111 protein-coding genes, 2 tRNA genes, 1 rRNA gene and 1 pseudogene (1 of these 115 running past the window's edge) are annotated in these 109,889 nt (G+C 61.8%); 48 read left to right on the top strand and 67 right to left on the bottom strand.

Translation table 11 applies throughout. The features are described from left to right. Nucleotides 1–297 carry the end of a Ppx/GppA phosphatase family protein gene (locus tag PQU94_RS11585; protein WP_272741627.1) on the top strand. 891 nt of this gene lie to the left of the window's left edge, so 297 of the gene's 1,188 nt are visible here — the last part of the coding sequence; the start codon falls outside the window, past its left edge; the stop codon is at nt 295–297. Here the strand turns inward: PQU94_RS11585 and queE are convergent. Then, nucleotides 290–940: a 7-carboxy-7-deazaguanine synthase gene (queE, locus tag PQU94_RS11580; protein WP_272741626.1), complete on the bottom strand. Its 651-nt coding sequence runs from the start codon at nt 938–940 to the stop codon at nt 290–292. The two genes, PQU94_RS11585 and queE, sit on opposite strands and share 8 nt — an antisense overlap. Continuing rightward, entirely contained in the window at nt 940–1,665 is a 726-nt protein-coding gene (queC, locus tag PQU94_RS11575; protein WP_272741625.1) for a 7-cyano-7-deazaguanine synthase QueC, read from the bottom strand. The genes queE and queC overlap by 1 nt, the downstream gene beginning before the upstream one ends. 196 nt (nt 1,666–1,861) lie before the next feature. Between queC and PQU94_RS11570 the strand changes: the two genes are divergently transcribed. The 4 genes from PQU94_RS11570 to PQU94_RS11555 all read left to right on the top strand — a co-directional run bounded on the left by PQU94_RS11570 (nt 1,862) and on the right by PQU94_RS11555 (nt 3,939). Then, entirely contained in the window at nt 1,862–2,314 is a 453-nt protein-coding gene (locus PQU94_RS11570) for a PaaI family thioesterase (RefSeq protein ID WP_272741624.1), read from the top strand. Continuing rightward, entirely contained in the window at nt 2,311–2,724 is a 414-nt protein-coding gene (locus PQU94_RS11565; RefSeq protein ID WP_272741623.1) for a PaaI family thioesterase, read from the top strand. Before PQU94_RS11570 ends, PQU94_RS11565 begins: the two co-directional genes overlap by 4 nt. A 110-nt stretch (nt 2,725–2,834) precedes the next feature. Beyond that, nucleotides 2,835–3,236 carry a hypothetical protein gene (locus PQU94_RS11560; RefSeq protein WP_272741622.1) on the top strand — a complete coding sequence of 134 codons (402 nt, stop codon included), beginning with the start codon at nt 2,835–2,837 and terminating at the stop codon, nt 3,234–3,236. Between the two features lie 73 nt (nt 3,237–3,309). Then, the gene (locus tag PQU94_RS11555; protein WP_272741621.1) at nt 3,310–3,939 is read left to right on the top strand and encodes a S24 family peptidase; all 630 of its coding nucleotides are present in this window, start codon (nt 3,310–3,312) and stop codon (nt 3,937–3,939) included. Between the two features lie 139 nt (nt 3,940–4,078). Here PQU94_RS11555 and PQU94_RS11550 read toward each other — a convergent pair whose 3' ends face one another. Continuing rightward, nucleotides 4,079–5,239: a serine hydrolase domain-containing protein gene (locus tag PQU94_RS11550; protein WP_272741620.1), complete on the bottom strand. Its 1,161-nt coding sequence runs from the start codon at nt 5,237–5,239 to the stop codon at nt 4,079–4,081. A 235-nt stretch (nt 5,240–5,474) separates the two neighbouring features. Between PQU94_RS11550 and PQU94_RS11545 the strand changes: the two genes are divergently transcribed. Next, on the top strand, nt 5,475–7,154 hold the full coding sequence (locus PQU94_RS11545) for a M61 family metallopeptidase (protein WP_272741619.1): 1,680 nt from the start codon (nt 5,475–5,477) through the stop codon (nt 7,152–7,154). On the opposite strand, the gene PQU94_RS11540 is transcribed toward PQU94_RS11545, so the two are convergent. Then, a complete protein-coding gene (locus tag PQU94_RS11540; protein WP_272741618.1) occupies nt 7,147–8,814 on the bottom strand; it encodes a lysine--tRNA ligase in 1,668 nt (555 codons plus the stop codon). The two genes, PQU94_RS11545 and PQU94_RS11540, sit on opposite strands and share 8 nt — an antisense overlap. 171 nt (nt 8,815–8,985) lie before the next feature. Between PQU94_RS11540 and PQU94_RS11535 the strand changes: the two genes are divergently transcribed. From PQU94_RS11535 to PQU94_RS11525, 3 genes are all read left to right on the top strand, one after another. Next, nucleotides 8,986–10,437 (top strand): hypothetical protein, encoded by a 1,452-nt coding sequence (locus tag PQU94_RS11535; protein WP_272741617.1) that lies wholly within the window; start codon nt 8,986–8,988, stop codon nt 10,435–10,437. Nucleotides 10,438–10,597: 160 nt separating this feature from the next. After that, nucleotides 10,598–11,020, top strand: a complete 423-nt coding sequence (locus tag PQU94_RS11530) for a MerR family transcriptional regulator (protein ID WP_272741616.1) — start codon at nt 10,598–10,600, stop codon at nt 11,018–11,020. Nucleotides 11,021–11,090: 70 nt separating this feature from the next. Then, complete coding sequence (locus tag PQU94_RS11525; RefSeq protein ID WP_272741615.1) at nt 11,091–12,875, top strand: acyl-CoA dehydrogenase C-terminal domain-containing protein; 1,785 nt, start codon at nt 11,091–11,093, stop codon at nt 12,873–12,875. 137 nt (nt 12,876–13,012) lie between these two features. On the opposite strand, the gene PQU94_RS11520 is transcribed toward PQU94_RS11525, so the two are convergent. After that, the gene (locus PQU94_RS11520) at nt 13,013–13,495 is read right to left on the bottom strand and encodes a peroxiredoxin (protein WP_272741614.1); all 483 of its coding nucleotides are present in this window, start codon (nt 13,493–13,495) and stop codon (nt 13,013–13,015) included. A 124-nt stretch (nt 13,496–13,619) separates the two neighbouring features. On the opposite strand from PQU94_RS11520, the gene PQU94_RS11515 reads away from it, so the two are divergent. Both PQU94_RS11515 and PQU94_RS11510 read left to right on the top strand, forming a co-directional pair. Continuing rightward, entirely contained in the window at nt 13,620–14,270 is a 651-nt protein-coding gene (locus tag PQU94_RS11515; RefSeq protein ID WP_272741613.1) for a YqgE/AlgH family protein, read from the top strand. A gap of 90 nt (nt 14,271–14,360) precedes the next feature. Continuing rightward, entirely contained in the window at nt 14,361–15,518 is a 1,158-nt protein-coding gene (locus tag PQU94_RS11510) for a glycerophosphodiester phosphodiesterase (protein WP_272741612.1), read from the top strand. A gap of 216 nt (nt 15,519–15,734) precedes the next feature. Here the strand turns inward: PQU94_RS11510 and PQU94_RS11505 are convergent, their stop codons facing one another. From PQU94_RS11505 to coxB, 9 genes are all read right to left on the bottom strand, one after another. After that, nucleotides 15,735–17,015 carry a M16 family metallopeptidase gene (locus PQU94_RS11505; protein ID WP_272741611.1) on the bottom strand — a complete coding sequence of 427 codons (1,281 nt, stop codon included), beginning with the start codon at nt 17,013–17,015 and terminating at the stop codon, nt 15,735–15,737. Beyond that, entirely contained in the window at nt 17,012–17,698 is a 687-nt protein-coding gene (locus tag PQU94_RS11500) for an SURF1 family protein (RefSeq protein WP_272741610.1), read from the bottom strand. Before PQU94_RS11500 ends, PQU94_RS11505 begins: the two co-directional genes overlap by 4 nt. Then, on the bottom strand, nt 17,695–18,066 hold the full coding sequence (locus tag PQU94_RS11495) for a DUF983 domain-containing protein (protein ID WP_272741609.1): 372 nt from the start codon (nt 18,064–18,066) through the stop codon (nt 17,695–17,697). The genes PQU94_RS11500 and PQU94_RS11495 overlap by 4 nt, the downstream gene beginning before the upstream one ends. 2 nt (nt 18,067–18,068) lie before the next feature. Continuing rightward, a complete protein-coding gene (locus PQU94_RS11490) occupies nt 18,069–18,959 on the bottom strand; it encodes a cytochrome c oxidase subunit 3 (protein ID WP_272741608.1) in 891 nt (296 codons plus the stop codon). A gap of 182 nt (nt 18,960–19,141) precedes the next feature. Beyond that, nucleotides 19,142–19,678, bottom strand: coding sequence for a cytochrome c oxidase assembly protein (locus PQU94_RS11485; protein ID WP_272741607.1), 537 nt, complete (start codon nt 19,676–19,678; stop codon nt 19,142–19,144). Then, nucleotides 19,675–19,848, bottom strand: a complete 174-nt coding sequence (locus PQU94_RS11480; protein WP_272741606.1) for a cytochrome c oxidase system small membrane protein — start codon at nt 19,846–19,848, stop codon at nt 19,675–19,677. Before PQU94_RS11480 ends, PQU94_RS11485 begins: the two co-directional genes overlap by 4 nt. Nucleotides 19,849–19,852: 4 nt before the next feature. Further along, on the bottom strand, nt 19,853–20,821 hold the full coding sequence (cyoE, locus tag PQU94_RS11475; RefSeq protein WP_272741605.1) for a heme o synthase: 969 nt from the start codon (nt 20,819–20,821) through the stop codon (nt 19,853–19,855). A gap of 122 nt (nt 20,822–20,943) precedes the next feature. Then, entirely contained in the window at nt 20,944–22,626 is a 1,683-nt protein-coding gene (gene ctaD, locus PQU94_RS11470; protein WP_272741604.1) for a cytochrome c oxidase subunit I, read from the bottom strand. 23 nt (nt 22,627–22,649) lie between these two features. After that, nucleotides 22,650–23,591 (bottom strand): cytochrome c oxidase subunit II, encoded by a 942-nt coding sequence (gene coxB / locus PQU94_RS11465; protein ID WP_272741750.1) that lies wholly within the window; start codon nt 23,589–23,591, stop codon nt 22,650–22,652. A 434-nt stretch (nt 23,592–24,025) separates the two neighbouring features. On the opposite strand from coxB, the gene tldD reads away from it, so the two are divergent. Together tldD and PQU94_RS11455 are read left to right on the top strand one after the other, a co-directional pair. Further along, entirely contained in the window at nt 24,026–25,465 is a 1,440-nt protein-coding gene (tldD, locus tag PQU94_RS11460; RefSeq protein ID WP_272741603.1) for a metalloprotease TldD, read from the top strand. A 148-nt stretch (nt 25,466–25,613) separates the two neighbouring features. Next, the gene (locus tag PQU94_RS11455) at nt 25,614–27,590 is read left to right on the top strand and encodes a TonB-dependent receptor plug domain-containing protein (protein ID WP_272741602.1); all 1,977 of its coding nucleotides are present in this window, start codon (nt 25,614–25,616) and stop codon (nt 27,588–27,590) included. A 114-nt stretch (nt 27,591–27,704) separates the two neighbouring features. Here PQU94_RS11455 and PQU94_RS11450 read toward each other — a convergent pair whose 3' ends face one another. The 3 genes from PQU94_RS11450 to PQU94_RS11440 form a co-directional block, all read right to left on the bottom strand. Then, nucleotides 27,705–29,588, bottom strand: a complete 1,884-nt coding sequence (locus PQU94_RS11450; RefSeq protein WP_272741601.1) for a peptide MFS transporter — start codon at nt 29,586–29,588, stop codon at nt 27,705–27,707. A gap of 140 nt (nt 29,589–29,728) precedes the next feature. Next, nucleotides 29,729–31,102 carry a glutamate--cysteine ligase gene (locus PQU94_RS11445; protein ID WP_272741600.1) on the bottom strand — a complete coding sequence of 458 codons (1,374 nt, stop codon included), beginning with the start codon at nt 31,100–31,102 and terminating at the stop codon, nt 29,729–29,731. 78 nt (nt 31,103–31,180) lie between these two features. Then, the gene (locus PQU94_RS11440) at nt 31,181–31,927 is read right to left on the bottom strand and encodes a 16S rRNA (uracil(1498)-N(3))-methyltransferase (protein ID WP_272741599.1); all 747 of its coding nucleotides are present in this window, start codon (nt 31,925–31,927) and stop codon (nt 31,181–31,183) included. Nucleotides 31,928–32,009: 82 nt separating this feature from the next. Between PQU94_RS11440 and PQU94_RS11435 the strand changes: the two genes are divergently transcribed. Continuing rightward, nucleotides 32,010–33,032, top strand: coding sequence for a calcium/sodium antiporter (locus tag PQU94_RS11435; RefSeq protein WP_272741598.1), 1,023 nt, complete (start codon nt 32,010–32,012; stop codon nt 33,030–33,032). Here PQU94_RS11435 and PQU94_RS11430 read toward each other — a convergent pair. The 5 genes from PQU94_RS11430 to PQU94_RS11410 form a co-directional block, all read right to left on the bottom strand. Continuing rightward, the gene (locus tag PQU94_RS11430; RefSeq protein WP_272741597.1) at nt 33,003–33,947 is read right to left on the bottom strand and encodes an alpha/beta hydrolase; all 945 of its coding nucleotides are present in this window, start codon (nt 33,945–33,947) and stop codon (nt 33,003–33,005) included. The two genes, PQU94_RS11435 and PQU94_RS11430, sit on opposite strands and share 30 nt — an antisense overlap. Before the next feature lie 73 nt (nt 33,948–34,020). Continuing rightward, complete coding sequence (locus tag PQU94_RS11425) at nt 34,021–35,949, bottom strand: M61 family metallopeptidase (RefSeq protein WP_272741596.1); 1,929 nt, start codon at nt 35,947–35,949, stop codon at nt 34,021–34,023. A 96-nt stretch (nt 35,950–36,045) separates the two neighbouring features. Beyond that, on the bottom strand, nt 36,046–36,453 hold the full coding sequence (locus PQU94_RS11420; RefSeq protein ID WP_272741595.1) for an OsmC family protein: 408 nt from the start codon (nt 36,451–36,453) through the stop codon (nt 36,046–36,048). Nucleotides 36,454–36,461: 8 nt separating this feature from the next. After that, a complete protein-coding gene (locus PQU94_RS11415) occupies nt 36,462–37,334 on the bottom strand; it encodes a pirin family protein (protein WP_272741594.1) in 873 nt (290 codons plus the stop codon). Nucleotides 37,335–37,438: 104 nt separating this feature from the next. Next, nucleotides 37,439–37,514 (bottom strand) — tRNA-Ile (locus PQU94_RS11410). 280 nt (nt 37,515–37,794) lie between these two features. On the opposite strand from PQU94_RS11410, the gene PQU94_RS11405 reads away from it, so the two are divergent. The 4 genes from PQU94_RS11405 (at nt 37,795) to PQU94_RS11390 (ending at nt 40,838) form a co-directional block, all read left to right on the top strand. Further along, complete coding sequence (locus PQU94_RS11405) at nt 37,795–38,538, top strand: SIMPL domain-containing protein (RefSeq protein WP_272741593.1); 744 nt, start codon at nt 37,795–37,797, stop codon at nt 38,536–38,538. Nucleotides 38,539–38,614: 76 nt separating this feature from the next. Then, complete coding sequence (locus tag PQU94_RS11400; RefSeq protein WP_272741592.1) at nt 38,615–39,127, top strand: DUF805 domain-containing protein; 513 nt, start codon at nt 38,615–38,617, stop codon at nt 39,125–39,127. 36 nt (nt 39,128–39,163) lie between these two features. Continuing rightward, a complete protein-coding gene (locus PQU94_RS11395) occupies nt 39,164–39,799 on the top strand; it encodes a TIGR02466 family protein (RefSeq protein WP_272741591.1) in 636 nt (211 codons plus the stop codon). 1 nt (nt 39,800) lies between these two features. Further along, nucleotides 39,801–40,838, top strand: coding sequence for an oxidoreductase (locus PQU94_RS11390; RefSeq protein WP_368407077.1), 1,038 nt, complete (start codon nt 39,801–39,803; stop codon nt 40,836–40,838). A 215-nt stretch (nt 40,839–41,053) separates the two neighbouring features. On the opposite strand, the gene PQU94_RS11385 is transcribed toward PQU94_RS11390, so the two are convergent. From PQU94_RS11385 to PQU94_RS11370, 4 genes are all read right to left on the bottom strand, one after another. Next, nucleotides 41,054–43,396, bottom strand: coding sequence for a TonB-dependent receptor (locus PQU94_RS11385; RefSeq protein WP_272741590.1), 2,343 nt, complete (start codon nt 43,394–43,396; stop codon nt 41,054–41,056). A 152-nt stretch (nt 43,397–43,548) separates the two neighbouring features. Beyond that, the gene (locus PQU94_RS11380) at nt 43,549–44,166 is read right to left on the bottom strand and encodes a DUF1134 domain-containing protein (RefSeq protein ID WP_272741589.1); all 618 of its coding nucleotides are present in this window, start codon (nt 44,164–44,166) and stop codon (nt 43,549–43,551) included. A 145-nt stretch (nt 44,167–44,311) separates the two neighbouring features. Beyond that, nucleotides 44,312–44,968 carry a hypothetical protein gene (locus PQU94_RS11375; RefSeq protein ID WP_272741588.1) on the bottom strand — a complete coding sequence of 219 codons (657 nt, stop codon included), beginning with the start codon at nt 44,966–44,968 and terminating at the stop codon, nt 44,312–44,314. A gap of 261 nt (nt 44,969–45,229) precedes the next feature. Then, nucleotides 45,230–45,580: an MmcQ/YjbR family DNA-binding protein gene (locus tag PQU94_RS11370; RefSeq protein WP_272741587.1), complete on the bottom strand. Its 351-nt coding sequence runs from the start codon at nt 45,578–45,580 to the stop codon at nt 45,230–45,232. A 409-nt stretch (nt 45,581–45,989) separates the two neighbouring features. On the opposite strand from PQU94_RS11370, the gene PQU94_RS11365 reads away from it, so the two are divergent. Both PQU94_RS11365 and lepA read left to right on the top strand, forming a co-directional pair. Next, complete coding sequence (locus PQU94_RS11365) at nt 45,990–47,237, top strand: SGNH/GDSL hydrolase family protein (protein ID WP_272741586.1); 1,248 nt, start codon at nt 45,990–45,992, stop codon at nt 47,235–47,237. A 120-nt stretch (nt 47,238–47,357) separates the two neighbouring features. Continuing rightward, on the top strand, nt 47,358–49,160 hold the full coding sequence (lepA, locus tag PQU94_RS11360; RefSeq protein ID WP_272741585.1) for a translation elongation factor 4: 1,803 nt from the start codon (nt 47,358–47,360) through the stop codon (nt 49,158–49,160). A 33-nt stretch (nt 49,161–49,193) separates the two neighbouring features. Here lepA and PQU94_RS11355 read toward each other — a convergent pair whose 3' ends face one another. Then, nucleotides 49,194–49,580 carry a hypothetical protein gene (locus tag PQU94_RS11355; RefSeq protein ID WP_272741584.1) on the bottom strand — a complete coding sequence of 129 codons (387 nt, stop codon included), beginning with the start codon at nt 49,578–49,580 and terminating at the stop codon, nt 49,194–49,196. A gap of 15 nt (nt 49,581–49,595) precedes the next feature. Continuing rightward, on the bottom strand, nt 49,596–50,018 hold the full coding sequence (locus PQU94_RS11350) for a hypothetical protein (RefSeq protein ID WP_272741583.1): 423 nt from the start codon (nt 50,016–50,018) through the stop codon (nt 49,596–49,598). 117 nt (nt 50,019–50,135) lie between these two features. Between PQU94_RS11350 and PQU94_RS11345 the strand changes: the two genes are divergently transcribed. Beyond that, a complete protein-coding gene (locus PQU94_RS11345) occupies nt 50,136–50,510 on the top strand; it encodes a response regulator (protein ID WP_272741582.1) in 375 nt (124 codons plus the stop codon). 52 nt (nt 50,511–50,562) lie between these two features. On the opposite strand, the gene PQU94_RS11340 is transcribed toward PQU94_RS11345, so the two are convergent. The 10 genes from PQU94_RS11340 to PQU94_RS11295 all read right to left on the bottom strand — a co-directional run bounded on the left by PQU94_RS11340 (nt 50,563) and on the right by PQU94_RS11295 (nt 58,876). Then, the gene (locus tag PQU94_RS11340) at nt 50,563–50,970 is read right to left on the bottom strand and encodes a DUF6491 family protein (RefSeq protein WP_272741581.1); all 408 of its coding nucleotides are present in this window, start codon (nt 50,968–50,970) and stop codon (nt 50,563–50,565) included. A gap of 12 nt (nt 50,971–50,982) precedes the next feature. Then, a complete protein-coding gene (locus PQU94_RS11335; RefSeq protein WP_272741580.1) occupies nt 50,983–51,459 on the bottom strand; it encodes a DUF6491 family protein in 477 nt (158 codons plus the stop codon). Between the two features lie 74 nt (nt 51,460–51,533). Beyond that, nucleotides 51,534–53,258 carry a tRNA (5-methylaminomethyl-2-thiouridine)(34)-methyltransferase MnmC2 gene (gene mnmC2, locus PQU94_RS11330; protein ID WP_272741579.1) on the bottom strand — a complete coding sequence of 575 codons (1,725 nt, stop codon included), beginning with the start codon at nt 53,256–53,258 and terminating at the stop codon, nt 51,534–51,536. An 88-nt stretch (nt 53,259–53,346) separates the two neighbouring features. Next, nucleotides 53,347–53,568, bottom strand: a complete 222-nt coding sequence (locus tag PQU94_RS11325) for a hypothetical protein (protein WP_272741578.1) — start codon at nt 53,566–53,568, stop codon at nt 53,347–53,349. 209 nt (nt 53,569–53,777) lie between these two features. Beyond that, a complete protein-coding gene (motA, locus tag PQU94_RS11320) occupies nt 53,778–54,644 on the bottom strand; it encodes a flagellar motor stator protein MotA (protein ID WP_272741577.1) in 867 nt (288 codons plus the stop codon). Between the two features lie 101 nt (nt 54,645–54,745). Continuing rightward, nucleotides 54,746–55,246 carry a hypothetical protein gene (locus PQU94_RS11315; RefSeq protein WP_272741576.1) on the bottom strand — a complete coding sequence of 167 codons (501 nt, stop codon included), beginning with the start codon at nt 55,244–55,246 and terminating at the stop codon, nt 54,746–54,748. 99 nt (nt 55,247–55,345) lie between these two features. Continuing rightward, the gene (locus PQU94_RS11310) at nt 55,346–55,915 is read right to left on the bottom strand and encodes a hypothetical protein (protein ID WP_272741575.1); all 570 of its coding nucleotides are present in this window, start codon (nt 55,913–55,915) and stop codon (nt 55,346–55,348) included. Beyond that, nucleotides 55,912–56,163 carry a hypothetical protein gene (locus PQU94_RS11305; RefSeq protein ID WP_272741574.1) on the bottom strand — a complete coding sequence of 84 codons (252 nt, stop codon included), beginning with the start codon at nt 56,161–56,163 and terminating at the stop codon, nt 55,912–55,914. The genes PQU94_RS11310 and PQU94_RS11305 overlap by 4 nt, the downstream gene beginning before the upstream one ends. A gap of 119 nt (nt 56,164–56,282) precedes the next feature. After that, nucleotides 56,283–57,827: an amidase gene (locus PQU94_RS11300; RefSeq protein ID WP_272741573.1), complete on the bottom strand. Its 1,545-nt coding sequence runs from the start codon at nt 57,825–57,827 to the stop codon at nt 56,283–56,285. 80 nt (nt 57,828–57,907) lie between these two features. Next, nucleotides 57,908–58,876: a 2-hydroxyacid dehydrogenase gene (locus PQU94_RS11295; RefSeq protein ID WP_272741572.1), complete on the bottom strand. Its 969-nt coding sequence runs from the start codon at nt 58,874–58,876 to the stop codon at nt 57,908–57,910. Nucleotides 58,877–58,969: 93 nt separating this feature from the next. Here PQU94_RS11295 and PQU94_RS11290 point away from each other — a divergent pair, with 93 nt between their 5' ends. The 4 genes from PQU94_RS11290 to PQU94_RS11275 all read left to right on the top strand — a co-directional run bounded on the left by PQU94_RS11290 (nt 58,970) and on the right by PQU94_RS11275 (nt 61,509). Continuing rightward, nucleotides 58,970–59,431: a hypothetical protein gene (locus PQU94_RS11290; RefSeq protein WP_272741571.1), complete on the top strand. Its 462-nt coding sequence runs from the start codon at nt 58,970–58,972 to the stop codon at nt 59,429–59,431. Nucleotides 59,432–59,463: 32 nt separating this feature from the next. Then, nucleotides 59,464–59,883, top strand: coding sequence for a DUF1801 domain-containing protein (locus tag PQU94_RS11285; protein ID WP_272741570.1), 420 nt, complete (start codon nt 59,464–59,466; stop codon nt 59,881–59,883). A gap of 182 nt (nt 59,884–60,065) precedes the next feature. Next, entirely contained in the window at nt 60,066–60,767 is a 702-nt protein-coding gene (locus tag PQU94_RS11280) for a hypothetical protein (RefSeq protein ID WP_272741569.1), read from the top strand. Between the two features lie 76 nt (nt 60,768–60,843). Next, nucleotides 60,844–61,509, top strand: a complete 666-nt coding sequence (locus PQU94_RS11275; protein WP_272741568.1) for a hypothetical protein — start codon at nt 60,844–60,846, stop codon at nt 61,507–61,509. 45 nt (nt 61,510–61,554) lie between these two features. On the opposite strand, the gene PQU94_RS11270 is transcribed toward PQU94_RS11275, so the two are convergent. Continuing rightward, a complete protein-coding gene (locus PQU94_RS11270; RefSeq protein ID WP_272741567.1) occupies nt 61,555–62,043 on the bottom strand; it encodes a hypothetical protein in 489 nt (162 codons plus the stop codon). A 105-nt stretch (nt 62,044–62,148) separates the two neighbouring features. Between PQU94_RS11270 and PQU94_RS11265 the strand changes: the two genes are divergently transcribed. Then, nucleotides 62,149–62,421 carry a BrnT family toxin gene (locus PQU94_RS11265; RefSeq protein WP_272741566.1) on the top strand — a complete coding sequence of 91 codons (273 nt, stop codon included), beginning with the start codon at nt 62,149–62,151 and terminating at the stop codon, nt 62,419–62,421. Further along, complete coding sequence (locus tag PQU94_RS11260) at nt 62,408–62,704, top strand: BrnA antitoxin family protein (protein WP_272741565.1); 297 nt, start codon at nt 62,408–62,410, stop codon at nt 62,702–62,704. Before PQU94_RS11265 ends, PQU94_RS11260 begins: the two co-directional genes overlap by 14 nt. Nucleotide 62,705: 1 nt before the next feature. On the opposite strand, the gene PQU94_RS11255 is transcribed toward PQU94_RS11260, so the two are convergent. Beyond that, a complete protein-coding gene (locus PQU94_RS11255; RefSeq protein ID WP_041659479.1) occupies nt 62,706–63,101 on the bottom strand; it encodes an acyl-CoA thioesterase in 396 nt (131 codons plus the stop codon). A gap of 131 nt (nt 63,102–63,232) precedes the next feature. After that, nucleotides 63,233–63,541, bottom strand: coding sequence for a 30S ribosomal protein S21 (gene rpsU / locus PQU94_RS11250; RefSeq protein ID WP_272741564.1), 309 nt, complete (start codon nt 63,539–63,541; stop codon nt 63,233–63,235). A gap of 202 nt (nt 63,542–63,743) precedes the next feature. On the opposite strand from rpsU, the gene PQU94_RS11245 reads away from it, so the two are divergent. Beyond that, entirely contained in the window at nt 63,744–64,391 is a 648-nt protein-coding gene (locus tag PQU94_RS11245; RefSeq protein WP_272741563.1) for a COQ9 family protein, read from the top strand. Between the two features lie 71 nt (nt 64,392–64,462). Here the strand turns inward: PQU94_RS11245 and PQU94_RS11240 are convergent, their stop codons facing one another. Together PQU94_RS11240 and purE are read right to left on the bottom strand one after the other, a co-directional pair. Continuing rightward, entirely contained in the window at nt 64,463–65,539 is a 1,077-nt protein-coding gene (locus PQU94_RS11240) for a 5-(carboxyamino)imidazole ribonucleotide synthase (protein ID WP_272741562.1), read from the bottom strand. Between the two features lie 4 nt (nt 65,540–65,543). Continuing rightward, nucleotides 65,544–66,038, bottom strand: a complete 495-nt coding sequence (gene purE / locus PQU94_RS11235) for a 5-(carboxyamino)imidazole ribonucleotide mutase (protein ID WP_272741561.1) — start codon at nt 66,036–66,038, stop codon at nt 65,544–65,546. A gap of 114 nt (nt 66,039–66,152) precedes the next feature. On the opposite strand from purE, the gene PQU94_RS11230 reads away from it, so the two are divergent. Next, nucleotides 66,153–66,902, top strand: a complete 750-nt coding sequence (locus PQU94_RS11230) for a GGDEF domain-containing protein (protein WP_272741560.1) — start codon at nt 66,153–66,155, stop codon at nt 66,900–66,902. Next, nucleotides 66,899–67,288, top strand: coding sequence for a VOC family protein (locus tag PQU94_RS11225; protein WP_272741559.1), 390 nt, complete (start codon nt 66,899–66,901; stop codon nt 67,286–67,288). Before PQU94_RS11230 ends, PQU94_RS11225 begins: the two co-directional genes overlap by 4 nt. A 28-nt stretch (nt 67,289–67,316) precedes the next feature. On the opposite strand, the gene PQU94_RS11220 is transcribed toward PQU94_RS11225, so the two are convergent. After that, nucleotides 67,317–68,492 carry a deoxyguanosinetriphosphate triphosphohydrolase gene (locus PQU94_RS11220; RefSeq protein ID WP_272741558.1) on the bottom strand — a complete coding sequence of 392 codons (1,176 nt, stop codon included), beginning with the start codon at nt 68,490–68,492 and terminating at the stop codon, nt 67,317–67,319. Between the two features lie 130 nt (nt 68,493–68,622). Between PQU94_RS11220 and PQU94_RS11215 the strand changes: the two genes are divergently transcribed. Next, on the top strand, nt 68,623–68,949 hold the full coding sequence (locus PQU94_RS11215) for a HesB/IscA family protein (protein ID WP_126423551.1): 327 nt from the start codon (nt 68,623–68,625) through the stop codon (nt 68,947–68,949). A gap of 138 nt (nt 68,950–69,087) precedes the next feature. Continuing rightward, the gene (locus PQU94_RS11210; protein WP_272741557.1) at nt 69,088–69,762 is read left to right on the top strand and encodes a hypothetical protein; all 675 of its coding nucleotides are present in this window, start codon (nt 69,088–69,090) and stop codon (nt 69,760–69,762) included. Between the two features lie 397 nt (nt 69,763–70,159). Here PQU94_RS11210 and guaD read toward each other — a convergent pair whose 3' ends face one another. The 16 genes from guaD to PQU94_RS11130 all read right to left on the bottom strand — a co-directional run bounded on the left by guaD (nt 70,160) and on the right by PQU94_RS11130 (nt 87,553). Further along, nucleotides 70,160–71,512 (bottom strand): guanine deaminase, encoded by a 1,353-nt coding sequence (gene guaD / locus PQU94_RS11205; RefSeq protein WP_272741556.1) that lies wholly within the window; start codon nt 71,510–71,512, stop codon nt 70,160–70,162. Between the two features lie 220 nt (nt 71,513–71,732). After that, nucleotides 71,733–72,752 carry an adenosine deaminase gene (locus tag PQU94_RS11200; RefSeq protein ID WP_272741555.1) on the bottom strand — a complete coding sequence of 340 codons (1,020 nt, stop codon included), beginning with the start codon at nt 72,750–72,752 and terminating at the stop codon, nt 71,733–71,735. Then, nucleotides 72,727–73,680 (bottom strand): xanthine dehydrogenase accessory protein XdhC, encoded by a 954-nt coding sequence (gene xdhC, locus PQU94_RS11195; RefSeq protein ID WP_272741554.1) that lies wholly within the window; start codon nt 73,678–73,680, stop codon nt 72,727–72,729. Before xdhC ends, PQU94_RS11200 begins: the two co-directional genes overlap by 26 nt. Then, nucleotides 73,677–76,001, bottom strand: coding sequence for a xanthine dehydrogenase molybdopterin binding subunit (gene xdhB / locus PQU94_RS11190; protein ID WP_272741553.1), 2,325 nt, complete (start codon nt 75,999–76,001; stop codon nt 73,677–73,679). Before xdhB ends, xdhC begins: the two co-directional genes overlap by 4 nt. Beyond that, on the bottom strand, nt 75,994–77,427 hold the full coding sequence (xdhA, locus tag PQU94_RS11185; protein WP_272741552.1) for a xanthine dehydrogenase small subunit: 1,434 nt from the start codon (nt 77,425–77,427) through the stop codon (nt 75,994–75,996). The genes xdhB and xdhA overlap by 8 nt, the downstream gene beginning before the upstream one ends. Before the next feature lie 15 nt (nt 77,428–77,442). Then, nucleotides 77,443–77,772, bottom strand: a complete 330-nt coding sequence (gene uraH, locus PQU94_RS11180) for a hydroxyisourate hydrolase (protein ID WP_272741551.1) — start codon at nt 77,770–77,772, stop codon at nt 77,443–77,445. Then, nucleotides 77,769–79,163, bottom strand: coding sequence for an NAD(P)-binding domain-containing protein (locus PQU94_RS11175; RefSeq protein ID WP_272741550.1), 1,395 nt, complete (start codon nt 79,161–79,163; stop codon nt 77,769–77,771). Before PQU94_RS11175 ends, uraH begins: the two co-directional genes overlap by 4 nt. Further along, entirely contained in the window at nt 79,160–79,663 is a 504-nt protein-coding gene (gene uraD / locus PQU94_RS11170; RefSeq protein WP_272741549.1) for a 2-oxo-4-hydroxy-4-carboxy-5-ureidoimidazoline decarboxylase, read from the bottom strand. The genes PQU94_RS11175 and uraD overlap by 4 nt, the downstream gene beginning before the upstream one ends. Further along, a complete protein-coding gene (gene hpxZ / locus PQU94_RS11165; RefSeq protein WP_272741548.1) occupies nt 79,660–80,040 on the bottom strand; it encodes an oxalurate catabolism protein HpxZ in 381 nt (126 codons plus the stop codon). The genes uraD and hpxZ overlap by 4 nt, the downstream gene beginning before the upstream one ends. Continuing rightward, a complete protein-coding gene (puuE, locus tag PQU94_RS11160; protein ID WP_272741547.1) occupies nt 80,030–80,923 on the bottom strand; it encodes an allantoinase PuuE in 894 nt (297 codons plus the stop codon). Before puuE ends, hpxZ begins: the two co-directional genes overlap by 11 nt. Further along, the gene (locus PQU94_RS11155) at nt 80,920–82,143 is read right to left on the bottom strand and encodes a pyridoxal-phosphate-dependent aminotransferase family protein (protein WP_272741546.1); all 1,224 of its coding nucleotides are present in this window, start codon (nt 82,141–82,143) and stop codon (nt 80,920–80,922) included. Before PQU94_RS11155 ends, puuE begins: the two co-directional genes overlap by 4 nt. Beyond that, nucleotides 82,140–83,516: an allantoate amidohydrolase gene (locus tag PQU94_RS11150; RefSeq protein ID WP_272741545.1), complete on the bottom strand. Its 1,377-nt coding sequence runs from the start codon at nt 83,514–83,516 to the stop codon at nt 82,140–82,142. Before PQU94_RS11150 ends, PQU94_RS11155 begins: the two co-directional genes overlap by 4 nt. Beyond that, nucleotides 83,510–85,084: a gamma-glutamyltransferase family protein gene (locus PQU94_RS11145; RefSeq protein ID WP_272741544.1), complete on the bottom strand. Its 1,575-nt coding sequence runs from the start codon at nt 85,082–85,084 to the stop codon at nt 83,510–83,512. Before PQU94_RS11145 ends, PQU94_RS11150 begins: the two co-directional genes overlap by 7 nt. After that, the gene (locus PQU94_RS11140; RefSeq protein WP_272741543.1) at nt 85,081–86,403 is read right to left on the bottom strand and encodes an AtzE family amidohydrolase; all 1,323 of its coding nucleotides are present in this window, start codon (nt 86,401–86,403) and stop codon (nt 85,081–85,083) included. Before PQU94_RS11140 ends, PQU94_RS11145 begins: the two co-directional genes overlap by 4 nt. Then, nucleotides 86,400–86,558: a hypothetical protein gene (locus PQU94_RS11135; RefSeq protein ID WP_272741542.1), complete on the bottom strand. Its 159-nt coding sequence runs from the start codon at nt 86,556–86,558 to the stop codon at nt 86,400–86,402. The genes PQU94_RS11140 and PQU94_RS11135 overlap by 4 nt, the downstream gene beginning before the upstream one ends. Before the next feature lie 95 nt (nt 86,559–86,653). Continuing rightward, the gene (locus PQU94_RS11130; protein ID WP_272741541.1) at nt 86,654–87,553 is read right to left on the bottom strand and encodes a LysR family transcriptional regulator; all 900 of its coding nucleotides are present in this window, start codon (nt 87,551–87,553) and stop codon (nt 86,654–86,656) included. A 136-nt stretch (nt 87,554–87,689) separates the two neighbouring features. Between PQU94_RS11130 and PQU94_RS11125 the strand changes: the two genes are divergently transcribed. Together PQU94_RS11125 and PQU94_RS11120 are read left to right on the top strand one after the other, a co-directional pair. After that, nucleotides 87,690–88,520 carry a pirin family protein gene (locus tag PQU94_RS11125; protein ID WP_272741540.1) on the top strand — a complete coding sequence of 277 codons (831 nt, stop codon included), beginning with the start codon at nt 87,690–87,692 and terminating at the stop codon, nt 88,518–88,520. 96 nt (nt 88,521–88,616) lie between these two features. Then, nucleotides 88,617–89,228 carry an FMN-dependent NADH-azoreductase gene (locus PQU94_RS11120; RefSeq protein WP_272741539.1) on the top strand — a complete coding sequence of 204 codons (612 nt, stop codon included), beginning with the start codon at nt 88,617–88,619 and terminating at the stop codon, nt 89,226–89,228. 43 nt (nt 89,229–89,271) lie between these two features. Here the strand turns inward: PQU94_RS11120 and otsA are convergent, their stop codons facing one another. Genes otsA through otsB form a run of 3 tightly spaced genes read right to left on the bottom strand, consistent with a single transcriptional unit; the run spans nt 89,272 to nt 93,334 of the window. Then, nucleotides 89,272–90,723: an alpha,alpha-trehalose-phosphate synthase (UDP-forming) gene (gene otsA / locus PQU94_RS11115; RefSeq protein ID WP_272741538.1), complete on the bottom strand. Its 1,452-nt coding sequence runs from the start codon at nt 90,721–90,723 to the stop codon at nt 89,272–89,274. A 12-nt stretch (nt 90,724–90,735) separates the two neighbouring features. After that, the gene (locus PQU94_RS11110; RefSeq protein ID WP_272741537.1) at nt 90,736–92,595 is read right to left on the bottom strand and encodes a glycoside hydrolase family 15 protein; all 1,860 of its coding nucleotides are present in this window, start codon (nt 92,593–92,595) and stop codon (nt 90,736–90,738) included. Then, nucleotides 92,588–93,334 (bottom strand): trehalose-phosphatase, encoded by a 747-nt coding sequence (gene otsB / locus PQU94_RS11105; protein WP_272741536.1) that lies wholly within the window; start codon nt 93,332–93,334, stop codon nt 92,588–92,590. Before otsB ends, PQU94_RS11110 begins: the two co-directional genes overlap by 8 nt. Before the next feature lie 467 nt (nt 93,335–93,801). Here otsB and PQU94_RS11100 point away from each other — a divergent pair, with 467 nt between their 5' ends. From PQU94_RS11100 to PQU94_RS11090, 4 genes and pseudogenes are all read left to right on the top strand, one after another. After that, a complete protein-coding gene (locus tag PQU94_RS11100; protein WP_272741535.1) occupies nt 93,802–95,373 on the top strand; it encodes an alpha-N-arabinofuranosidase in 1,572 nt (523 codons plus the stop codon). A 326-nt stretch (nt 95,374–95,699) separates the two neighbouring features. After that, nucleotides 95,700–97,244, top strand: coding sequence for an FAD-dependent monooxygenase (locus PQU94_RS11095; RefSeq protein ID WP_272741534.1), 1,545 nt, complete (start codon nt 95,700–95,702; stop codon nt 97,242–97,244). Nucleotides 97,245–97,561: 317 nt separating this feature from the next. After that, nucleotides 97,562–97,981 (top strand): annotated as a pseudogene (locus PQU94_RS18240) (Arm DNA-binding domain-containing protein); the annotation flags it as partial. Between the two features lie 189 nt (nt 97,982–98,170). Continuing rightward, a complete protein-coding gene (locus tag PQU94_RS11090; RefSeq protein ID WP_272741533.1) occupies nt 98,171–98,980 on the top strand; it encodes a tyrosine-type recombinase/integrase in 810 nt (269 codons plus the stop codon). 783 nt (nt 98,981–99,763) lie between these two features. Here the strand turns inward: PQU94_RS11090 and PQU94_RS11085 are convergent. Next, a complete protein-coding gene (locus PQU94_RS11085; protein ID WP_272741532.1) occupies nt 99,764–100,276 on the bottom strand; it encodes a hypothetical protein in 513 nt (170 codons plus the stop codon). 146 nt (nt 100,277–100,422) lie between these two features. On the opposite strand from PQU94_RS11085, the gene PQU94_RS18235 reads away from it, so the two are divergent. The 10 genes from PQU94_RS18235 to PQU94_RS11040 all read left to right on the top strand — a co-directional run bounded on the left by PQU94_RS18235 (nt 100,423) and on the right by PQU94_RS11040 (nt 108,414). Then, on the top strand, nt 100,423–100,671 hold the full coding sequence (locus PQU94_RS18235; protein ID WP_368407076.1) for a helix-turn-helix domain-containing protein: 249 nt from the start codon (nt 100,423–100,425) through the stop codon (nt 100,669–100,671). Beyond that, nucleotides 100,661–101,479 (top strand): hypothetical protein, encoded by an 819-nt coding sequence (locus tag PQU94_RS11080; RefSeq protein WP_272741531.1) that lies wholly within the window; start codon nt 100,661–100,663, stop codon nt 101,477–101,479. The genes PQU94_RS18235 and PQU94_RS11080 overlap by 11 nt, the downstream gene beginning before the upstream one ends. Nucleotides 101,480–101,597: 118 nt before the next feature. Next, on the top strand, nt 101,598–101,798 hold the full coding sequence (locus PQU94_RS11075; RefSeq protein ID WP_272741530.1) for a helix-turn-helix transcriptional regulator: 201 nt from the start codon (nt 101,598–101,600) through the stop codon (nt 101,796–101,798). Nucleotide 101,799: 1 nt separating this feature from the next. Beyond that, nucleotides 101,800–102,120 carry a hypothetical protein gene (locus PQU94_RS11070; protein WP_272741529.1) on the top strand — a complete coding sequence of 107 codons (321 nt, stop codon included), beginning with the start codon at nt 101,800–101,802 and terminating at the stop codon, nt 102,118–102,120. Between the two features lie 10 nt (nt 102,121–102,130). Next, the gene (locus tag PQU94_RS11065) at nt 102,131–102,457 is read left to right on the top strand and encodes a RodZ family helix-turn-helix domain-containing protein (RefSeq protein ID WP_272741528.1); all 327 of its coding nucleotides are present in this window, start codon (nt 102,131–102,133) and stop codon (nt 102,455–102,457) included. Further along, nucleotides 102,450–102,770, top strand: coding sequence for a hypothetical protein (locus PQU94_RS11060; protein WP_272741527.1), 321 nt, complete (start codon nt 102,450–102,452; stop codon nt 102,768–102,770). Before PQU94_RS11065 ends, PQU94_RS11060 begins: the two co-directional genes overlap by 8 nt. Beyond that, nucleotides 102,767–105,223 carry a DUF927 domain-containing protein gene (locus PQU94_RS11055; RefSeq protein ID WP_272741526.1) on the top strand — a complete coding sequence of 819 codons (2,457 nt, stop codon included), beginning with the start codon at nt 102,767–102,769 and terminating at the stop codon, nt 105,221–105,223. Before PQU94_RS11060 ends, PQU94_RS11055 begins: the two co-directional genes overlap by 4 nt. Before the next feature lie 146 nt (nt 105,224–105,369). Next, nucleotides 105,370–105,570 (top strand): hypothetical protein, encoded by a 201-nt coding sequence (locus PQU94_RS11050; RefSeq protein WP_272741525.1) that lies wholly within the window; start codon nt 105,370–105,372, stop codon nt 105,568–105,570. Then, complete coding sequence (locus PQU94_RS11045; RefSeq protein WP_272741524.1) at nt 105,570–107,255, top strand: DUF262 domain-containing protein; 1,686 nt, start codon at nt 105,570–105,572, stop codon at nt 107,253–107,255. The genes PQU94_RS11050 and PQU94_RS11045 overlap by 1 nt, the downstream gene beginning before the upstream one ends. Nucleotides 107,256–107,832: 577 nt before the next feature. Further along, nucleotides 107,833–108,414: a recombinase family protein gene (locus PQU94_RS11040; protein ID WP_272741523.1), complete on the top strand. Its 582-nt coding sequence runs from the start codon at nt 107,833–107,835 to the stop codon at nt 108,412–108,414. Nucleotides 108,415–108,519: 105 nt separating this feature from the next. Here PQU94_RS11040 and PQU94_RS11035 read toward each other — a convergent pair whose 3' ends face one another. The 3 genes from PQU94_RS11035 to rrf all read right to left on the bottom strand — a co-directional run bounded on the left by PQU94_RS11035 (nt 108,520) and on the right by rrf (nt 109,889). After that, nucleotides 108,520–109,338 (bottom strand): hypothetical protein, encoded by an 819-nt coding sequence (locus tag PQU94_RS11035; RefSeq protein WP_272741522.1) that lies wholly within the window; start codon nt 109,336–109,338, stop codon nt 108,520–108,522. Between the two features lie 144 nt (nt 109,339–109,482). After that, nucleotides 109,483–109,559 (bottom strand) — tRNA-Arg (locus tag PQU94_RS11030). A gap of 215 nt (nt 109,560–109,774) precedes the next feature. Then, nucleotides 109,775–109,889, bottom strand: a 5S ribosomal RNA gene (rrf, locus tag PQU94_RS11025).

The following is a 109,889-nucleotide window of genomic DNA, read 5'->3' as shown; positions in this document are numbered from 1 at the left end:
CTGGAGCGCTATGACCGTTCGAAGGTCGATGGCTTGTGGATGACCCATGATCAGTGCCGCGCCGTTATCGACCGCCTTCTGAGCCTTGGGCAAAAGGGACGCGAACAGGAACCCTGTATCGGCAAGGATCGCGCCGATCTGGTGCTGGCCGGCGCGGCAATACTGGAGGCCGTGCAAAGCCTGTGGCCGTGCGACCGCCTGCGCGTCGCCGATCGCGGCCTGCGCGAAGGCCTGCTGCTGTCGATGGTCAAAAAGCGTCCACGCCGCCGCCGGGCGCGCCGGGGTAAATCTACCTGATCCCCACGACCTTGTGCGTCTGCACACTCATCCGCCATTGCGGGTGGGCCAGACAGTAGTCGATCACGGCCTGCGTATGGGCCGCCTGCATCGCCGGGTCCTGATCCAGCGGGTCTTTCGGTTGCAAATAGAAGCGCTCAAAGTCCATGCCGGCAAATTCCGCCGGATCGACGCGGTCCTGCGGCCAGACCAGCTTTAACTCCTGCCCGGAGGTCTGATGCAGGCGGTTCTCGCCCTTGGGCGAGATGCACAACCAGTCGATGCCGTCAGGTGCCCGCAGCGTACCGTTCGATTCCACCGCGATAAAATAGCCCGCCGCCTTGACCGCAGCGATCAGCGGCGCATCCAGTTGCAGCAGCGGTTCGCCACCGGTGAAGACGACCGATTTGTGCACCGGGTCGATAGCCCCCCAGTGCGCATCCAGCGCTGCCGCCACGGCTTCGGGGGTGTCGAACTTGCCTCCACCCTCGCCGTCGGTGCCGACAAAATCCGTGTCGCAAAAGGTACAGGCGGCCGCCGCCCGGTCCTGTTCGCGCCCGCTCCACAGATTGCATCCGGCAAAGCGCGCAAATACCGCTACGCGCCCGGCCTGTCCGCCTTCGCCCTGAAGAGTCAGGAATATCTCTTTGAAACTATAGACCATCAGCCGTTGCGCCACTGCTCGAAGCCACGGGCCCGCAGTTCACACGCAGGGCAGGTGCCGCAGCCATAGCCCCAGGCGTGACGCTCGCCGCGCTGCCCCATATAGCAGGTGTGGGTGTCTTCGAGTACCAGATCGACCAAGGCCTCACCGCCCAGTTGGTGCGTCAGCGCCCAGGTTTCGGCCTTGGTCAGGAACATCAGGGGCGTGTCGATGATATAGGGCCGCTCGATGCCGAGATTGAGCACGTTTTGCATCGCCTCCAGCGTGTCCTTGCGGCAGTCGGGATAGCCGGAGAAGTCGGTTTCGCACATGCCCCCGACCAGATGATCTATGCCCCGGCGGTCCGCCACGGCGGCGGCATAGACGAAGAAGGCGAGATTGCGCCCCGGAACGAAGGAGTTGGGCAGGCCGCGTTCGCCCATGCGGATTTCCTGTTCGCGCGTCAGCGACGACTCCGCCACGCGCCCGAAGCCTTTGAGATCGACCACATGGTCTTCACCCAGTCGCGTGCGGGCGGGTTCGAACACGTCAGGAAAGCGCTCCAGCACACGGGTGCGCGTCGTCATTTCGATGGCATGGCGCTGCCCATAGTCGAAGCCGATGGTTTCCACGCGCTCGTAATGGGTCAGGGCCCAGGCGAGGCAGGCGGTCGAATCCTGCCCGCCGGAAAACAGCACCAGTGCCGAACGGTCGGCGGGCACGGTTTCAAGATCGGACGGGGTCATGGGTACTCTCTGGGTTACGGAAAACAGGTCTTGTGTCTGTAAAGAAACCGTTTCAGCGATTTTGCAAGTGCAAACTCGCCTGTCGGTAACGGCAATCGTTTTGACGGCGCAGGGGATTTGCGCCACTATAGGCCTCAGACGCGACTCCGCGCCCGATAAAGCGAATAAGAATAAGAACTTACATGGAGGCGAACCGATGTCACACGCGCCTTTTCGCGAAGGCTTCGATCTTCTGGTCGAGAATATCCCCTATATGAAGTCTATCGGGGCCCGCTATGCCGGACGCTCCGATGACGGCATAAAACTGTGCCTGCCCTATCGGGAAGACCTGATCGGCGACCCGGCGACAGGGGTGATCGCTGGCGGGGCGGTGACCGCCCTGCTCGATCACGCCTGTGGTATGGCCGTCTGGGACGAACTGAACGAATATAAGCCCATAGCCACAATGGATCTGCGCATCGACTATATGCGCCCGGCCCAGCCGCAGCGCGATCTGTTCATTCTGGCCAAATGCTACAAGCTGACGCGCAGTGTCGGCTTCGTGCGCGGCTTTGCCTATGACGACAGCCTGAGCGACCCGGTCGCGGCGGCGCAGGCGGCCTTCATCATCTCCCACCCCTGCCTGAAAAACCGCGAGGCCCACGCATGATTGCCGATCTGATGATCAGCGGCCCGGAAGACCTTTTCCGCCGCGTCCCGTTCGCTCAGTTCCTCAACCTCCGCATGGAAATGGCGGGTAATGAACTGACCACCGTCATGCCGTTCGCTCCGCACCTGATCGGCAATCCGCTGCTGCCGGCCCTGCACGGCGGCACCATAGGCGCGTTTCTGGAACTGACGGCCACGGCGCAGTTGTCGGTGTTCGAGACGTTCGAGCAGATCCCCAAACCGGTCAATGTCAGCGTGCAGTATCTGCGCTCCGGCAAGCCTATCGACACCTATGCGCGCGCCCGCATCAACCGCGTCGGTCGCACCATTGCCAATGTCGAGGCCTGGGCGTGGCAGGAACTGCGTGAGCAACCCATCGCCACGCTTCAGGCGCATTTTCTGATCGGTTAGCTTAGGGTCCGGACCCTGGAGGACACGCGGGAAACGGCCAGTACGAAAATCGGCTTGCCACAATCTATAGATGTTCTACTCTTTCCCGATATGATTTCCGGGAGGGGGCTTTGCCGGGGGAAGTGTCAGGTCTGCAAGGCCTGAAGCGCCTGATTTATCAGCGAATTGACGGCGTGTTCAGGGATGACGGGCGGCAACGCCTGTGGATGGCCGGGTTGCTGAGCGGGCTGCCTCTGCTGGCCCTTTGGGGCAGTTTTAGCGGCAACGCCATCATCGCTCTGGTACTGAACGCTCTTTTTCTGAGCCTGTTGACGGCACTGAGATGGAAATCCCCGCATCCGTGGCCCGTCGTGGCCGCTGGGTGTCAATGGGTATCGGTCATGCTGCCTGTCTTGGCCCTGTCCGATGGACGCATCAGACCGATCACCCTGGCGATGGCGCTTACCCTGTCAACGGCGTGCGTGCTGGGCGCGATGGCGTGGGGCGCCTTGGCCAGACTTCATAAAAAATAGGATTAAATTCATAATTTAAGTTGATTTTCCTGCATCTGGATTTATTTTCCTGATATCTCACAGGAAACGCGCCATGTCCTTGTCGCACGCCCAAATCTGGAATGCCATCGACCGTCTGGCGCTGAACCTCGGCACGTCACCGTCGGGGCTGGCGCGACTGGCGGGGCTTGACCCTACGGCCTTCAACAAGTCGAAACGCCAATCGACCGAAGACCCGCCCCGTCCGCGCTGGCCCTCCACCGAGAGTCTGGCCAAGCTGCTGGAGGCCACGGGCCAGAGCTTTTCCGATTTTGCCGCCCTGACCGAACCGCGCCCGGTGCCGAAGGGTGTGCCTTTGATCGGGTTTGCGCAGGCGGGCAATGACGGCCTGTTTGACGATGCGGGATTTCCGGTCGGACAGGGCTGGGACGAGATCGGCCTGCCCGCAGGTGAAGGGCTCTATGCGCTTGAGATTTCAGGCGATTCCATGCTGCCGCTTTACCGCGACGGCGACCGTATCATCGTCGATCCGCTGCGTCAGAACCTGCGGCGGGGCGACCGGGTGGTGGTGAAGACCAGCGAAGGCGAGGTCATGGCCAAGGAACTGGTGCGGTTGACGGAGAAGCAGGTTGAACTGCGGTCGCTTAATCCGGACTTTTCCAACCGGGTGCTGGAGCGGGCGCAGGTGACGTGGATGGCGCGGATTGTGTGGGCCAGTCAGTGACGGGATGTTTTGGGGTTTGGGGCCTGCGGCCCCAAGTCTTCTACGCCCAAAGACAAGGCCTATCGGTAACCCGATAGGCCTTGTCTTTGGGGATAAAGGTTTGTGGGGTCACGGACTCCACGCCCCGGAACCCGCCCCGTCACGACTTCCCCGCATGATCCCCATACTCCCATTCATAGGGCACGCCCGTCTCTCCCAGCACGAACCTTACCAGCGCCGCAAAGCCGGCTTCCGCGCGTACATCGTTCGACAGGATCACCACGCAGCGCTTTGATCTTTCAACGCAAACCCAGGTATTGGCCGTCATGTCGTTATGCCCGCCCTTGTAAAAGCCGTGCCCCTGCGGTCCGTCAAACACCACTACGCCCAGCCCCGCATAGAGGTCGGCCCGCTGCTGATCCGCCGGCAATTCGGGCTGAAAGGGCGGGAACTGCGTCCGCGTCGTGATCTTCAACTGCCGTTTGGTGATGTCCGCCCGCGCCCCCGCGCTCAGTCCCTCCCCCCGCACAAAGGCCGCCGCAAAACGGGCAAAATCACCGATCGTCGTGTCCATCGACCCGGCCACGCGGACCTTTGACCGCTCATCGTGCGCCTCGACCTCGCCCCTGTCGTTCCAGCCATCGGCCAGATTGTCCGCAAAGTCCGGCCGCCAGATCAGACTGCTCCGCGTCATGCCCAACCCTTTGAAGATACGGTCGGTTTCGTCGCGCAGACTGAGGCCCAGCCCCGTTTCCATGGCAAATTGCAGCGTCAGCAGACCATCCCCCGAATAGGCGTAACGCGCCCCCGGATCGAAGTGGAATGTCAGCTTTTCATCCGGTTCCAGAAAACGGAAGTTGGCAAAGCCGCTCGAATGGGTCAGCACAATACGCGGCGTCAGCTTGCGCCAGCGCTCATCCAGCGCCGACCAGTCGCTGTAGCGATTAATAATGTCCGGCGACGCATAGCTCGGCAAAGGCTGCGGCAGCATGTCCGCCAGAGGCGTATCCAGCGTCAGACGCCCCTGATCGACCTGCTGCATGACCGCATAGGCGAACACGGCCTTGGTCAACGAGGCGCCGTACATCACGGTTTGCGTCGTCAGGGGCTCACCCTTGGCGTTGCGCACGCCATAGGACTTTACATAACCCACCTTGCCGTCGTCAATGACCGCGATGGCCAGCCCTTTGGCCCCGGTGTCCTTCAGGACCCGCTGCACCTCCGCATCAATGGCCGCGGGCTTGGGTATAGAGGGAGATTCAGCGGCTTGGGCGGACGCACACACGCCCGCAAGGGCACAAAGCATAAGCAAAAAGCGCATGGCGGCCTCCTTGATACGTCACAACAGCACGCCCCGGTTGAAGCGTCAACGCACCCTCATACCGCGATTATCCGACGCCACATTTCAGCCGTCTTCCTCTTCAAATTTAAGTGTCAGAGCGCAATGACTGTGAGGGCATAGCTATTTCGCTTTAAAGTTCTGTTCAGTCGAAACATTTTCCGTGAAGTGCGTCCACTTTTGGGTATGGGCTCTGGCATTCCGGGGGGAGATCAGTATGCGAAAAAATGGGATTGTCGTCTGGTTGCTATGCGTCAGCCTGACGGGGCTCTCGGCTGAGGGCAATGCGAAATCTCCTGATCCTTCCGGGGTTACCTACCATCTGGACACGATCACGCAGGGCGACCACCTCACAGCGGTGCGGCTGCGCCTCCGCTTTCGCGCCGATAAGGACGGCAAGGCCACCCTGAGACTGCCCGACCGTTGGGGCGGCGGCGATCGCTTCTATGAGCGGCTCAAAGACCTCGACATCAAAGGGGCCAAGACGGTGACGACGCCGGAGCCCGCCGTGCGTGAGATCAACGCCAAACCCTATGCCCTTATTACCGTCTCCTACCGTTTGGAGGCCAACCGCACCCCCGGTCAGGAGGTGCCTCTGGACACCAACTATACCTATCCTGTGATAGCCCCGGACTGGTTTTATATTACGGGCCCGGGCCTGTTCGCCGTCGTCGAAGGCCGCGACCCTCAGGCACAGCACTTTTCGTGGTCGCTGCCGCGTGGCTGGACGGGGGCAACCAATCTGCAATATCCCACCCCGCCTGAACTGAACGAAGCGGCGGACCAATCCGTGCTTCTGGCCGGCAAGGACGTGCATATTGCGCAGCTTAAGGTCAAAAGTGGCGATCTGCGCATCGCGTGGCGCGGTCATTTCGATCAGTTCACTTCCGACGCATTCAATGCGTCAGTGCACGATATCATCAATGCCGAACAAAGTTTCTGGGGCGAAGGTCAGGATCATTTCCTCGTCACCCTTGCCCCATCGGAATCGGCTAAAGGTGGGCGCTCGATCCGCGGCTCCGGGCTTGGTGAGTCCTTTGCCATGGTCGCCACACCGGAAACCGAGCTCGGCGCGCTGAAAATCATTCTGGCGCATGAATATTTCCATAGCTGGAATCCTTTGCGCCTGGGCGGCTTTGATCCTGATGAGGAAGAAAAAAGCGGTTACTGGTTCTCGGAAGGCTTTACCGACTACTATGCCCGCAAACTGGCCTATGAAGGCGGGGCCGTGGATGCCCAGCAGTTCATGGCGACCTGGAACGACGCGCTTCGGGCCTACGCCGCCTCCCCCTACCGAACCGCCCCCAACAGCGTCATCGTTGAGAAGTTCTGGAACGACCCGCTGGTGCAGAAACTCCCGTATCAGCGCGGGTCCATGCTAGCGGTACTGCTCGATGCCCGCTGGCGCGCTCAGGGCAAGTCGATGGATGGTTTTATCCATGTGTTGCGCGATCAGGCCCGGGCCGACACGGCGAGTAAAGCTCCGCATGTGAAACTGATCGACCGGCTCAATCGGGCCGCCACCGCCTACGGGGTAGATTTCGGCGACCTGATTGACCGCTACATGCTGAAGGGTGAGGCCATGACCCTGCCCGAAGATGCCTTTGGCGCAAAATTCCGGGTGGTGTCCGAGGACGTGCCGGTTCGCACCCTGGGCTACGACCCGGACAAGTCGCGCGCGGCCGGGGCCTTTGTTGCCGTCGATCCCGAAGGCCCGGCCTACAGGGCCGGTATCCGCGAAGGCATGAAGCGCCTTCGGGTCGAAAGCCGGGGCGTCGGTGACGGCCACGATGTCATCACCGCCGTTGTCGAAGGCGCGGAGGGTAAACCCCAGACCATTACCTTTACGGCGACCGGCAAGGATTATATCCGCACCCAGAAGCTCATCCTCAGATAAGACGCCCCTCTATACCCTGATCAAGCAGGTCCAGCGTCCGTTCGATGCCGAAAATGGCCACGAAGGAGCCGAAGCGCGGACCCTGGGATTGCCCCAGAAGCACCTCATAGAGTGCCTGAAACCACGCACGTAAGGGCTCGAATTCATGCGCCTTTCCGACTTCGAAGACGATGTTCTGGATGGCCTCGGCGTCGCGCGTTTCGGGGTCCAGCGCCGCCAAACGGTCACGCAGGTCGATCAGCGCCGCCTTTTCTTTATCGTCGGGCAAACGGAAGGTCTTGGACGGTTTGACGAAGTCCTCAAAATAGTTGAGCGCGTAGCCGGCCAGACGATCGAGCACGGGCTCACTTTCCGGCGTCGCTCCCGGAATATAGGCGCGCAGGAAGCCCCACAGCGTCTCCTTGTCCGAGGCATTGGCCGCTGAAACGAGGTTGAGCATCAGACCGAAGGTCACCGGCGGCGACTTCGTGCCCGTTTCGCCGCGCAGGACGAACCAGACCGGATTTTCGATCTGCTTGGCCTCTTCCTGCTTGGGGAAGGCATCGAGTTGCTGGAAGAACTCGTCCGTGGCGCGCGGAATGACGTCGAAATAGAGCTTCTTGGCCGATTTCGGCGACTGGAACATGTAATAGGCCAGCGATTCCGGCGCACCGTAGCGCAGCCAGTCTTCCATGGTCAGGCCGTTGCCCTTCGACTTCGATATCTTCTGGCCCTGCTCATCGAGGAAGAGTTCGTAGTTGAAGCCTTCCGGCGGCGTACCGCCCAGCACCTTGCACACCTGCGACGACACCTTGACCGAGTCGATCAGGTCCTTGCCGGCCATTTCGTAATCGACGCCCAAAGCCGCCCAGCGCATGGCCCAGTCGGGCTTCCACTGCATCTTGACGTGGCCGCCCGTAACCGGCACCTCGAACTTTTCGCCGTTTTCCTCAAAGACGATCGTGCCCTTTGAGACATTGCGCTCAAGCGTCGGCACCTGAAGCACATGACCGGTGACCGGCGAAATCGGCAGAAACGGCGAATAGGTGGCGCGCCGATCCGGCCCCAGGGTCGGCAGCATGATCTTCTGGATGTCGTCGAAGCGTTCCAGCGCCCTCAGAAGCGTGGCGTCGAACTCACCCGACTTATAGGCATCCGTGGCCGACTTGAACTCGTAATCGAAGCCAAACGAGTCGAGAAAGGCGCGCAGACGCGCATTATTGTGCGCGCCGAACGAGTCGTGGGTCCCGAACGGGTCACGCACCACGGTCAGCGGCTTATACAGGTCTTCGCGCAGGATATCCGGATTAGGGATGCCTTCCGGCACCTTGCGCAGACCATCCATATCGTCGGAAAACGAGATCAGGCGCGACGCCCAGTGACCGCCGGTCAGGGCCGTAAAGGCCTGACGCACCATGGTGGTGCGCGCCACTTCGCCGAAAGTGCCGATGTGCGGCAGGCCCGACGGCCCGTAGCCGGTTTCAAAGATCACCGGACGGTTCAGCGCCTCAAAGGTCTTCAGCGCTTCATCGGCCTTGCCTGCCGTGATCAGCTCCTTCGCCCGTATCGAGTCCGCCTGATCCTTCAGACGCACTTTCAGCACGCGCGCAATCAGGGCGCGGGCTTGCTCGAAGGGCCAGGCACGGCCCTGTTGCGCGAGTAGGGTCAGTTCGGAAGACACGTGGAAAAACACCTTTCGGGGCAAACAAAAACAGAGCTGTGGCTTTAAAGGGCGGGACGGCGGGCGTCAAATGAAACCCGTGGAACACGGGACACCCCGCTACTGTTCAGCATTGCAAACTTGACGTAATTCACGTTTAAGATGAGGATGAATACATAGGGGGGAGTCATTATGCTACCTGTTAAATCATCTGCCACACGTCATCCCGGATTTCGTCTGGGCGTCATTCTGACGCCGTTTCTCATCGCTGCTCTTGCCGCCTGTGGAGGTGGTGGCGGAGGAAGCGGCAGTGGTGGCGGCTCTTCCGGGGCCGGGTCTTCGTCGTCCTCTTCGGCGACTCCGACGGCCTATGTCGGCGGCAGTGAGATACTGGTCAACACGGTAACCGACAATGATCAGAACGCGGTCACCCTGACCACGCTTGATAATGGCAATGTGGTCGCCGGATGGGTGAGCAGTCAGGGCACGATTGGTGGCATCTCACTGGCTGAAATCCGGGCTCAAATCCTCACACCCGACGGCACGAAATCAGGCAGTGAAATTATTGCCTCGACCGGCACACGACAAAGCTCATCGTCTTATCGTCATGTGCAACCGTCTCTGTCAGCGCTCAATGGCGGCGGGTTCGGCTTGCTCTATGTGTCCAACGGACATCTGAACACCACTAACCCGACGGCCGTTACCTCGGGCCCAATTTTCGCCCGCGAATTTTCCTCCGCAGGCGTGGCGCTGGGGGATGCGGTGGCGCCTCCCCTGACCTACAGTATTCAGAATGGCATTTCCTACGGAAATAACGGCACGCAGGGACAGCCAAAATTAGTCCGCTTGAGCGATGGACGGCTGCTGGCTACGTGGACGGAATTTAATGCCTCCACAGCGGTCGGCGGCGACGGCGACTCCTTGTCTGTCAGGGCGCAACTCTATTCGGCCGATGCCGATGAACTCACCCCTGCCTTTATCGTCAACACCTCGACCGCGGGTCAGCAAAGCCAGTCGTATGCCGCGCCGCTGAGCAATGGCGGGTTCGTCATCACCTGGCAGGACTACAATGGCTCGGTGGGCCCGAACATCGTCAACAAGCTCAAAGCGCAAATTTTTAACGCTTCGGGTCAGAAGGTCGGCGGCGAATTTATAGTCAAGGAGTCACCGGGTTTTCTGCAATCGCCGGGAAGCGTCAGCGCTCTGGCAAACGGGGCCTTCGTCATTGTCTGGTCGGAAGGCAATTCAGGTGGCACAACGGACGAAGCCTATGGTCAAATCTTTGATGCATCGGGCAACCGCGTCGGCACAGCGTTTACGCTGGCAACCAATACCACCGGGCGTCAGGTGGCTCCCTATGTGATCACCCTTCCGAACGGACAGTTTATAGCCGCCTGGGGTGACAACAGCGGAACGCTCGGCGACACAGACGGCTGGGCGATCAAGGCACAGGCTTTCGATGCCAGCGGCACGAAGTTTGGCAGCGAATTGCTGGTCAATGTCTATGTGACCGGCAATCAGACAAGCATGGTGCTCTCCCCGTTGAAGACCAACGGCTTCGTCGTCAGTTGGGTCGATAATTCCGGTGCGTTAGGCGACACCAGCGGTACCGCCATCAAAGCCCGGGTCTTCAAGCTCAATTAAAGCGCTTATTATCGTCAGCACAAAGGCCCCCGGCTCCACCGCGAACCGGGGCCTTTTCGCATGGCACGAAGATGTGAAAAGCCGCCTCTTGACGTTTGGGGCAAGTTAGGTGTACGTTTACGTAAACGTCAATTATAACGACCTTATACAGGGGGTCACCATGGACATGCGTACCTACACTATTCGCCAGCTTTCCAAGGAGTTCGGCGTCACCGCCCGTGCCTTGCGCTTCTATGAAGACAAGGGCCTCATCAGCCCGGAACGCAAGGGTCAGACGCGCATCTATTCGGCGCGCGACCGGGCGCGTCTGAAGATCATCCTGCGCGGCAAGCGCATGGGCTTTTCGCTGATCGAAATTCACGAAGTGCTCGATCTGTATAACCGCGAAGACCGCGGCGTGAAGCAGATGCGCGCCACCGTGGCCAAGTATCACGATCAGATCGAAAACCTGAAACGCCAGCGCGAAGACATTGATCAGGCCATCAAGGACATGGTCGAAGGCTGCGCGTGGATGGAAGGCGAGATCGCCAAGCATGAAGCGGCGCAGGCTACCCACGCCGAAGACGATCGTAAAAGCGCCTGATAATCAACGCGCTCACGCCCACATTTAAGATAACAAATTAAAGCTCACACTAACGCCAAGGAGCACCTCCATGCCGTATAAGGCCCCCGTGCGCGACTATCAGTTCCTGCTCAACGACGTGCTGAACATCGCCCAGTATTCCAACCTGAAGGGTTTTCAGGACGCCTCTCCCGACGTGGTGCAGGCCATTCTGGAAGAAGGCGCAAAGTTCACCGAAGAGGTGGTCGCCCCGCTGAACGCGCCGGGCGACAAGGAGGGCTGCGTCCTGCACGCCGACCACAGCGTCACCGCGCCGAAGGGCTACAAGGAAGCCTATCTCCAGATGGTTGAGGCCGGGTGGCCCGCTCTGGGCGGTGATCCGGAATACGGCGGTCAGGGCCTGCCGCACGTCGTGGCCACGGCCTATTCGGAAATGCTCACCGGCGCGTCCTCTGCGTTTGCCATGTATCCCGGCCTGACCGACGGCGCGGTGGCGGCGCTCAGCGTCGGCGGCACGGACGAGTTGAAGGCGCTGTATCTCCCCAAACTAATCGCCGGCGAATGGTCGGGGACGATGAACCTGACCGAGCCGCATTGCGGCACGGACCTTGGCCTGCTGCGCACCAAGGCGGTGCCGGACAGCGACGGCACCTACAAGATTTCCGGTCAGAAGATCTGGATTTCGGCGGGTGAGCACGACTTTACGGGCAATATCTGTCACCTCGTTCTGGCGCGCATCGAAGGCGCCCCGGCGGGCGTGAAGGGCATCTCGCTGTTCCTAGTGCCCAAATTTATCCCGGATGCCAACGGCAATCCGGGTGAGCGCAACAGCCTTCACTGCGCCGGTCTTGAGCACAAGATGGGCATTCACGGGAATTCCACCTGCGTCATGATCTATGAAGACGCCAAGGGCTGGCTGCTCGGCAATGCCCACGAAGGGCTGAAGATCATGTTCTATATGATGAACAACGCCCGCCTCGGCGTCGGCCTTCAGGGGCTCGCCATCGGTCACGCCAGCCACGTCGCCGCTGTCGAATTCGCCAAGGACCGCCTGCAAGGGCGCGCCCTCACCGGCCCCAAATCGCCGGACAAGCCCGCCGACTCCATTCTCGTCCACCCCGATGTGCGCCGTATGCTGCTTGAAAGCCGCGCCCTGCTCGAAGGCGGCCGGGGTTTCCTCACCTGGGTCGCGCTTCAGGCCGATCTGGCCAAATACGCCGAAGACGAGGCCACCCGCGAAAAGGCCAATGATTTCCTCAGCCTGCTGACGCCGGTTGTGAAGGCCTATCTCACCGAAAAGGGTCTGAAGGTCACGCAGGACTCGATGCAGGTGCACGGCGGTTCGGGCTTCACCGAACACTTCCCGGCCTCGCAATATATGCGCGATATCCGCATCACGCTCATCTACGAAGGCACCAATGGCGTGCAGGCACTCGACCTCGTCGGTCGCAAACTGCCGTCCAAGGGCGGGCGCGCCGTGATGGCCTATTTCGCAGAAATCGACGCCTATGTTGCCGACCACGAAGCGGGCAGCGCCGCGACCTTCGTCAAGGGCCTGAAGGACACCAAGGCGCGTCTGATGGACGGCACCATGTGGCTGATGCAAAACGGCATGGGCAATCCGGACGCCGCCGCCGCGGGTTCGCTCGATTATCTGTGCCTGTTCGGTCTGACCGCGCTGGCCTATAGCTGGGCCCAGCAGGCGGCCGCCGCGCAAGCCGCCATCGACGCGGGCTCGACCGATCCCTTCTATGCCGACAAGCTAAAAGTCGGTCGCGTCTTCCTCGAGCGCATCCTTCCCGAAGCCGAGGCGCATCTGCAAAAGATGAAGGCCGGATCGGAAGCGCTGTTCGCACTGGAAGATGATAGTTTTTAAGACGCGGGGTCGCAGACCCCGCACCCCATGACTTAGCGCAAAAGGAAAGGCCGGAGTTCGTACACTCCGGCCTTTCAACTTATTCCCAGCCAGGGGGTTTGGGGCCTGCGGCCCCAAGACCTTAAAGCCAATGGGTTTTAGAGCTGTTCCAGCACATAGTCCGCCGACGAGACCTTGAACTCGCCGGGCGCTTCGACGAACAGCTTTTCGACCACGCCGTCATTAACGATCATGGCGTAGCGTTGCGAGCGCTTGCCCATGCCGAAGCCTTCGGCGTCGAGGACCAGACCGACCTTTTCAGCAAATTCGCCATTGCCGTCGCCCAGCATCAGGACTTCGTCGGCAATGCCCTGATCCTTGGCCCAGGCCTTCATCACGAATCCATCATTGACGCTGGTGCAGGCCACCACGTCGATATTCTTGAACTGGAAGGCCTTGGCCTGATCGCGGAAGCCCGGCAGGTGGCGCGCGGAGCACGTCGGGGTGAAGGCGCCCGGCACGGCAAACAGCACGGCGCGTTTACCGGCAAACACTTCGGAGGTGGTCAGCGGCTTCAGGCCATCTTCGGCCGGGGAAGAGAATTTCACTTCGGGCAGCTTGTCACCGGGTTGAATCGTCATGGGTAAATCTCCGTTGAATGGCCCGCTGCTTATAGGCCCCTGTCGGCCTACAGACCAGAGCGACCGGGCGGTCTTTATACGCTTTTTTCTTGCCAGCCGAGGCTTCCATGCCCATCTTTGCGACATGACCCATATCGGCCCTGACCCTTCCGACCCCACTGCCTCGTCTGAGGACGCGTCGCTTCAGGCCACCTCTCTTCAAGGCCGCCTGCTGGTGGCTATGCCGAGCCTGGACGACCCTAATTTCGACCACAGCGTCATCTATATGTGTCAGCACGACGCAGAATCGGCGATGGGGATTGTCCTGACCCAACCCATAGGCGGCCTGACCTTCCCGCGCATGATGGAAGAACTGGGCATCGACATCACCGACGATCGCCACATCGCCACCCCCATCTATAATGGCGGCCCGGTGCAGAACGAGCGCGGTTTTGTGCTGCACAGCCTCGACTATTTCATTGATGAGGTGACCCTGCCGCTCGACATCGACCCGGAAGCGCTGGAGTTACGTGAGGGGGTCGGCCTGACCGTCTCACGCGATATTCTGGTCGATCTGGCGCGCGGAGCGGGTCCGTCGCGCGTGCTGATTGCGCTGGGCTATGCCGGTTGGGGACCGGGCCAGCTGGAGGCCGAAATTCGCGACAATGCCTGGCTGATCGCGCCCTCCAACGCCGATATTCTGTTCTCACACGATGCCGCAGGTTTATGGAACAGAGCGCTCAAAAGTCTCGGCATTTTACCGGAGCATCTCAGTCTCAATGCGGGACGGGCCTGACGGCACGCAATAGGTTCACAGGCCGGACTTTCACAGGCCTGTCATCGACACGCTCTATGGACATCATCACCCCTTCCGGATGAGTGTGCCATGCCCCTGCCCGTCGATACCGCCCGCCGCCGTTTCACCTTCGGAGCCATCGCCGGCACCGGGGCCATTCTGGGAGGCGCCATCGGGCTCAGGCCGTCACTGGCCGCCACGAAGCCGACGGAGCACAAGATGCCCCTGATCATCGCCCACCGCGGCGCCAGCGGCTACCGGCCCGAACATACGCTCGAAGGCTATAATCTCGCCATCCATATGGGTGCCGACTATATCGAACCCGATGTGGTGGCGACCAAGGACGGCGTGCTGATCTGCCGTCACGAACCCATGCTGTCCGGCACGACCGATGTGGCACAACGCCCGGAATTTGCGGCCCGCAAGCGGACCCTTACCGTGGACGGGATGAGCCTTACCGACTTCTTCGCCAGCGACTTTACCCTCGCCGAGATCAAGACCTTGCGCGCGCGTCAGGCCTTTGCCGATCGCGACCAGAGCTATAACGGTCGTTTCGAGGTACCCACACTCGAAGAAGTGATCGGCCTGGTGAGAAATCACTTCAAGACGACGGGCAAGAGCGTGGGTTTATATATCGAAACCAAGCATCCGACCCTGCACCGCGCCGCCGGTCTGCCGCTGGAAGAGCGTCTGATCGAAGCCTTGACCAAAGGCGATATGAACAAGCCCGACTCGGCCGTCTTCCTGCAATCCTTCGAGGCCGACAGTCTGAAGCGCCTGAAGGCCCTGTCGCCCCTGCAACGCGTGCAACTGGTCGATGGGGGGGACGTCAATTTCGCCACAGGCGAGGTCGGCGCGTCGGTGCCCTTCGACTGGGCCGCCGCCGGCCGCAAGGGCGTCTATGCCGACATGCTCACGCCCGAAGGTCTGGCCGAGGTGCGTACCTATGCCGACGTCGTGGCCCCCTGGAAGCGTTACCTGCTCAAGGCCGTGGCCACCGGGCCGGTGACAGAAAAGACCAGCGAGGCTGACTGCCGCATCGTCGAAAACCGCGCCCTGATCGACGCCGCGCACAAGGCGGGGCTGAAGGTTCACACCTGGACGCTGCGCAATGACCGCCTTCCTACCGTCTATAAGGGCGACGCGCAGGCCGAATTCAAACAACTGTTTGCCCTGGGCATAGACGGCCTGTTTACCGACTTTGCCGATACGGGCGTCACCGCGCGCAAGGCGTTTTTGGATCATTAATCATAATGATCCAGATTTTTTTGTTTAGCCCCTCGCCGGGTGCGGTCTCCGCCACCTTGGCCGCCGCCTCAATGGCGGCTTGAGCGGAATGATTAGAGCGATGTGCGGAAAAGTGTAAGCGGTTTTCCGCAAAAACATCGCGACAAAACAAAAATTTAGAGCGAAATGGCGCTTCCACCTAAAGTCATTTTGCTCTAGAAATCATTCCGCTGGGGGTTAAGCCAGAACAGCCTCCAAGCGCTTTTGCGGATCACTTTTCAGCGTCGGTCCCAGAATGGCCGTCGCCACGCCCGACCGCAGCGTGCGTTCGCCGACGCGGCGAAGATCGTTGAGCGTCACCGCCTCCAGCCGCGCCACCTGCTCCTTGAGCGTAAAGGCGCGGTCATAGGTCAGGAGCTGCCCGCCCAGCGTATTGGCGCGTTGGGCCGCGTTTTCGTCGTTCAGATAGAGTGAGGTGGTGTATTGCGCTCTGGCGCGCTCCAGCTCGGACTCCAGCGGTTTGTCGATCAGGCCGCGCATGACACTGACGATCAGCTCGCTGAGGTCGGCCGCATCCTTCGGCGCGCAGCCGGCATAGATGCCCAGCATCCCCGTATCGCGGAACTGCGTCGTCCAGGCGTCGATGGAATAGGCCAGACCCCGATCTTCGCGCGCTTCCTGAAACAGGCGCGACGCCATGCCACCGCCCAGAATTTCGCCGAACAGCTTGAGCGCAAACAGGTCGTCGTCGAAGCGATTGACGCCTTCGAAGGCGAGCGTCAGGTGCGTCTGCTCGACCTTGCGCACGTGGCGGATGTGGCGCGGCACAAAGCGCGCCGCCCCGTCGGCATCGCGCGCGGCACGGGCCGGCACATTCATATGGGCCTCGACGGCGGCCAGTACGCCCGCCGCCTCAACGCCACCGGATACACACAGCACAATATCCGCCGGATTATACAGGCCTTCGATATAGGCACGCAGCGTGTCCGACCGTGCCGGAGCCAGACTTTGCGGTGTCCCCAAAATGGGGCGCGCCAGACTGTGGTCGCCGAAGCAGGCCTCTTGCAGCAGGTCGAACACGTGGTCGTCGGGCGTGTCGAAGGCCTCGGAAATTTCCTGCTCGATGACCTTCTTTTCGCGCTCCAGCTCATCAGCTTCCAAAGCCGGGCGGAACATCAGATCGCCGACCACTTCGACCGCCAGCGGCAGCAGTTCGGCCATGCCGCGCACCTCGAAACGGGTGTGCTCGTAACCCGTCGAGGCATTGATGGTGCCCCCACGATGCTCGATCACTTCGGCCAGCTCGCGCGCACTGCGCCCGCCCGCCCCCTTGAACACCATATGCTCGCTGAGGTGGGCCCAGCCCGACTGATGCGGGGCTTCGTAGCGTGCCCCGCCGTGGATGATGGCCGTCAGGGCAAAGGTATGCAGGCCGGGGATGGGGTCGTGGACCACCCGCAGGCCGTTGCTCAGGGTGGCGACTGAGGCGTTACCCACGCCAAGAGGGGTGAAACTCATGCTATGCCTTTACGCATTTCGGCCCTTCGGCGCGAATACAGGAGCGCTATATAGACACCGATCAGCGCCGCCGCCAGCCCATACCAGGTGAGGGCGTATTCCAGATGGCGATTGGACAGGTTGGCCGCCGCATCGACCGGTGTCAGACCGGGGGCCACAGGCTGCGTTGCGGCTACGAAATAGTCTGAACGCAAGGTGATATTCCAGCGCTTCGAGAGGTCCGGTACCGAGCGCGTGTACCAATCGTCGGCCTCGGGATTGTTCGGCGGCACAAAGGCATTGGGCGTTTCAAAGCGCCGCAGCCGACCGGTAAGGGTGGTCGTAGCGACCGCACTGGCCAGCGGTTTTTGCGCCGTAAAGCCGAGATCGGCGAGAAGCCCCCCCTGCCCTGTTGGGCAATGGGTCAGGACATGGAACCCGGCTACACCATCGGCTACGCCGTGCATATAGACGAAGTCGCGCGGGTCGCTGCGGCACGCAAGCGTCACCTGCCGCCAGACGTGATCGTCGGGCTGAGTGAGCAAGCCATCGAGCGCCACGGGCGGTATCGCGCGGGTGCGCGCCAGATCGGCCAGCAACTGCTCTTTCCAGTGCAGGCGCTGCACCTGCCAGGTGCCGAGCCCCAGCAGGATCAGCAGGGCCACGCCCACGGCTAGGGTCAAACCGACAGGCAGACGCTTCATTTAAAGCGATCCTTGTCATTGACGCGGTTTTTGAGCTGCGAGGCCACCATCAGCCCTTTGAGCGGCGGCATCAGGCCCAGACTGAGGACAAGCGCCAGCGGCAGCCAGATGATCATATGCAGCCACAGGGGCCAGTCGTGGCTGAGGGCCGTGATCATAAAGCCGAAGCAGACGATGAAGCCGACGATCAGAATGACAAAGACGACGGGACCGTCTCCGGTATCCGCCGTCTGAAAATCTGTATGACACTGACTGCATTCCGGCGCGATCTTTAGGAAGCCCTTGTAGAGCTTACCCTGACCGCAGACGGGGCAGCGGCCCCGCGCCGCCGCGAGGAAACTGACCTCGCGGCTATCGGGACCGGCCATGCTTAGGCTCCGAAGATGACGTAGATGAAGGCGAACAGGAACAGCCACACCACATCAACGAAGTGCCAGTACCAGGCCGCCGCTTCGAAGCCGAAGTGCTTTTGCGGCGTAAAGCCGCCGCGCATCAGGCGGATCAGGCAGATCAGCAGGAAGATGGTACCGATCAGGACGTGGAAGCCGTGGAAGCCCGTGGCCATGAAGAAGGCCGAACCGTACAGACCGGCATTGGCCGCTTCTTCGTTGAAGAACAGGTGGTGATGGACGATGTGATAATATTCAAAGGCCTGCACGCTGGTAAACAGGACCCCCAGCACCACGGTGAGGAACAGGCCCCACTTGGCACCGGTACGATCGCCTTCCTGAAGCGCGTGGTGCGCCCAGGTGACGGTCGTGCCCGACAGCAGCAGGAGAAGCGTGTTGAGCAGCGGCAGTTGCCAGGCCGAAACGGCCTCAACGCCCGCCGGCAGCCACCCATTGGGGTCCGCGCTACCGGCCGAAGCCCAGGCGTGACGCACGTCTTCGATGGCCGAGGCCATACCCGCGCGGTGTTCATGGAACAGGGCCATTTCGAAGAAGACCCAGAACCACGCCACAAAGAACATCACTTCCGAGGCGATAAACATGATCATGCCGTAACGCAGACCGATCTGCACGACCGGTGTATGGTCACCGGCGCGCGATTCCTTGATCACATCGGCCCACCAGCCCCACATGACGTAGAGCACGCCCAGCAGGCCACCGGCGAAAACCACCGGGGTCTTTTCGATGCCGAACAGCCCCTTCATCCAGATCACCAGGCCGATAAACATGACCACGGCGAACAGCGAGCCGAGCAGCGGCCACGGGCTGGGGTTGATGATGTGATAATCGTGTTTGACGGCGTCGTTAGACATAGTCGGCAACTCACCTCGATGCGCCGTGCCCCCCTGTATCGGACACTGGCGGTTCCATTTATGATTTGACCTTGAGTCTTAGGACAAATCGGCTGTGAACACAATCCGGCCCCTATGTTTTTGTCGGGCTGCGGCCCCATAGGCAACGAATTGAAGTACGCGACACAAACAGTTGAAACGCTTTACTTTTTAACCACCTGCGACGGGAAGAAGGTATAGGACAGCGTCACGTCCTTCGTGTTCTTCGCGTCGATATCTTCCAGCATCTTCGGATCGACATAATAGACGACAGGGAAGGTGCGCTCTTCACCCGGCTGCAAGGTCTGATCCGTAAAGCAGAAGCACTGCAACTTCATGAAGTAGCCGCCCATGGCTTCGGGCAGCACATTGTAGCTGGCGCGTCCGGTCAGAGGCACATCGGCATCGTTGCGCACCGTGAAGTAGATCATGTTGGTCTTGCCGAGCTGCGTATCCTGCACCGGCTGTTTGACCTTGAAACTCCACGGGATGTTGTTGGCATTGGTGTCGAAATAGACGCGGATCTTGCGGTCCAGAACGACCGAGGATTCCGCCTTGGCCCGCTGCGTCGTGCCGTCAAAGCCCGTTACCTGACAGAACATGCGATAAAGCGGCACGGAGGCAAAGGCCATGCCGAACATACCGACCAGCCCGGCCAGACACCACGCCACAACCTTCTGATTGCGGGTCAGCTTTTTCATCCGCCGTGCGCCGCCTGTACGCCCTGCGTCATACGGATGACCGAGACGAGGAAGACCAGAACCACAAAGGCAAACAGGCCCAGCCCAATCGCGATATTGCGGCGCTTCTGGGCGGCCAGATAGGCCTTCTTGTCATCTTCGGGGGTTGTCAGAACGTCCTTATCGGCCATTGGCTCAGGCTCCCATGAAGGCGTGATGGATCAGCAGGGCGGCGAACAGCGCCGTCAGATAGAGGATGGAAAAGGCAAACAGGTTGCGCGCCGCCAGCGCTTCCTTCTTGACGTCGTAAAGCGAGTTTTCACCCCCTTCGGGGTGGTCACCGGCCCGCGACAGGAACAGGCGCACCGCCAGAAAAATGAAGAAGGCACCGCCCAGAACCGACACCACCGCATAGATCATACCGCCCAGGCTGAAGGCGATGGGCAAACAGGCCACGGGAGCCATGATCAGGCTGTAGATCAGGATTTGCAGGCGGGTCGATTTGGCGCCCTTTGCGACCGGCATCATCGGAATCCCGGCCTTGGCGTAGTCTTCGGCAGTATAGAGGGCCAGAGCCCAGCTATGCGGCGGGGTCCACAGGAAGATGATGGCAAACAGTACCCACGCCTCCAAAGGCGCGTGGCCCGTAGCCGCGGCCCAGCCGATAACCGGCGGAAAGGCCCCGGCCGCGCCCCCGATGACAATATTCTGGGGCGTGCGGCGTTTCAGAACAATCGTGTAGAAAACGACGTAATAGAGGATGGTCAGGGCCAGAAGACTGGCGGCCACCGCATTGATGGCCAACCACATCATGGCCACCGACAGAAAGGCCAGCACGCCGCCAAAGGCCATGGCGTCGGATTTGGTGACGCGGCCCGACGCCACCGGACGCCCGCGCGTGCGGCGCATCAGGGCATCGGTTTCGCCTTCGATGGCCATGTTCAGCGCGCCTGCCGCTCCGGCCCCCAAGGCGATGCACAGGACGGCGATAAAGGCCAGAAACGGGTCCATCTTTTGCGGCGCGACGACCAGACCGGTCAGGCCGGTGAACACCACCAGCGACATGACGCGCGGTTTCAGCAATTGAAAATAGTCCGCCGGCAGGCCGCGCAAAGCCTTCTCCCCATAGGCGGGGTGGCTCGGTTCGGACTTGGGCGTTGTCATATTCACCGGCTTTGGGGTCACGGGCTCAGGGTTCACAGTGGGTACTCGTAAAATAAAGGGGATGACGACCTCCGGCCTTCATCCCCCTATACTATAGCCTGCCGCCCGTTTGGGCGAAGCGTTTAGTGGTGGCCGTCGTCGTCCTTGATCACCGGCAGCTCAGAGAACTGGTGATACGGCGGCGGAGACGACAGGGTCCATTCGAGCGTCGTCGCGCCCTCGCCCCACGGATTGGCTTCGGCCTTGCGGCGACGGATAACCGACTCCACGATCATGATCAGGAAGACCACGACGCCGATAGCGGTGATGGCGTAGCCGATGGACGAAATCTTGTTCCAGTAGGCGAAGCCTTCCGGATAATCGACATAGCGGCGCGGCATCCCCTGAAGGCCCAGGAAGTGCTGCGGGAAGAAGATGACATTCACGCCGACGAACATCAGCCAGAAGTGAATCTGACCCAGCAGTTCGTTGTATTTGATGCCGAACATCTTCTCGTACCAGTAGTAGAAGCCGCAGAAGATGGCGAACACCGCCCCCAGCGACAGCACGTAGTGGAAGTGCGCCACGACGTAATAGGTGTCGTGCAGGCTGTAGTCGATACCGGCGTTGGACAGAACCACGCCCGTAACGCCACCGACGGTGAACAGGAAGATGAAGCCGATGGCCCACAGCATGGGCACTTTGAAGTCCAGCGAGCCGCCCCACATGGTGGCGATCCACGAGAAGATCTTCACGCCCGTCGGAACGGCGATGACCATGGTCGCCATCACGAAGTAGGCGCGCAGGTTAAAGCCCATGCCGACCGTGTACATGTGGTGCGCCCACACGATGAAGCCGACGAAGCCGATGGCGACCATGGCGTAGGCCATGGCGAGATAGCCGAAGACGGGCTTTTTGGAGAAGGTCGAAACGACGTGGCTGATGATGCCGAAGCCTGGCAGGATGAGGATGTACACTTCCGGGTGACCGAAGAACCAGAACAGGTGCTGGTACATTACCGGATCACCACCGCCCGCCGGATCGAAGAAGGCCGTGCCGAAGTTACGGTCGGTCAGCAGCATGGTGATGGCACCGGCGAAGACCGGCAGCGACAGCAGCAGCAGGAAGGCCGTAACAAGCACCGACCACGCAAACAGCGGCATACGGTGCAGGGTCATGCCCGGCGCGCGCATGTTGAAGATGGTGGTGATGAAGTTGATCGCCCCCAGGATCGACGAGGCCCCCGACAAGTGGAAGGAGAAGATGATCAGGTCGAAGGCCGCACCGGGGCTGCCCTTGTTCGATGACATCGGCGGATACATGGTCCAGCCGCCGCCGAAGCCGTGCTCCGACGCGCCGCCCGGTCCGCCCGGCACAAAGATCGACACCATCAGCAGGATGAAGGAGGCGACCAGCAGCCAGAAGGAGATGTTGTTGAGGCGCGGGAAGGCCATGTCCGGCGCACCGATCATGATCGGCACGAACCAGTTGCCGAAGCCACCGATCATGGCGGGCATGACCATGAAGAAGATCATCAGAACGGCGTGGGCGGTAACTACCGAATTATAGCCGTGCTTGCCCTGAAACACGCCCAGTTGGTCGAGCAGCGAGCCTTTGACGAAGACCTGCAGGCCGGGTTCATAAAGTTCCCAGCGGATCAGGCCCGACAGCGCGCCGCCCAGAAGGCCGGCGAAGATGGCGAAGATCAGGTAGAGCGTGCCGATGTCCTTATGGTTGGTGGACAGGAACCAGCGCGCGAAGAAGCCGGGTTTGTGGTCGTGATCGTCGTGATGATGATCGTGAACGACAGAAGCATTCGATGCCATGACGAGCGTCTCTCTTACCTGAATTATTGAACGGCGGGAGCCGCGGCCGAGGCCGCTGCGTCCGCTTCTGCCGGGGCCGCAGCCGAAGCCGCTGCCGATGCGTCTGCCGAAGCGACCGCGTTCACCGCCGTTTGCTGGGCCGCCGCCGCTGCCGCCGCTTCTTCGGCGGCGATCATGGCCTTGGTCTTACCGCCTGCCTTGATGATGTAGGCGTCAAACTCCTTTTCGGTGACCACGCGGATAGCGATGGGCATGTAGGCGTGATCGACGCCGCACAGTTCGGAGCACTGACCGTAATAGATGCCGGTCTTTTCGGCCCTGAACCAGGTCGAGTTCAGACGGCCGGGAATGGCGTCGGTCTTCAGACCGAAGGCCGGCATGGCGAAGGAGTGGATGACGTCATAGCCGGTGACCTGCACCTGAACGACCTTGTTGACCGGCACGATCAGTTCGTTATCGACACCCAGCAGGAAGGGCACCTTGGCGGCGTGCGCAGTCTTCAGTTCGCGCGCTTCGGGCAGCAGGCGCGATTCTACGCCTTCGACCCCCAGCTCCGGATAATCGTAAGCCCAGTACCACTGATAGCCCGTAGCCTTCACCACGACATCCGGGGTCGGCATGTCGTTATATTTACGCAGTAGCGAGAAGGAAAAGAAGGCGATGAAGACAAGGATCAGGACCGGGATAACCGTCCACAGAATCTCGATGGCCGTATTGTGCGAGAAGCTGGCCGGCTTCGGATTGGCGCGCTTGTTGTAGCGCAGCACGATCCAGATCAGCAGCGCCAGCACGAACAGCACGATGACCGTGATGATCGGCAGCAAGATGATGTCGTGAAACCAGATAGCGTCGTGTTTCAGCGGGGCGGCGCCCGGCTGAAGACCGAGCGACTTGTCCGTCGGTTGCCCCAGTTTTTCCTGAGCCCAGACGGCTCCGGCCCCCAATGCTCCTGCAAGGGCAGTCATCACGGCGGCGGTCCCTGCCATCAGCCTTCGGATGCGCATTCCTTCAATCCCTAACTGTGGGTGCCCGGCGCGCCTGCCTTCTCGTGAGCAGGAGTTTCCGCGCAGTCCCGTTTAATCCTCGGTCTTCGGGCGCGACAATGGGTCCCAATGGGACACATGGTCTCACCCCGTTCTTCCCCATTAATGCCATATTTGCAAAATGCAAAGGCCTAAAAGCAAGGCGGCGGCGCTGTCATTGAAGACAGTTGCGATCTGGTACGGCTCAGGGCGGTATATGGCTTTTGCACAGCCCCCGCCTGCGCGCTTTTGTCGCGCCCCTGACCGGTCACCCCGTGCGTCGCCTGAGGGTTACCCCATCTCCGAGCGCGAATCTCTGGTCAAGCGTCGCGCGGCGTCCTACATAGGGCGCTAGAGTTACACGCCGGTACCCGCTTATGTCCTCCGCTTCCCTCGCCGCCGCCCTGCCTGACTCCCTGCGCGATCTCGACCTCGGCGCCTGTCAGACCCTTCTCGAAAACGCCCTCGCGGGGGCCGACGACGGGGAAATCTATTTTGAGACGCGCGAAAGCGAATCACTGGTCTTCGATGACGGTCGGCTGAAACACGCCACCTACGGCGCGGATCAGGGGTTTGGCCTGCGTGTGGTGGCCGGCGAGACGGTCGGCTTCGCCAATGCCGCGGAATTGTCGGTTGAGGCGGTGCGCCGCGCCGCCGATGCGGCGGTACTGGCCAAACAGGGACAGGCGGTCCGCCTGAACCTCTCGACGGCACCGGCCCGCTCGAACAACCGCTATTATGGCGAGCACGATCCCATCGGCGCCATGCCGTTTGGCGACAAGGTTGCGCTGCTGGAGGCTATTAACGCCTATGCGCGCAGCCTCCATTCGGGCGTCGTGCAGGTTTCGGCTTCGGTCGCCGCCGATCAGCGGCACATCACCATACTGCGGGCGGGCGGCGAGGTCTTCCACGACTATCGCCCCCTTGTCCGCCTCTCGGTGGGGGTGTCGGTCGAAAAGAACGGCCACCGCGAAAGCGCCTCGGCGGGCGGCGGCGGACGTATCGCGCTCGATCTCCTCAGTGATCCCCAATACTGGCAGGCGCAGGTCGATGAGGCCCTGCGGCAGGCCCTGATCAGCCTTGAGGCCAAACCGGCTCCGACGGGAGAGATGGATATTGTGCTTGGACCCGGCTGGCCCGGCGTGCTCCTGCACGAGGCGGTGGGCCACGGCCTTGAGGGCGATTTCAACCGCAAGGGCACCTCGGCCTTTTCGGGCAAGATGGGACAGCAGGTCGCCGCCAGGGGCGTTACCGTGGTTGATGACGGCACGATTGCCGATGCGCGTGGCTCGCTCAATATGGACGACGAAGGGACGCCGACCCACGCCACGACCCTGATCGAAGACGGCATTCTGGTTGGCTATATGCACGACCGGCTGTCGGCGCGTCAGATGGGCGTGGCGCCGACCGGCAACGGCCGGCGTCAGTCCTATGCCCATCCCCCCCTGCCCCGCATGACCAATACCTTCATGAAGGGTGGTCAGGACAAGCTGTCCGACATGATCGCTTCGACCAGACGCGGCCTCTATGCCGTCAATTTCGGCGGCGGTCAGGTCGATATCACCAATGGCAAGTTCGTCTTTCAATGCACCGAGGCCTATCTGATCGAAGACGGCAAGGTGACGGCCCCGGTCAAGGGCGCATCGCTGATCGGTGACGGCCCGGCGGTGATGCGTCAGGTCGAGATGATCGGCGACGACTTTAAGTTCGATCCCGGTGTCGGCACCTGCGGCAAGGCGGGTCAGAGCCTGCCCGTCGGGATAGGCCAGCCCAGCCTGAAGATCGGCGGCCTGACGGTGGGCGGGACCTCCGCATAACCGAAGTTTACAAGCTTTTGTTAAGGCTGATCTATTCGTCTTTTTCGCACCCGCGAACTTGTCATTTCGCCCGTATGGCGTCATATTGCCTCACGAAGGTGGCGGTGTGGTGCCGTTCAGTTGTTCCAGACAGAGGTGATCGGGCGTTATGCGGCTTGTGTGGCTGACATCGGTGTGTGCACTTGCCCTCCTGCCCGTACAGGCCCTGGCGGGGGGTGAAACCATTGCCGCCGCCGCCCGGTATACGGCTTCGGACTTTGTGGGCAAGCCGGTGCAATCGGCTGCCGACGCCCTGAAATACATCCCCAACTTCATCGTCACGGGTTCGGGCGGCTCGTCCAACGTACTGATAGACGGTCAGCGCCCGTCTGACACCAATGACGCCCTCGCCCGTCTGCCGTTCAATCAGATCGAACGTATCGAGCGCATTGCCGCGGGCAGCGCCAATTATGACATGCAGGGCCACAGCGAGCTGATCAACATCGTGCGCAAGTCGATGTCGAAGCCCGTCGTGACGCTTCAGTCTTCAGCCAACATCTATCCGGACGGCAAGATCAAGCCGCAGGTCGGCTTCACGTGGCAGAAGAACCAGAACGGCCGCAATCTGGAGGCCGGGGTCAATCTGTATCAGAACCACGACGAAGGCACCGGCCACGGCGACAAGTACACCACCTATGCCGACGGCACGACCCGGCATCAGGCGCTCGATTCCAAAGGTCAGAGCGAAGGCGCAGAGGTGCGCGGCGGTTGGGCCGGCCCGGCCAGCGGCGGGCGGCTCGACGTCAACGGCACGGTCCGTTACAACCGGTCGGGCTTTGATGCCGTCTATGAGAACGGCGTCACCGAATACGAGCAGCGCAAGAACGAAAACCTGACGCAGGAAGTGTCCGGACGCTACGAAAAAAGTGTCAGCAAGACATTCAAGCTGAATCTCAACCTGTGGGGCAAGCGCAACGTCAGCGACAGCCGCACCGACCATCAGAAGCCCGATCAGTTTTCCACCTATACCGAGGACAAGGAAACCAGCGAAGGCTCGCTGGCGGCGCAGGCGACCTGGCACTATTCCAAGGCCCTGATGCTTCAGGCCGGGGGGGAGCGCCGCTTCAACACTTTCGACGCACAGGGCCTGTCGATCGGCTCCTGGCTGAGCGATGACGAGCGGCCCGACCCCAGCCGCACGCGCGGCGAGGAACAACGCGGCTCGCTCTATATTTCCAGCAACTGGCGGCCCAGTGACACCCTGACCATCGACAGCGGGCTGGCGGTCGAGAGCATGACCTTCCGCCATCGCGGCGTCTATGCGGCCGAGCGGAGCTACGAATACCCCAAGCCGCGCCTCAGCCTGCAATGGAAGCCCGATCAGGGGCTTCAGGTGCGCCTCAGCCGCGCCCGCGAAGTCGGCTATATGGGCTACTGGGACTTTGTGTCGATTGCCAACTGGCAGTATGAGCGCCCGGATCAGTTGCTCTACCCGCTCAACCTCGTCCCCTATCGCCAGTGGTCGAACGAGTTCAGCGTCGATTATCGCTTCTGGGAAAAGGGGCAACTGGCGCTCAGCTACGAACTGAACGACATCGACGATGCGGTCGAGCGCGTCCCTCTTTACACCCAAAATGGCGGGATCGAGGATATTGTCGGCAATGTCGGCGACGGGGCCAATCAGCAGATTTCGACGCGCCTCAGCGTGCCGGTGGATAATTATCTCGAAAACGGCATGATCCGGCTGAACGCCACCTGGTACGATTCCGAAATCACCGACCCGGTGACGGGCCGCAAGCGGCGCATCTCCGGTCAGACGCCGCGCTCCCTGTCCCTGAGCTTCAATCAGGACCGTCCGGGCGTGTCCTGGGGCTGGTCGGTGGATAGCGGCTGGGACAATACCAGCTGGCGCGCCAAGGAGGTCAGCCACTCCGAAGGTTCGCCCTGGGTCAGCCTCTATGCCGAGTTCAAGCCCTCGCCCAAGCTGTCGGTACGCACGGAATTGCAGAATCTTGGCGCACGCACCACGCGCTATGACGTAACGCGCTATGAGGGCCTGCGGTCGGGCAATGTGTTGTCCTATGAGGAATCGACACAGCGCAACTCGGAACCCAAGCTCTATCTGCGCATCCGGAACGAGCTTTAAGCCCTTCACATTCAAAAGAAAAACCCCGGCGGTAGAGCACTGCCGGGGTTTTTCGTGTCAGCCAGTTGGAGCGGCCAAAAGGAGCGAGATGATGTCACCCCGCTCCTGCTTGACTTAGTGGCCCGCCTTCGGTGCTTCGTCCACCGTATCCGACGCCCCGTGCGCCCAGCCCTTCAGCACGAAGGACAGGGCGAACAGAATACCGCCAAGGATGATACCCGCCCAGCCGATGGTGTTGAAGGTCTTGAGCGACGCCTGAAGCGCGGCGTTGGGATCGAGAACCTGCCCGCCGACCGTCTCGGTCGAGGCATAGGTGGCGACGAAGGCGGCCAGATACTGCGCGCCCGACGTACCAAGGAACCAGATGGCCATCATGGTCGAAACCAGCACGGTCGGCGACAGCTTGGTCTGTTGCGACAGACCGACGGGCGACACGGCCAGCTCCCCCCAGGTGTGGAACATATAGGTCAGGAACAGACAGAACAGCGGCACGCGGAAGTCCGCCCCTGCCAGAGGCATCGACCACACCAGCACGAAGAAGCCCAGACCCGCCATGACCAGACCGAAGGCGAACTTCTTGACCGGATCCGGGTCCTTGCCGCGCTTGGCGAGGAAGGTGAAGATGCCGGCGAAGATCGGCGCGAAGACCAGAATGAAGAAGGGGTTGAAGCTCTGGGTATTCGACGCATTGAAGCCCATGTCGATCCAGAAGGCCCCTTCGGGCACACCGCCCATGGCCTTCACCTGACCCGGCGTGGCCAGCAGCAGCGTCCCCAGGCGGATAGGTTCGGCGATCAGGTCCAGCGCGGTGTTGCGCTCGGCAAACAGGCTGAGCGACGAACCGGCCTGCTCAAACAGGGTCCAGAAGACGACCGACGACAGGGTCAGGACCATGGCCAGCCCCAGACGGAAGTTCTCGACCCGGCTGAACTTGGTGGCCATCTGGGTAAAGACATAGCCGAGGATCAGCACCGTCGCCACGCCCAGCGCGTAACCGACAATGTCGTTGCGCTGAATGACGAAATAGATCAGCGGTACGGCGGCAAAGCCCAGCAGATAGACCAGATTTTCCTTCGAGATAACGCCCGCCACCTTCTGTTTCAGCGCGGCGGGGTTCGGGGCTTCGCCCTTGCCTTCCAGCAGTGTCTTGCCGAAGATGAAGCACAAAAGGCCGATCAGCATACCGACCCCGGCCAGACCGAAACCGGCCCACCAACCGACGCGCTCGCCCAGATAGCCGCACAGGATGGCGGCCCAGAACGAGCCCATATTGATGCCGAAATAGTAGAGCTGGAAGCCCGAATCCCGGCGCGGGTCCTTCTCCCGGTAGAGTTGTCCGACGAGGGAGGAGATGTTCGGCTTGAGGAAGCCGACGCCCATGGCGATCAGGGCAATCGACAGGAAGAAGGCGTGTTCGGCCCACGGCGTCTCGGTGGCCTTGCTCTTGGTGAAGCTGCCCTTTTCGAGGATTTCTGGCAGGGGCGCACCCGCAGGCAGGCCCTTGATCTGATAGCCGCCATCGGGGGTGGCACCGACCTCATAGCTGGCATTCCCCACCTGCAGACGCGGCGCGTCGCCGGAATTGGTGGTGCGCACCTCAAAGCCATAGGTCTTGCCCTGATAATGCAGGAATTCCTGTGTCGGCTTACCCTCAAAGGCCATGCCGAAGTGGCCAAGCACCAGCAAGATACCCCCGAAGACGATCGCCTTGCGTGTACCGATCAGCCGGTCCGCGACCAGACCGCCGATCAGCGGCAGCAGATAGACCAGAGTCGTGTAGGAACCGTACTGCGCACTGGCCTTGTCGTCCGGGAACAGGAAGTGGCGCGTCAGATAATAGATAAGCAGCGCCCGCATCCCGTAATAGGAAAAGCGCTCCCACATCTCCGCGAAGAAACAGACGATCAGGCCACGCGGATGGTGGCGCATCTGCACGATGACCGGAATGGCCGTCAGCAGGGTGACCAGAATCCCTGCGGCAATAACGATATTGATCATGTCAACTTGCCCCGTAAGGCCTGCGCCGGGGCACCATTCGGGCCGCAATCGGACAGCAGACAGCTAATTTGCGGCGATAGGAGCAGCAAATGCACCGGTTGGCAAGCGCACTTCCGTTTCAGGGGAAACGGTATACGGTTTTAATAGGCTTCTTCTGTGTACAATTTACGAAGGTCGCCCGCCCACGGCCCCTGATATTTTTCAATCAGACGCTCGGCCGGGGTGACGCCGCTTTCCGCGATTTCAAACAGTTCGCTGAGATAGCCGGTTTCATCAACCAGCCCGCCGGACAGGCGCTGACGGCGCTTAAGCCCCTCGCGCGCAATGGTCAGGGTGTCGAGCGCCCAGTCCTTCACCGGACGCCCGGCGATCTCACCCTTCAGGCCGGTTTTGGCCGCCATGCCGCGCAGGGTGTCGTGGTCTTCGATGCGCCAGCCCTTGACCAGATCCCAGGCGGCTTCCAGCGCCGTCTGATCATAGAGGAGCCCCGCCCACAGGGCCGGCAGGGCGCAGATGCGCGACCACGGGCCACCATCGGCCCCACGCATTTCGAGGTACTTTTTGAGGCGCACTTCGGGGAACAGGGTCGTCAGGTGATCGGCCCAGTCGTCCATCGTCGGGCGCTCCCCCGGCAGGGCGGGCAGCTTGCCGTCCATAAAGTCACGGAAGGACTGACCAGAGGCGTCGATATAGCCGCCATTGGGCGCGCCCTTGCGCTTGACGAAATACATAGGGACATCAAGGGCGTATTGGGCATAGCTTTCATAGCCGAAGCCGTCTTCGAAGACGAAACCCAGCATCCCCGTGCGGTCGGCATCGGTATCGGTCCACACATTGGCGCGCGCCGACAAAAAGCCGTTGAGCTTGCCTTCCGTGAAGGGCGAATTAGCAAACAGCGCTGTGGCGATGGGTTGCAGGGCCAGAGAGGTGCGGAATTTCAGCACCATGTCGTCTTCGGAGGAAAAATCGAGATTGGCCTGAATGGTCGAGGTGCGCAGCATCATGTCGAGGCCAAGCGTGCCGACCTTTGGCATGTAGGCGCGCATGATATTGTAGCGGCCCTTGGGCATGACCGGCGTTTCGGCCCGCGTCCACAGAGGCGAGAAACCGACGCCCAGGAAGCCCAGCCCCAGTTCGGAGGCCACGGCCTTGACCTCCTCAAGGTGCTGACCCGTTTCGCTGCAAATCTCGTGGATGGTCGAAAGCGGCGCGCCCGACAACTCAAACTGACCGCCGGGTTCCAGCGACACCGACGCGCCGTCGCGTTCCAGCGCGATCAGGTGTTCGTCTTCATAGACGCCGCTCCAGCCAAAGCGCATCAGCCCTTTCAGCAGGGCTTCGATGCCGTCCGGTCCCGCATATTCGGGACGCCGCAGATCACTGAGGTGGAAAACAAACTTCTCGTGCTCAGCCCCGATGCGCCAGCGCTCAGACGGCTTTTCACCCGACGCAAAATAGTCGGTAAGCTGCGAAAACGATTGAATGGGTTCCGAAATCTTGACCACGCGCCCCATCCCTAAAGTAACAGGCTCAATTGCAATTCACGGGTATATGGGCGTAAGGGCCCAGCGGCACAAGCGAATAAGTCTAAACTATTTCCAGTCACCCTTTGCGGCCTGATACAGGGTCAGCGCGGAAAGGGCCGCCGTGTCGGCGCGCAGGATGCGCGGCCCCAGATTGACGGCCATGGCGTTCGGCAGGGCACTCAGGGTCTGACGCTCGACCGCGTCGAACCCGCCTTCCGGTCCGATCAGGATGGACACCGCCCCTTCGCCCAGCCCGCTCAGTGCTTCCAGCATGGGCGGGATGGTGCGTTCCCCCGTTTCGTGGGTGGAATCCTCGTCGCCATAGATCAGGGTTTCCGCTGCGGTTTTCAGATAGACCTCCAGTTTGACGGGGGCCAGAACCTGCGGCACGTCGAGGCGCTCGGTCTGCTCCGCCGCCTCCTGCGCGATCAATTGCAGACGCGCGACATTGGTGTGGTCGGCATTGGTGCGGCGCGTGATCAACAGTTGAATTTCGCCCGCGCCGAGCTCGGTCGCTTTCTCGATGATGGCTTCCAAGCGCGCACGTTTTACCAGCGCGATCAATAGCTTCGGGGCATTGCCTGCGGCCGGTTGCGCGCGCGTCTGCGCCACCAGCTCGACATGGACGTGCTTCTTGCTAACGCTGTGCAAACGGCCACGCCATTCGCCATCGCGGCCATTAAAGACGCTGACCTCATCGCCCTCCCCCAGCCGCATCACGGCGGCGACATAGCGCGCCTGATCGGGATTGAGCGGGAAGATCAGCCCGTCGGCAAAGGGCGGCGTGGTTTCGGCGATAAACAGTCGGATCATGAGGCTGTCATACTGCCTCACGCCCCGGACGCCAAGCGACGAATAACCTTGTCCTTAAGGACGCGTCAGGGCAGGATGGTTAATGACCGGGGGTGCGGACATGGATGCCATCATCAATTTTATCGCCGCCTATATCGACGCCGCCTGGCTCGATTACGTACTGATCATCGGCGGACTGGGCCTCCTGTTTGTCGGGGGCGAGAGCCTGATCCGGGGGGCGGTGGCCCTTGCGCTGAACCTGCGACTGTCACGTCTGGTGATCGGCCTCACCGTGGTCGGCATGGGCACGTCGGCCCCGGAACTGATGGTGTCGGTGCAGTCGGCGCTCAAAGGGTCACCCGACATAGCCGTCGGCAATGTCGTCGGCTCCAATATCGCCAATATCTTGCTGATCATGGGCGTTGGCGCCCTGCTGTCGCCAATGGTGGCGACGGGTCTGAGCCTGAAGCGGGACGCCCTGATCATGTGCGCCGTCACGGCGGGCCTTTTGTGGCTGGGTTTGCAGGGCGTGGTGACACGGGATCACGGATGGATCATGCTGGGCATATTCGCCGTCTATCTGATGGGTGTCTATGTCTGGGAAAAGGTCCTGACAGGTAAGGATACGGCTCCGGCCGGGGAACCCGATAGTGAACGTCAGGGGTCACCCCTTGTGGCCCTGATCTGGGTAGCGGTGGGCTTGCTAATGCTGGTCAGCGGGGCCGACGCGCTGGTGCGCGGGGCCGAAAACGTCGCCCGTGGTTTTGGTATTTCGGAGGCCGTGATCGGCCTGACTCTGGTGGCGGTCGGCACGTCCCTGCCCGAACTGACCGTGACGATTATCGCCGCCTTCCGCCGTCAGGGCGAGGTCAGCCTCGGCAATCTGATCGGCAGCAACATCTTCAATATACTGGGCATTTTAGGGGTGACGGCCTGCATTGCCCCCTTGCGCATAGCGCCTCAGATGGCACAGATAGACATGCCGGTCGCCTTGGGCGTCGCCGCTCTGACCCTGCTGATCATCCTGTTCGATCAAAAGGTCGGGCGGCTGAGCGGCCTTCTGTTCCTCGGCCTCTATGCCGCCTATATGGCGTGGCTATTTGTGGGCCCCCAGAGCCTGCCCTAAACGCGCCGCGATAAAGGCGTCGATGGCGTCGGTATAGGGACCGGGCACGCCGACCATCTTGTTGATTTCGCCGTGGCTCTTGTCTTCCTTCTGCACCGGGGCAGGCTTGCCCAGTTGCCGCAGAGCCCGGCTGAAGGTGTCGGCCTGATCGCAGGGCCGGTCCTTGCGCTGGGTCGAACAGACCATCATCATGGGTACAGCCTGCGGCGTCAGACGCTCCAGCGGCGAGGCCTGCGCCCAACGCTTCGGATCGCTGCCAAAGGCGTTGGTATAGAGCGGCAGCACGCGCTTTTGCGTCATCGTGGCCCGCAGGTCGAGCGTCGCCGAGTCCAGCACCACCGTCCCGGCCCACAGTCGCCCGCCCTTTGCCGTCACCACCGACGGGTCGGCTGAGGTCAGGGCCACCAGTTGCGCCCCGGCGCTGTGCCCCATCAGGATCAGGCGCGAGACATCCCCGCCCCAGTTGGCAGCGTTTTTCTGAACATAGGCCAATGCTGCCGCCACGTCCTCGGCCTGCGCATAGGCATCCGCCTGCGGCAACAGGCGGTAGTTGATGCTGACGACGATATAGCCCTGGGGCAGCCAGTGCTTGACCTTGTTTTCGACCACGCCGCTATTGGCCTTGTCGCCGGTCCGCCAGCCGCCGCCATGCACCATGACAATCATCGGCGCATTGCGGGCATTGACCGGACTGTAAACATCCATCGCCTGTAAGGGGTCAGCCCCATAACTGACGGTCTGTGGGGTGGTGCCGGGCAGGACGACCGTATAGGCGCGCGGGCCCTCTTCCGGCGTCTCACCATCCTGAAGCCGCTCCACGTAGCGCGCTTTTAAACGCTCACGCAGCGGCCCCTGCGCTGAGGCAGGGACGGACGCGGCCATCAGAAGACACAGCAGGACGGGCGTCAGGCGCATAGGAAATCTCCGCAAGGTACAGTCTGTGATACGCACCACGGTTTTTTCACCCTGCGTCGACGCCCGCCGAACCTTATTTTTTCTCGGCCAGAATATCGTCGAGATAGGCCTTCTTGCCGTCGATGCGCTCAAGGCGCGGATAGCGCAGACCGCCCTTATAGTCGATTGTCACCGTCTTATAGGTCTTGCCCCGCTTGATCAGCAGTTCGACCGGCTTGCCGTCCGGCTTCGCCGCGTCGGCAATAGCGGCCTTAAGACCGTCGCCCTCATAGGCGGTGCCGTTGACCGCGACCACGCTCATCCCCTGCCCCAGTCCGGCCTTGAAGGCCGGGCTGTCCCAGAAGACGCTGCTGATGTCACCCGTGGCGGTCAGGGACAGGCCCAGCGAATAGCTGAGGTCCACGCCCTTGCCCTTCTTTTCGCGCGCCTTGAACCAGTCGGTCGGCGTGTCGCTATAGGTCAGCTTGTACCCCCCGCGCTCCAGCCCGTCGAGGAAGGTGCCCTTTGAGGTCTCATTCACGCGCGTCTTGAGGAAGGTGTCCCAGTCATAGGCGTAAACGCTGTTGAGCGCCGCCACCACGTCCTTGAACTCATAGGTTTCCGGCGTCCACGAGCCGTCCTTGATGCCGAAGAACAGGCCGGCGAAATCGTCCAGCGACTTCTTGTTATTGGTCTTTTCGCGGATCAGCGTATCGGCGTCGAGCCAGATCAGAAGACCGACATTGTAATAGTCTTCGTTGCGCTGCTGGCTCAGCCAGTTCTTGGGCTGACGCGCCGACAGGATCGGATCATTTGTGGTGTCGAGCACCGGACGCCATTGCGAACCGGAGAAGTTGTCATACTGCGCGGCGATCAGCGCGATGGCCTGTTTGGCCTGCTCCGGCGTGTAGAGACCCGAGCGCGCCGACAGGACATAGCCCCAGAACTGCGTCTGCCCCTCATAGACCCACAGCAGGCTGTTGCGCATGGGGGTGTGGAAGTCGGGATTATAAAGGTCGGCACCGCGTCGGAACTTGCCGTCCCAGGAATGGGTATATTCGTGCGCCAGCAGGTCGCGCCCGACATAGTTGGTCTTCCACTCGGTGAAATAGGTGGAGTCGTGGCCATTTTCGGACGAGCGGTGATGCTCAAGCCCGATATCGCCCAGCTCTTCCGACAGGTGGACGAGGAAGTCGTAATGGTCGTAGTGCTGCGATTTGAAGACCTTGACCGCCTGCGCCACCATCTTCCTGTGAATGGCAATCTGCTCATCGGTGGCGGCCAGATCGCCCGGCTTGTCGGCAAAGACGTGCATACGTACCGGCACCTTGGGATCGGCGCTGAGGTCGAAGGTTTTGCTGAACTTACCCGCAAACATCGGCGAGTCGATAAAGTGCTCATAAGGCAGCGGCTTGAAGGTCACGGTGCCGTCGGCATTCTTCGACGCCACATCGAGCGCCGCCGCATAGTCCCAGCCTTCGGGCAGTTTCAGCGTCAGCTCGACCGGCACGCGCTTCACCGCATAGCCTGCCGGATACATGGACAGGTTTTCCCATTGCAGGTTGGCCATGACGTCGGTGACCACCACGCGGCCGGCCGCCGTGGTCATGGGGGTCAGGAAGTCGAACTCGGCCACCACTTCCTTGGCACCGGCGGGCACGTCGATATGAAAGGCTGTCACTTCAACCGGATCGCGCAGCCAGCTCAGGTTCTGACCGCCCGCCGAAAACCGCACATTGGCGATCTTGTCCGCCTGCGGACGCGGGGCGTGCTTGCCGGGCAGCCAGCGCGGCATGATCAGGGTGAAGGGACCGGACTTGGCCACCGGAATAACCTGACGCACGCGCATGACGCGCTGCTGCGTGTCAGTGGCATCGACATAGACCTTCAGCGTGCCGGGATAATCGACCTGCGCCGACACCGGCAAGGGGGGCGGCAGAGGGGCCGTGACCTGAGCCGACACCGGAACCGAAAACAGGGCCGCCGCCACAACCGCTGCGCTGACCATCATGCCTTTTTTCATTGACGCTATCCTATGACTGTTTGCGGAACATTAGAGAGGCCTGTCCCGCCCTGTAAAGTCATAATTGTTTCAAACGAAAGCGACGGAAACGCTTGATTACGCCGTAAAGGTCTCGATAAACGCCCCACCCGTCAGGGTTTTGTGCACCGGGCATTTGGCAGCAATGTCGTGCAGTCTTTGCCGCTGCTCGTCGCTGAGCTGGTCACCGATAATCGTCACCGACTTGCGGAAGATATCGGCCTTGCCCGATTCGTGACCGGCGACCTTTTCGTGGGTCAGGTCCACGCGAACCTCCTGCAAGGGCCAGCCTTTTTGTTTGGCGTACCAGCGCACGGTCATGGCCGTGCATTCGCCCAGCGCCGCCGTTAGATAGTCATAGGGCGACGGCGCGAGGTTCAGCCCCCCTTGCGATTCAGGTTCGTCGCCGCTCAGGCGATGGCCGCTGACCTCGATAGCCACGCTGAAATCGGAGATATGAGTCTCCTCGACTCGTGCAGAGATCATATCTGACATCATTCGACCGGCAGCGGGATGAATTCGATCTCGTCGCCCGGCACCTTGGGGAAGCGCCCGTCGCGCCAGTCGGCCTTGGCCTGCTCGATGCGTTCCTTGCGCGACGAGACGAAATTCCAGTAGATGTGGCGCTCGGTAAAGGGCTCGCCGCCGATCAGGGCCAGTTGCGCCTCAGCGTCGGTCGTGACGCTGACCGTCGCACCGGCGTTGAGAACGACCATGTGCGAGGCTTCGACCGGCGTGCCATTGACAGCCGCGCGGCCTGACACGACGTAGAGCGCCCGCTCAACCACATGATCCGGCAGGACCAGCGCCTGCCCGGCGCTCAGGCGCGCCTCCAGATACAGCGTCTCGGCATAGGTCTTGACCGGAGACGAGACGCCATAGGCCGACCCCATCATCACGCGCACCGGCACACCTTCGACCGTCAGTGCCGGTATCTCTTCGGCGTCATAGTGGAAGAAGGCGGCGTCGATCTCTTCGTCGGCCTCCGGCAGGGCGTGCCACAGTTGCAGCCCGTGCAGTTGCCGCGTGGTGTCGATCCCTTCAAGCGGCTCGCGTTCGGAATGGACAATGCCCCTGCCCGCCACCATCAGATTGATGGCCCCCGGTGTGATGACCTGATCCGAGCCCAGCGAGTCGCGGTGGTGGATATGACCGTCAAACAGATAGGTGACGGTGGCCAGGTTGATATGTGGGTGCGGCCGGACATTGGTGCCCTTGCCCGGCTCAAACACCGCCGGCCCCATATGATCGAAAAATATCCACGGCCCGACCATGCGGTGTTTGGCGAACGGCAGGATGCGCTTGACGGTAAAGCCGCCCAGATCCTTTTCGCGCGGCGGGATAAGAAGTGCGATGGCGTCGGTCATGAAGGCCCCCGATGGCTGATTTGCCGCAAGGCTTACGCTCTTTCCCCGCACGGGTCATGCGAAAATTTTACGGCGGGCCGGGCTCTGTCAGGCGGGATGAGGATTGGTAGGCGCGGAGGGACTCGAACCCCCAACCAGACCGTTATGAGCGGTCGGCTCTAACCATTGAGCTACACGCCCGCACCAAAGGCAGGGGATGCGTGCCTAACACGCTCACGCCCCGATTTAAAGCCCTGTATCGGCATTTTCAACACCCCAGACACGGCGGTGAGGAAGCTGACGCGAAATCGTCAGGCGGGTTCATGCGTCGTTCACACGCGCACATGGATTATTGACACACAGGCGGGGCATCTTCCGCCCTGTGGCGGTCAAGCCAGGGTCATAAAGAGGCCACGGAGGACCGCCAGACCCGTTTACCAGCGCTTGCGCGCCTAAGAGACAGAAACGAAGAGAGACACTTATGAAACGGATGTTCGCGGTTTCCGCCGCTGCCCTCGCCCTGATGACCGCCGCCGCACCGGTGATGGCCCAAACCCCGGAAGCGCCGATGGCGGAGCGCATGGCGCATCACCCTATGGGCACCCTGCTCACCCTGTCGGAAACGGCCGAGGTGCGCTCGACGCCGGACGTCGCCTTCATCACCTTTGGCGTCGTCACCGAGGCCAAAACCGCCGAAGAGGCCATGAAGCTCAACGCCCAGAAGATGAACAGCGTCTTCGCCGCCGTAAAGGCGCAGGGCATTGCCGACAAGAATGTGCAGACGACCGGCCTCAGCCTCAACGCCGTCTATGATTACCCGCAAAATGGCGGTACGCCGACCTTGCGCGGCTATCAGGCCAGCAACCGCATCAGTGTGCGCGTCGAAGAGGTCAAGAAGCTGGGCGGGGCCATCGACGCGGTGGTCAAGGCCGGTATCAACCAGATCGACGGCATCTCCTTCGGCCTCAAAGACCCGTCGGCCGCCGAGGACAAGGCGCGCATCGAAGCGACCAAGACCCTGATGGCGCGCGCCGAGCTTTATGCCAAATCGCTGGGCAAGACGGTGAAGCGTATCAAGTCGCTGAACGAAAATGCCGCCATGTCCGCGCCGCCGCCCATGCCGATGGTTCGCGCCATGGCCATGAAGGCCGAGTCCGATACCGCCATCGCCGGCGGCGAGGTTTCGACCGCGATGACGCTCAATGCCGAGTTCGAGTTGGAATAGGCCTTACCCTGAACGCATGACAACGCCCCCCGGTGAGTGATAGGTTACCTGTCACAACCACCGGGGGGAGTTTTGTATGTGGCGTTTTCTGTTGTCCACCAAAGGGCGTACCGCGCGCCTGCCCTATGCGTTGTTTATGGTATCGACATCGCTGGGTTTGTTTGCGGCCTATGCTTTTCTGTTACCGGGAATAATGAATACCGGCATTTCTATCGCCAGCCCGGTTCTCAGCGTCTTCGGGCTGCTGGCCTTTGTGTTGATATGGCCCAGCTACGCACTGGCGGTACGCAGGCTGAAAGACTTGAATGGGCCGATCTGGCCCGCCCTGTTCTTTTTGTTGCCGTTCCTCACTTCGCTTCTTTTTATAGTGTCGCCATGGATAGTGCCCGTTTTTCCGGAAAACAGTACAGGCATTAACCCGGAATACGAAGCTCTCACACGGACGCTGCGCCAGGTCTCGGAGGCTGTAGGCTGGCTAAACAGGGCACTGACCCTGATCCTCTGCTTCATCCCCGGCACTAAGGGAGCCAACCGTTATGGCCCGCCGCCGGGACAAAAGGCCGCGCCCGACCTCAGCGTCTTCGAATAGGCTTGCCGCGCGCGCCCCTTTGGGCGAAAAGGCAGCATGACCCAGCCTTACGCCTCCACCGTCACGCCTTTGTTCACCACCGAAATCTACCGCGCCGACCTGTCGGACATGCCGGATTTCGCGGCCTATCTGGAGGAGATCGACGACACCTGCCGCGCCTTCGCCGATGAGGACGAGGCCGGGCAAAACTGGTCGCAGCAAAAGGGTTATCTCGGCTACACCTCCTATGGGTCGCTGAACAACCTGCCCCTTCTGGCCAGCGCCTTTGAAGACCTCAAGGCGCATACCGACGCCCACGCCGCGCGCTTTGTCGAGATTCTGGAATACGACCTGCCCGCCGGGGCGCTAAAGCTCGACAATATGTGGATCAATATTCTGGAGCCCATGGGGCACCATTCGAACCACATCCACCCGCACAGCCTGATTTCAGGCACTTTTTATGTCAGCGTGCCCGATGGGGCCAGCGCGCTCAAATTCGAAGACCCGCGCCTGACCAGCTTTATGAATTCGCCGCCGCGCAAGGAAGGGGCCAAGCGCGAGCATCAACCCTTCGTCTATGAGGCGCCAAAGCCCGGCACGATCCTGATGTGGGAAAGCTGGCTGCGTCACGAAGTGCCGATCAACCTTTCTGAAGATATCCGTATAAGCATCAGTTTTAACTACAGTTGGTGAGATGATGAGCGCTCCGGTACAGACGGCATTGGTGGGCTATGGTTATGCCGGAAAGACCTTCCATGCGCCGCTGATCCGGACCGCGGCGGGCCTTGCGCTGACCACCGTCGTGTCGTCGCGCCCCGCTGAGGTGCAGGCCGATCTGCCGGGTGTGACGGTCTGTGATTTCGAGGCCGCTCTGGCCGACCCGGCGATCGAGCTGATGGTCGTGGCCACGCCCAATGATCTGCACGCCCCGCAAGCCATCGCCGCGCTCAAAGCGGGCAAGCACGTCGTCATCGACAAACCCTTCGCCCTCACCACCGCAGAGGCCGAAACCGTGCTGGCGGCAGCGAGTGCGGCAAACCGGCTGGCGACCGTCTTTCATAACCGCCGCTGGGACGGCGATTTTCTGACGGTGAAGCACCTGATCGAAACGGGGGCCCTGGGCGAGATCAGTCTGTTTATCTCGCGCTTTGACCGCTTTCGCCCGGCCTTGCGCCACCGCTGGCGGGAGCAGGCCTTACCGGGGTCAGGCCTGTGGTACGATCTGGGGGCGCATCTGGTCGATCAGGCCCTGTGCCTGTTTGGCGCGCCCGATGCCATTGCGCTCGATCTGGCGCAGCAGCGCGACGGCTCTGTGGTCGATGACTATTTCCACGCCACCCTGTTCTACGGTGCGCGCCGCGTGCGCTTGCAGGCCAGCGCGCTGACGCCCGCGCCGGGACCACGCTTTGAAATTCATGGTCGGCTGGGCAGCTACATCAAATACGGCCTCGACACGCAGGAAGAGGCGCTGAAGGCCGGGCAGCCGGTTGGCGGCAAGGGCTGGGGCATGGACCGCGACGGCGTACTGACGCCGGTATCGGGTGCCGCTCCCCTACCCCCGGTGGCGCAGGCGACTTTACCGGGACGCTATCCGGCCTTTTACGAGGGGATGGCGCAGGCCATTCGCGGCACCGGCCCCCTGCCCGTCCCCGCCGCACAGGCGCTCGACGTCATGCGCCTGCTCGATCTGGGCCGCCAGGGCGCTGAGTTGGGCCAGACTCTTTCCCTATAAAAAAACCGCTCCGGTGAGGTCACCGGAGCGGCAGTGTGTATCCGGGCCGCAGCAGAGGCCAGGAGGTCTTCCAAATTTAGAGCGGAATGATTTCTACTGGAATCATTCCGCTCAAGCCGCCATTGAGGCGGCGGCCAAGGTGGCATAAGCCACCGCCCGGCGAGGGGCTAAACAAACATCTAGATCATTATATTTCTACCAGAAATCATAATGATCTAGAAACGCTTACGGACCGTGACGAAGGCCTGACGCGGGGCGCCCGGCAGCAGGGTCATGGTCGTGCCGGCGGTGTCGCGGTTGACGAAGCCACCCGAACCCACGGTCGAGATATAGTTTTCGTCGGTCAGGTTGGTGACGTTCAGTTGCACGTCGATATTGGCCGGGAAGCGATAGCCCAGCGTGGCATCGACCGTGGTGAAGCCTTCGACCTTACCGCCGATGTTTTCGTAGGTGTAGTAACGGTCGCCCGTGTACTTGGCACCGGCCGTGGCGAACAGGGTACCGTTGTCGTAGCTCAGGTCGGCGCTCAGCATGTGCTTCGGCGTATTGACGACGGACTTGTCCTTGGTCTGATAGGTTACGCCATTGCTGGTGTAGTTATCGGCGTACTTGGAGTCGTTGTAGCTATAGGACGACGACAGACGCAGGCTGTCGGTGAAGCGCCATGTGCCGCCCAGTTCGACGCCGTTTGTCTTCACCGAACCGACGTTCGACAGGACCGAGGCGTTGCCGAGGATCGAAGCGCCCTGCTGGATGGCCAGCAGACGATCCGAGAAATCGACGTGATAGACCGCCGCGACGCCGCGGAAGTTGCTGAGGTTGAGGCGCAGACCGCCTTCAAACGTCTTCGAGCTTTCCGGCTTCAGGTTCTGGCTGACATAGTTGACGATGGTCTGCGACTGCGAGCCGAAGGGGCCAGAGGTCGCCGCCGACACGTAGGCAGCCATGTTTTCCGAGTAGGAGCCGAACAGTTCGACTTCCGGCAGGGCCTTGAAGACGATACCGGCCTGCGGCAGGAAGCTGTCGTCAGACTTGATCTTGCCCGACAGGGCGCTGCCCGTGACGGTCGAGACCGAGTTTTCCACCTTCATTGCCTTGAAGCCATAATTCAGCTTCAGACGCTCGCTGAGGGTCCACACGTCCTGCACATAGCCGACCGTGGTCTTGGTGTTGAACTTGTATTCCCACGAGGTCTTGAAGGGGTTCGACTGGAAGCCCAGCGAGTCACGCGACGGGGCGTTCAGGGTTTCGCCATAGAAGCGGCGGGCCTGATTGAAGTCGTTGTCTTCGACCCACAGACCGGCGGTCACCTGGTGCGCGCCGAGATCAAAGTTCACCGCGCCAAAGGCACCGGTACGGTCGATGTCGTATTCCGTGGTGCGGATCGACAGTGGCGCATTATTGGTGGTTGCACCGGCCGTGCCAAAGTTCGGCGAAACGGTGTAGGGGGTGACCCACAGACCCTGACCCTTGTTGGTGTGGTTATAGATGGTGCCCGACACCTTGATCATGTCGTTGATCGGGGTCTCGTAGCTGAGCGCCATCAGGTCGTCATCGCGCACGCCCGCGCCGTAATAGTAGGCGTCGTCCGGATTGGCGACACCATAGGCGGCGTAGGGGTTGACGCCCTTGCCGGTCCAGTAGCCCGAGCTGGGGTCAAGCTGACCGGAGACGTAGAGGGCCGGATTGTTGAGGGTGGTGGCGACGCCGATAGCGGCGGCATAGTTCGGCTGGAAGTTATCCCAGTCGCGGCCCAGACGTCCGATCATTTCGAACGACATGTCCTGATAGTCCTGCTCGCGGCGTTCGGAGTGGTTGATGAAGCCGGTCAGTTCACCTTCGCCCAGCGGCAGCACGGCCTTGGCGCTGATCTGCTGCTGCTTTTGCTCGCCGCCGCCCTTCCACTTGTCAGACTTCTGATCGGCGACCGAAACGAAGGCGCGCAAGCCACCGAGGCTTTCGAGCGTGCCGGTTTCGAAGCGGCCATAGAGGCGATGCATCGAGTCCGAACCGATCGTGCCGGCCAGTTCACCGCCCATGTCCTGCGCCGGGTTGCGCGAGAAGAATTGCAGCGTGCCGCCGAGGTTGGAGGTCGAGGCGGTCGAAAGCGCACCGGCACCCTGCATCAGGTCCACGCGGCCGACGTCTTCGGAGATGATGGCGCGCGAAATGTGCAGGCCGTTGTGGTTGCCATAGGACATGTCGCCCAGCGGCACCCCGTCCAGCGTAAAGCCGAGCTGGTTCTGGTTGAAGCCGCGCAGGGTGATGCGGGTGGACCATTCATAGGCCCCGAAGGCGTCGGCCGACTGGAAGGACACGCCCGGCAGCTTGTCGATGGCCTTCAGCGGCGAGGTACCGGCGGCTTCGAGCGACAGTTCGCTGCCCTTCAGCGTCTGAAGCTGACGGCTCTGGCCCTGACCATAGACGATGACTTCGGTGATCTCTTCGGCCGGAGCCGCGGCGGTGGCGGCCTCCGCCTTGGGCGCTTCCGCCGCCATAACCGGCGCGGCAGCAAACAGAAGAGCCAGGGCAGTCCCGGCTTGCAGATAGGTTTTCATACTCAAATCCCCGATGGGCGTCCACACGACGCCACTGGGGAAACGCTGCTACTCGGGCTTCATGACACCCGCTTAACCAAACGGCGACATGGCCGTGTCAGCCATATCGCCGTTTTGTGACGGGGATTTTCCGCAACAGTGGGACAGGCGGCCTAAGCCGGGAACCACTTGCGCGACTTGGAATAGGCCAGATAGCCGATATTGGCCCCCAGACGGAAACCAACGCCGGCGCGGATCGGTGCCACTATGGTGTCATCAGACCGCTGATAATTGACCCCCAGCCCGCCGATGAAATAGGCCGAGCCATCGACGCCGGGGAAGCGCTGATAAATTTTCTCGACGTCATAAAGGCCATAGACCAGCGAGAAGACGCGCGACGCGTTGCCGCCGGTATCGAAACCGACCGAGGGACCGCGCCAGAAGATTTTTTCCGGGCTGGGCAAGGCCTTCATATGGACCAGCCCCTTGCCATAGCGCAGGCCGACGGCGATGGCCCCGGACACTTCTTCACCGGCAATATAGGCGGTCGGGCGGTCGCCATAGTCGGAGAAGATTTTTTCGATGGCCCCGCCCAGCGCCTCGACCGTCACGCCAAGGAAGTCGGACCCGGCGCGCAGGATTTCATCGCGCTGATAGCCTTCGGCGGTGCGGCTCTGGGAAGCGGATGAAGACGATGCGGCACCGGTCTGGGCCAGGGCCTGAAGCGGCGAAGCGATCAGCGGGGTGGCGGCCGTAGCGGCGGCTCCCATCAGAAAATGGCGGCGTTCCATGACGCAAGAGACTCCGTCGAAAATAAGCGTAAGGCTTTTATTAACCCTGAAGGGGTGACCAAATCCTTACCGTGGGCTTCAGTCAGGGTTCATGTGTCGCAGTCGGAGGTGTCTGAAATAGGGCTGCCCCCCGCGCCTGTGAGGCTCAGTCGTCCCAGCCCTGACGGCATTTCTTCTTGCCGGAGACCATATCACGCAACCCCGGATAGGCTCCGCGGCCTTCGCGGTACTTCTGCCATTCGCGTTCGCGGGCCGCCAGACAGAGTTGGGTGGGGCGGGTTTCCGGCGGTTTGAGCGGCAGCACCACCTCTTTAGGCGGGCTGACGGGGCAGTCCTTGTCCATCGGACGGCCGTCATTGCGCTGCTGGATGCAGAATTGCCGCTTGTTCAGGGCGCGGGTCGCCGCCGCGCGACCCGCATCAGCCCCTTCGGCATAGGCGCGCGGCGTGACCCCGGTGCCGGTTTCGGAGGCTGCGGGCGGTGCGGACGGCCTTTCCATGACCGATGGCGGGGTCTGGGTTACAGGCGGGCGGGGTAAGGGCTGTGTGGGGGTGGGTAACGAACGGCGCGGCGTGGGTTGGGTCGGCGTCGGGGCGGGGGCGTCCTCGGCTTGCGGTTCAACCCGCGCAATGACCGGCATCGGCCACAGCTCGACTTCTACCGGTGGCAGCTCAGGGGCGGCGGGCGCGGGCGTCAGCCACACCACCAGAAGACCCGCCAGCGCGTGCAGGGCCAAAGCCACCGCTACCGCCCAGCCCCACCGTCCCGCGCGGTCGTGTCCCCTGCCCTGATGATGTCCCATGCCACCACTGATCACGCCCGGATGTCGGCATTACGGCGTCAGTGGGGCGGCAATGCGCACTTTCACGTCAAGGTGTACATCTGACAGCGAAAAAAGGCGTACACTGGGCCCGTTGTGTCGAAAGGAGGTGAGCCAAGATGCGCGCCTTTAAGATCAACCCCGACGACCTGATGGACAAGATATTTCCGATGGTCATTGCCGGGGCTATGCTGGCGGCCTTTGTCGCCGCCCTTATCTCCGCCTTCTGAATGTCTCCGGCTATCAGGCCCGTGGCGAGGCCTCATCCCAGGCTTTCAGCGTGCGTTTCTTCACCTGTGCGCGCCACACCCGGTCGATATTGGCCTTCACCCAGTCCTCATCGACGCGGTCGGGGCGCGCCAGTATAACGGGCCACGGCCGATGATGGTCCGTGGTAAAAAACGTGTCCGGATCGACCTCCAGCAAAAAGTCGCGTTCATCAAAAGGGACCTTGAACACGGGCGCGTCATAGGTCGGATTCCAGAAGACGATCACCTTGCCATTAACCTTGAACGACCACGCGTCCCAGGAAGTGGTTTCTTCGGTGTCCGGATAGGCCAGAATGATCTCTTTCAACCGTTCGAACGTCAGCATATCGCCCCTCCCACCTTCAGGATCACGAAGCTTAACAGGTTTTGGCGCGATTGCTTACCGGATGTGATGAGGCTGCGACATATCGACCCCTAAACTTTTTCGCAGTCGCAACATATATAGTCGTCGTCAACACAAGGAGAGTATCAGATGACCCTGATCAAGTTGAGCGACACGTTCGGTATGGTTGGAAATCTGCTGTTTGCCGGTATCCTGCCCATGGCGGCTTTGATTGCCGCGGCCAGCCTGCTGTAAGCTGCGTTTTGATGTCTATGAAAAAGGACGGCGGATCATCGGATCGCGCCGTCTTTTTCGTTTAAGGACCTGAACCGATAAGTCGCACCGGTGCATTGACACGCCGGTCACGCCGGTGATGATGGCCGCATAAGACAAAAGGCTACAGGAGCGAAACATGACCGCCATTGACCGCCGTGCCCTGCTGGGCGGGATCGCCGCCGGTGCCGGGCTTGTCAGCCTGCCCGCCTCTGCGGCGGCGGGGGGTACGGTGTGGGTCGGGGCCTGGGCCTCGGCGCAGATGGTGCCTAATCCCGACACCACCCTGCCGCCGGACATCGCCGCGGATGTGACGATCCGTCAGATCGTGCGCCTGACGCAGGGCGGGAAGCAGTTTCGTGTGCGGCTGTCCAATGTGTTCGGCACCAAACCGCTGAAGATCGGCGCGGCCCATGCGGCGATTTCGGCGGATCAGATGACATCGCGCATCGACACGACCAATGCACGCGGCCTGACCTTTGGTGGGCGCACGGCGATCACTATTCCCGCCGGAGCGGAGTATGTGTCCGACCCTGTGGTCATGACCGTCAAGCCCTTCACCGACCTGACCCTATCGCTGCACCTGCCCGAAGCCGCCTCGCCCCAGACCAGCCACCCCGGCGCGCGCATGATCTCCTACTTCGCCAAAGGCAACCGCGTGGCGGAGGGGTCTTTGGACGGGGCGAAGACCATGGAGCGCTGGTTCCATGTTTCGGGCGTCGATGTCATGGCTCGGCAGGGCGCGGCGTCGATCGTGGCGCTTGGCGACTCCATTACCGACGGCTATGGGGTCAAGCCGGGGATGAATGCGCGCTGGACCGATCAACTGGCGCGGCGGCTTCAGGCCGATCCGCGCACGCGGCACCTGTCGGTGCTCAATGCCGGCATCGGCGGCGGGCGCATCCTCAATGACGGCTCAGGCCCCAACGCCATGGCACGGTTTGAACGCGATGTGCTGAGCCAGACGGGGGTGAAGTATCTGGTCATCCTCGAAGGGGTCAACGACCTCGGCACCCTGACCAAGGACGCGCCGGTGAGCGCCGCCGCCCATGCGCAAGGGGTCGAGGATATGATCACCGCCTATCAGCAGATGATCCGCCGGGCGCAGGAACGCGGCATCAAAGTCATCGGCGCGACCATCCTGCCCTTTATGGGCTTTTCGCTTTACCACCCGGACGCGCAAAACGAGGCCGACCGTCAGGCGGTCAATCGCTGGATACGCACCTCAGGGGCATTCGATGCGGTGATCGACTTCGATAAGCTGATGGCTGATCCGGCGGACCCGACGCGCCTCAAGCCCGACTACGATTCCGGCGACCATATCCACCCCTCGATAGCGGGCTATAAGGTGATGGGCGATGCGGTGGATTTGAGGGTGTTTAGGTAGCCTTATGGCTCCCTTTCCGGACAGCGCCTTTATTTGCGTACAAAATGAATAAATTTCCGGGTGCAGGGGCCATGCCCCTGCCCCCTTCCCCTTAAGGGCGCATCATGCTATCGCCCCCGCATGACCGAACTGTCCCAAATTCGTAACTTTTCCATCGTCGCCCATATCGACCACGGCAAGTCCACCCTGTCCGATCGCCTGATTCAGTTCACCGGCGGCCTCACCGCGCGTGAGATGAAGGAGCAGGTGCTCGACAATATGGAGATCGAGCGCGAGCGCGGCATCACCATCAAGGCGCAGACGGTGCGCCTGAACTACAAGGCCAAGGACGGAAAAGATTACGTCCTGAACCTGATGGACACGCCGGGCCACGTCGATTTCGCCTATGAGGTGTCGCGGTCGCTGGCGGCCTGCGAAGGCTCGATTCTGGTGGTCGATGCATCGCAGGGCGTTGAGGCCCAGACGCTCGCCAATGTCTATCAGGCCATCGACAATAATCACGAAATCGTCCCCGTCCTGAACAAGGTCGATCTGCCCGCCGCCGAGCCGGAGCGCGTGCGCGCCCAGATCGAGGACGTGATCGGCATTGACGCCTCTGAGGCTGTGCTGGCTTCGGCCAAGTCGGGCATCGGCATCGAGGACGTGCTGGAAGCCATTGTCACTAGGCTGCCCGCGCCCAAGGGCGACCCCACGGCGCCGCTGAAGGCGCTGCTGGTCGATGCCTGGTACGACCCCTATCTGGGCGTCGTCGTGTTGGTGCGTGTGTTTGACGGCTTCCTCAAGCCCGGTCAGCAGATCAAGCTGATGAACGCCGGCGCCACCTACAAGATCGACAAGCTGGGCGTGTTTCAGCCCAAGGCCACCGATGTCGAGGCGCTGGGCCCCGGCGAAGTCGGCTTCTTCACGGCGCAGATCAAGGAAGTGCAGGACGCCGCCGTCGGCGACACCATCACCGATGAGCGCAAGCCGACCTCACAGGCCCTGACGGGCTTCAAGGAAGTGCAGCCGGTCGTCTTTTGCGGCATCTTCCCGGTCGATGCGGCGGACTTTGAAGACCTGCGCTCAGCCATGGGCAAGCTGCGCCTCAACGATGCCAGCTTCTCCTATGAGATGGAGACGTCTGCGGCGCTTGGCTTCGGTTTCCGCTGTGGCTTCCTGGGGCTGTTGCACCTTGAGATTATTCAGGAGCGCCTGAGCCGCGAGTTCAATCTCGACCTGATCGCTACCGCGCCGAGCGTCGTCTATAAGATCTATATGAACAATGGCGACGTGATCGACCTGCACAATCCGGCCGACATGCCGGACCCGGTGAAGATCGACCATATCGAGGAGCCGTGGATCAAGGCGACCATCTTCACGCCGGACGACTATCTGGGCGCGGTGATCAAGCTGTGTCAGGACCGTCGCGGCATCCAGACCGACCTCTCCTATGTCGGGTCGCGCGCCATGGCCGTCTATGAGCTGCCGCTGAACGAGGTGGTGTTCGACTTCTACGACCGCCTGAAGTCGATCTCGAAGGGCTATGCCTCGTTCGACTACACGATCGAGGAATACCGCGAAGGCGACCTTGTGAAAATGTCGATCCTCGTCAATGCCGAGCCGGTGGACGCCCTGTCCATGCTGGTGCACCGCGAACGCGCCGAACAGCGCGGCCGGGGCATGTGCGAAAAGATGAAGGACCTCATCCCGCAGCACCTGTTCGTCATCCCCATTCAGGCGGCGATCGGCGGGCGTATCATCGCGCGCGAAACCGTGCGGGCGCTGCGCAAGGACGTGACAGCCAAGTGTTACGGCGGCGACGCCACGCGCAAGAAGAAACTGCTGGAGAAGCAGAAAGAGGGCAAGAAGAAGATGCGGCAGTTCGGCAAGGTCGAAATCCCGCAGGAGGCCTTCATCGCCGCGCTCAAGATGGACAATGACTGATGAAAAAAAGCCCGGATCGCTCCGGGCTTTTTTTTAGCGTTCCAGCGGAGTCACCTCCATAAGCGGCGGCGGCGAGTACAGCCCCTGATAGGTCACGGTGCAGGTCCGCACGCTGGCCATGCTGGTGCCGTACACCACCTGTGCCGTACCGCCGTGGCCCAGCGAGACCTTCTGTTCCGTCATGCGGACGTGCACGAACGGCGCGTCGGTCAGGCCCGTGCAGGCCTTCGCTCCGCTAAAGCGGTGCACACCGTCCAGCGATTTGATCAGCAGGTCATCACCGATCACCTCAACAATCCCGATCACGTCCTGCGGAGGGACGGCGACCCTGATGTCGGGTTTCGGCGACGGTTCCGCCAGAGCGCCGCCGGCAAACGACACCCCCGCCATAAGCGCGCCTATAAGCCTCAGTCGAGACATGCTATCCCCCTTATCTTAACGGTCCGTGCGTTGATATTTCTGCTTGCGCAGCGTCTTGACCTCTTCGGCGCTGACCGGCGTTACCGACTGCACGAAACAAGGCGTCTTGAACCCGCCGCCGCCGCTTTGACGCACCGAAAGCTGCACATCGAGCGGGTCGCAGATCTGCACCGTGCCACGGTACTCGAACACCAGAACATCGTAAGGCGTCAGGCGACAGCCGTCCACCTTGATCAGCACACCGCCGCGTCCGGCCCCTTCGGCCAGCACCGTCTCCTGATCGAGGACCGTAGTGTCCATCCCCGGCCCGGTGACGCAGCGCGGCGGCGCTTTTTTGGTGTCTTCGGCCTGAGACGTCAGGGGCATCAGCGCCAGCGCCGTCAAGCCGCCCGCTATGCCCAGCGCCGCCCAAAAGGCTTTTCCATGGATACGCAACATCTGTCTCTCCTCAAGATCGGTCGGGCCGGCGAATTTCCGCTCACCCTTCCGGATTTTCAAAACCATTTAACCAGAACGGCGTAATCTGAAAACACGCAAATGCCAGTGAGCCTGCCCATGACACCCAGCGTACTCATCATCGAAGACAGCCTGACTCAGGCCCACCTGATCGGGCGTCTATTTGAACGGGCCGGTTTCCGCTCGGGCGTCGCGACGGACCGCGCGACGGCGCTGAAAGAATTGAACCGTCAGACGTGGGCCTTGCTGGCTATCGACATCTTCATGGCCGAAGAGAATTCGCTGGACCATCTCGACACCTACCGTCAGGCGGCCCCCAACACGCCGATCGCGGTGATGACCGCCATTCGTAAGGGGGCCCCACAGGCGGCCAGCCAATCGCACAATGCCGCCCGCCGCGCCAAGGTGGACTTTATCCTGCCCAAGCCCTTTCAGTTTGACGACATCCGGCAGGTCTGCGCCGAAGTGATTTAGCGCCGGGACAATCCGAACCCCGGTCAGGTCCTCTATCTCTGATCCTTTCCGCTCACTGGTATTTTTTTGCCTCTTCCTTGGTCAGCGGCGTCACCGACTCGACCAGACAACGCACGGGGGCCTCGTCAAAGCGCGAATAGAGAATCTTCACATCGCGCCGGTCGCAGATCTGCGTGCCCCCGAAGAACTCAAAGCCGATCTTGTCCAGATCGTCGAGATTCTGACAGGGGGCCGAAAGCTTCAGCAGGGCTGACCGCCCGAAACCGTCTTCGATCAGGACGGTCGTCTTGTTGACCACCATTTTGCGATTGAGCTGGCTGGCGTCGATACATTTCGGCTTGCCATCCTGCTTGCCACGCGGCCCGGGTGTGTCTTCCGGTGCCGCCGAGGCCAGGCTCAAGGCCCCCAGTCCGCTCGCCACAACAACGGCCACAGCCGCCAGTTTAACCACGGTTTTCATTTCTCTACCCTCTTATGTCCCTGCTCCGGCCCTGTTTTCTGCCGTCCGGGGCGTCACGCCTTCGATACGGTCGGCCTCGTCCTTGGTTATCGGCTTGACATCGGTGATATTGCAGCGCGTCAGCCGGCCCGAACCCGGCTCCGAATAGAGGATTTCGGCATCAAAGCCACCGCACACCTGGATCGACCCGCCGCGTGTGCGCACACCGATGCGAAACGCGTCTTCGATGCCCATGCAGGCCCCGCTGAGTTCCAGCCGGTAGTGCTGGTGCCCATAGGTTTCGATGACCATGGTGCGCGAATCTATCGGATTGAAGCGGTCGATATCTTCGCTGCGGAAGCATTTGCGCATGTCTTTTTGCGCCTTCGGGGCCTCCCGCTCCGGCGGAGCCGAAGACTCGGCCCCCACAGACTGAGCCTGAGCCGGAAGCAGGCTGAGGGTCGTCAGTCCGGCAGCGGCCAGCGCCGCGACAGTCATCAGAGTCTTCATCGCATCATTCCTTGGTCAGGATCGCACTCACGGGTGCCAGTTCCTCCCCGATGAGGCGAGCGGAATCGGGCCATTTAATGACTATGAACAGCCTGTAATCTTTCCGGGCGCAACCGATGCGCGGATGCCACAGTCAGCGGCGACGGCACCCCCAGCGTCTGCGCCGCCGCCGCCATGCCGAGCAGCGGCCCCAGACACAGGCCGCGCGCCCCCAGACCGGTCAGGATGGTCACACCCGGTGCCATCTGCCCCATCACCGGCAGATGGTCGCGGGTCGTCACGCGCACGGCGGCGCGCGACACCGAAGCGTCTTCGGCCAACGCTGCCGCTGCGGGCAGGACGGCGCGCAGGGTGTCGAGATTGTGCGCGCGGTCTGCTTCGCGGGGCTCAACGCCCCTGTCGCCGCGAATATGGGTCGAGCCGAAGACGAAACCGTCCGGCAGCGGCACATAATAGCCGCCCCAGGCCTGCGGTCGGGCGTCCGGTGGCGGGGCGCTGGCGGTTTCGATCTGCCCGCGCACCGGCCGCAGATCGAGCGCCTCAGCGAACGGCAGGTCGAAAATCCCGTCCCCGCAGGCGAGGAGGACGCGATCGAAAAGGTGAACCGCGCGGTCGGTCACGATACGCACCGGCGCACCGGGCTCCACGCGCACGACGGTTTCGGCCACCACCGCAGCGTCTCCCAGAAGCGCCTTGACGATCTCCGGCGGGCGCACCGATAAGGCGCGCGTCATGCGAAGGCCGGCCTCATCCGCGGCCATATCGCCCGGCGCATAGTCCGGCTGAGCGGCGATCTTAGCAAAGCGCGCGGCATCGCGCGCGTCGGCGCAACGTTGCTGCACCCCCTGCGCCAGCACGGCTTCGGGGCACAGGCGCGCATAGAGGTCCGTCGCCGCATAGAGCGCATCGGCGAACAGGACGCTGATCGTCCCACCCCCAGCATCCAGCCGCGGCGTGACCAGTCCCGCCGGATTGCCCGACGCCTGCGGCCCGATATCGAAGACGGTGGCCTGATGGCCGTAATGACGAAGGGCATGGACGATCGAGGCCCCGGCAATGCCCCCGCCGATCACGGCCATGCGCTCAGGCGCGAAAGGGGCTTCGACCGCCCCCGCAAAGACGGCCTCCAGCCGCTCGCGCTTGCGCCCGAAACCGGGCTGTTTCGACACCTCGAACCCGGCGGCCTGTAGCCCCCGCCGCACAAAGCCCGCCACGGTGAAGGTGGCCAGCCGGGCCCCCGGCGCGCTGTGCGCCGCCACGGCCTTTAGCACATCATCGGCCCACATGTCGGGGTTCTGCGCCGGAGAGAACCCATCGAGGAGCCAGGCATCGGCCTTGCCCTCCCACTGATTGAGGGCATCGCGCACGTCCCTAAGCGCCAGGGTGAGGGTCACGCCCCATTCGGGGAAGGTCATCAGATGAAAGCCGCGCCGTTGCGGCGGCCAGCGCGCGATAATCGCTTCGGCGAAGGGCGCCAGTTCCGGCCAACTGGCCAATGCACGAGCCGCCGCCTCACGCGGCATCAGATAGGCTTCGACAGAAAAGAGGTGCAGATGCCCCTGCGGCGGACGATGAGCCGCCCAGAGTTGCATCAGGGCGGCGATATTAAGCCCGGTACCAAAACCCAGTTCGGCGACGGTATAGTGACGACGACCCTCCCAGCCCTGCGGCAGGCCGCAGCCGTTCAGGAATACGGCCCGCGTTTCCGACAGGCCGTCCTGCAACGAATAATAGATGTCGTCAAAACGGGCCGAGCGCGGATTGCCGTCTTCGGCGAAATAGAGTTGAGGATCGGTCATCGGGCTCACGCACAAAAAAGAAGAGGCCGTTCCCGGGAACGACCTCTTCCAAACTCTTGTCTAATCCAGCGCCGTGAGGCGCGAGGGATTAGTGAGCAGCAGCCGGAGCTTCAGCAGCCGGAGCTTCAACGGCGGCCGGCGAAGCGGCTTCCGAAGCTTCGACAGTGGCCGAGGCGTCAGCCGAAGCGTCAGCCGGAGCGGATTCTTCGGTGGTGGCGGCTTCTTCAGCCGGCTTCGAGCAAGCGGCAACCGACAGAGCGGCGACGGCGGCGGCGGCGAGCAGGGCCTTGCGGACGATTTCAGAGGTCATGGATCCAGATCCTTAGATTCTAACGTTAGAGCGCCTAGCAACTGCGCCCGACTCCTTCATACGCAAAACCGCTGAGTCCCGCAAGGGGTGTTTTCACAAATATGTGATCAACTCTCGCAACAAAGCCGCAATTCCCCCTCAAAATACCCCTGAGGCGGGAAGTTGCGGCTTTTGCGGCGGGCCGGATTCGCCCGTTTCTTAAGGTTAATCTACTCGTTCGGTATATTATTAAGGGCTTCTTCCATTTCGGCAAACGAGGGCTGGGCGCCGGACGGAATGTTACCGCGACCGATTTCCACCGAAATCTGCGCCGCATTGCCGTGCAGGTGCGCGACCAGCACCGCCTGAATGATCTTGTAGAAGGCCCCCTCCTCCTCCACCACGCCGTTCATGCGCGTGGCGAAAGGCCCGACGAGGCCATAGGCCAGCATAACGCCCAGAAAGGTACCCACCAGAGCGCCGCCGATCATGCCGCCCAGCACTTCCGGCGGTTCCGTGATGGCCCCCATGGTCTTGATAACCCCCAGAACGGCGATAACGATACCGAGCGCCGGCAGGGCGTCGGCCACGCTTTGCATGGCGTGGGCCGGGTGCATGGCTTCGTGATGGTGCTTTTCGAGCTGCTTTTCCATCGCGTCTTCGACCTGATGCGGGTCTTCGAGGTTCATGGTCATCATACGCAGGGTGTCGCAGATGAAGTCGATGGCGAAGTGATCCTTCATAATCTTGGGGTAGCGCGAAAAGATCGAGGAGTCGTGTGGCTTTTCGATATGGCTTTCCAGAGCGATGACACCCTTGGCCTTCATCGTCTTGGTCAACTGAAACAAAAGCGACAGAAGATCGCGGTAATCCGCAGGCTTCCACTTGGCCCCGCCAAACACCTTGCCCATGCCGCCGCCCATCCCCTTGATGGTGTGCATGTCGTTGGAAATCAGGACCGAGGCCACGGCCGCGCCGCCAATGCCCATCAGTTCGAAGGCGAGCGAGTGCAGGATCGGCGCCATCGAGCCGCCCGACAGCAGGTAACTGCCGAAGACGCAGCCAAAGAGGACGACAATACCGATAATCTGAAACATGCAGGCGGAGTCCGGAGAGCTTCGTGATTCGCCCTCACCTTACCCCGCCAAATCTTAAGAGGCGGTTTCCGGTTAACGCTTAAGGTTAACGCCGCGGCCCTCTATTGTGGGAGAAACAGCTTAATCAGCCGGTTCATATCCATATATTTGACAAAGCCCATGGACGCCGCCTGCACGTCCGGATGCCCCATCAGATCCTTCATGCCGCGCTCCCCCACGCCGGAAAAGGCCTGACCGAAGGCCGCCTGAATAACGTTCTGATTGCCGCTCTTGTAAACCGCGCGGATTTCGTTGCCGCACTGATCGACCATCAGGCGAGTCATCATGGTGCCGACCTGCTGATCCAACGCGTTGCGTTCGGGCTCTGAAATGGTGGCGTAGCGCGACACGTCCGGATGACGCGCCATCATGAAGAAGACGTAGCGCAGGATCAGGCGCTCATCGTCCGGTGTTACCGATCGCGAGATACAGGTTTTGAGAGCCTCCGTCTGGGCCTGCCCTTCGGGCTGGACCTGCGCGTGGGCCTGAGCGCCGTAACACAGAAGCGCGGCGACGCTGAGAACACTCAGAAGCCCGTTTTTTCGCTTTGCCGCTATCACCATATCCACCGCTCCTGCCGCTTTTCCCGTGAAAGCTGAGAGCTTAATGCGGATGCTTCGGGGCGTCCAGCCTCGGGCGCTGCGCCTCTTCCGCCGGCGGGATTATTGCCTCGGAAGCAGGTCGTCCAGCGCCACGGTTTCGGTTCTGGCCGCCGAAGTGGGGGTGACCGTAGGCAGAGAGGTGGTGTCGCCGCCGGATGTTTCGACCGTGTCTGCTGCGGCCTGATGAGCATCGAAGCAGGTTTCGGCGCATTCGATAACGCCGGGCACAGCCCGGGCCCGCGTGGTTTCGGCCAGGGCCGCCGCTTCGGTCGCCTCATCGGGCCTGTAGGCCATATCGGCTGCTGCGCTATCACTGCCCTGCGCCGGGTAGGCCTGTTCGGGCGCAACCGGCGGCGGTTCGGTCGCGGGCCACAGGCTGGCGAGGCGGACCTCTTCCCCCACCGGCGGGCGAACATCCAGAAGGTCACGCTCAACCGTTTCGTTGGCCGGAAAGAGTTTATGCGGGTCCTGACGCGCCTCGACCTGAGTGAGCATGGAACCGTCCAGAGTGGCGATGCGCGCGGCAACGGCTCCGCTGCCCGTAATCAGCACCACCCCGGCGGTCCACAGGCTTAGCGTCAAAGCCCGGCGCGCTCTGGCCGTCGGGTCGCCGACACACACGGCGCTCATCGCACCCTCCGCCGAACGGGTGCCGCCTTGCGGCTTCGGAGGTCGTTGACGAAGCCCGCGACCGCCACCACCGCCAGCCCTACGCTGAACAAACCGCTGAGGCCAGGTGCCAGACGGCGCACATAGGGCGTATTGAGAAGCCCCGCCGCGGCCATAACCTTCGGCGACGGCACGCGACCGCTCAGGGTCTGAACGATGGGCAGAAGGCTCAGCACCTTCGTAGCGACGGGAACGATACGGCGGGTCATCATATCCTCGGGGGAACAGCTCTGTGGTCTGCACACCCTAAACCCTGCCGCATAAGGATGAAGGCGCGGCCTGATGGGCCACCCGTCAAAATTACCTTAAGAGGTTATCGCTGCTGTGTTCACTGAGGCGGCGCGACCCGGGCCTTCGCCACCTGCTCAAAGGCATAGCCAGCGCGCAGCAACTGAGCGTCCGACCACTGCGTACCGATAAAGGACAGACCCAGCGGCAGGCCCTGTACCTGCCCCATGGGCACGGTCAGGTGGGGATAGCCGGACATGGCGGGCCACTGACTGGCCGACGGGCCGGAAAACTGATCGCCATTGACCTCATCCGACAGCCACGGCAGACCATAGGTCGGTGCGACCAGCAACGACACGCCATAGGCGTTCAGAAGCCCGTCGATATGGCTGCGGGCCACGGTCTTCGCACGATTGGCCGCCGCCTTGTAGGCCGGGTCGTCCAGTCCCTTGGTTTTTTCCGCAGCCTCAAAAAACTCCTGCCCGAAGAAGGGCATTTCGCGGGCGGCTTCGGCAGTATTGAAGGCGATGACCTCCGACAGGGTGCGCGTCTTCACTGTGGCCGGCGTGGTGGCCAGATAGGCATTGAGATCGGCCTTCAGCTCCGTCTGAAGCACAGTCAGTTCGGCGGCATCCAACCCTTCGACCGAGGAGTCGGCAATATCGACCAGAACGGCGCCCGCGGCCTCCAGATGTTTAAGCGCGGCATTGAACGCCGTCTCGACCTTGCCCGGCCCGCCGGTCCGGTCGCGCAGAACGCCTATGCGCACGCCTTTGAGGGCATCGGGCGACAGGCCTGCCGCGTAATCCACCTTGCGGGCATCGGCCGCCTGTGTGGCCGGGTCCGCCGGGTCGCTACCTGCCATGGCCGACAGCATCAGCGCTACATCGCGCACGCTGCGCCCCATCGGCCCCGGAATGTCCTGACTGTGCGAGATGGGCACGACGTGGGTGCGCGAAATCAGCCCCATGGACGGTTTCAGCCCGACCAGACCGTTCATGGCCGACGGACACACGACCGAGCCATCGGCTTCCGTGCCGACGGCCAGAACGGCAAAGCTCCAGGCCACCGCCGTACCGCTGCCCGAGGACGAACCGCAGGCCGAGCGGCGCGCATCATAGGCATTGCCGGTCAGACCACCCACCGCGCTCCAGCCACTCATCGAACGGGTTGAGCGGATATTGGCCCATTCCGACAGGTTGGTCTTGCCGAGGATAATCGCCCCGGCGGCCCGCAGCCGCGCCACCACCGGCGCATCGCGCCCCGTCACATTGTCTTTCAGCGCCAGAGAGCCCGCCGTGGTCGGCATGGCGTCTTTGGTTTCGACATTGTCCTTGATCAGGACAGGGATGCCGTGCAGCGGCCCGCGTAGCTTGCCCGCCTTACGCTCGGCATCGAGCGCACGCGCCTCGGCCAGCGCATCGGGATTGAGCACGATCACGGTATTGAGTTGGCGCGATTTGTCATAGGCTTCGATGCGACGGATAGAGGCCCTGGTGATGGCCTCTGCCGACAACTCGCCACGCGTCATCGCCGCCTGAAGCTGATCGACGGAGGCTTCGCGCACCGGATCGGGTCTGGGCGCCGCCAGAACCGGCCCGGCCAGACAGATGGCGATGCTGAATACAGATACCAGACGCTTCATAACCCAATGCCCTCCAGCCGTTACGGGTGGAAGGTTACACGCGAGACCGTATCTGGCAAGACACCGCAGATGACCGCGCCTCAGTAACCGCGTGTACGGTCCACGGTCAGAGGCAGGTCACCGGTCGCCCGCCAGCGGCGCAGATTATCGGCCACCGCCTGCGCCGCCGTGTGCACATTCGTCGGGGCCGAGATGTGCGGCAGGACCGTTACCTGCGGATGTGCCCACAGGGGCGAGGTGGCCTCCAGCGGTTCAGACACGAACACATCGAGCACAGCGTGCGACAGGTTCTGATCGAGGGCTGTGAGAAGCGCCTCGATGTCCAGCACGGTGCCGCGTCCGAAATTGATCAGCCCGGCACCCTCCGGCAGCCAGCCCAGCCGCTCCGCATTCAGAAGGCCACGCGTTTGCGGCGTCGCCGGCAGCAGGCTGACCAGAATGTCCGCTTGCGACATCAGGGCCTTCAGACCGTCCTCGCCAGTAAACACTGGTATATCCGCCTTTCTAGGCGTTCGGCTCCAGCCGAGGACGCCGAACCCCGCCTCCCGCAGCCGCGCCGCAGCCGTCAGCCCCATATGGCCCAGCCCGAGCACGCCGACCGTCACCGCCGATGGCGCGCGGTAGGGCCTCTGATGCCAGCGGCGGGCCGCCTGCTGACGCGCATAGGCGGGCATGTCGCGCTGAAGATAGAGGGTCCAGGCCAGCACCGCCTCGCCCATCACGCGGCTCAGTTCCGGATCGACCAGCCGCACGATGGGCAGGTCCGCCGGCAATTCAGCCACCAGCCGTTCAACACCGGCCCAGACGCTGTGCACCCATTTCACTTGCGGCAGGCTTCGCAACACCGCCGGGTCCGGATTGGCCACGACGGCGACCTCGACCGCCTGCGGGTCGGCAGCGCTCAGCGGCACCACGGGCATGTCCGGCAAGGCTGCGGACAGGGCCGCGATCCATTCCCGCGCTTCGGCATCGGATACGCGGCCGGTAAAGACGACAGGTGACAAGGCGGCGGATGACATGGGTGCGGATGACATGGGTGCGAATGACATGGGGGGGCTTCTCCTCAGCCTTTCCGATAGGCAGGCGATGGCCCGCCGTCAATTGCCCTTCCCGTGCGTTGGTGCAGTGCCTACATACGACCAATGGAGCGTTCCCTCACCCCCGCCGAAATCGCCGCCCTGCCCGCCGGACTGATCGCAGCGGTGCCGGTCGAGGCCGTGCGGCTGATCGGGCGGGCGCATCCGGTCGCGCAACTGGCGGGCCTGATGGGGCACGGGCCACTGATCGTGGTACGCGGACGCAGGATTTTCTGGCCCGACCTGACCGGCGATCTGTCCGGACGAGCGGACCATCTGGCCCTGCTGGGGCATGAGCTGACGCATGTGTGGCAATACGAGAGCGGCATGACCCTATGGCGCTATCTGTGGCGCGAACGCGGGCGTTATCGCTACCGCCTGATCCCGGGGCGGTCTTATGCGGCCTATGGCTATGAGCAGCAGGCGGCCATGGTCGAGGACTGGGTGCGTGGTTTGAACGGACTGCCGCCGCGCTGGGGCCGGGCCGCCGACGCCCCAAGCCTGCCCGCTCACCTGCCCTTTGCTTGACAAACCGGCGTTACCGCCACAGTCTTCGGGGCATGGCCGAACCGAAAACCCAGCCGACCGACGCCGATCCCGCCGCCTTTCTGGACGCCAGAGCCCCGGAAAAGATGCGCGCCGATGCCCACACGCTGCTGGGACTGTTCGCCGAGGTGACCGGCGAACCCCCGGTCGTGTGGGGGACGTCCCTGATCGGTTACGGTCAATACAGCTACCTCAGCGGCAAGACCCGGGTGCCCTGGCCGCTCAGCGCCTTCGCGGCCCGCAGTGCCGCTCTGACCCTTTATGTACTCGCCAGCGCACCGGAACAGGCCGATCACCTCGCCCGCCTTGGCAAGCATACGACCGGCGGCGGCTGTCTTTATATCAAACGTCTCAGTGATGTGGACCTTGACGTCCTGCGCGACATCATTTCGACCGCGCACGCGCTGATGAGGGCGCGTCACCTCTCCTCCTGATGCCTTTCTGATCTCTTCATCTGCGGTTCAGCCTTAATTTTGTAAAAGGCTTAGGCTAGAGCGGAATGACTTCTAGCTGAATCGTTCCGCTCAAGCCGCCATTGAGGCGGCGGCCAAGGTGGCGAAGCCACCGCCCGGCGAGGGGGTAAATCAAGAGAAAGAACAGAAAGATGGACCTGCCTATGTTTGTCAAAGCTGCCAAGCCCGCCCTGCTGGCGGCCGCCCTGTGCCTTACCCCGATGGCTGGCGGTCTGATGCCCGTTTCCGCCATTGCTCAGCAGACGCAGCGCGAGGTTTCCGCGGATCAGGCCTTTCCCTTTCTGTCGAAGTTTCTCGCTCTGCCGGCTTCTGAGCGCGATGAAATCACCGTGGCCTATATTCTCAAAATCAAGGGCGGCACCCAAGGGGCCAGCATTCAACTCAAACACAATGGCCAGAGTCAGAAGCTGACGATCGGCAGTGACGGACGCATCACGCCGCTGCCGACGCTGGCGCAATTGCGCGGCGGGGCCACGGTGCTGGTCAGCGGGCCGGAAAAGGGCGTGTCGATGCGCGTGCGCGTCTATGCGAGCGAACCCCCGGCCAGGACCATGATGGTGGCCCCTCTGGCCAAGGCGGTGACGCAAAGCAATACGGCCATGCGCAAGGTCGGGGGCGTGCTGGCTGTCGCCCTGCCAAAGCCCGACCGTCTTTATTTCGTCGGTGCCGGCAATGGCCGCGTGACCCTGTCCGACGGCAGCCAGAAGGTTTTGCCCAAATCGCCGCGTGACGATGCCTATCCGGGCGGAACCCCCTATCTGGTCCCGGCAGACTTTCCCGGCGCGGTCAGCGTGACCTTCGACGCCGCGCCGTCGCGCATCGGCATTGACGACCGCGTGAAATAGGCCCTTCTATATGGCCGTGATTTTGCCGCGATCCCGAACGAAGGTTCGGGATCGTTTCGTTCTCAAGGGGGCCTCCATGTCATTTCTCCATCGTCGCGGCTTTGTGCTGTCTGCCGTCGCCCTCACCCTTAGTGGTGCGGGGGCGGCGCGGGCCGAGACCAAGGACGTGCCCTGCACCGACATCTTTCCGTTTCTGCTGAACTATCTGAATCTGCCCGCTGCGGAGCGCACGCACTTTCGTCTGGCCTACCGGCTGTCGGTTACCGGGGCCCGGCTGTCGGATGTGAAGCTGGTCCTGAAGCACAATGGCGAAACGCCGCTGGGTGTGGCGGCGGATAACACCCTGACGCCCCTGCCCCCCGTCGCCGCTTTGAAGGCCAAGGCCCCGGTGACCGTCACGCGCCCCGACGGCAGCAAGATCGGCCTGAACCTGCTGATCGCGGCCGCCCTGCCGCCCGCCACCGCCTATGCCGCCCCGGATCTCAAAAAGGCCGTCGATCAGGCGCACGCCGGAGCCAAAAAGGCCGCCGGTGTCATGAGCCTCGCCGTGCCCAATCTTGATCGCATTGTCTTTGTGGGGGCGTCGAGCGGACAGGCCGTGGCCGCCGATGGCAAGGCCGCCGCACTTCCTAAAACCAGGGACGGGCATCCTGTGTTTGAACCAGCGGCGCACAGTACAGCGGCGCGCGTAACGCTGGACAAGACCCCGACCCTGCTCCGGATCGACGCCAGGTCCAAATGAGAAACGGTCGAAGAGGCTGACCGTATCGGGCCGTTGAAGGTAGGCTCAGCGCCGCGTCTGGCGCAACTGCATATAGTTGCCGAGCAGTCCGGCGGCAAAGGCCGAAACCGCGCACAGAGGCAGGCAGATCATCACCACCCAGGTGGGGTGCGGGATGAAGGTCATATGGATCATATAGCTGGCCACCAGAAGAACACCGGTGATCCATGCCGGAAAGGCCCCAACCTTAGCCATACGCACGGCCAGATAGCCCCCGCCGAACGTGCCCAGAGCCCAGGACACGATCTTGATGATGTAGGCGTCAGGGGGCATGGTATCGAGGAGTTTGGCGATCTCCTCAGGCGTCGCCATATCGAAGGTCGGTGGCGGCGGAAACATATAGTTTCCCACCTGACGCAGGATGGTATCCAGCACCATGCCGAACAGAAGGCCGGTCAGCACGGCCAGCGTGATATTCAGCACGCTGCGCGTCTTGTCTTCGTCCCACACGGTAAACCATGCAACAAGCCGGTCCGTTACCGATGCCTTGGCCATAGCCGCCTCCCTGATTGGCGGAGAAAATGACAAGGCGCGCGGCTTTGGTCAACGTCTTTATAAAGACAGTGTTACGACACGATAATTGACCCGCTGCAAATTAACGTGTACACAATAATCATGCTGATCCTCTATGACGAACCGAAGCGTCTGAGAAACCTCGAAAAGCACGGGCTGGATTTTGCCGACCTGACGATCGGCTTTTTCGAAGCCTCAAAGGTTATGAGCGCTAAATATGGCCGCAACCGCTCTATCGGTGAGTTTGAAGGACAGGTTATTATTGCCGTTATCTTCCGCCCGCTGGGCACCGAAGCGCTACACGTCATTTCGATGCGTCCGGCGAGCAAGAAAGAAAGAATCGCCTATGCCCAAGACTAAAATTCCACCGATTACGGACGAAGAAGAGGCGCGCATTCAGGCCATGATCGCTTCTGACCCAGACGCGCCAGAGGCAACCGATGAAGAACTTGCCAATATGCGGCCGTTTGCTGAGGTCTTCCCGGAACTGGCGGCCTCTATCCGGCGTGGTCGCCCGCCGCTGGAGACACCGAAACAGTCCGTGCATCTTCGGCTGGACGCCGATGTTCTGGCGGCCTGGCGGGCCACCGGGGCGGGCTGGCAGAGCCGCATGAACGAAGCCCTGCGCAAGGCTATGCCTTAACTCACGGCAGGGGCAGCGGGCGCGAATTGCCGTTTTCGTCGATGGCGACAAAGGTAAAGTCGGCATCGGTCACCTTGATGCGCACGTCGGAGTCGCGTGAGCGCCGCCACGCCTGTACGTGGATCTTCATCGAGGTGCGCCCGGTCGAGATCAGTTCGGCATAGACCGACACTTCGTCGCCTACGCGCACCGGCGTGTGAAAGGTCATGCCTTCAACCGCGATGGTGGCGGCACGGCCGACGGCGCGGCGCGCGGCCACGTTTCCGGCCGCGAGGTCCATCTGCGACATCAGCCAGCCACCGAAAATATCGCCGGCCGGATTGGTATCTGCCGGCATGGCAATAGTGCGAATGGCAATCAGCGCCTCGTTCGGCTGCGTGTCTTTCTGGTGTTTCATCGACTTACCCCACATGCCGCCATTCATGCCGCGGCAAACAGATTTTGCAATGCAAAAAGTGCCGAAAAGGAAAAAGCGCCGAAGCCTGAGGCTTCGACGCTTTTTTATCGAACGGCAATTGTCCGTAAGACTTACTTCGAGCGGCTCGTGGTCGCACCGCCTTCGCGTTGCAGACGCTTGCGCGCCAGCTTGCGGGCGCGACGCACGGCTTCGGCCTGCTGGCGAGCGCGCTTTTCCGACGGCTTTTCGTAGTGGACGTGACGCTTCATTTCGCGGAAGGAGCCTTCACGTTGCATCTTCTTCTTCAGCGCCTTCAGGGCCTGATCGACGTTGTTGTCGCGGACAAAGATCTGTACCAGAGGTATCTCTCCATTCTGTCTGTTCCGCCGGGCCGTAAAGCCTTGCGACGGACCGCCTCGCCCTTTTGAAGTTCGGGCCATAAAAGGGCGGAGGGTGAAAACAAGCTGCCCGCAAACCGTGGTCTGCGGGCGTGTGGGCGAAGCCATTACATCAAGCCCGCGCCCAATTCAAGCCGCACCGCCTTTGAAAAACGCCGGATTAAACATTTTATCAGGCTGTTGCCTTTTGACGCAGGCGCGATTTGGTCTTGGCGCGGGGCGGGCTTGGGCCTATTCTGCGGCCATGTCCGCAAATGCCCTTACCGAACTGGAACAGTCACTGGCCTCGGCCTGTGCTGAACGGATGCCCGATCTGGGCCTGACCCGCGTCACCGTGCGCGTGGCAGGAGCGCGAATCGGGCTCAGCCCCGCCGAAATCGAACTGATCTGTCCCAACGGACCGTCAGACGTCGCCGCGATCCTTTGGCGTCAGGGCGACGCCGCGCTTGAGAGCGATGAGGTTGCGGCCCAACTGTCTGCTATGAAAGTGCGTGAACGCATCGGCTTCCTGCTCAACCGCCGCATTGATGCCGCCTGCGCCGATGAGCGCGCGACGCACCGCCTGATCGGGCACCTGTGCCTGCCGCAGCATCTGGGGCTGTACCGCAGCCTGCTGTGGGACTCGGCTGACCTTGTATGGCGTAAGGCGGGAGATAAGGCGCTGGACGAGAACCACTATTCCAAACGCGCCATCGTGTCGGGGATTCTGGCGACGGCCCTGATGACGCGCCTGACGCAAGGGGTCGAGGCCCAGCACGAACAGATCGCCCGCAATATCGAGCAGGTGATGGCGTTTGAAAAATTCAAGGCCAAACTGCCGTTGAAGCCGGAAGACGCGCTTCTGGGGGCTGTGGAATGTCTGGGCAAGCTGCGCTTTGGGGCCGCGGCTTAATCTCCTCCCTACCGAAGGTGGGGAGGTGGATTTTTGCCATCGGCAAAATGACGGAGGGGGCGGCACAGCCGCTAGAGACTCGCCTTCAACCGGTTGATATGGCCCATCTTGCGGCCCGGACGCGGATCATCCTTGCCATAGATGTAGAGCCGTGAGTCCGGCTCCTGCGACAGGGCTTCCCAGGCCAGCACATCCGGCCCCAGCAGATTGGTCATTTCGACCTGAAAACGCGCTGTGGTGTCGCCCAGCGGCCAGCCAGCGACGGCGCGGATATGCTGCTCGAACTGATCACACAGGCAGCCGTCCTGCGTCCAGTGGCCGGTATTGTGTACGCGCGGCGCGATCTCGTTGAGGATCAGCGCATCGCCTTCCAGCACAAACAGCTCGACGCCCAGAACACCCACATAATCAAGGCCTTCCAGCACTTTCCTGGCAATCATCTCCGCGCGCGTTTTCAGCGTGTCCGACACCACCGCCGGGGCCAGAGTCGTCGAAAGAATGCCGCTGACGTGGTGGTTTTCCCCGACCGGATAGGTCTTCACCGTACCGTCGTAGCCGCGCGCGGCGATCACCGAGACTTCGCGCTGAAAATCGGCTTTGGCCTCCAGAATCGCCGGGCGGCCATTGAGGCTGTCGAAGGCCGCTTTCGCCTCTTCGGCGGCGCGAATCCACACCTGACCCTTGCCGTCATAGCCTTCGCGGCGCGTCTTCAGAAGCGCGGGCAAGCCGTTGGCTGCAATCGCCTTTTCGAGATCGTCAAGGCTGTTGATCTCATAGAAATCGACCGTGCCGATGCCGACGCTGCGGGCAAAGCGCTTTTCGAGGATACGGTCCTGCGTAATGCCCAGCGCCCGCGCATCGGGGGCGACCTTCGCGCCTTTGGACACCAGATAGTCGAGCGAAGCGACCGGCACGTTTTCAAATTCAAACGTAATCACGTCCGACGCCGCGGCAAAGCGGTCGAGCGCCGCCTCATCCGTATAGCGCGCCACCTTCGACACCGCCGAGACGCTGGCCGCCGGCGATTCGGCGTCCGGACCATAGACCACCACCTTGAAGCCCAGCCGTGACGCCGCCTGCGACAGCATACGCCCCAACTGACCATCGCCCAGAATGCCGATTTTTGACCCCAAAGGCAGCGGTTTCAATGGTTTAGTCCTCAACGCTATCGGGCACGCCGTCGGTCTGCGCCTGACGCAGGGCTTCGACGCGGATCGCCAGTTCGGGGTCGGACAGGGCCAGAATCTGCGCTGCCAGAAGCCCGGCGTTCTTGGCACCCGCTTCCCCAACCGCCAGCGTGCCGACCGGCACACCGCCCGGCATCTGGACGATCGACAGGAGAGAATCGAGGCCTTTCAACCCGTCACGCACTGGCACCGGCACGCCCAGCACCGGCAGCGGGGTCAGCGAGGCCGTCATGCCCGGCAGGTGGGCCGCGCCACCGGCGCCGGCGATAATGACCTGAAAACCCTCAGTCTTGGCGGATTTGGCGAATGCGACCATGCGCTCAGGCGTGCGGTGCGCCGAGACGACGCGCGCCTCATAGGTGACGCCTAGGCCGTCGAGCGCCTCGGCGGCCTTTTTCATGACCGGCCAGTCCGAGCGCGAGCCCATAATGATGGCGACTCTGGGTTTCGACGCGGTCATGCCCACCTCCGAAAGCTGAAAGGCCGCGAACTATAGGATTAGGCCCCGGCCTGCAAGGGGCGTCTGTGCAAATAGCACTCGCCTCGCGCCCCAAACGCCGCTAATCTTGGCCGCATGACCGCCTTGCCGCCCTCAGCCTCTGCCGATTCTGAGCCCTCCGCCTTGTCCGCGGGCGGACTAACGGCGTCGATGCAGGCCCTGCTGCAAAGCCAGTTTGGGGGTGCCCCTCGCCCCGTCGCGCCCCCTGCCGCCACACCCCAGGTGCCAGAGCCCCAGACAGGGGACGAATGGCCTCTGGCCGCGCGGGCTCTGATCGACAGCCTGATCCGCGAAAACATCCGCCTCAAGGCCGATATCAAGGCCCTGAGCGAGCAGGTGGCACTGGCCGAGCAACACGCTGACCACGATGTACTGACGCCGACCCTCAACCGGCGCGCCTTCCTGCGCGATCTGGGCCGCGCCATGGGTGACAGCCGCCGTTATGGCGATCCGGCCTGCCTGATCTATCTCGATCTGGACGGCTTCAAGGCTATCAACGACACCTATGGCCACGCCGCCGGTGACAAGGCCCTGATCCATATTGCCGAACGGCTGAACGCCAATGTGCGCGAAGGCGATTCGGTGGGGCGTCTAGGGGGGGACGAATTTGCCATCCTGCTGCGCCACGCCGACCTCTCCGTCGCCCGCACCAAGGCGCAGAAGCTGGAGGCCGAGCTGAATATCGCGACCTTTGAGCATCAGGGCCTGTATTTGCGCGTCGGCGGCTCGTTCGGTGTGCGCGCCTACGAAGGGCAGGCCTCGGCCGAAGAATGGATCGCCGAAGCCGACGCGGCCATGTTTCTGGTCAAGAAATCCTCAAGATGAGCCACATCGCCGCCGTTACCCTTGTCGTGCCCGATTACGATGAGGCCATCGCCCATTACTGTGGCGGGCTGGGCTTTGACCTGATCGAGGATAGCGACCTGGGCGGCGGTAAGCGCTGGGTGCTGATCGCCCCGCCCGGTTCGAGCGAAACGCGCCTGCTGCTGGGCAAGGCCTCGAATGAGGCCCAACGCGCCGCCATCGGGAACCAGACCGGCGGCCGCGTTTTTCTGATCCTGTTCACCGACGACTTTGCCCGCGACCATGCACGGTTCGAGGCAGCGGGCGCGGTCTTCACCGAGGTCCCGCGCCACGAAGCCTATGGCACGGTGGCGGTGTTCCGCGACCGGTTCGGCAATCTGTGGGACCTGCTGGAGCCGAAGGGGTAACTTCCTCGCTGTCGAATAGAGTCGTCCCCTATGAAATACTGAACAACTGCTTGTGCTGTTCGATGGCGTAGGCGTCCGTCATGCCCGCAATATAGTCGCAGACCACGCGCGCGCGCTGGGTTTCGGTGTCCTTGGTGCACACCCGCCCGTACCAGTTGGGCGGCAGCACCTCCGGCTCCTCCATAAACAGCCGGAACAGATCGCTCAGCACGCGACGTGCCTGCGAACGGTGGCGGTTGACGGTATAGTGCTTGTACATGCGTGCATAGAGAAAGGCCCGCAGGCGCGACAGGTCTTCGTTGACCGTGCGCGAAAAGGCCACCATCTGACGCCCGGCGCGGCGCACATCTTCCGCCGTTTCGATGCCGTCTTCTTTCAACCGTCGCTCGGTTTCCAGACAGACATCGCGGATCATAAAGCCGATCACGCGGCGGATGGCCTCCAGCCGCAGCAGCCGCTGGTCGATCAGCGGCCAGTCCTTTTCCACCTCGGCAATCGCCGGCCCGATCAGCGGAATGTCGCGCAGATCGGCCAGCGTGAACAGCCCGGCCCTCAGCCCATCGTCCACATCGTGATTATTATAGGCGATGTCGTCGGAAATCGCCGCAATCTGCGCCTCCAGCGACGCATAGGTCTCGGGGCGCAGATCCCAGAAATCGCTGAAATCGGCCACGGACTTCCACGCCGGCTTACCCAGCTTGTGCGCCACGGGGCCGTTGTGCTTGATCACCCCTTCCAGCGTTTCCCAGGCCAGATTGAGCCCCTCAAACGCCGGGTAGCGATGCTCCAGCCGCGTCACGATGCGGAAGGTCTGCACGTTGTGGTCAAAGCCGCCCCACGGCTCCATCATCTTGTGCAACTCGTCCTCGCCCGCATGACCGAAGGGCGAATGGCCCAGATCGTGCGACAGGGCGATGGTTTCGGCCAGGTCCTGATCGGCCCCCAGCGTATGCGCCAGCGAGCGCGCCACCTGCGACACCTCGATCGAATGGGTCAGGCGCGTGCGGAAATAGTCGCCCTTATCGGCCACAAAGACCTGCGTCTTGCCCTTCAGCCGCCGGAAGGCCGTGCAGTGGATCACCCGGTCACGATCCCGCGCAAAGGCCGTGCGCGTCAGGCTGTCCGGCTCGCTGTACAACCGTCCGCGGGAGCGGCTGTGGTTTTCGCTATAGGGCGCAAGCGTCAGGATCAGCGGATCGTGCACAGGGATCGGACTTTCGCAGTGGAGTTCACGCCCTAAATCCCCCTCTCCGCGCCAATTTGCAATGCAAATTCATGACAAAAAATAACTGAGCCCCCTAAAACTCACGCCCGCCCCGCGCTATATTGCGCCCATGAACCCGATTACGCTTTCCGCCAGCGCCGCGCGCCACCTCAACCGCCTGTCCGCCGACGCCGGGCACCCGATCCTGTTGCGCGTCGCCGTCGAAGGCGGCGGCTGCTCCGGCTTCCAATACCAGCTCGATCTGGTCGAAGCCCCCGAAGACGGCGATACCGTCATCGCCTATGATGGCGCTCAGGCCCTGATCGACGAGGTCTCGGCCCCCCTGCTGGCCGGGTCTATCATCGACTATGTCGAAGAACTGGTCGGCGCGCAGTTCAAAATCCTCAATCCGCAGGCCAAATCGTCCTGCGGCTGTGGTGTCAGTTTCTCTATCTGATTTTTGGCCGATGTGTTTGGCCGTTCAAGAGCCTCCGGCGGGCAGGGGCACGGCCCCTGCACCCGGTTTAGGGGCGCGAAATCTATCCCCACCGGAAAAAGCGCGGTTACCCTTGGGCGCATGACCGAGACGACGGACATGGCAGCCCCTTTGACCCCGGAACAGCGGCGCGCGCATTTGCGTGCCTATGCGGACCGGATGCTGAGGGCGCTGACCGCGATGGACGCGCCCGAAACGCCGGACGAAGTCACCAAGGGTATGCGCACGGTGCTGATGATCGAGCGTCTCTATGCCCGCTGCGACGCGTCCGAGACGCAGGCCCATAGGCTCCCCATCGCCTCCGTTGACAATCAAAAGCTGAAAAATACGCCCGACGAACCCGGCCACTGGCTGGACCGCGATCCCGTCGGTGAACTCAAGGCGCAGATTGAACGGATGAGGGCCGCGGCGCGCGCCCGGACCGAGCCACATCCCGAAGCCAAACCTCAACCCGCGTCCGTACCGCCGGCGGAGGCTAAACGCGAACCTCGGATGCCCAAGCCGCCTTCGCGGCCCCTGACGCCGCAGGAGGCGGCCTTGCGTGAGCGCGTCCTGAACACAGTGGCCATCCCCCGACCGCAAGATGCCTTGCTGGCGTACCACGATTTCGGTCTGATCCATGACGAGGATGTGGAAATCATCCACGGTGACCGGCTCAGAGCCTTTTATGCCAGGGGCGAGACGCGGGAGACGATCCTGAAAGGGCTCAAGCAGTTTAGCCGCGCGGATCTCAACCTGTTGTGGCCTGATCTGTTCCCGCTGGATACGGGGTGAAGGAGTCACCACGAACGGCACGAACGCCACGAACCTCTTTGTGCTGAAACGCCTGGCCCGCAGGGGCCTGACCTTTGTGCGGCCTGCGCGAGTGAGGGGCGCTGCGCGCCGAAAGATTTTGAACCACAGATTTCACAGATGGCACAGATTGGCGCTACGCGCCTCTGCGTGACACAGACACGGATAATCTGTGAAATCTGTGTCATCTGTGGTTTCTATAAATCTTGCGTGGCAAAACACAGCATTTGATACGTCAGGCGCAGGCCTGTGCCACAGGCTCGCGTTCGTGCTTTTTGTGCTTTTCGTGGCTAAACCTGCCCCACCTCACACTCAGTCTTAAGCAATCGCGCCCTCATATCCGGGGTCCGGGGTCCGGGGTCAACTGACCCCGGAATCCTTAGACCGATCCAACGACGCATTGTGCCGCGACCCAGACGCGCGCGATATTGGCTTTTGAGGCCGTATAGACGATTTTTTGCAGCACATCGGCGTCGCTATCGAGGTCGTCCATCAGGCGGATGGTCCCCGTTGGCGCTTGCGGATCAATCAGTTGCGCGTCGAAATAGCGACCGGGCTCAAAGCTGCCGACGGGCAGGTCCAGGGCTTCGGCCCCGCCTTTGGTGGCGAGGTAGAAGGCGGTGCGCCAGTCAATCTGGCTGTCGCGGATGCCGCGGTTGTCCCAGTGCAGGCGCGCATCGACGCCGTCGTGCAGGGCGCGGGACGAGGCGACGGCCCAGCGCATATTGTCATAGATCGAGGCCGACGGCCCGCCCGAAATATCGGTGCCGAGCCCGACGCGCACGCCCTTTTCCAGCGCGCGTTTGAGGGGGAAGACGGCGTTGGAAAAGTAGTAGTTGGACAGCGGGCAATGGGCGACGCCGGCGCCGCGGTCATGGATCGTCTGCATATTGGCGTCGGAGATGAAGTTGGCGTGGGCCAGCACGGTGTGCCGTGTCAAAAGGCCGAAGCGGTCCAGACTGTCGGTATCTTCGCGGCCGTGGCGGTCGAGGACGTAGTTGTGTTCCCAGTCGCTTTCGGAGCAGTGGGTCTGAACGTGGCAGCCGCAGCGGCGCGCGATGTCGCCCAGCCCTTCCAGCGCCGCATCGGTGCACGAGGCGATAAAGCGCGGCGTGACCACCGGCTTGATAAGGTCGCTGTTGAGGCTGCGCACGTGGTCGATAAAGGCTTTGGTGCCGCGCAGGGCGGCGTCGGTGGATTCGACGTAGAAGTCCGGGCATTGCTCCGGATTGTCCATCGCCACCTTGCCGATCAGGGCGCGCTGCCCCTTGGTCAGACAGATGTCGGCCAGAAGGCGCGTGGCGTCCTGATGCTGGGTGGCGAAGTAGAGGGCCGTGGTGGTGCCGTTCGACAGGAGGTCGTCCACCAGCCCTTCGTAAGCACGGCGCGCGAAGGACAGGTCGGCATAGCGCGCTTCCAGCGGGAAGGTGTGTTTTTGCAGCCAGACCTCCAGCGGCACGTCCAGCGCCTTGCCCAGTTGCAGCCACTGCGGCGCGTGGATGTGCAGGTCGCAAAAACCCGGCAGGGCGTAGGTGCCCTCAGGCAGGGTTTCCAGCCGCCCGGCGACGCGCTCTTCGGACAGGGCTTCGGCATAGGTCGGCGCGTCGGGGCGCAGCACCTCAAGGATTCGGCCCTCCGCGTCGCAGCGGATCAGGGTGTCGCGCAGGACCTCAATGCCGCCGCAGACGGGCGCATGGAAGAAGGTGCCTTTGAAAGAACGGGGTGTGGTCATTTTTCTTTCCTCCTCCCCTGTTTACGGGGGAGGTGTCGGCGAGCCGGAGGGGGGTTAAAGCGCATTCCGAAAAGTGTGCCACGGTTTTCGGAATAAAATGCGCAACCTAACAAAAGCTTAGAGCGGATTTTCGATTCAATTTGAACGAAATCCGCTCTTGAGGGGGGCATAACCCCACCCGGCCCTTCGGGCCACCCTCCCCTGAAATCAGGGGAGGTGCTTAACTTGTGTACGTGTCGATGGCATCGAGGTGCTTAAACACCTCCGCATCGCTGAGGAAGGACCCCAGAAACGAATTGCGTGCCAGCGTGATCAGGTCGTCGCGATCGACCAAACCCGACGCCGCCACGGCGCGATAGTTGTCGTTCACATAGCCGCCGAAATAGGCCGGATCGTCGGAATTGAGCGTGGCGCGCAGGCCCTTGTTCAGCATGGTGCGGATGGGGTGCTGCGCCATGTCGTTGACCACGCACAGTTTGAGGTTCGACAACGGACAGACGGTCAGCGTCAGGCCCAGACGCGCCAGCCGCGAAGTCAGGTGCGCGTCTTCCAATGAGCGGTTGCCGTGGTCGATGCGGTCCACCTTGAGGATATCCAGCGCTTCGTGGACGTATTCGGGCGGCCCCTCCTCGCCGGCGTGGGCGACTTTCTTGAGGCCCAGAGCGCCGGCGGCCTCAAACACGCGGGCGAATTTCGATGGCGGGTGGCCGACTTCGGACGAGTCGAGCCCCACCCCGGTCAGGCGGTCGAGAAACGGCTCGGCGGCCTTTAAGGTGGCAAAGGCCGCGTCCTCATCGAGGTGGCGCAGGAAGCACAGGATCAGCTTGTAGGTCAGGCCGTATTCGGCTTCGGCCGCCTTCATGCCCGAGGTCAGGCCGTCCATCACCACCGACATCGGGATACCGCGGTCGGTATGGGTTTGCGGGTCGAAGAAGATTTCGGCGTGGCGCACGCTGTCGGCGTGGGCGCGGTCGAAATAGGCCTTGGCGAGGTCGTGGAAGTCGTCTTCGGTGCGCAGGACATCGGCCCCCTGATAGTAGATGTCGAGGAAGTCCTGAAGGTTGGAAAATTCGTAGGCCGCGCGCACCTCTTCGACCGATTTGAACGGCAGGGCGATTTTGTTGCGTTGCGCCAGCGCGAACATCAGCTCCGGCTCCAGCGAGCCTTCGATATGCAGGTGCAGTTCGGCCTTGGGCAGACCGGCGATAAAGGCGTCAAGCGACGGGAAGGGTTTGGTCATGACGGGTATCCTCGGTCAGGGTGCGGATTTTATCTGTAATTTGAAGCAACTGCGCGGCGACGGCAACCGCGATCACCTCCGGGGCCTTGCCCGTAATGCCGGGCAGACCGATGGGGCAGGTGATACGCGCGATCTGGTCTTCGGCAAAGCCGTCCTTGCGCAAACGGCTGAAGAAGCGGGCGCGCTTGGTGGCTGAGCCGATCAGGCCGATAAACCGCGCGGGCGAGCGCAGTGCCGCTCTGGTCAGTTCATAATCGAGCGCGTGGTCGTGGGTCAGGATCAGGGTCAGGCCGGTCCCCGCCTCGGCCTCGGCACACAGGGTCTGGGCATCGCCAATCAGGACGCCTTCCGGCACATCGGTGCGGTCATCGCACCAGCGCAGGTGAAACGGCAGGCCCTCCAGCACGCGCGCAATGGCGATGCCGACATGGCCCGCGCCGAACATCAGCACAGGCATCAACGGTTGACCCAAGCGCTCGATCAGGTGATCCCCGACCACCGGCACCGGGCCGCGCGCTGACAGATTGGGCACCGCTTCGCTCAGGCGACGGCGGACCCCACCGGCGTGCAGATCGCTGCGCAAGGTAAAGGTGTCAAGGCCGCGCACGGCCTCCAGCCAGTCCGTCTCCGCCGGGTCGAGGTGCTCGATCATCACCCGCACCCGGCCACCGCAGCATTGCCCCAGCAGCACCCCTAGCGGATAGTCCTGAATGCGCCAGGTGCCGGGGGGGTGTTTCAGGGCCAGCCGCGCCTGATCAATGCACTGAAACTCCAGATTGCCGCCGCCAATCGTGCCGTAGATGGCCTTTGCGGTGACCAGCATCCGCGTCCCGGCCTCGCGCGGCGTCGAACCTTCGACGGCCAGCAGCGAGACCATGGCCAGCGGCTCTTTAGCCAGCAGATCAAGGGCTTTGGCGACCCAGTTCACAGGCTGCTCCCCTTAACCGCCCGCAAGATACGTTCCGGCGTCGCCGGGGCATCGAGCGTCGGGCGCGGGTCGCCGGTTGCCGCCGCCACCGCACAGGTCAGGGCCGAAAACACGCTGTTGGCCAGCATGAAGGGCGGCTCGCCTACGGCCTTGGAGCGGTGGATGGTCGGTTCGCGGTTGTCGCCCGCCCGCCACAGATGGATATTCATCACGGCCGGCCGGTCGGAGGCGCAGGGGATCTTATAGGTCGAAGGGGCGTGCGTCAGAAGCCGCCCTTTGGCGTCATAGACCAGCTCCTCAAAGGTCAGCCAGCCCTGCCCCTGCAAATAGGCGCCCTCAATCTGACCCAGATCGAGCGCCGGATTGATGGAGCGTCCGACATCGTGCAGGATATCGGCGCGCAGCACCTTATGCTCACCGGTAAAGGTGTCGATGAGCACCTCTGACACCGCTGCCCCATAGGCGAAGTAGAGGAAGGGCCGCCCGGTGTGCGTCTTGCGGTCGTAATGGATTTTCGGCGTGGCGTAGAAGCCCGTGGCCGACAGCGAAATCCGGTTGAGATGCGCCAGCCGACAGACCTCGGCAAAGCCCAGCACCTCGTCACCCGCGCGCACCACGCCGCCTTCAAACACCACGCTGTCCGCCGCCACGTCGTTGCGTGCAGCCATCAGTTCGGCCAGCCGTTCGCGGATGGTAGTGGCCGCGTTCCACGCCGCCCAGCCGTTGAGGTCCGTCCCTGAGGAGGCCGCTGTGGCCGAGGTATTGGGCACCTTGTCCGTGCGCGTTGACGTGATGCGAATACGTTCCAGCCCCAGACCGAAGACGTCGGCGACGATCTGCGCCACCTTGGTATTCAGCCCCTGCCCCATCTCAGTGCCGCCGTGATTGAGCGCAATCGAGCCATCGACATAGGCGTGGACCAGGGCCCCGGCCTGATTGAGGTGGCTGGTGGTAAAGGAGATACCGAACTTGACCGGCGTGCAGGCAATGCCGCGCCGCAGATAGGGATGCGACGCATTGAAGGCGTCGATCTCAGCCTTGCGGACGTCGTAATCGGCGGCGGTTTTCAACTCCTCAACGAGGCGGTCGGCAACGAAATCTGTCACCGCCATCTGATACGGCGTTAGATTGCGCTCAGGGCCGTAGAAGTTGGTCTGGCGCACGCTCAGCGGATCACGCCCCAGATGCAGGGCAATGGCGTCCATCACCCGCTCGATGGCCAGCATCCCCTGCGGCCCGCCAAAGCCGCGAAAGGCGGTATTGGAAACGGTATGGGTGCGGTAGCGATGCGAGACAATCTCAACATTTTCAAGAAAATAGCAGTTATCGGCGTGGAACATGGCCCGGTCATTGATCGCGGGCGACAGGTCGGTCGAACAGCCACAGCGCGAAGCCAGCTCCAGCCGCAGCGCCCGGATGCGCCCCTCGTTATCAAAGGCCACGTCGTAGTTGGCGGTGAAATCATGCCGCTTACCGGTGATCTTCATGTCCTCGTCGCGGTCGGCGCGATACTTGGCCGGGCGACCGGTTTTGGCCGCCACCAAAGCCGCTGCCGCCGCAAACAGCGAGGCCTGCGTTTCCTTGCCGCCAAAGCCGCCGCCCATGCGCCGCACTTCCACCGTCACATCGGCGGAGGTGACGCCCAGAAGGTGTGCCACCAGATGCTGCACCTCGGACGGATGCTGCGTCGAACACAAAAGGTGCACCCCGCCCTGCTCCATCGGCGTGGCAACGCTGATCTGGCCTTCGAGGTAGAAATGGTCCTGCCCGCCGATCTCCAGGGCCCCCTGAATCCGATGTGGTGCGGCCGCAAGCTCTGCCATATCGCCGCGACGCATGACCTGCGACGCCTCGATCAGGCTGTGGGCGGCCTTGGCCTCGGCAATGGTCAATAGGGCGGGCAAGGCTTCGTAGTCGATGCGGCCCAGCTTCGCCGCCACACGCGCGGCCTTGGCCGAGGTGGCGGCGACCAGAAACACCGGCTGGCCCATAAACACCACTTCGTCGGCGGCCAGCAGCCGGTCATCCCTGGCCACCGGCGCGACATTGTTGTCGCCGGGGATGTCGGCAGCAGTGAAGACGGCAACCACGCCCGGCGCGGCGCGCACGGCGCTGAGGTCCAGACTTACGATCTTCGCGTGGGCGTGCGGGGCGCGCCCAAAGGCCAGATGCAGCATCCCCGCCGGTTCGGCCACATCATCGGCATAGAGGGCGGTGCCACTGACGTGCAGGGGGGCGCTGTCGTGGGCCAGAGACGTATGGACCTTTGAGGTATGGACTTTTGGGGTATGAGGTGGGGGGGTGTGAGCGTGCTCAGCCATGCGCCACCCCCAGCACATCACCGCCTTGACCCTGAATGTCAAACCACAGTTTTTTCAGAATATTACCGGCGACGGTTAATCTATAGTCCGCAGACCCGCGCACATCGCTGAGCGGCGTGAAATCCGCGCGAAGCGCCTCGGCCGCCAGTGCCAGCCGCTCCGGCGCCAGCGGGTGACCGGTCAGGACGGCCTCGGCGTGCGTAGCGCGTTTGGGGGTGCCCGCCATACCGCCAAAGGCCAGCCGCGCGCCCTGCACCACCGCCCCGTCAAAGCGCAGATGCACGGCGGCGCAGACCGCCGAAATATCGGAATCGAAACGCTTCGACAGCTTGACGATACGCACCACATCACTGGCTTTCGGCGCGGGCACAAAGACGCTTTCGACAAACTCACCGGGCTGGCGGTCCTGCTGGCCATAGTCGAGGAAATAGGCCTCCAGCGGCAGGGTGCGGCGCGTCTCGCCCCGGCGCAGGGTCAGTTCGGCCCCCAGCGCGATCAGGGCGGGCGGCATGTCGCCGATGGGCGAGCCATTGGCGATATTGCCGCCGATGGTGCCGGCATTGCGCACCTGAACCGCGCCGATGCGGCGGATCAGCTCGCCCAGATCGGGCGACAGGTCGGCCAGCGCCGCACGCGCCTCAGAATAGCGCACACCGGCCCCCAGCCGCACGCCCTGCGCCGTCCCCTCGATGTCGCGCATCAGGTGACCGATAAAGGCGACTTCCGGCAGGACGCGGTGCTGCTTGCTGACCCACAGGCCGACATCGGTCGCCCCGGCGATCAGCCGCACATCGGGGTTTTCGATAAGGATTTCCGCCAGATCATCGACATTGCACGGCACATAGGCCCGGCGCGTCAGCCCGGCCAGCGGGTCTTCGTAGCTGAGGACCAACAGGGTGTCGCGGTGGAGCTTTTGCAGCGCCTCACGGACGGGCGCGTCGTCAAACGGCACTGATGCCACCTGTTCGGCGGCCTTGAGGATCGGGCCGTAGCCCGTGCAGCGGCACAGGTTTCCGGCCAGCACCTCCGCCGGATCGGCGCCCAGCGTGCCGCACGCCCCCATTGAACGCCCGACCAGCGACATCACAATGCCCGGCGTGCAGAAACCGCACTGCGAGGCGTGCAAATCAACCATTGCCGATTGTACCGGATGCGCGCCTTTCAGGCTTTCAACGGTCATCAGCGCCTTGCCGTCCAGCATGGGCAGAAACAGGATACAGGCATTGACGGCGCGCCAGTTTAGGCGCTCACCTTCCAACTCGCCCACCAGCACCGTACAGGCCCCGCAATCGCCCTCGGCACAGCCTTCCTTGCTGCCGGTGCGCCGCGCCGTGTAGCGCAGCCAGTCGAGCACGCTTTGCGTCGGGTCGATGCCGGACAGGGTGACGATCTCACCATCGAGGTAGAAGCGCAGCTTATCGGTCATGGTGTGAACGCCCCATCAGCTCCCCCTGTAGGTCGAATAGCCATAGGGACTGACCAGCAGCGGCACGTGGTAATGCCCCACCCCATCCATACCGAAGTCGATGCCCACGCGGTCGAGAAACGGCGGTTCGGCCAGCGTCACGCCCTTACCCCGGAAATAGTCGGCCACATCGAATTCCAGCCGGTACCGCCCGGCGCTCAGGCTCAGCTCGCGCAACTCCGGGCAGCGGCCATCGGCATCGGTCTTTCCGGCAAACAGCACTTCGCGCCCGCTGAGGAGGTGCAACCCGACCCCCTGGGCCGGGGTGCCGTGGGCCGTGTCGAGGACGTGAGTCGAAAGGCTCATGAGGCGCTCCACTCGCCGACAAATTCCGGCTCATCATAGGCAAAATAGGCGTCGAGGCAGGCCGTCTTCTGATCGAGGAACAACTGATCGGCCACGGCGCTGGCCAGCTTCGGCAGGGCGTATTTCAGCCCTGACAGGGCCGAGGCCGACAGGCCGAAATTGATCAGGGCCGAATAGTTGAAGGCAAACAGGCCATGCAGTTTCGCCTGCCACTCAGGGTCGCGCCCGGTGAAGGTGAAGCCTGCGCCCAGATAGGGATGGGCGTCAAGCAGCGGGTTCCTGATCGCCTCCGGGGCCGCATAGACATCGGCCCAGCGCGCAATGCCCGGCTCCAGTCGCCGCAGTTCGGGCCGCAGCGCCGGATCGGTGACCAGACCGGTGGAAATGACCAGAAAGTCGAACGCGTGCTCGCCTTTGGGCGTCGTCACCACCGCCTGCCCCCCGTCTTCGCGCACGCCCTGCCAGGGCGAACCCGTGTGCAGGCGGAAGCCCGCAAAGGCCGCCGCCCGGTTGAAGGTGTCATTGGTCGGCGGTTGATTGAATTTGAAAAAGTGCGACATGGCGGCGTATTTTTCGCCGTCGCTGAGCGCGGCAAAGCGCGGGATCAGGCCCGCCGCCTCCATGTGCCGGATAGGGTTGATGCGCGGCAGGGCCTCACGCCGCACAAAGACGTGCGCTTCGGCGGCCCCGGCGTCGAGCAGATGGTGGGCATTGTCAAAGGCCGAGGCCCCGCCTCCCAAAATGCCGATGCGCTTGCCTGTCAGCGCCGCCACGTCGATGGGCTCAGAGGTGTGAGCGTAAAGATGCCGCGGCAGGCCCCTGATCATCTGCGGCGTATGCCAGCCGCCGCCGCCCTGAATCCCGGTGGCCAGAATGACCTTGCGCGCCAGATAGTTGCCATCCGAAGCGTGCACGCGGAACAGGCCGTCTATGGGCTCGATATCGCTGACCCGCACGCCGTTTCTGACCGGCAGGTCCAGCACGCGGCGGTACCAGCGCAGATAGGCCATCCAGTCGCCGCGCGGTATCTTGTCAAGCCGCGCCCAGCCTTCGGCCCCGTGCTGCGCCTCCCAGAAGGCGCGGAAGGTCAGGGAGGGGACGCCCATATCTATCGAGGTGATGCCCTTGGGCGTGCGCAGGGTCATCATGCGGGCATAGGTTTCCCACGGTCCTTCAAAGCCTTCGGCGCTCTCATCGAGGATCAGCAGGTTGTGGATGCGCTCGCGCTTCAGCGCGAAGGCGGCGCTGAGGCCCGACTGCCCCCCGCCGATGATGATGACGTCGTGCACCGGACCTTCCGGATGCGTCGCCGGGCTCAGCCAGTCGCTGCCGGGATAGCCCAGCGCCTCAAGGTCGTGCCGGACGCGGGCATTATGGGCTTCGAGGCTCATGCGCCCTCCACATCTTTGAGGCGCAGCCAGACGATCTTATCCACCTCCGCCAGGGCCGTGCTAAACTCTGTCTGCGGGTCGTTGCCGAGCCGCGCCTCCATCGCCGCGAGGATATCCGCCTTGCCCCCGGCCAGCCGCACACAGAGTATAAAGGGGAAACCAAAGCGCGCCTCATAGGCGGTGTTCAACTCATGAAACCGCGCAAATTCGGCCTCCGTCAGGGCATTGAGCCCCACCGACGCCTGTTCCGAAGCCGACTCCTTCGTCAGACCGGCCTTCACCTGCGCCTTGTCGGCCAGCTTGGGGTGGGCGCGCAGCAGGGCCAGTTGCGCCTCCGGCCCGGCGTGCGCCACCACCTTCGTCAACCCGGCGTGCAGCGCCGCTAGGTCTTTGAACGGCCGCATCGTCTCGGCCTGCGCCACGATCCACGGGCTGTGCTCGAACAACAGGCCGAAGCGTTCGATAAAGGCTTTACGAGTCAATTGGTTGAAATCGCTCATGATGTCGCCCCCTCAATCGACACATGCGCCGACACCACCTTCCAACCGTCGGCAAAGCGCCCCCAGGCCTGCGACTGGCGCCCCCTACGGTCGGCGTTGTCCCGGAAAAACTCGGCATGGGCGGTAGCGAAGGCGTCGCCATAGACGGTGATCTCGACCCGGCCCAGTTTGCGCTGCGGCGAGCCGCCCCGGCCCTGGCGGAAGGCGCGTATGGCTTCGATGCCGTACAGCACCTCGCCCACGCCGAAGCGGATGGTTTCCGGGGCCTCACGAAACAGGCGGTCCATGGCCGGGATGTCGTCGGCCATCAGCGCCGCCTCATAGGCGTAGAAGGCCTCGGTCACCTCTTTCAGGAGAACAGGATCGTTAAGCTGCATGGGGATGCACCTTCAGCCAGTGACGGGCGATGTCGATGCGACGCGTCACCCACACCTTGTCGTGGCTCAGCACGTGGTCGAGGAAGCGCGCCACGGCGGCGGCCCGCGCCGGCTTACCCGCAATGCGCCCATGCAGGCCAATCGACATCATGCGGCTGCCTTCGGCGTACAACTGATCGAACGTGTCGCGCAGGTAGCGATAGAAGGGTTCGGCGTCGGCAAAGCCGTTATAGGCCACGAACTTCATATCGTTGGCGTCCAGCGTATAGGGCACGATCAGTTGGGCTTTGCCGTATCGCGTGTCGTAATAGGGCAGATCGTCGGCGTAAGAGTCGGCGTCATAGACAAAGCCGCCCTCCTCGACCACCAGCCGCGCCGTTTGGGGCGAGGTGCGCCCCTGATACCAGCCCAGAGGCCGCGCCCCGGTCAGTTGCGTGTGCAGCTCTACGGCCTTGTGGATATGGTCGCGCTCCACCTCTTCCGGCACGTTTTGATAGTCGATCCAGCGGTAGCCGTGGCTGGCGATCTCCCACTCGGCGGTCAGCATGGCCTCAACCGCCGCCGGGTTCATCTGCATCGCCGTGGCCACGCCATAGACGGTGACCGGGGCCTTGCGTTCGGTAAATATGCGGTGCAGCCGCCAGAAACCGGCGCGCGCGCCGTATTCATAAAGGCTTTCCATGGCCATGGCCCGCGCGCCGATATGGCTTTGGGCACCCACCATTTCGGACAGGAAGGCCTCAGACCCCTTGTCACCATTGAGGACCGAGTTTTCGCCACCCTCTTCGTAATTGATAACGAACTGCACAGCGATGCGCGCCCCGTCCGGCCACTGCGCATCGGGGGGTGTCGGACCATAGCCGATCAGGTCACGCGGGGTCATCCCCACACCTCCCGCGCGGCGGGGACCGCAGCCCCCAGATTGACCGCCACCCCTTCGGCGACCAGACAGGCCTCAAGCGCGGCCAGGGTCGTCAGCACCTTGGACTTCATGGCGTTATAGCCCATGGCCCCGATGCGCCAGATCTGCCCCTGCAAGGGGCCAAAGGCCGTGCCGATCTCGATTTCGAAGTCTTCGCGCATCCGCTGACGCACGCGCCCGCCATCAAGGCCTTTGGGGATGTACACGCCGGTCACATTGGTCATGCGGTAGCGGTCATCGCCATAGACGCGCAGCCCCATGGCGCGCAGCCCCGCCGTCATAGCCGCCCCGGCCCTTGTATGGCGGTCAAAGCGGGCCTCAAGCCCCTCCTGAAGCGCCACGCGGGCGCATTCGCGCGCCCCGTAAAGCATGGTCGTGGCCTCGGTATGGTGGTTCAGCCGCTTTTCGGACCAGTAGTCCATGATCATGGCCAGATCGAAATAGTTGGAGCCTATACGCGGGCGGTGGCCGTCTTCGGCATCGGCGGCGCGGATGCCCTTTTCGGTGTGGCGGCGCGAAAAGATGAACTCGGCCGCGCGGTCGGAAATCGTGATCGGCGCCGAACCCGACGGCCCGCCCAGACATTTCTGCAAGCCCGCCGTAACGATATCGACGCCCCAGCCGTCGGTCTCAATCGGCATCCCGCCCAGCGTCGCCGTGGCATCGACATAGGAAAAGGCCCCGATCTCACGGCACAACTCACCCAGCCCATCCAGCGGCTGCGCCATGGTGGTGGAGGTGTCGCCGTGCACGCAGGCGATCACATCCGGACGGTACGCCAGCGCCTCTTCGCGGATGGCGGCCATCGGCACCACCTCACCCCAGGGCGCATCCACCGTCGCATAGGCCGCACCCAGCCGCTCGCAAATTTCGGTCAGCAGCAAGCCAAAGCGGCCAAAGCGCACGATCAGCACCTTCGATTGCGGTGTGATCAGCGACACCAGCGCCGCCTCGATCGCCGCCCGCGCTGTGCCATCGATCAGCAAGGTCCAGCGGTTCTGCGTGCGGAAGACCTGCCGATAGAGCGCCATGGTTTCGTTCATATAGGCGGTCATTTCCGGGTCGAACTGCCCCAGAAGGTCCGCCGACATGGCGCGCAGCACGCGCGGGTGGGCATTGACCGGCCCCGGCCCCATCAGCAGGCGTTGCGGCGGATTGATCTCACCGAAATAGTCGGTCATGCGGAGGCTTCCCCCAGTTTGAGTACAAGGCCGTAGAGCGCCTGAAACGCCGCTTCGGCGTCGGCCGGCTCGACGGCTTCCAAAGGATTGTGGCTGATTCCGTCCTTGCAGCGAATAAACAGCATGGCGGTGGGCGTCACACCGGCAAAGACCATGGCGTCATGGCCCGCGCCTGACACCAGACGGCGCGGGGTGTGACCGGCCTCACGCACGGCTTCGGACAATAAATCCATCATTGACGGGTCGCAGGGTGCGGGGGGGAGGTCGTGGATCAGCTGGTGCGCCACCGTCACCCCGCGCGCGGCGGCAATGGCCTCGATGCGGCTGAGGATGGCAGAGGCGGCGACGTTGCGCGGGGCCTCTTCGCCCGCCCGCACGTCGATGGTGAAGACCACCTCGCCCGGTACGACATTGGGCGCATTGGGCGCGACCGTGAAGCGCCCGACCGTGGCCACCAGATCGTCCAGCCCAGCGCGACCTATGGTTTCGACCGCCAGCGCCATTTCCGCTGCGGCGGTGAGCGCGTCCTTGCGAAGGACCATACTGTTGGTCCCGGCGTGACCGGCGACGCCCGTGACCGTCACCGCATAGCGTCTCTGACAGGCAATGGCGGTGACCACGCCCAGCGCCAGCCCTTCGGCCTCCAGCACCGGCCCCTGTTCGATATGGGCTTCGACATAACCGATCAGCTCGGACGGGTCGCGGCGCGCCTCCGTAAAACGATCGATATCCAGTCCAAAATCGCTCAGCGCCCTGGCTAAGGTGATGCCGTCGCGGTCGGCGACATCAAGCTGGGCCCGCGCCACCTGCCCGCACACGGCGCGCGAACAGAGCATGGAGGCCGGAAAGCGCGAGCCCTCCTCGTCGCCAAAGGCATAGACCTCGATGGCAAACGGCAGGCGCTTGTTTTGCGCGTGCAGGGCGGCCACGACCTCGATTGCCAGCATGATCCCCAGCGGCCCGTCATAGGCCCCGGCGTCGCGCACCGAGTCGATGTGCGAGGCGAGGATGAGGGATTTCTGTTTTAGCATCCCCCCTGATATCAGGGGGGATACCGCCGGAATCGGCGGAGGGGGGTTAACATCGGAGTCGGCCCCCACCACCGCATCTCGCGCTGCGCGCGTCGTGCGGTCCCCCTCCCCAGCAAGCTGGGGAGGTATAGTGGCGGTCTCATACCGCCCGATCAGATTGCCTGCCGGATCAAGGCGCACGGCCATGCCCGCCGCCTCCATCCACTCGCGTACTTGCGCCAGCGTCGCGCGGTGCGCCTCGCTGAGGTAAGGCCGGAACAGGCTGTCCGCCACCTCGCTGAACGGCGGGCGTCTGAGGGCGTCGCAGCGGGCGACGGCGCGGTATCCGCCCACCTCTACCATGCGGCCACCCCGCCATTCGAACGCGGATCGGTGGCCCCTTCGATACGCCCGTCGGCATGACGCACCAGCGCCCCGGCATGACCCATCATAGAGGTGAAATCAGCTACGATTTCCGTCTGATGCCCCGCTTTCTTTAAGCTCTCAATTAACTCCGCCTCAAACCGGCCTTCGAGCTTGAGCGAGACGCTCTCCTCGCCCCAGGTCTTGCCCAGAAGCCAGCGCGGCGCGGTGAGGGCGGCTTGTAAGGGCATACCGGCGTTGTAACGGCTGAAAACAGCGGCTTGCGTCTGCGGCTGCCCCTCACCGCCCATCGTGCCATAGCTCATCACCCGTCCGTCCTCAAAGACCGCCAGCGCCGGATTAAGCGTGTGAAACGGCTTGCGCCCCGGCTTCAGGGCGTTCCAGCCGCTTTCGGCCAGACGGAACGACGCCCCGCGGTTCTGCCAGATAATGCCCGTTTCCGGCAGGACGAGGCCCGAACCGAACTCGAAATAGGTGCTCTGAATGGCACTTACGGCACGACCTTCGGCGTCAATAGCCCCGAACCACACCGTGTCGCCCTGTTGCGGCTCATAGGGCCACGGCAGGGCCTGCGCGCGGTCGATGGTCGCCGCCAGCGCGTCGAGCGCCGCTGCGTCGGACAGCAGGGCCTGCGCGTCGAAATCCATATAGGCCGGGTCGCCAATATGCTGATCACGCAGCAAAAACGCCTGTTTGGTGGCTTCGATCAGGCCGTGCAGATGGTCGAAATGGTCGTGTCCCTTAACCCCCAACCGGTCGTACAGGGCCAGTATCAGCAAGGACGCAAAGCCCTGCGTCGGCGGGGTCATATTGTAAAGCTGCGTCCCACGAAGGCGCGTGGTCAGCGGCACGGGCGTCGTGGCGCGGTGGGCGCGCAAATCGTCGCCAGAGACCGGCGACCCGGCGCGACCGAGATCGGCCGCAATGACGCGCGCCAGATCGCCTTCGTAGAAATCGCGCAGTCCCCTGGCTGCCAGCGCTTTCAGCGTGGTCGCCAGAGCCGGTTGCGTGAGGATCGCGCCCTCTTTCAAGGGTTGATGATCAGACCGGAACGCCGCCCCATAGCCGTACTGATCCTTCAGCTCGGCGTCCTTGGCAGCGGCGATGTCGGCTCCGCCTTTGGTCACCACAACACCCGTTTCGGCGTAATGGATGGCCGCTTCCAGCAGCGCCTCCAGCGGCAGGGGATCGGCCACCCGCTGCAACAGCGCCTCCCAACCGGAGACAGTGCCAGCAACCGTATTGGCCGCCAAAGGCCCGCGCCAGGGTACGCGGTCATGGCCCTGATAGAGGTCGAGCGTGGCCCCTTGCGCCGTCGCGCCGCAGGCGCTGACGCCGTGCACAGACCCGTCGGGTTCGCGCACGATCCAGAAGCTGTCGCCGCCGATGGAATTCATGTGCGGATAGACGACGGCCAGCGCTGCTGCCGTGGCCACGGCTGCCTCGATGGCCGTGCCGCCGCGTTTGAGGATATCGAGCCCCGCCTGCGCCGCCAGATGGTGCGGCGCCGTGACCATGCCCCTGAGCGATGCCGCCGTATGGATCATGCGCGCCCTCCCGGTGGCGTAAAGCCCAAGACGCCCGCGTCCTCCAGCCGGTGCATCAGGTCGAACAGCGCGCCTTCGAGGCCCGGTCGCGTGATGATTTGCAGGCCGATGGGCAGGCCCTCGGTCTTGAGCGGCGCGGCGATCACCGGCACGCCGGTCAGCGAAATGGCCTGCGCATAAATCCCCAGATGCGCGCGCGCCGGGGCCGGTTTGCCGTCGATCAGGATGGTTCCCGCCTCAATCAACGGGGCGGAACAGGGCGTCGCCGGGGTAATCAGAACGTCAAACTGATCAAACAGTTGATAGAAAATCTTACGATAATGATCACGATAGCGCAGTGCCTTATCCAGCACGGCCGCGGGCAGCATGGCCCCGGCGATCAGCCGGTCGCGCACCGCCGGATCATAGTCCTGCGCCCGCCCCCGCAAGGTGTCCAGATGCAGCGCCCCACCCAGCGCCGCCGTCATCACAAAGCCCGCCGAACGCCCGGCCTCGGCCTGCGGCAGATCGGCGACGGCGCTGCCCCCCAGATGCGCCATCAGTGTATCGACGGCGCTCACGGCTTCCGGGGCGGCATTGCGCGCAAAAAAGCCGTCCAGCCGCGCAACGCGCAACGGTTGATTGTCCCCGGTCAGCGCCTCACCGGCAAGCACCTCGTACAGGCGGCGCAGGTCACGGCTGCTGCGGGCAAACGGCCCGACCGTATCGAGCGCTTCGACAAACGGAAACACGCCTGAAAGCGGCACCGCCCCTTGCGCCGGGCGCATCCCCCACACGCCGCACAGCGAGGCGGGCACGCGCACCGAGCCATTGGTGTCTGAGCCCAAGCTCAGCGGCACAAACCCCGCCGCTACCGCGGCCGCCGACCCGCCGGAGGAGCCCCCGGCCAGCCGCGACGGATCATGTGGGTTCAGCGTGGTGCCGAAATGGGCATTGACCGTCGCAAAGCCGTAGGCAAATTCGTCCATATTCAGCGTGCCGATCAGCACAGCACCGGCGGCCTTCACACGACGCACTACCTCCGCATCCTGCGTCGCCGCTGCCGCGCCAAGGCGCAATTTAGCACCGGCGGTCGTCACCTGCCCCGCCACGTCGAACAGGTCCTTGACGGCGAAGGGCACCCCGGCCAGAGGCCCCGAAATCTCACCGCGATCAACGGCCTGCGCGGCGGCCACGGCTTCGGAGGCAAAGACGCGGGTAAAGGCGCAAAAGGGATCACTCAGCGCCGCCTCGACCGCCTGACGCACCACCGCCTCCGCCGTGATCTCGCGGCGGGCAATGGCGTCGGCCAGATCGAGCGCGCTGAGGGTGTCGCTCATGCCTCGGCGTCCTTAAACGCATCCTCGATAATGGCCGCGTGCTGATGCAGAAGCCGCAAAGTGGCGCTCACCGCCGCCTGACTGTCCGCGCTGAGGGACAGGCCCAGAAAGGCCGCCGCCCCTTCGCTCAACCGGTCGAAATCCTCCGGTTCCATCACCGCCTCCGTGTTGTCAAATATGAACTTAAACGTTTCACCAAGCCTGACAAGCCCCTTTTCGCACCCGCAACAATCTTCCGTAGGCGGCGCGTTTACAAGACCTCATTGGCGAAGCGCAGGGCCAGAAAATCGACCAGCGCCCGCACCCGCGCCGTGCGCGAACGTCCGGGCGGCATGACGGCGCATAGCGGCACGGTGGTATTATACTCCGGCAGGATGGGCACCACCTGCCCCGACGCAATGGCCTCGCTGCTGATAAAGGCCGGCAGGCGCGCCACGCCCAGTCCGGCCACCGCCGCGCTGAGCAGCATGTCGCCATTGTCCGAGCGCAGGCGCACCGGGATACGCACCATGCGCTCCTCACCATTGACGACGAAGCGCCAGACGTCGCCGGGGGCGACATTGGTGTAGAGCAGGCAATCGAGTTGCCCCAGATCGTCGGGCGTCTGCGGCGTACCTTTCTTACTCAGATAGTCGGGGCTGGCGACGATCATGCCGTTGATATGCCCGATGCGGCGCGCGATCAGCGTCGAGTCGGTCAGTTCGCCGATACGGATCACCACGTCGAAGCCCCCGGCCAGCACATCGACGCGGCGATCATCGAAGCTGACATCCAGCTCGATGCGCGGGTTGCGCACGGCAAATTCGGTCAGGACGGGGGCCAGGTGCGACACGCCGAACGTCAGCGGCGCGGACAGGCGAATGGGCCCGGCAACCTCCAGCATGGCGTCATTGACCGCCTCCTGCGCCGCCTCAAGCTGCGCCATGGCTTCGCGCGCCTTGGCGTAATAGAGCGCCCCGACATCGGTGGTCTGGGTGCCGCGCGCCGTGCGCGTCAGAAGCCGCGCCTTCAACTGGTCTTCGAGGTGCGCCACGCGACGCGAGACGATGGACTTGGCCACCCCCAGCCGGTCGGCCGCCCGCGCAAAGGAGCCGGTTTCCACCACCAGAAAGAAGGCGTTGAGATCGTCGAGATCGACTCCGGGGGTCATGGGTGTCCTTCCTTCCAGCGTTGCTCTGAGTGAAACACCGGGGTTCATTTTTGCAGGCTTCTGACAACGCATAAACCCGGCTATACGTCTCGTCAACACGGGGAGCCCCCGCTCCCCCGTTTGGAAAGACACCACCATGACCACACAACGCAGCGTTACCCGCCTCGTGCGCGGCCTGCCGGCCACCGATGGCGCGGGCGTCAAGCTGACCCGCGTTCTGGGCACGCAGGCCCTGCCGGAGGTCGATCCCTTCCTGATGCTGGATGAGTTCCGCTCGGACGACCCGCAGGCCTATATTGCCGGCTTCCCCGATCACCCGCACCGCGGCTTTGAAACCATCACCTACATGCTTGCCGGGCGGATGCGCCATAAGGATTCCAAGGGCAATGAAGGCCTTCTGGGCCCCGGCGACGTGCAATGGATGACCACGGCACGCGGCCTCGTCCACTCCGAAATGCCGGAGCAGGAAGACGGCCTGATGCAGGGCTTTCAACTGTGGCTGAACCTGCCCGCCAAGGAAAAGATGCTCAATCCGCAGTATAAGGACGTGCCCGCGAACACCATCCCGGTGGTCCGCCATTCGGATGCCTGGGTCAAGCTGCTGGCCGGAACCTATCAGGGGCAGACCGGGCCGATCCAGTCGCCGACGACGAAGCCGTTTATCGCCGATGTGTCGCTGGACGGCGGGGCTGCCCTCACCCTGCCTGTGCCCGCAGGCCATGCCGGTTTCGCCTATGTCTTCGATGGCGATGCCCTGATCAACGGTCAGAGCGTGGCGCGCGGTCAGGCGGCGGTTCTCACCGAAGGGGCCGAACTGCCGCTCACCGGCGGGATTGACGGTGCCCGTGTGCTGGTCGTGCTGGGCCAGCCGCTGAAGGAGCCCATCGCCCGCCACGGCCCGTTCGTGATGAACACGCCGCAGGAAATCTATCAGGCCTTTGCCGACTATCAGGCCGGGCGGTTTTAACCCCTGACGTCTGACCCGTCCCCTCTTGACGGGTTAGGCTCACCCCAAATATAGAATCGTATCTGTTACGGTTATCTTTTACGCAAGGAGACTACCATGTCCAAGGTTCTCATCGTCAACTCCTCGATCAAGGGCGAAGGCTCGATCTCGCGCCAGCTGGTCGAAACCTACAAGGATAGCCTGCTGAAGGCCGACGCCAAAACGCAGTTCATCGAACTCGACCTCGGCCTCAACCCGCTGCCGGTGCTGAGCGCCTCGAACATCAACGGCTTCTTCGGCAATATCGGCGAAAGCGCCGAAGCCTCGGCCCTGGCCGAAACCGTCGAAGCGCGCGTGTCGGAACTTGAGGCGGCTGATATCCTCGTCCTCGGCGCGCCGATGTATAATTTCGGCATGTCGGCCCTGCTGAAGACGTGGTTTGACTACGTGCTGCGCGCCGGTCGCACCTTCCGCTACACCGAGTCCGGCCCGGAAGGTCTGGTCAAGGGCAAGAAGGCCGTGGTCATCGAAACGCGCGACGGCAAGTATTCGGAAGGCCCCGCCTCGGTGATGGATTTTCAGGAAGGCCATATCCGCACGCTGCTGGGCTTCATCGGCATCACCGACGTGACCTTTATCCGCTCGGAAGCCATGGCCTTCGGTCCGGACATCAAGGCCGCGGCGATTGAAAGCGCCGCCAAGGCCCTGAGCGAACTGGCCGCAGCGTAAGTTATGTCGCCTCCTCCCTATTGCGTAGCAATGGGGAGGAGATCTAGCTCGCCACAGGCAATGTCACGACCCTGTCGTCGGGCTGGTCTTCCGGAAAGGTGTCGCCGTCGGGCGTCACCTCGCCTTCGTCTTTCAGCTTGGCCACAAAGTCGTTGCGCCACCACACCACGTCCTCGGCCATCACGCCGCGCATCAGGTCTTCGTGGCGCTGCCTGCGTTCCTTGAGCGGCATATGCACCGCCTCGGCAATGGCTTCGGCCATGGCCTGACGGTCGAACGGGTTGACGATCAGCGCCGCCTGCATCTGCGCCGCCGCCCCGGCAAATTCCGACAGGATAAGCACCCCCGGATCGCGTTCGTCCTGCCCCGCCACAAACTCCTTGGCCACCAGATTCATGCCGTCGCGCAACGGCGTCACCAGCCCGACGTGCGAGGCGCGGTAGATACCCGCCAGCTCATCCCGGCGATAGGCGCGGTTGACATAGCGCACCGGCACCCAGTCAATGGTGGCGTGTTCGCCATTGATGCGCCCGGACAGGCTGTCGAGTCGCGCGCGCAGTTCCTGATAGGTATTGACCTCTTCGCGCGTCGCCGTGGCGATCTGCATCAGGAAGACCTCGCCTTCCATGCGCGGATGGTTGTTGAGGAACTGCTCATAGGCCAGAAAACGCTCCTCCAGCCCCTTGGAATAGTCGAGCCGATCGACCCCGGTGATCATCTTGCGCCCGGCCTGCGAATTGCGCATCAGATTGTAGAAGGCCAGCGCCTTGTCCGAGGTGGCGGCCGCCGTAAAGTCCTCGCTGTCGATACCGATGGGGAAGGCCCCGGCGCGGATCGTCTTGCCAAAGGCGCGCAGACGGCCATCGGGCAACCTCTCGCCGTCAGCGGCGTGCACCACATATTCCTGAAAGGCATTGAGGCTGTCTTCGGTCTGAAAGCCGAGCAGGTCATAGTCGAACAGGGTTTCGACCAGCTCGCGATGCTTGGGCAGGGTTTGAAACACGCGCATGGCCGGCCACGGAATGTGCAGGAAGAAGCCGATGCGGTTGCTCACCCCGTGCTTGCGCAGCATCGAGGCCAGCGGCAGCAGGTGATAGTCCTGCACCCACAACAGGTCCTCTTTCTCGACCAGCGGGAACAGGGTATCGGCAAAGCGCTGATTGACGCGCAAATAGCCCTCGTCAAAGCTGCGCTCAAAGGCCACGAGGTCGGTGCGGTAATGGAACAGCGGCCACAGGGTGCGGTTGGCGTAGCCGTTGTAATATTCCTGTACGTCCTGCGCCTCCAGGTCGGTCAGGGCCACGGTGACGCCGCCGATCTTCTGGATCGACAGATGGCCGGTAAAGGCCTCGGTCGTCTGCCCGGACCAGCCGAACCAGATGCCGTTTTCTTCGCGCAGGGCCGCCGACAGGGCCATGGCCAGCCCGCCCTGCGTGCCGACGCTGGCGTCGCTCGGCGGGTTGACGCGGTTGGATACAACGATTAGTCGCCCCATGACTTCTACTCCTTACCTGACATCGCGCCACGGGCGGCTGAGCAGCCCGGCGCAGTTGATGATCCCGACCAGCGAATAGGTTTGCGGGTAGTTGCCCCACAGCTGACCGTCGTCGTAGGCCGTATCCTCGGACAGCAGACCGGCCGCCGTCCGTCGTTTCAGCATCCCGTCGAACAGGGTGCGCGCCTCATCGCTGCGGCCCGCATGGTGCAGGGCCTCGATCAGCCAGAAGGTGCAGAAGTTGAACGCCGTTTCCGGCTCGCCGAAATCGTCGGGCACGGCGTAGCGCAGCATGTGCTCGCCGCGCCGCAACCCGGCCTCGACAGCCGCCAGCGTCGCCAAATGGCGCGGATCGTCAGGCGTCAAAAAGCGCAGGTCGATCATCTGAAGCAGGCTGGCGTCCAGTTGTGCGTGGTCGAAACAGGCGCTGAAACTGCCGCCTTCGCCGCAGAAGGCGCGCGACTCGATAGCGGCGCGGATGGTGCGGGCGTGGCCCCGCCACACCTCGGCGCGGTCGACCAGCCCCAGCGCCAGAGCCGCGTTTTCCAGCCGGTCGCAGGCCGCCCAGCACATCAGGGCCGAATAGGTATGGATGTTGGACAGGGTGCGGTATTCCCACAGGCCGGCATCGGGCTTGTCAAACACCTCCAAAGCCCGCTCGCCCATGCGTTCCAGCGCGCGAAAATCGCTTTCCGTCCCCGGTTGCAGCAGGCGCTGATCGAAGAAGGCGTGCACCGACGACAGGACGATCTGCCCATAGACGTCGTGCTGATGCTGGATATAGGCCAGATTGCCGACGCGCACCGGCCCCATGCCGCCATAGCCGGGCAAGGCCGTCGCCTCGGTTTCCGGCAATTCCGGGCCGAAGCCGATGCCATAGACGGGCTGGATCGGCCCGTCGCCCGCCTGATCGACGATATTGCGCAGATATTTCAGGTAGTTTTCGAGGATATCGACGGCCCCCAGCCGCGTCAGGGCCTGCACCACATAATAGGCGTCGCGGATCCAGCAGTAGCGGTAATCCCAGTTGCGTCCGGAATCCGGGGCTTCAGGAATGGAGGTGGTCATGGCCGCTACAATGGCGCCCGTCTCTTCATAAACGCATAGCTTCAGGGCGATGGCGGCGCGGATGGTCGCCTCCTGCCACTCCAGCGGCAGGGACAGGGTGCGCACCCAGCGCTTCCAGTAGGCGTCGGTCTGCTCGTACATGTCGCGCACCCCTTGCAGGATACCGGTTGAAAACGGCTCATCCGGCCCCAGGAAGAAGGCCAGCGGCTCCTCGACGCGGAAGGTGCGCTCATTCAGCAGGTGCGACACGGGGCAGTTGGTGGTCAGGCGCAGATCGGTGTCCGTGCCCATAAAGCGGATATGGTTGGAGCCGAAGGAATGCGGCGCGCGCTGCGCGCCATAGTCGCGCATGGGCCGCAATCGTACCCGAATACGCGGCGCACCGCTCAACGGCCTCAGCAGACGGCAGAAGGCCACGGGGCGGTACTGCCGCTCGTGGTGGCGAAAGCGCGGGCAGAAGTCGAGAATCTCAAGCTGCGCGCCCTTTTCGTCGGTGAGAACGGTGCGCAGCACGGCGCTGTTGCGTTCATAGGCCTGTTCGGCGCGCGCAAAGCCGATGAGGTCGATGGCCCACACGCCCTCTGCTGTTGCCTCGTTCGCCGCCACACCGCTCAAAAGGTTGCTGAACACCGGGTCGCCGTCAAAGCGCGGGATGCAGGCCCATACCCAGTTACCGCGGTCGTCGATCAGGGCCGACACCGTGCCATTGCCGATCAGCCCCAGATCGAGCGTATGGCTGAGCGGTCCGCTGCGCGGGGCGGAGGCGGTCGCGGTGACCGGCACGGAGGGCGACTGATCAGGCATGATGGGTTACCCCCGCTTCCAGCCAGTCGAGCACGGCCTGCACATTGGGCAGACGGAAGGACGCGGCACTGTCCCTCGCCTCCCCCACCAATATGCCGAAGCCGCCCAGTTGCGCGGCAGCCCGAAAGGCGTGTTCGTCGGTCAGGTCATCGCCGACAAACACCGGCCTGAAGCCTTCAAACGGCGGCTCATTCATAAAGGCACGTAGGGCATCGCCCTTGTCCGGGCCCGGCGCGCGCAGCTCGACCACGCGGTCGCCCGGTTGCAGCACCAGAGGCGAATTTTGCGCGATATTGGCCGTGATGGTGCGCACCATGCCCTCTGCCTGCGGATTGAGGCGGTAGTGTACACCGATCGACTGCCCCTTGGTTTCGATCAGGACACCGGGCTTCTGCTCCGCCAGCGCCCCCAGCACCAGCAACGCCTGTTCCAGCGCGTGGCGCACCGCCTCGGTCAGTATCTGATCGCGACGCTCCCCCTCCGCATCGCGGCGCTCAAGCCCATGCACACCCGCCACAGCCCGCACCGTATTACCGGTAATATAGTCAATCTCCGCAATCGAACGCCCCGACAATATGGCCAGCCGTCCGGTCAGCACCCGACGCGCCCGGCCCAGCAGGTCGGTCCGGCGCGGTTCCGGGCCGACATCCTCCGGACGCGGTCGAATATGGGCCAGGGTGCCGTCGATATCGAGGAACAGCGCCGTTGTCCGCGCGTCCAGCCGCTCAGGTAATCTCATCTGTCAAACCGTCAGTCTTAAGGACTTCGCAAAGGAAGCCACAGGCCACACAATCGGGCCGTTAAGCGGTGCGTAAGCCCTCAGGGGTGCACCGCAATGTCGTGGGCTCTAAATGGCGGCACGGGCCATAAGGATGCCATTATTAAAGGTCGCTTCGCTATGCGGTCGCTGAGTCCGAGCCGCAAACCTTTGACCATCCTACACTTTTGGCGTTCACGCAGCGCTCAAAAAGCCGTCATGCGCACGTGACCGTCCTTCAATCGGTTGCATAGGACGGGGTCGCGCATTGGACTGCGAAACGGAGTTCGGCGAAGCCAAAACCGCCTCACACTTTTCGGAATGCGCTTGAACAGAGTTGATTTCACCCGATGCCATGCTAATTGTAGGACATAATAAGAAGCCGGGGATGCAGTGCCACCTGCCAGAGAGCTATCCCGCCCGACACATCACCCAAAAGAGGTAAGCCCATGTTCAAAACACTCACCGCCCTGGCGCTGACGGCCGCCATCGGCTGTTCGGCCTCCGTGGCCTTCGCGGCTCCGGCCAAAATCGACGCCACGCTGAAGCCGGATCAGCCGGGTCTGGAAATCCCGCGTCAGATCTACGGTCAGTTTTCCGAACACCTTGGCCTTGGCGTCTATGAAGGCATCTGGGTGGGTAAGGACTCGTCGATCCCCAACACGCGCGGCATCCGCAATGACGTGGTGGCGGCGCTGAAAGCCATCAAGATGCCGGTCGTGCGCTGGCCCGGCGGCTGCTTCGCTGACGAATATCACTGGCGCGACGGCATCGGCGATCCGGCCAAGCGCCCGTCGCGCAAGAACAACTGGTGGGGCGGCACGCCGGAAACCAACGCCTTCGGCACGCACGAATTCTTCGATTTCGTCGAGCAGGTCGGCACCGAAGCCTATGTCTCGATCAATGTCGGCTCGTCCAACCCGACCGAGATGCGCGAATGGATCGAATATATGACCTCGCCCGGCGACGACACGCTGGCGCAGGAACGCCGCGCCAATGGCCGTGACAAACCCTTCAAAGTGCCCTTCATCGGCATCGGCAACGAAAGCTGGGGCTGTGGCGGCGAAATGCGCCCGGAATACTATGCCGACGAATACCGCCGCTTCTCCGCCTTCTTCCATAAGGGCGCCGACAATTCGGCCGTGCGCGTCGCTTCGGGCTCCAACGCCGGCGACATCAACTGGACCGACGTCGTGGTCGGCCGCGCCGGCAACCGCATGGACGCCATCTCGCTGCACTACTACACCCTGCCGACGTCCAACTGGGACAAGAAGGGGCCGGCGACCAACTTCCCCGTCGATCAGTGGTACTCGACCTTCTATCAGACCTCACGCATGGATCAGATCATCCGTGACCACAGCGCGGCCATGGACAAGCACGATCCGAAAAAGCGCATCGCCCTCTATGTCGATGAATGGGGCACCTGGTACGATGTCGAGCCCGGCACCAATCCCGGCCACCTCTATCAGCAGAACACCCTGCGCGACGGCATTGTGGCGGCCTATAATTTCAACATCTTCCACCGCCATACCGACCGCGTGAAGATGACCAATATCGCCCAGACCATCAACGTCCTTCAGGCCATGATCCTGACCGACAAGGAAAAGATGGCCCTGACGCCGACCTATTACGCCTACAAGATGTACGTGCCCTTCCAGGACGCCACCGTCCTCCCGCTCGACGTCACCGCCCCGAACCTGCAAGGCAAGGACGGCAAGGGCGTGCTTCAGGACTATCCGGCCTTTAACGTCACCGCCGCCAGGGCCAAGGACGGCAAGACCTATATCGGCGTCGCCAATACCAACCTGACCGAAGGCTATGTGCTGAACATCAATCTCGGCACGCTGAAAGCCAAATCGGTGTCGGGTGACGTGCTGACCGCGGACAAGATGGACGCTCACAATGTGCCGGGCCAGCCGGAAACCATCTCTCTGGCCCCCTTCAAGGGCGGCAAGATCAAGAACGGCACGCTGGAACTGACCATCCCGGCCAAGTCGGTCGTGGTGGTAAAGCTGGACTAAGGGCTTTTATTTTGAAGCGTTCTGCGCCCCCTGCGTCCGAAGACGCAGGGGGTTTTTGCGCACCTTTGTGCCGACGCTTGCAGATTAGTTCCTCATGGCCTATGACATCAAAGTCGAAAATGGTGGACCGGCGTGGTGAGCCCCGGTCAACTCGTGGCTCTGGCCGTGAGTGATAATCCAGCCCCATAGGGCCGCGGACCACGACAAAGGCGGACGTGTGCCTTTGTTCGTAGGGTAAAACCGGGCCTTCGACTTGCCCTTCCCTGTTGTCAGGTATTCGTCCTTCGCCGTGCCTGCGGCTTTACGACTGAAGGACCTTAAAACACATGGAACGGACATCCGTTATCATTATCGGCGGCAGCCTTGTCGGGTTGTCGGCTTCGCTTTTTCTGGCCTGGCGAGGCGTACCTCACATTCTGATCGAAAAACACAGGGGCAGTTCACCTCATCCGCGCGCCATCGGCTTTACCGAGACCACGCTTGAACACTTTCGCACTGTGGGAATCGCCGATCATATCCCGCAGGTTCCCCCCCAAACGCGTCTGCGCCGCGCCACGGTCACAAGCCTGACGGGTGAGCGGTTGGCAGAAACGGACTGGACACCGGGACAATCCGCACGGCATTCGGGTGAACTTTCACCCTGCACTGGCGCTTCAATCGCACAGGACAAGCTTGAGCCGATTTTGCGTCAGGCGGCGCTGGATCGCGGCGCGGATCTGCGCCTAGGGGTCGAATGCCTGTCGTTTGGCCAGACAGACGCCGGAGTCACGGTTCGGGTGCGCCCACTCGATGGCTCCCCCGCCTATGACATTTTTGCGGATTACCTGATCGCCGCCGATGGGGCCAACAGCCCTATACGCGAAAGCCTCGGCATCACCCGCAGCGGCGTGGGCCACCTGCGCACCCTGCGAAGCCTTCTCTTTCACTGTCCGCAAGCCGATGCCGCCCTAGTTTCCGGCATACAGCAATATGAAATCGAGCAAAGCGACTTCCACGCCTTCCTGACCACCTATAGCGACAGCCGTTGGGTCCTGATGTTCGATGACGACCGTGAACGCAGCGAAACGGAACTGCACACGGCGGTTTTGCGCGCCCTGGGTCAGGAAATGCCTTTTGAAATGATTAACACCGGACGCTGGGAGATGGCGGGTCGCATTGCTGACCAGTATGCGCAAGGTCGCATCTTTCTGGCTGGCGATGCGGCGCACCAGCTTCCCCCAACGCGCGGGGGCTTCGGAGCCAACACCGGTATAGACGATGTGTGGAATCTGACTTGGAAACTCCAGTACGTATTGGCGGGCACGGCCTCGCCAGCCCTGCTGGAGACCTATGACGCCGAACGCCGTCCTATTGGCTGGTTGCGTCATCAGCAGACTTTCTCACGTCCGGATTATGCCAAGTGGGTAGGTTCTGACTTCATCCCTGATACTCTGTTGAGTGATGAGTCCATGGAGTTTGGCCAACTGGTCCGCTCTGCCGCCGTCATCGGCGCAGGACGTGAGCTGCCCGCGGCAGCTTCGCCCGTCGAATGGGCCGGTCAGCCGGGTACGCGCGCGCCCCATCTGTGGGGCCGACGCAACGAACAGCGCCTGTCAACACTTGATCTGTTCGGCAAGGGTTTTGTGATGCTCAGCGAAGACCCGGCATGGCTTTCGGCTATCGGCGACCTGCCTATCGACGGCATCGCCGTAGGGCGTGATATTGTGTTCGCGTCCGACAACGCCTTTTCCACCCATTTCGGCGTAGGGGCGCACGGTGCGGTTCTGGTGCGACCGGACGGTATCGTTGCCTGCCGCACCAATATGCAGGCCAATAATGATCTTCTGCGCAAAACCTTTTGCAAGGTAGCGTTTGCAAAAACCGCCTTATAACAGGTGAGCGAACACGAGCGGAATGACGGTTGGAACCAGAGACATTCCGCTCAAAAAACGTCGGCAGCCTCAGCCAGACAGGACAATCTATTGAGATTTACACCCCCGGCGCGATTGATGCGCCGCGTTTTAACGCGGCTTACCCCTTCGGGGCGCCTTCGGCGTCGCGCGCCCTTCCGGGTCGCGCCGAACGCAGGTGCCTCCAACCGGCAGAGTCCCCCATAAACAAACAGCCTCCCCTTTTGAGGGAGGCTGTTTGTTTATGGCGCACCCGGCGCGATTCGAACGCACGACCTTTGCCTTCGGAGGGTGTTCAAATGCCTTTCACCGCGTTTCCCTCGCTGATATGGCCTGATAATATTTCTTTGTTTTCAATGCCCAATGTTGCACCTCGTTTCATGCGGTGTTACGTGGTTTACTTCTCCGTGCTGCACCGGTGCTGCACGGGCAATCATAAAGGTGGCAGACCTATGGCTAAACTCACAAAGAAAGTGGTCGATGCTGCCACCCCATCTGACAAGGTTTTCGTTGTTTGGTGCGGCTCACTAAGAGGCTTCGGTGTGCGGGTGCAGCCGTCAGGCGTTAAGACCTATTTCGTGATGTACAGACCGAACGGCGGCGGCAGATCAGAAAAGCCAGTTCGCTTTACCATAGGTAGACATGGGGCGATTACAGCCGATCAGGCCCGAGGCCTCGCTGAAAAGGCTCTGGCGGCGGTAGCATCAGGAAGAGACCCGCACGCGAAAAGGCTGGCGGACAGAAAAGAGCCAACCGTCTCGGAATTGTGCGATCAGTACATGGCAGAAGGGACAGGGACAAAGAAAGCGTCAACTCTGCGCTCTGACCTCGCCCGGATTAACTGCCATATCAAGCCGCTCATCGGTAACCTGAAGGTCTCGCGCGTTAATGGGCAGGACGTGGCCCGCATGATGCGGGACGTAGCGACGGGTAAGACGGCGGCGGTTCATGACGGCAAACGCAAGCGGACGGATAGCATGGCCAGAGGCGGACAGGGCACCGCAAGCCGAACCGTCGGCTTGCTGGGTGGCATCTTCACCTATGCAGTGCGGGCCGGTCTGAGGTCTGACAATCCGGTTCATGGGGTCGAGCGCTACAAAGACCGGCAATCGCAACGCTACCTGTCCGGCGAAGAGCTGGGCCGTCTGGGCGCGGCGCTGGCGGGCGTGGCTGGCCATGCGCAGGGCGTAGCGGTCATTCGCCTGCTTATCCTCACGGGTGCGCGGAAGGGCGAAATAGAGGGCCTGCGCTGGGCTGAGGTCGATTTCGGGCAATCCTGCCTATGGCTTGGCGATTCAAAGACCGGTCAAAAGATGATCCCGCTGGGGTCGCCTGCCCTGCTGGTATTGAAAGAGGTGGCGCGTCACCCGCAATCTGATTTCGTCTTCCCCGGTCGCGGAAAGTCTGGGGAGGTTTCCGGTCATTTCGTCGGGACGCCAAAGGTCTGGAAAGAGGTGTGTGAGGCGGCTGGGCTGGCGGGTGTTCGGCTTCACGATCTGCGCCACACCTTCGCGTCACTGGCGGCGGGTGGCGGGCAAAGCCTGCCGATCATCGGGAAGATATTGGGACACTCGGACGTGAAGACCACGGCGAGGTATGCGCACCTGGCGGATGATCCGTTGAAGATTGCCGCCAATCGCACGGCTGAGGCCGCTGCGGCGGCTCTGGCGGGGAAGACGGCTGAGGTTGTTCCCTTCACCTCAAAATCAAAAGCATGACTCCAGACCCTAAGCAGGGCCTCTCAGATTGAAATAGGATTGCAACGCATTTGCAAAAGCTGCTCGCTAGGCCTCAGAAGCGGCGCGGCCTGTGAGGGGTTCGGGAGGCACCCACGCGCGTGAGGGTGGCCCTATCGGAAGCCCTGCCCGAAAGCGCCTGAGTTTCCTGCGGCAATACCTACAGACGGGGGCCTCAAAAGTCTGGAGAAACCGAGCCGGAAGACCGGCGGATGTCTCATTCGGAGATTTTTTTTGTTCGGGGCTGGAGTTTCACTAAGGGTAAACAGGCCAGACGCTCGATTTAAGCGCATGATTTTCAATGCTTTTTTTGGAGACACCCGATGGCTCCGGGCAATTGTTTTCGGCGCTTTAGCGAGGGGGTGGTCTGATCTCTGGCAGTTGCCCGGCTCAAAGACCGGCGGCTAAACGCAAAAAAACCGGCGCGTTATTTCGGTTGGATTTCTTTTTTTCTGCACCCATCCCCCTAAAATCCGTGGGAACCGTGGGAACCAAAAGATGAAAATTAGATATGATATTGAATTAATTATATATTTTTCATGATCGACGGTTCCCAGTCGTTCATTTCCTTTGTGGGAACCCGTTGGGAACCGTGGGAACCGGTCATATATCACCCCCTCACCCGCCTATTTCGGCAATTTCCGGGAATTTAAAAGGGCTGGAGGCGGAAACGGCGAATTTTCGCGCGTGGTAGCTCCCCCGACCAGACGCAGGGCGGCGGGCGGGGATGTGAAAAGGTCCGCCTCTGAGAGACGGGCTTAAGGTTCAAACTTTGCCGCTGCAAATCGCTTCAAACTGGCTCTTTGCCACCCTCCAAGATGGGGGTTCCTCTCTGGTATCGCGCCTGTGCCATTCGATCGAATAATCATTTTTCACTTTTAGAATTGGCTCCCCTGCGCTCGTTGTCAGGCCGGTGTCTTCGACCCAAACGCGGGGCGACCAGTCGCCACGGGTGGCGGGCGCTTGCGGCGAGAGGCTGCGCTTATTGACGGCATACAGGCCGGGGCCGCTGTAGCGGTCTGTTACCCTGTGAGCCTGCATGATGAAGGCGAGTTGATCCGCGCCACCGTGGGGCCGGTCGATGACCTCCCAGCAGGCAATTGACGTGTCGGCTTCCTGCATCGCCTTTTGAAACTCGCTGAGGTGATAACGCGCCCTGTCCGATGCGCTGAGGGCGGGCGCGGCGCTTTGCGCGATCTGGGGGGCAATGGCCACACCCAAGGCGGGGGCCGCAAAGAGAAACGATCTTCTGTGCATCTGGTTTTTGGCGTCTTTCATAGTGTCTGCCTTCCTGAATCATGCCGTGGGACTGCCTCGTCGGGGAGCGACACCCCGTCAAAACTGGCACAATGTATGCGTTAAATGACAGGTTTGCAAATTTAATTGGCACATTGTATCAATTCCCATGAAACACGAGGGAATCAATGCTTACACCGGAAGCGCTTAGGGCCGCGCGTGGCCTGCTGAAATGGGGCGTCCGCGACGTTGCAGCCGCCGCCGGGGTGTCTTGGACTACGGTTTCACAGTTCGAGAATGGCCGGGACGTGCGCCTTTCAACCCTGAATAAGATTGTTGCCGCTCTGGAGGCGGAGGGAGTCGAGGTCATCACCACCGACGAAAAGACCGGCGCGACGATCTGTATTGGTAGGCGGGCGACTGGTAATGCTCATTGAGGGGGTATTAGAGGAATTTAGGGCGCTCGCCGCTAAAAACTCCCAGTCCATGCGGGAGGCCTATTTTGACCAGCTATTTCATTTGATGGGCGGGGCTATAGATGCGTTAATTAAGCAAGGCCTATTGAGCGAAATCGATAAAGACGCGGCGCGGGCAAGCGTATTAAATGATTTAAGGGAAGCTGGTGTTTCTGCTGATATTTATGAGTATCGTTGCCGCATACACTTCGCCTTAGCTAAGATTGCGGCAGACCGACTATCAGACGAACACATAAACGAAATAGAAGATAATCCCAATATTCCGAAAAATAATATCATCAACAAATCAATTAACACGCTGTCTCTTGGATCTGAATTTATTTACTACATCCAAAAATTATCTACAGAAAACCATTTCAGCGACCACTTTTTTGAAATGTTATTCATCTCAACAAGCATGTCCCACGCAGGGGAAGTGCTAAAGCTCGATGAAGCGGGATATTTAGACATCTCCCGGCTGTTGTCATCGCACAATGGCAAAAAAGGGGGAGATAAAACTGGTAAGGGTAAGTCTGATCAGGCTGCTAGTGTGCTCGCTAAGATGCTTAAATACTACGGCCCGTTGCTTTCGGACGATCCAACCCCCCGGTCAATCTCCGATATTGCTGACTTCATAATTGGAAACTGGCCAGCCCAAGGATTTAAAGGGGTTAATGACCGGCAATCCACAGCCTACAATAGAGATTACCTTGTTAAAGTGCTGATCCCGGACTTGAAAAAGCAAGGCCTCAAATGGACGCCAGCGAGGCCGGGACGCAAACCAAAATAGGGATATAAGGCCGCTTTGAATGGTCTATTTAAGGCCCTCTAAGTGGATAGGTAGGGCAGAAAAGCGGCTGCATTCATTCCCACGCCATCAATCGGATGGCGCTCATGGGAATTGATTCATGTCCGAATTGCTTAACACTGTGCAGGCTGCCTCTCGCTTAAACCTAAGCCCTTCCACACTTAACAAGGCGCGCTTGACGGGGGACGGTCCGCGCTTCGTCAAACTGGGGACGGCCGTCCGCTACCGGCCCGAAGACTTGGACGCATGGGTGTCGGGGCAAGTTCGCAAGTCCACCTCTGACACCACCGGCGAGGCCTAACATGGCCGAACGCTACACATCGCGGCGTGTGGCCTTTGGGCGCATTGCCGATCAGGCCTTATACCGCTCTGAGAGCGTGCTTAGGGCCTTCCTGCCCGATGGCAGGCGTGAGGGGACGGAATGGGTGGCGACCAATCCCACCCGCACCGATAAGCGGCGGGGCTCATTCAAAGCCAATATCAATACTGGCAAATGGGCCGATTTCTCGACCGGGGATAAGGGCGGCGATCTGATTTCTCTGGTCGCCTACGTCACCGACAAGCCGCAGCGGGAAGCCGCCATTTCTCTGGCTGAGGCCCTAGGCCTCGATCCGTTCGAATAGGGGCCGCGGCATGTCCAGACCTATGACGAACGAAATCCGCTCATTCGTACCGCCGCCGGCGCAACTTCGGGCCGCGCGCGATCTGTTGGGTTGGTCGCTGAGTACGGCGGCGGTAGCGGCAAAGCTGAGTGAGGCGGCTGTCTCTGCCCTTGAAACCGATCCGCGCGGCGGGCCGGGCCTTGTCCAGCTCGAATATGCTTATGAGGCCGCTGGCATCACATTCAAGGCCTATGCCGGGCCGTCCGGTCAAATCTTCAAAACGAGGTTGCTTGACAGGGAGTGGCATCACTGCACGCGGCGCGGCCCTGTGAACCTTGGGGGTGTTCTCCATGTCTGATCTGTATAAAAAAGCGTGGTTCGCCGATGAGGTGCCGCCAGAGGCATGGCCCCTCGTTTTAGCGTCATCAATGCGGGCATGTGGCGAAGTGCCCGGCGCACTGGCGGCCGCCCTCGACATAAGGCGGCAACGCTTGCTCGATTTTGCGCGAACGGGTGAATTGTTCGCCGATGACGCCTGTGACCGTGGCGGCCTGCGCTATTCGGAGGCCCGCCAAATCTTCGAATACCTGGCTGAACGTCACCACCTATTCGTCAAGGCATACGAACGCGGCGTTGAAATTTGCTTCTATCAGCGGATGGTGACCGCGTGACCGATCCTTTCGAGACTCTGAAAGCCGCCGCCGGTTCCACCAGCGGCGGCGCGCAGCAAGCGGCGGACGGCGGCGATTACCTGCCCTCCGTTCCCGATGATGCACCTGCACCACCGGCACGTCATTCCCGCTTGGGGGTGCCGTCCCGCGTCTGGGTTTACAGGGGGGCGGATGGCCGTGAGGCGTTTCGAGTGTGCCGCTTCGATAAGGAAGGAGGCGAGAAAGACGTTCTCCCTCTCACCCTTTGGCGCTTCCCCGATGGCCTGAAATGGCGCTGGAAAGGCGTGCCTGATCCGAGGCCTCTATACGGCCTCAATAGGCTTGCTGCGCGTCCTGACGCGCCTGTGTTGATCGTGGAGGGGGAAAAGGCGGCGGACGCGGCTGAGACGCTGTTCCCCGGCTGGGTGGCTGTCTGCTGGCAAGGCGGCTCAAATGCCATGAACAAGGCGGATTGGTCGCCTCTGGAGGGGCAGCGCGTAGCCATATTGCCGGATGCGGATGAACCGGGGCGCAAGGCCGCCAAGGCGATACGGGGCGCGTTGATCAAGCTGGGGGTGCGGGCGGCGGGCATTGTGACCCTACCGGATGGCCTGCCAAAGGGCTGGGACGTGGCTGACGCCTTCCCCGCGTCCTTCAGCTTATCGGAGTGTGAAAAGCTGATAGCGGCGTCCATTGCGCAGACTGGCGGGCCTTCGACCGCCGCCGATGCGGCGGCGGAAGGGTGGCCCGCTGGTTTCAGCATGACGCCTTCGGGCTTATGGTTTCAACCGCGTGACGCTGAGGCAAAAGCGCAATGGATAAGCGGGCCTTTTGATGTGCTGGGGGAGGCACGCGATTCGTCCGGCTCTGGCTGGTCTGTCGTGATCCGATTCAAGGATCGTGACGGGCGTGAGAAGGTCGAGATACTGCCCAAGGCCAAGTTGACCACCACCGGAAACGAAATCCGGGCGCATCTGGTCAATGAAGGTCTGGAGATGAAGCGGCGCTCTCCGAATAGTGGCGATCCGTTCGCCGATTGTCTTCTGGCCATGCGCAGCACCCAAAGGATTATGCTTTGCGGCGCTACCGGCTGGGCGGGTGACAGCTTTGTTTTGCCGTCTGAGGTCATATCCCCGGTTAGTGGCGAGGCGGCTTTGTTCACCGGCGAGGCCAAGGCGCTGCATTTCGGGCGGCGCGGTGATCTGGGGTGCTGGCGGCGTGACGTGGCCTCTTTGGCGGTTGGCAACACCCGCGCCGTCTTCGTCATATCGCTCGCCTTGGCGGGGCCTCTCCTGAAGGGCCTCAATATGGAGGGGGGTGGCTTCCACATCCGTGGCGGGTCATCGTCCGGAAAATCCACCTTGGCAATGGTTGCCGGTTCGGTCTGGGGTGGCGGCGGCCCTCTGGGGTTTGCGCAAAGCTGGCGGGCCACGGCAAACGGTCTCGAAAGCATCGCGGCGGGCCATTCCGATACCTTTCTAGCCTTAGACGAATTAGGCCAGCTCGCACCCGATGAGGCCGGTGGCGCGGCCTACATGATAGCGAACGGGCAGGCCAAGGCCCGTCTAAAGACCGATGGCACGGCACGGGCGCGCCCTAACTGGCGTTCGCTGTTCCTCTCGACCGGCGAAATTAGCCTCGGAGATCACATACAGGCGGCAAAAGGCGGCGGCAATGTCATGGCCGGGCAGGAATTGCGGGTGATCGACCTTAAGGCGGACGCTGGGGCCGGTCTGGGGGCTTGGGACGATATAGGCGCCTATCCTACCGGCGCGGCGTTCTCTGATGCGCTGAAAGCAGGCGCAAAAGCGCATTACGGCCATGCCGGGCCTGAGTTTGTTCGCGTCCTCTTGTCGGATATTGACGGGATGACGGCTAAGGCTGCTGCCTATGAAGCCGAATTTAAGCGCATGGCGTTGCGTGCGGGCGATACTGGCCAGATTGAACGCGGCGTCCGTCGCTTCGCTTTGGTCGCGGCGGCGGGCCGGTTGGCGGCTGAGGCCGGTATTGTGCCTTGGGAACCCCTTGCCGCGTTCGGGGCGGCGCTGCACCTCTTCGATACCTGGGCAAAGGGTTTCGGTCGAACCGCCGCACGGGAGGAAACATCCGTTCTCAAGCGGCTTTTGGGTGTTCTACAAAGGGAGGGTTCGGCCTTCGCTGCGTCAAAGGAGGATTTTGACGACTCGATGCGCTCCGGAGAGGCGCGTTCGATGATGACATATGGCTTCTATGGTGTGCAGAAGGGCTACAAAGACACGGAAGAGTCCTTCTATTTTATCCATCGGGACGGCTGGGAGCGGATATTCAAGGGGATGGACGCGACGCAGGCGGCAAAGATCATCAAACAATGGGGCTACCTCACAACCGACGGGGGGCGCTATCAGAAGGCCCTTAAGATCAAGGGCCGGACGCAGAAACTCTATTGGGTGAGTGCGGCCATTCTGGAGCATGATTTCGCGGATGATCTGGAGTAAGGCGCGGCGCTCATGGGTGTGGTTGGGCAAGCGTTTGACTTATAAATTCCCTAACTGAGAACTAGATTGCTCAAAATGTGCTGCCAATGTACATACAAAAGCGTACACGTCATTGTTTGTATGTACAGCAGCAGCATAGGAACGACATGTCCGAAAAAACAGAGATACTTCAAGTTCGTCTTTCTATCTCCGAGAAAGCCAGCTTCGAGAAGGCGGCTGCTGTAAACGGGCTGACCGTTTCTGCATGGGCAAGGGAGCGCCTTCGGAGAGAGGCGCGGACGGAACTCCAGTCTTCTGGTCAAAAGGTTCCGTTTCTGGAAGCAATCAGGATTGAGGGGCAAATCTAATGGCCGACGACAAGGGGTTTGAATTTGAATCAGTCGGACTGGCTAGCGTTCTGGCGGGGAATGTGTTGCAGATACCGCCGCACCAGCGAGATTACGCTTGGACCGCCGACAAGGTGCAGCAACTATTTAGCGATCTGGCTACCGCCAAAGACAGCAACCTTGATTATTTCTTGGGAACTATCGTCACGATTAAGAAGGGGGATCAGAAACCTCTTGATGTGGTTGACGGGCAACAACGGTTAACAACCACATATCTCATGATTTGTGCCATACGGGACTATCTGGTCAAGATCGATCGCGGAAATGACGCCGTAAGAAACATTGAGGGCACAATTCTGAATACCATTGACCGACGAACAGGTGACAGACCTCGTCTAACGCTTAACACGGATGATCGGGAATTTTTTAGAGCGCTCACGAAAAAATCAGTCAATCTCAATGAGCTAAAACCAACTCGCGATTCACATGACCTGCTTTTGGAAGCCGCAAAATTGGCAGCAAAGTGGGTAACCAAAGTTACAGCTATAACTGACATCAACAGTGTGCCTGATGTGTTAAACAGGTGGCTGGATTATCTAGAGCAGGATGCCCAAGTAGTTCTTTTGAAGGCGTCGAATGGTGCGCGCGCTTTCAAGATGTTTGAAACGCTTAATGATCGGGGACTCCGCACATCGCAGGCAGACTTGGTAAAAAGCTATCTTTTCGGGGAAGCGGGAGAACACCTCGACGAAGCCCAGGTGTGTTGGTCTACTATGCTGGAAAATCTTCAAGAGATTGAAGATGACGAGAAGAGCCTGACTTTCCTTCGTCATCTAGTGATCGCGACGAAGAAGTTTGTGCGAGCGGACGAAATTTATCAAGTGATACAGGATTCGGTGCGTGGACAGAGTGCCAGCATCACATTTCTGAATGAAATCAAAAGGCACTCGGCGACCTATGTGGCGACATTTCGCCCACATTCTGACCACTGGTCCACATACCCCCCGGCGGTAAGGCGGGCGCTTGAGGCTTTCAACTTTTTTGATCTTAAGCCTATGCGCCCACTGATCTTCGCTGTTGCGGAAAGATTTCCTCCGCAGGAGGCAGTGTCTGCGATATCTTTCATGCTTAGTCTAAGCGTGCGGCTGGTAATTGCAGCTCAAACAAGGACTGGAAGCAACGAACAGGCGTTTGCCTCAGCAGCCTTAAAGGTCTTTGCGCGTGAAATAGAAACGTCAAATGCACTAAAGTCCGCCCTCAGCAAAGTTGTGATCTCCGATGCTGAGTTTGAGCAGGAGTTTTCTACTGCCAAAGTTTCAAATGCAAAACTTGCTCGGTATTATCTTCGCACGCTGGAGGCATCATCAGCCGGTGAGGCAGAGCCTCAATTTGTAGTGAACTGGGATGAGACGGCCATCACTCTTGAGCATGTGTTCCCTAAATCGCCGTCCGATAACGAGTGGCTCGATTTCAGGGAAGACAATCGCCGTCTCTATAAGACGAGGCTCGGCAATCTGTGTCTTCTTCAGATGACAACTAATTCCACCATGCCAAATGATAGCTACGCGGCAAAAAGGCCTTTCCTCAAACAGAGTGGTTACAAGCTAACACAGTCGATTGCCCAAAATGAGAAGTGGTCTCCGGATGAAATTGAAGCGCGGCAGAGGGAGATGGCTAAACTAGCGGTGAAGGCGTGGCCGATATAACGAAAAAATCCACTCAACTCGATCGCTTCCGCAAAGCCGCTAGCGAACTCGAATGCGACGAAGACGCATGGTATGAAGCCCTAAAGAAGGTCGTAAAGCCAGCATCCAAGGCTGAAGACGAAAACGAGCCCAAGCCTAAGTGATCAGGCGTGATATAGGCCGCTGCGTTTATGCGAGCGGCCTATTTGCAAAGAATTTAATCGCAATGCTTTTGACACCTAGGGAGCAATTTTTGCAAATGCGTCTCATTACTTCAACTACCCCCCGCTCGCCCCCGGAAATAGGGCCTGTCTGTGGGAACCGTGGGGCGTGTTGGGAACCGCTTGGGGGGGGCTGGGAACCTTCAAAAGCCTTACCTTGCAAAGGCTCATCATTGCGGTTCCCACAGTTCCCACGGTTCCCATGATAAAATTAAAGGGTTAACATCTCGGGCAGAGTGCCGCGCCTACTCCGGTCGCTCATTTGGCCGGAAATGTCCAATAGGGTATAATTCATTGGGACGATCTGTGAGACACCGAAATATGTTCCAATAGGCTTGACTTTGATATTTTGAGACACTACTAAGGAAGGGTCTAAGATGCTATTGAGACACAAAGGGCCAAACGAAGTGACCACCATCGGCTATGCACGGGTTTCCACCTCTGATCAGGATTGCACCATTCAAGAGGCCGCGCTTAAGGCGGCAGGGTGCGACGTGATCCGTTCTGAAAAGCGCTCTGGTACGACAACGAAGGGCCGGGATGAGCTGGCCACGGTTCTGGAGTTCCTTCGTGAGGGTGACGTGCTTATGGTGACCCGCATTGACCGCCTCGCCCGCTCTGTGTTCGATCTGGAGGCGATTGTTAAGGCGATAACCGCCAAGGGGGCCACCCTTAAGGCAACCGAGCAACCGATTGACACCTCCACGTCTGCCGGGAAGGCTTTTCTCCAAATGCTTGGCGTGTTCGCTGAGTTTGAAACCTCTATCCGTAAGGAGCGCCAGCTAGAAGGCATCGCCAAGGCTAAACAGGCGGGCGTCTATAAGGGCCGCAAGCCGTCAGTGCCGACCGATGAAATCAAGCGCCTCGCCGCTGACGGCTTGGGGGCCACCGCTATCGCCAAGACGCTTGGCGTCGGTCGAGCGAGCGTTTACCGCGCGCTCGGCGAGGTGTCCGCTTAACAGACCTCCCCTCCCTGTAGTCTCTCTGTGGCCTCTGCTGGCGTGTCTGGCAGGGGCTTTTTTGCGGCCGGCTCTATAGTGCGACGCATTTGCAAAGGTTGCTCGCTAGCTCTTTTTAGCATTGCGAAGAAGTTCCCGCTGCTTGGCGATCACGTCTGAGAAATCGTGCGGCTTATCGATCTTAAGCCCCAAGGCTTTCAGGTAAGACTCAAGAGCGTGTATCGCTAACATTTGCGGCGTTCTGACCTGCCACACTGCGAGAACAATTCCTAACAACACCATGACATGCTTAGCGCGTTCCCTAATCATTTGCTCTGGCTTATCCACTCGCCACACACCATTGTCTAATGCGTAAAGCAGTCGATTTCGCAGGTTAGCCTCCTCCTTCACGAACTGCGCAACTGAGGACGCTCCGCGCTCGGCGGCTAGCATTTTCATAGCCGGTGAGAAATCGACCGGTGCGAGGTCTTCTCCGTCGCCAGACCCGTCGAAAACCATAATATTCAGAGGATCGGGAACCTCAGCGCAACCTGCCATCATCAAAGAAAACTCGGGTCTCTTTCTTTGGTGGCTTAGTTTAATTTGAGGGGTGATCTCCGCTATCGGTCCGCAGGATTGAAGTATCGCGCTGACGAACGGATATATGCCTGACTTATGCCTATGGTTATACAAGTCCAGGAGTTCCGATGACGGATACTTGCGTAATTGCAAGGCGCAAATAAGAGCCGTTGCCGCCTCCTCTTCTGCGGTTATTGCTCTGAAAATCGACATGTTGGGGTCGATGTCTTTTATCTCCCAAGCCCTGTTAATGCAGTAAACGGAGTTTCTAGCCCTGTGCCGCACGCGGGCGACAAGGCTATCCAAAGACTCGATTATCTTTAATTCGATCTCTCGAAATGGATAGGGATACTTTTGCGGTTCCACTGCGCTTCTCTTCCAAAAGAGATGGGTGTTGCACCTGCCGGAAACCGATACGCCCGATGGGCTTCCCTATCAGACCGTGCTGCACTGGTGCTGCATCGAACTTTTCTCCCACCCCCAAAAAACCCGCCAAGTCTTTGAAAAGATTGGCGCACCCGGCGCGATTCGAACGCACGACCTTTGCCTTCGGAGGGCAACGCTCTATCCAGCTGAGCTACGGGTGCCCGTTAGGGCGTAAGGCCCGTGGGGGCCTTGGACAGGGCGGACCCTAAGCTAAACCGCTTGGGCGCTCAATCCTAAAAACGCAGTCGCCCACGACTTTTGCCACGACATTCATAGTCACGCCAACAGGGCTTTGGACAACAAAAAAGGCCGAACGCTGAGCGATACGGCCTTTTATATATGTGTGCCTGAAGGGTTATTTTCTTGTGTTTGATAGACCTGGCGGCGACCTACTCTCCCGCGCCTTAAGACGAAGTACCATTGGCCCAGGCAGGCTTAACGACCGAGTTCGGAATGGGATCGGGTGGGGACCGGCCGGCATAGCCACCAGG

It is taken from the genome of Asticcacaulis currens (assembly GCF_028550395.1).
Classification (GTDB): domain Bacteria; phylum Pseudomonadota; class Alphaproteobacteria; order Caulobacterales; family Caulobacteraceae; genus Asticcacaulis; species Asticcacaulis currens.
This window is presented reverse-complemented; position numbering and strand designations above follow the sequence as displayed.

Excerpts from the sequence above, each read along its gene's own strand:
- queE (WP_272741626.1), bottom strand. The coding sequence starts at position 940 with ATGGTCTATAGTTTCAAAGAGATATTCCTGACTCTTCAGGGCGAAGGC.
- queC (WP_272741625.1), bottom strand. The coding sequence starts at position 1,665 with ATGACCCCGTCCGATCTTGAAACCGTGCCCGCCGACCGTTCGGCACTG.
- PQU94_RS11570 (WP_272741624.1), top strand. The coding sequence starts at position 1,862 with ATGTCACACGCGCCTTTTCGCGAAGGCTTCGATCTTCTGGTCGAGAAT.
- PQU94_RS11565 (WP_272741623.1), top strand. The coding sequence starts at position 2,311 with ATGATTGCCGATCTGATGATCAGCGGCCCGGAAGACCTTTTCCGCCGC.
- PQU94_RS11555 (WP_272741621.1), top strand. The coding sequence starts at position 3,310 with ATGTCCTTGTCGCACGCCCAAATCTGGAATGCCATCGACCGTCTGGCG.
- PQU94_RS11550 (WP_272741620.1), bottom strand. The coding sequence starts at position 5,239 with ATGCGCTTTTTGCTTATGCTTTGTGCCCTTGCGGGCGTGTGTGCGTCC.
- PQU94_RS11545 (WP_272741619.1), top strand. The coding sequence starts at position 5,475 with ATGCGAAAAAATGGGATTGTCGTCTGGTTGCTATGCGTCAGCCTGACG.
- PQU94_RS11535 (WP_272741617.1), top strand. The coding sequence starts at position 8,986 with ATGCTACCTGTTAAATCATCTGCCACACGTCATCCCGGATTTCGTCTG.
- PQU94_RS11530 (WP_272741616.1), top strand. The coding sequence starts at position 10,598 with ATGGACATGCGTACCTACACTATTCGCCAGCTTTCCAAGGAGTTCGGC.
- PQU94_RS11525 (WP_272741615.1), top strand. The coding sequence starts at position 11,091 with ATGCCGTATAAGGCCCCCGTGCGCGACTATCAGTTCCTGCTCAACGAC.
- PQU94_RS11520 (WP_272741614.1), bottom strand. The coding sequence starts at position 13,495 with ATGACGATTCAACCCGGTGACAAGCTGCCCGAAGTGAAATTCTCTTCC.
- PQU94_RS11515 (WP_272741613.1), top strand. The coding sequence starts at position 13,620 with ATGACCCATATCGGCCCTGACCCTTCCGACCCCACTGCCTCGTCTGAG.
- PQU94_RS11510 (WP_272741612.1), top strand. The coding sequence starts at position 14,361 with ATGCCCCTGCCCGTCGATACCGCCCGCCGCCGTTTCACCTTCGGAGCC.
- PQU94_RS11505 (WP_272741611.1), bottom strand. The coding sequence starts at position 17,015 with ATGAGTTTCACCCCTCTTGGCGTGGGTAACGCCTCAGTCGCCACCCTG.
- PQU94_RS11500 (WP_272741610.1), bottom strand. The coding sequence starts at position 17,698 with ATGAAGCGTCTGCCTGTCGGTTTGACCCTAGCCGTGGGCGTGGCCCTG.
- PQU94_RS11495 (WP_272741609.1), bottom strand. The coding sequence starts at position 18,066 with ATGGCCGGTCCCGATAGCCGCGAGGTCAGTTTCCTCGCGGCGGCGCGG.
- PQU94_RS11490 (WP_272741608.1), bottom strand. The coding sequence starts at position 18,959 with ATGTCTAACGACGCCGTCAAACACGATTATCACATCATCAACCCCAGC.
- PQU94_RS11485 (WP_272741607.1), bottom strand. The coding sequence starts at position 19,678 with ATGAAAAAGCTGACCCGCAATCAGAAGGTTGTGGCGTGGTGTCTGGCC.
- PQU94_RS11480 (WP_272741606.1), bottom strand. The coding sequence starts at position 19,848 with ATGGCCGATAAGGACGTTCTGACAACCCCCGAAGATGACAAGAAGGCC.
- cyoE (WP_272741605.1), bottom strand. The coding sequence starts at position 20,821 with ATGACAACGCCCAAGTCCGAACCGAGCCACCCCGCCTATGGGGAGAAG.
- ctaD (WP_272741604.1), bottom strand. The coding sequence starts at position 22,626 with ATGGCATCGAATGCTTCTGTCGTTCACGATCATCATCACGACGATCAC.
- coxB (WP_272741750.1), bottom strand. The coding sequence starts at position 23,591 with ATGACTGCCCTTGCAGGAGCATTGGGGGCCGGAGCCGTCTGGGCTCAG.
- tldD (WP_272741603.1), top strand. The coding sequence starts at position 24,026 with ATGTCCTCCGCTTCCCTCGCCGCCGCCCTGCCTGACTCCCTGCGCGAT.
- PQU94_RS11455 (WP_272741602.1), top strand. The coding sequence starts at position 25,614 with ATGCGGCTTGTGTGGCTGACATCGGTGTGTGCACTTGCCCTCCTGCCC.
- PQU94_RS11450 (WP_272741601.1), bottom strand. The coding sequence starts at position 29,588 with ATGATCAATATCGTTATTGCCGCAGGGATTCTGGTCACCCTGCTGACG.
- PQU94_RS11445 (WP_272741600.1), bottom strand. The coding sequence starts at position 31,102 with ATGGGGCGCGTGGTCAAGATTTCGGAACCCATTCAATCGTTTTCGCAG.
- PQU94_RS11440 (WP_272741599.1), bottom strand. The coding sequence starts at position 31,927 with ATGATCCGACTGTTTATCGCCGAAACCACGCCGCCCTTTGCCGACGGG.
- PQU94_RS11435 (WP_272741598.1), top strand. The coding sequence starts at position 32,010 with ATGACCGGGGGTGCGGACATGGATGCCATCATCAATTTTATCGCCGCC.
- PQU94_RS11430 (WP_272741597.1), bottom strand. The coding sequence starts at position 33,947 with ATGCGCCTGACGCCCGTCCTGCTGTGTCTTCTGATGGCCGCGTCCGTC.
- PQU94_RS11425 (WP_272741596.1), bottom strand. The coding sequence starts at position 35,949 with ATGAAAAAAGGCATGATGGTCAGCGCAGCGGTTGTGGCGGCGGCCCTG.
- PQU94_RS11420 (WP_272741595.1), bottom strand. The coding sequence starts at position 36,453 with ATGATCTCTGCACGAGTCGAGGAGACTCATATCTCCGATTTCAGCGTG.
- PQU94_RS11415 (WP_272741594.1), bottom strand. The coding sequence starts at position 37,334 with ATGACCGACGCCATCGCACTTCTTATCCCGCCGCGCGAAAAGGATCTG.
- PQU94_RS11405 (WP_272741593.1), top strand. The coding sequence starts at position 37,795 with ATGAAACGGATGTTCGCGGTTTCCGCCGCTGCCCTCGCCCTGATGACC.
- PQU94_RS11400 (WP_272741592.1), top strand. The coding sequence starts at position 38,615 with ATGTGGCGTTTTCTGTTGTCCACCAAAGGGCGTACCGCGCGCCTGCCC.
- PQU94_RS11395 (WP_272741591.1), top strand. The coding sequence starts at position 39,164 with ATGACCCAGCCTTACGCCTCCACCGTCACGCCTTTGTTCACCACCGAA.
- PQU94_RS11390 (WP_368407077.1), top strand. The coding sequence starts at position 39,801 with ATGATGAGCGCTCCGGTACAGACGGCATTGGTGGGCTATGGTTATGCC.
- PQU94_RS11385 (WP_272741590.1), bottom strand. The coding sequence starts at position 43,396 with ATGAAAACCTATCTGCAAGCCGGGACTGCCCTGGCTCTTCTGTTTGCT.
- PQU94_RS11380 (WP_272741589.1), bottom strand. The coding sequence starts at position 44,166 with ATGGAACGCCGCCATTTTCTGATGGGAGCCGCCGCTACGGCCGCCACC.
- PQU94_RS11375 (WP_272741588.1), bottom strand. The coding sequence starts at position 44,968 with ATGGGACATCATCAGGGCAGGGGACACGACCGCGCGGGACGGTGGGGC.
- PQU94_RS11370 (WP_272741587.1), bottom strand. The coding sequence starts at position 45,580 with ATGCTGACGTTCGAACGGTTGAAAGAGATCATTCTGGCCTATCCGGAC.
- PQU94_RS11365 (WP_272741586.1), top strand. The coding sequence starts at position 45,990 with ATGACCGCCATTGACCGCCGTGCCCTGCTGGGCGGGATCGCCGCCGGT.
- lepA (WP_272741585.1), top strand. The coding sequence starts at position 47,358 with ATGACCGAACTGTCCCAAATTCGTAACTTTTCCATCGTCGCCCATATC.
- PQU94_RS11355 (WP_272741584.1), bottom strand. The coding sequence starts at position 49,580 with ATGTCTCGACTGAGGCTTATAGGCGCGCTTATGGCGGGGGTGTCGTTT.
- PQU94_RS11350 (WP_272741583.1), bottom strand. The coding sequence starts at position 50,018 with ATGTTGCGTATCCATGGAAAAGCCTTTTGGGCGGCGCTGGGCATAGCG.
- PQU94_RS11345 (WP_272741582.1), top strand. The coding sequence starts at position 50,136 with ATGACACCCAGCGTACTCATCATCGAAGACAGCCTGACTCAGGCCCAC.
- PQU94_RS11340 (WP_272741581.1), bottom strand. The coding sequence starts at position 50,970 with ATGAAAACCGTGGTTAAACTGGCGGCTGTGGCCGTTGTTGTGGCGAGC.
- PQU94_RS11335 (WP_272741580.1), bottom strand. The coding sequence starts at position 51,459 with ATGAAGACTCTGATGACTGTCGCGGCGCTGGCCGCTGCCGGACTGACG.
- mnmC2 (WP_272741579.1), bottom strand. The coding sequence starts at position 53,258 with ATGACCGATCCTCAACTCTATTTCGCCGAAGACGGCAATCCGCGCTCG.
- PQU94_RS11325 (WP_272741578.1), bottom strand. The coding sequence starts at position 53,568 with ATGACCTCTGAAATCGTCCGCAAGGCCCTGCTCGCCGCCGCCGCCGTC.
- motA (WP_272741577.1), bottom strand. The coding sequence starts at position 54,644 with ATGTTTCAGATTATCGGTATTGTCGTCCTCTTTGGCTGCGTCTTCGGC.
- PQU94_RS11315 (WP_272741576.1), bottom strand. The coding sequence starts at position 55,246 with ATGGTGATAGCGGCAAAGCGAAAAAACGGGCTTCTGAGTGTTCTCAGC.
- PQU94_RS11310 (WP_272741575.1), bottom strand. The coding sequence starts at position 55,915 with ATGAGCGCCGTGTGTGTCGGCGACCCGACGGCCAGAGCGCGCCGGGCT.
- PQU94_RS11305 (WP_272741574.1), bottom strand. The coding sequence starts at position 56,163 with ATGACCCGCCGTATCGTTCCCGTCGCTACGAAGGTGCTGAGCCTTCTG.
- PQU94_RS11300 (WP_272741573.1), bottom strand. The coding sequence starts at position 57,827 with ATGAAGCGTCTGGTATCTGTATTCAGCATCGCCATCTGTCTGGCCGGG.
- PQU94_RS11295 (WP_272741572.1), bottom strand. The coding sequence starts at position 58,876 with ATGTCATTCGCACCCATGTCATCCGCACCCATGTCATCCGCCGCCTTG.
- PQU94_RS11290 (WP_272741571.1), top strand. The coding sequence starts at position 58,970 with ATGGAGCGTTCCCTCACCCCCGCCGAAATCGCCGCCCTGCCCGCCGGA.
- PQU94_RS11285 (WP_272741570.1), top strand. The coding sequence starts at position 59,464 with ATGGCCGAACCGAAAACCCAGCCGACCGACGCCGATCCCGCCGCCTTT.
- PQU94_RS11280 (WP_272741569.1), top strand. The coding sequence starts at position 60,066 with ATGTTTGTCAAAGCTGCCAAGCCCGCCCTGCTGGCGGCCGCCCTGTGC.
- PQU94_RS11275 (WP_272741568.1), top strand. The coding sequence starts at position 60,844 with ATGTCATTTCTCCATCGTCGCGGCTTTGTGCTGTCTGCCGTCGCCCTC.
- PQU94_RS11270 (WP_272741567.1), bottom strand. The coding sequence starts at position 62,043 with ATGGCCAAGGCATCGGTAACGGACCGGCTTGTTGCATGGTTTACCGTG.
- PQU94_RS11260 (WP_272741565.1), top strand. The coding sequence starts at position 62,408 with ATGCCCAAGACTAAAATTCCACCGATTACGGACGAAGAAGAGGCGCGC.
- PQU94_RS11255 (WP_041659479.1), bottom strand. The coding sequence starts at position 63,101 with ATGAAACACCAGAAAGACACGCAGCCGAACGAGGCGCTGATTGCCATT.
- rpsU (WP_272741564.1), bottom strand. The coding sequence starts at position 63,541 with ATGGCCCGAACTTCAAAAGGGCGAGGCGGTCCGTCGCAAGGCTTTACG.
- PQU94_RS11245 (WP_272741563.1), top strand. The coding sequence starts at position 63,744 with ATGTCCGCAAATGCCCTTACCGAACTGGAACAGTCACTGGCCTCGGCC.
- purE (WP_272741561.1), bottom strand. The coding sequence starts at position 66,038 with ATGACCGCGTCGAAACCCAGAGTCGCCATCATTATGGGCTCGCGCTCG.
- PQU94_RS11230 (WP_272741560.1), top strand. The coding sequence starts at position 66,153 with ATGACCGCCTTGCCGCCCTCAGCCTCTGCCGATTCTGAGCCCTCCGCC.
- PQU94_RS11225 (WP_272741559.1), top strand. The coding sequence starts at position 66,899 with ATGAGCCACATCGCCGCCGTTACCCTTGTCGTGCCCGATTACGATGAG.
- PQU94_RS11215 (WP_126423551.1), top strand. The coding sequence starts at position 68,623 with ATGAACCCGATTACGCTTTCCGCCAGCGCCGCGCGCCACCTCAACCGC.
- PQU94_RS11210 (WP_272741557.1), top strand. The coding sequence starts at position 69,088 with ATGGCAGCCCCTTTGACCCCGGAACAGCGGCGCGCGCATTTGCGTGCC.
- guaD (WP_272741556.1), bottom strand. The coding sequence starts at position 71,512 with ATGACCACACCCCGTTCTTTCAAAGGCACCTTCTTCCATGCGCCCGTC.
- PQU94_RS11200 (WP_272741555.1), bottom strand. The coding sequence starts at position 72,752 with ATGACCAAACCCTTCCCGTCGCTTGACGCCTTTATCGCCGGTCTGCCC.
- xdhB (WP_272741553.1), bottom strand. The coding sequence starts at position 76,001 with ATGGCTGAGCACGCTCACACCCCCCCACCTCATACCCCAAAAGTCCAT.
- xdhA (WP_272741552.1), bottom strand. The coding sequence starts at position 77,427 with ATGACCGATAAGCTGCGCTTCTACCTCGATGGTGAGATCGTCACCCTG.
- uraH (WP_272741551.1), bottom strand. The coding sequence starts at position 77,772 with ATGAGCCTTTCGACTCACGTCCTCGACACGGCCCACGGCACCCCGGCC.
- PQU94_RS11175 (WP_272741550.1), bottom strand. The coding sequence starts at position 79,163 with ATGAGCCTCGAAGCCCATAATGCCCGCGTCCGGCACGACCTTGAGGCG.
- uraD (WP_272741549.1), bottom strand. The coding sequence starts at position 79,663 with ATGAGCGATTTCAACCAATTGACTCGTAAAGCCTTTATCGAACGCTTC.
- hpxZ (WP_272741548.1), bottom strand. The coding sequence starts at position 80,040 with ATGCAGCTTAACGATCCTGTTCTCCTGAAAGAGGTGACCGAGGCCTTC.
- puuE (WP_272741547.1), bottom strand. The coding sequence starts at position 80,923 with ATGACCCCGCGTGACCTGATCGGCTATGGTCCGACACCCCCCGATGCG.
- PQU94_RS11155 (WP_272741546.1), bottom strand. The coding sequence starts at position 82,143 with ATGACCGACTATTTCGGTGAGATCAATCCGCCGCAACGCCTGCTGATG.
- PQU94_RS11150 (WP_272741545.1), bottom strand. The coding sequence starts at position 83,516 with ATGGTAGAGGTGGGCGGATACCGCGCCGTCGCCCGCTGCGACGCCCTC.
- PQU94_RS11145 (WP_272741544.1), bottom strand. The coding sequence starts at position 85,084 with ATGATCCATACGGCGGCATCGCTCAGGGGCATGGTCACGGCGCCGCAC.
- PQU94_RS11140 (WP_272741543.1), bottom strand. The coding sequence starts at position 86,403 with ATGAGCGACACCCTCAGCGCGCTCGATCTGGCCGACGCCATTGCCCGC.
- PQU94_RS11135 (WP_272741542.1), bottom strand. The coding sequence starts at position 86,558 with ATGGAACCGGAGGATTTCGACCGGTTGAGCGAAGGGGCGGCGGCCTTT.
- PQU94_RS11130 (WP_272741541.1), bottom strand. The coding sequence starts at position 87,553 with ATGACCCCCGGAGTCGATCTCGACGATCTCAACGCCTTCTTTCTGGTG.
- PQU94_RS11125 (WP_272741540.1), top strand. The coding sequence starts at position 87,690 with ATGACCACACAACGCAGCGTTACCCGCCTCGTGCGCGGCCTGCCGGCC.
- PQU94_RS11120 (WP_272741539.1), top strand. The coding sequence starts at position 88,617 with ATGTCCAAGGTTCTCATCGTCAACTCCTCGATCAAGGGCGAAGGCTCG.
- otsA (WP_272741538.1), bottom strand. The coding sequence starts at position 90,723 with ATGGGGCGACTAATCGTTGTATCCAACCGCGTCAACCCGCCGAGCGAC.
- PQU94_RS11110 (WP_272741537.1), bottom strand. The coding sequence starts at position 92,595 with ATGCCTGATCAGTCGCCCTCCGTGCCGGTCACCGCGACCGCCTCCGCC.
- otsB (WP_272741536.1), bottom strand. The coding sequence starts at position 93,334 with ATGAGATTACCTGAGCGGCTGGACGCGCGGACAACGGCGCTGTTCCTC.
- PQU94_RS11100 (WP_272741535.1), top strand. The coding sequence starts at position 93,802 with ATGTTCAAAACACTCACCGCCCTGGCGCTGACGGCCGCCATCGGCTGT.
- PQU94_RS11095 (WP_272741534.1), top strand. The coding sequence starts at position 95,700 with ATGGAACGGACATCCGTTATCATTATCGGCGGCAGCCTTGTCGGGTTG.
- PQU94_RS11090 (WP_272741533.1), top strand. The coding sequence starts at position 98,171 with ATGATGCGGGACGTAGCGACGGGTAAGACGGCGGCGGTTCATGACGGC.
- PQU94_RS11085 (WP_272741532.1), bottom strand. The coding sequence starts at position 100,276 with ATGAAAGACGCCAAAAACCAGATGCACAGAAGATCGTTTCTCTTTGCG.
- PQU94_RS18235 (WP_368407076.1), top strand. The coding sequence starts at position 100,423 with ATGCTTACACCGGAAGCGCTTAGGGCCGCGCGTGGCCTGCTGAAATGG.
- PQU94_RS11080 (WP_272741531.1), top strand. The coding sequence starts at position 100,661 with ATGCTCATTGAGGGGGTATTAGAGGAATTTAGGGCGCTCGCCGCTAAA.
- PQU94_RS11075 (WP_272741530.1), top strand. The coding sequence starts at position 101,598 with ATGTCCGAATTGCTTAACACTGTGCAGGCTGCCTCTCGCTTAAACCTA.
- PQU94_RS11070 (WP_272741529.1), top strand. The coding sequence starts at position 101,800 with ATGGCCGAACGCTACACATCGCGGCGTGTGGCCTTTGGGCGCATTGCC.
- PQU94_RS11065 (WP_272741528.1), top strand. The coding sequence starts at position 102,131 with ATGTCCAGACCTATGACGAACGAAATCCGCTCATTCGTACCGCCGCCG.
- PQU94_RS11060 (WP_272741527.1), top strand. The coding sequence starts at position 102,450 with ATGTCTGATCTGTATAAAAAAGCGTGGTTCGCCGATGAGGTGCCGCCA.
- PQU94_RS11050 (WP_272741525.1), top strand. The coding sequence starts at position 105,370 with ATGTCCGAAAAAACAGAGATACTTCAAGTTCGTCTTTCTATCTCCGAG.
- PQU94_RS11045 (WP_272741524.1), top strand. The coding sequence starts at position 105,570 with ATGGCCGACGACAAGGGGTTTGAATTTGAATCAGTCGGACTGGCTAGC.
- PQU94_RS11040 (WP_272741523.1), top strand. The coding sequence starts at position 107,833 with ATGCTATTGAGACACAAAGGGCCAAACGAAGTGACCACCATCGGCTAT.